74 protein-coding genes, 3 tRNA genes and 1 pseudogene (1 of these 78 cut by a window edge) are annotated in these 81,011 nt (G+C 58.5%); 51 read left to right on the forward strand and 27 right to left on the reverse strand.

Translation table 11 applies throughout. From position 1 onward, the window contains the following. Positions 1-58, forward strand: partial view of an SDR family oxidoreductase gene (locus tag WG936_RS09365; protein WP_339572798.1) — the 3' end only. The gene continues 692 nt to the left of window position 1, outside the view; only the last 58 of its 750 coding nucleotides appear in the window; its start codon lies beyond the left edge, outside the window; its stop codon occupies positions 56-58. Between the two features lie 137 nt (positions 59-195). Here the strand turns inward: WG936_RS09365 and WG936_RS09370 are convergent, their stop codons facing one another. Beyond that, positions 196-1,158, reverse strand: a complete 963-nt coding sequence (locus WG936_RS09370; RefSeq protein ID WP_339572762.1) for a helix-turn-helix transcriptional regulator — start codon at positions 1,156-1,158, stop codon at positions 196-198. A gap of 104 nt (positions 1,159-1,262) precedes the next feature. Between WG936_RS09370 and WG936_RS09375 the strand changes: the two genes are divergently transcribed. Further along, positions 1,263-1,808, forward strand: a complete 546-nt coding sequence (locus WG936_RS09375; protein WP_339564825.1) for a mycothiol transferase — start codon at positions 1,263-1,265, stop codon at positions 1,806-1,808. Between the two features lie 121 nt (positions 1,809-1,929). Here WG936_RS09375 and leuS read toward each other — a convergent pair whose 3' ends face one another. Next, complete coding sequence (gene leuS / locus WG936_RS09380; protein ID WP_339572763.1) at positions 1,930-4,752, reverse strand: leucine--tRNA ligase; 2,823 nt, start codon at positions 4,750-4,752, stop codon at positions 1,930-1,932. Positions 4,753-4,932: 180 nt separating this feature from the next. Between leuS and ccmA the strand changes: the two genes are divergently transcribed. Together ccmA and WG936_RS09390 are read left to right on the forward strand one after the other, a co-directional pair. Continuing rightward, positions 4,933-5,577: a heme ABC exporter ATP-binding protein CcmA gene (gene ccmA, locus WG936_RS09385; RefSeq protein WP_339572764.1), complete on the forward strand. Its 645-nt coding sequence runs from the start codon at positions 4,933-4,935 to the stop codon at positions 5,575-5,577. Then, positions 5,577-7,295, forward strand: coding sequence for an FtsX-like permease family protein (locus WG936_RS09390; RefSeq protein WP_339572765.1), 1,719 nt, complete (start codon positions 5,577-5,579; stop codon positions 7,293-7,295). The genes ccmA and WG936_RS09390 overlap by 1 nt, the downstream gene beginning before the upstream one ends. A gap of 311 nt (positions 7,296-7,606) precedes the next feature. Here the strand turns inward: WG936_RS09390 and WG936_RS09395 are convergent, their stop codons facing one another. From WG936_RS09395 to WG936_RS09410, 4 genes are all read right to left on the reverse strand, one after another. Then, positions 7,607-8,998, reverse strand: a complete 1,392-nt coding sequence (locus WG936_RS09395; protein ID WP_339572766.1) for a hypothetical protein — start codon at positions 8,996-8,998, stop codon at positions 7,607-7,609. Then, positions 8,998-9,702, reverse strand: a complete 705-nt coding sequence (locus WG936_RS09400) for an ATP-binding cassette domain-containing protein (RefSeq protein WP_339564821.1) — start codon at positions 9,700-9,702, stop codon at positions 8,998-9,000. The genes WG936_RS09395 and WG936_RS09400 overlap by 1 nt, the downstream gene beginning before the upstream one ends. Before the next feature lie 103 nt (positions 9,703-9,805). Then, on the reverse strand, positions 9,806-10,462 hold the full coding sequence (locus tag WG936_RS09405) for a response regulator transcription factor (protein ID WP_339564820.1): 657 nt from the start codon (positions 10,460-10,462) through the stop codon (positions 9,806-9,808). Then, positions 10,449-11,642, reverse strand: coding sequence for a sensor histidine kinase (locus WG936_RS09410; RefSeq protein ID WP_339572767.1), 1,194 nt, complete (start codon positions 11,640-11,642; stop codon positions 10,449-10,451). Before WG936_RS09410 ends, WG936_RS09405 begins: the two co-directional genes overlap by 14 nt. 344 nt (positions 11,643-11,986) lie before the next feature. Between WG936_RS09410 and WG936_RS09415 the strand changes: the two genes are divergently transcribed. Together WG936_RS09415 and WG936_RS09420 are read left to right on the forward strand one after the other, a co-directional pair. Beyond that, entirely contained in the window at positions 11,987-15,472 is a 3,486-nt protein-coding gene (locus tag WG936_RS09415) for an indolepyruvate ferredoxin oxidoreductase family protein (RefSeq protein WP_339572768.1), read from the forward strand. 70 nt (positions 15,473-15,542) lie between these two features. After that, positions 15,543-15,917, forward strand: coding sequence for a Rieske (2Fe-2S) protein (locus tag WG936_RS09420; RefSeq protein ID WP_339572769.1), 375 nt, complete (start codon positions 15,543-15,545; stop codon positions 15,915-15,917). A 3-nt stretch (positions 15,918-15,920) separates the two neighbouring features. Here the strand turns inward: WG936_RS09420 and WG936_RS09425 are convergent, their stop codons facing one another. Together WG936_RS09425 and WG936_RS09430 are read right to left on the reverse strand one after the other, a co-directional pair. Further along, the gene (locus WG936_RS09425; RefSeq protein WP_339572770.1) at positions 15,921-17,321 is read right to left on the reverse strand and encodes an FtsX-like permease family protein; all 1,401 of its coding nucleotides are present in this window, start codon (positions 17,319-17,321) and stop codon (positions 15,921-15,923) included. Then, positions 17,318-18,007: an ABC transporter ATP-binding protein gene (locus tag WG936_RS09430; protein WP_339564815.1), complete on the reverse strand. Its 690-nt coding sequence runs from the start codon at positions 18,005-18,007 to the stop codon at positions 17,318-17,320. Before WG936_RS09430 ends, WG936_RS09425 begins: the two co-directional genes overlap by 4 nt. Positions 18,008-18,117: 110 nt before the next feature. Here WG936_RS09430 and WG936_RS09435 point away from each other — a divergent pair, with 110 nt between their 5' ends. From WG936_RS09435 to WG936_RS09445, 3 genes are read left to right on the forward strand one after another with little or no spacing between them, the layout of a single operon-like run. Then, positions 18,118-18,822 carry a sensor histidine kinase gene (locus WG936_RS09435; RefSeq protein ID WP_339572771.1) on the forward strand — a complete coding sequence of 235 codons (705 nt, stop codon included), beginning with the start codon at positions 18,118-18,120 and terminating at the stop codon, positions 18,820-18,822. Next, entirely contained in the window at positions 18,819-19,478 is a 660-nt protein-coding gene (locus WG936_RS09440) for a response regulator transcription factor (protein ID WP_339564813.1), read from the forward strand. Before WG936_RS09435 ends, WG936_RS09440 begins: the two co-directional genes overlap by 4 nt. A gap of 44 nt (positions 19,479-19,522) precedes the next feature. After that, on the forward strand, positions 19,523-19,825 hold the full coding sequence (locus WG936_RS09445) for an ArsR/SmtB family transcription factor (RefSeq protein WP_339564812.1): 303 nt from the start codon (positions 19,523-19,525) through the stop codon (positions 19,823-19,825). 179 nt (positions 19,826-20,004) lie between these two features. On the opposite strand, the gene WG936_RS09450 is transcribed toward WG936_RS09445, so the two are convergent. Continuing rightward, positions 20,005-21,228: a dicarboxylate/amino acid:cation symporter gene (locus WG936_RS09450; RefSeq protein ID WP_339572772.1), complete on the reverse strand. Its 1,224-nt coding sequence runs from the start codon at positions 21,226-21,228 to the stop codon at positions 20,005-20,007. 73 nt (positions 21,229-21,301) lie between these two features. Here WG936_RS09450 and WG936_RS09455 point away from each other — a divergent pair, with 73 nt between their 5' ends. The 13 genes from WG936_RS09455 (at position 21,302) to WG936_RS09515 (ending at position 33,486) form a co-directional block, all read left to right on the forward strand. After that, positions 21,302-21,748, forward strand: a complete 447-nt coding sequence (locus WG936_RS09455) for an SdpI family protein (protein WP_339572773.1) — start codon at positions 21,302-21,304, stop codon at positions 21,746-21,748. Then, positions 21,745-22,215: an NUDIX hydrolase gene (locus WG936_RS09460; RefSeq protein ID WP_339572774.1), complete on the forward strand. Its 471-nt coding sequence runs from the start codon at positions 21,745-21,747 to the stop codon at positions 22,213-22,215. The genes WG936_RS09455 and WG936_RS09460 overlap by 4 nt, the downstream gene beginning before the upstream one ends. A 166-nt stretch (positions 22,216-22,381) precedes the next feature. Further along, positions 22,382-23,596: a tryptophan synthase subunit beta gene (gene trpB, locus WG936_RS09465; RefSeq protein WP_339564808.1), complete on the forward strand. Its 1,215-nt coding sequence runs from the start codon at positions 22,382-22,384 to the stop codon at positions 23,594-23,596. Beyond that, positions 23,593-24,942, forward strand: a complete 1,350-nt coding sequence (locus WG936_RS09470; protein WP_339572775.1) for a chorismate-binding protein — start codon at positions 23,593-23,595, stop codon at positions 24,940-24,942. Before trpB (WG936_RS09465) ends, WG936_RS09470 begins: the two co-directional genes overlap by 4 nt. Continuing rightward, positions 24,939-25,454: an anthranilate synthase component II gene (locus WG936_RS09475; protein ID WP_339564806.1), complete on the forward strand. Its 516-nt coding sequence runs from the start codon at positions 24,939-24,941 to the stop codon at positions 25,452-25,454. The genes WG936_RS09470 and WG936_RS09475 overlap by 4 nt, the downstream gene beginning before the upstream one ends. Beyond that, positions 25,451-26,458 carry an anthranilate phosphoribosyltransferase gene (gene trpD, locus WG936_RS09480; protein ID WP_339572776.1) on the forward strand — a complete coding sequence of 336 codons (1,008 nt, stop codon included), beginning with the start codon at positions 25,451-25,453 and terminating at the stop codon, positions 26,456-26,458. The genes WG936_RS09475 and trpD overlap by 4 nt, the downstream gene beginning before the upstream one ends. Further along, positions 26,445-27,782, forward strand: a complete 1,338-nt coding sequence (trpCF, locus tag WG936_RS09485) for a bifunctional indole-3-glycerol-phosphate synthase TrpC/phosphoribosylanthranilate isomerase TrpF (RefSeq protein WP_339572777.1) — start codon at positions 26,445-26,447, stop codon at positions 27,780-27,782. Before trpD ends, trpCF begins: the two co-directional genes overlap by 14 nt. Beyond that, positions 27,779-28,951, forward strand: a complete 1,173-nt coding sequence (trpB, locus tag WG936_RS09490) for a tryptophan synthase subunit beta (RefSeq protein WP_339564803.1) — start codon at positions 27,779-27,781, stop codon at positions 28,949-28,951. The genes trpCF and trpB (WG936_RS09490) overlap by 4 nt, the downstream gene beginning before the upstream one ends. Beyond that, positions 28,951-29,727, forward strand: coding sequence for a tryptophan synthase subunit alpha (gene trpA, locus WG936_RS09495; RefSeq protein ID WP_339572778.1), 777 nt, complete (start codon positions 28,951-28,953; stop codon positions 29,725-29,727). The genes trpB (WG936_RS09490) and trpA overlap by 1 nt, the downstream gene beginning before the upstream one ends. A gap of 126 nt (positions 29,728-29,853) precedes the next feature. Continuing rightward, the gene (locus WG936_RS09500) at positions 29,854-30,627 is read left to right on the forward strand and encodes a MerR family transcriptional regulator (protein WP_339572779.1); all 774 of its coding nucleotides are present in this window, start codon (positions 29,854-29,856) and stop codon (positions 30,625-30,627) included. After that, complete coding sequence (locus tag WG936_RS09505) at positions 30,611-31,453, forward strand: ABC transporter ATP-binding protein (protein WP_445227810.1); 843 nt, start codon at positions 30,611-30,613, stop codon at positions 31,451-31,453. Before WG936_RS09500 ends, WG936_RS09505 begins: the two co-directional genes overlap by 17 nt. 152 nt (positions 31,454-31,605) lie before the next feature. Then, positions 31,606-33,042, forward strand: coding sequence for a hypothetical protein (locus tag WG936_RS09510; protein WP_339572780.1), 1,437 nt, complete (start codon positions 31,606-31,608; stop codon positions 33,040-33,042). Positions 33,043-33,132: 90 nt separating this feature from the next. Beyond that, positions 33,133-33,486 carry a Rieske (2Fe-2S) protein gene (locus WG936_RS09515; protein ID WP_339564887.1) on the forward strand — a complete coding sequence of 118 codons (354 nt, stop codon included), beginning with the start codon at positions 33,133-33,135 and terminating at the stop codon, positions 33,484-33,486. A gap of 34 nt (positions 33,487-33,520) precedes the next feature. Here WG936_RS09515 and WG936_RS09520 read toward each other — a convergent pair whose 3' ends face one another. Further along, positions 33,521-34,606 carry an NADH:flavin oxidoreductase/NADH oxidase gene (locus tag WG936_RS09520; RefSeq protein WP_339564798.1) on the reverse strand — a complete coding sequence of 362 codons (1,086 nt, stop codon included), beginning with the start codon at positions 34,604-34,606 and terminating at the stop codon, positions 33,521-33,523. Positions 34,607-34,689: 83 nt separating this feature from the next. Here WG936_RS09520 and WG936_RS09525 point away from each other — a divergent pair, with 83 nt between their 5' ends. After that, positions 34,690-35,667, forward strand: coding sequence for a bile acid:sodium symporter family protein (locus tag WG936_RS09525; RefSeq protein ID WP_339564797.1), 978 nt, complete (start codon positions 34,690-34,692; stop codon positions 35,665-35,667). Positions 35,668-35,714: 47 nt separating this feature from the next. After that, positions 35,715-36,038, forward strand: a complete 324-nt coding sequence (locus tag WG936_RS09530) for a hypothetical protein (RefSeq protein ID WP_339564796.1) — start codon at positions 35,715-35,717, stop codon at positions 36,036-36,038. Between the two features lie 30 nt (positions 36,039-36,068). On the opposite strand, the gene WG936_RS09535 is transcribed toward WG936_RS09530, so the two are convergent. Further along, positions 36,069-36,683, reverse strand: a complete 615-nt coding sequence (locus WG936_RS09535; RefSeq protein WP_339564795.1) for a YqgE/AlgH family protein — start codon at positions 36,681-36,683, stop codon at positions 36,069-36,071. Then, entirely contained in the window at positions 36,684-38,132 is a 1,449-nt protein-coding gene (locus tag WG936_RS09540) for a CCA tRNA nucleotidyltransferase (RefSeq protein ID WP_445227952.1), read from the reverse strand. 57 nt (positions 38,133-38,189) lie between these two features. On the opposite strand from WG936_RS09540, the gene WG936_RS09545 reads away from it, so the two are divergent. The 7 genes from WG936_RS09545 to WG936_RS09575 all read left to right on the forward strand — a co-directional run bounded on the left by WG936_RS09545 (position 38,190) and on the right by WG936_RS09575 (position 47,388). Then, entirely contained in the window at positions 38,190-39,026 is an 837-nt protein-coding gene (locus WG936_RS09545) for an NUDIX hydrolase (RefSeq protein ID WP_445227953.1), read from the forward strand. Continuing rightward, positions 39,023-41,275, forward strand: a complete 2,253-nt coding sequence (locus WG936_RS09550; protein ID WP_339572782.1) for a hypothetical protein — start codon at positions 39,023-39,025, stop codon at positions 41,273-41,275. The genes WG936_RS09545 and WG936_RS09550 overlap by 4 nt, the downstream gene beginning before the upstream one ends. A 79-nt stretch (positions 41,276-41,354) precedes the next feature. Next, a complete protein-coding gene (locus WG936_RS09555) occupies positions 41,355-44,126 on the forward strand; it encodes a murein biosynthesis integral membrane protein MurJ (RefSeq protein ID WP_339572783.1) in 2,772 nt (923 codons plus the stop codon). A 134-nt stretch (positions 44,127-44,260) separates the two neighbouring features. After that, the gene (locus WG936_RS09560) at positions 44,261-44,809 is read left to right on the forward strand and encodes a sigma-70 family RNA polymerase sigma factor (RefSeq protein WP_339564791.1); all 549 of its coding nucleotides are present in this window, start codon (positions 44,261-44,263) and stop codon (positions 44,807-44,809) included. Positions 44,810-44,897: 88 nt separating this feature from the next. Further along, on the forward strand, positions 44,898-45,821 hold the full coding sequence (gene trxB, locus WG936_RS09565) for a thioredoxin-disulfide reductase (protein ID WP_339572784.1): 924 nt from the start codon (positions 44,898-44,900) through the stop codon (positions 45,819-45,821). A gap of 17 nt (positions 45,822-45,838) precedes the next feature. Then, positions 45,839-46,162 (forward strand): thioredoxin, encoded by a 324-nt coding sequence (gene trxA, locus WG936_RS09570; RefSeq protein ID WP_339564789.1) that lies wholly within the window; start codon positions 45,839-45,841, stop codon positions 46,160-46,162. Between the two features lie 44 nt (positions 46,163-46,206). Further along, positions 46,207-47,388 (forward strand): N-acetylmuramoyl-L-alanine amidase, encoded by a 1,182-nt coding sequence (locus tag WG936_RS09575; protein ID WP_339564788.1) that lies wholly within the window; start codon positions 46,207-46,209, stop codon positions 47,386-47,388. Positions 47,389-47,416: 28 nt separating this feature from the next. Here the strand turns inward: WG936_RS09575 and WG936_RS09580 are convergent, their stop codons facing one another. The 8 genes from WG936_RS09580 to rpmH all read right to left on the reverse strand — a co-directional run bounded on the left by WG936_RS09580 (position 47,417) and on the right by rpmH (position 52,479). Then, positions 47,417-47,974: a hypothetical protein gene (locus WG936_RS09580; protein WP_339572785.1), complete on the reverse strand. Its 558-nt coding sequence runs from the start codon at positions 47,972-47,974 to the stop codon at positions 47,417-47,419. Continuing rightward, positions 47,974-49,056, reverse strand: a complete 1,083-nt coding sequence (locus tag WG936_RS09585) for a ParB/RepB/Spo0J family partition protein (RefSeq protein ID WP_339572786.1) — start codon at positions 49,054-49,056, stop codon at positions 47,974-47,976. Before WG936_RS09585 ends, WG936_RS09580 begins: the two co-directional genes overlap by 1 nt. Continuing rightward, positions 49,056-49,991 carry a ParA family protein gene (locus tag WG936_RS09590; protein WP_339572787.1) on the reverse strand — a complete coding sequence of 312 codons (936 nt, stop codon included), beginning with the start codon at positions 49,989-49,991 and terminating at the stop codon, positions 49,056-49,058. The genes WG936_RS09585 and WG936_RS09590 overlap by 1 nt, the downstream gene beginning before the upstream one ends. Positions 49,992-50,025: 34 nt before the next feature. Continuing rightward, on the reverse strand, positions 50,026-50,667 hold the full coding sequence (gene rsmG, locus WG936_RS09595) for a 16S rRNA (guanine(527)-N(7))-methyltransferase RsmG (protein WP_339564784.1): 642 nt from the start codon (positions 50,665-50,667) through the stop codon (positions 50,026-50,028). Between the two features lie 90 nt (positions 50,668-50,757). Continuing rightward, positions 50,758-51,711 carry a membrane protein insertase YidC gene (yidC, locus tag WG936_RS09600; RefSeq protein WP_339564783.1) on the reverse strand — a complete coding sequence of 318 codons (954 nt, stop codon included), beginning with the start codon at positions 51,709-51,711 and terminating at the stop codon, positions 50,758-50,760. Between the two features lie 16 nt (positions 51,712-51,727). Beyond that, a complete protein-coding gene (gene yidD / locus WG936_RS09605) occupies positions 51,728-52,003 on the reverse strand; it encodes a membrane protein insertion efficiency factor YidD (RefSeq protein ID WP_339564885.1) in 276 nt (91 codons plus the stop codon). Next, on the reverse strand, positions 51,966-52,316 hold the full coding sequence (rnpA, locus tag WG936_RS09610; protein ID WP_339564782.1) for a ribonuclease P protein component: 351 nt from the start codon (positions 52,314-52,316) through the stop codon (positions 51,966-51,968). Before rnpA ends, yidD begins: the two co-directional genes overlap by 38 nt. Before the next feature lie 19 nt (positions 52,317-52,335). After that, a complete protein-coding gene (gene rpmH, locus WG936_RS09615) occupies positions 52,336-52,479 on the reverse strand; it encodes a 50S ribosomal protein L34 (RefSeq protein ID WP_182385093.1) in 144 nt (47 codons plus the stop codon). 1,016 nt (positions 52,480-53,495) lie between these two features. Between rpmH and dnaA the strand changes: the two genes are divergently transcribed. The 12 genes from dnaA (at position 53,496) to WG936_RS09670 (ending at position 66,815) form a co-directional block, all read left to right on the forward strand. Then, the gene (gene dnaA, locus WG936_RS09620; RefSeq protein WP_445227809.1) at positions 53,496-54,848 is read left to right on the forward strand and encodes a chromosomal replication initiator protein DnaA; all 1,353 of its coding nucleotides are present in this window, start codon (positions 53,496-53,498) and stop codon (positions 54,846-54,848) included. A 530-nt stretch (positions 54,849-55,378) separates the two neighbouring features. Further along, positions 55,379-56,563, forward strand: coding sequence for a DNA polymerase III subunit beta (gene dnaN / locus WG936_RS09625; RefSeq protein ID WP_339564780.1), 1,185 nt, complete (start codon positions 55,379-55,381; stop codon positions 56,561-56,563). Continuing rightward, a complete protein-coding gene (gene recF / locus WG936_RS09630; protein WP_339564779.1) occupies positions 56,564-57,736 on the forward strand; it encodes a DNA replication/repair protein RecF in 1,173 nt (390 codons plus the stop codon). It begins immediately after the preceding gene. Further along, positions 57,733-58,269 (forward strand): DciA family protein, encoded by a 537-nt coding sequence (locus tag WG936_RS09635; protein ID WP_339564778.1) that lies wholly within the window; start codon positions 57,733-57,735, stop codon positions 58,267-58,269. The genes recF and WG936_RS09635 overlap by 4 nt, the downstream gene beginning before the upstream one ends. 198 nt (positions 58,270-58,467) lie before the next feature. Further along, the gene (locus tag WG936_RS12290) at positions 58,468-58,683 is read left to right on the forward strand and encodes a PLDc N-terminal domain-containing protein (protein WP_445227954.1); all 216 of its coding nucleotides are present in this window, start codon (positions 58,468-58,470) and stop codon (positions 58,681-58,683) included. A gap of 90 nt (positions 58,684-58,773) precedes the next feature. Beyond that, the gene (locus WG936_RS09640; RefSeq protein WP_339564777.1) at positions 58,774-58,917 is read left to right on the forward strand and encodes a hypothetical protein; all 144 of its coding nucleotides are present in this window, start codon (positions 58,774-58,776) and stop codon (positions 58,915-58,917) included. Positions 58,918-59,241: 324 nt separating this feature from the next. Then, positions 59,242-61,281, forward strand: coding sequence for a DNA topoisomerase (ATP-hydrolyzing) subunit B (gyrB, locus tag WG936_RS09645; protein ID WP_339564776.1), 2,040 nt, complete (start codon positions 59,242-59,244; stop codon positions 61,279-61,281). Between the two features lie 216 nt (positions 61,282-61,497). Then, positions 61,498-61,644 carry a hypothetical protein gene (locus tag WG936_RS09650; RefSeq protein WP_339572788.1) on the forward strand — a complete coding sequence of 49 codons (147 nt, stop codon included), beginning with the start codon at positions 61,498-61,500 and terminating at the stop codon, positions 61,642-61,644. Between the two features lie 97 nt (positions 61,645-61,741). Continuing rightward, entirely contained in the window at positions 61,742-62,734 is a 993-nt protein-coding gene (locus tag WG936_RS09655; RefSeq protein ID WP_339564774.1) for a pyridoxal-phosphate dependent enzyme, read from the forward strand. A gap of 5 nt (positions 62,735-62,739) precedes the next feature. Then, positions 62,740-65,385: an FAD/NAD(P)-binding protein gene (locus WG936_RS09660; protein WP_339572789.1), complete on the forward strand. Its 2,646-nt coding sequence runs from the start codon at positions 62,740-62,742 to the stop codon at positions 65,383-65,385. A gap of 3 nt (positions 65,386-65,388) precedes the next feature. After that, positions 65,389-66,087, forward strand: a complete 699-nt coding sequence (locus WG936_RS09665) for an ABC transporter ATP-binding protein (RefSeq protein WP_339564772.1) — start codon at positions 65,389-65,391, stop codon at positions 66,085-66,087. Further along, a complete protein-coding gene (locus WG936_RS09670; protein ID WP_339572790.1) occupies positions 66,084-66,815 on the forward strand; it encodes an ABC transporter permease in 732 nt (243 codons plus the stop codon). The genes WG936_RS09665 and WG936_RS09670 overlap by 4 nt, the downstream gene beginning before the upstream one ends. A gap of 55 nt (positions 66,816-66,870) precedes the next feature. Here the strand turns inward: WG936_RS09670 and WG936_RS09675 are convergent, their stop codons facing one another. The 3 genes from WG936_RS09675 to WG936_RS09685 all read right to left on the reverse strand — a co-directional run bounded on the left by WG936_RS09675 (position 66,871) and on the right by WG936_RS09685 (position 69,004). Next, positions 66,871-67,305: a DUF6918 family protein gene (locus tag WG936_RS09675; RefSeq protein WP_339564770.1), complete on the reverse strand. Its 435-nt coding sequence runs from the start codon at positions 67,303-67,305 to the stop codon at positions 66,871-66,873. A 72-nt stretch (positions 67,306-67,377) separates the two neighbouring features. Further along, entirely contained in the window at positions 67,378-68,325 is a 948-nt protein-coding gene (locus WG936_RS09680) for an L-lactate dehydrogenase (RefSeq protein ID WP_339572791.1), read from the reverse strand. A gap of 262 nt (positions 68,326-68,587) precedes the next feature. Further along, a complete protein-coding gene (locus WG936_RS09685; protein WP_339572792.1) occupies positions 68,588-69,004 on the reverse strand; it encodes a hypothetical protein in 417 nt (138 codons plus the stop codon). Between the two features lie 288 nt (positions 69,005-69,292). Between WG936_RS09685 and WG936_RS09690 the strand changes: the two genes are divergently transcribed. Next, positions 69,293-71,239, forward strand: a complete 1,947-nt coding sequence (locus WG936_RS09690; protein WP_339572793.1) for a fructose-specific PTS transporter subunit EIIC — start codon at positions 69,293-69,295, stop codon at positions 71,237-71,239. Here the strand turns inward: WG936_RS09690 and WG936_RS09695 are convergent. Further along, complete coding sequence (locus WG936_RS09695; RefSeq protein WP_339572794.1) at positions 71,223-71,996, reverse strand: HAD family hydrolase; 774 nt, start codon at positions 71,994-71,996, stop codon at positions 71,223-71,225. The genes WG936_RS09690 and WG936_RS09695 overlap by 17 nt on opposite strands. A gap of 421 nt (positions 71,997-72,417) precedes the next feature. Next, positions 72,418-72,627, reverse strand: a complete 210-nt coding sequence (locus WG936_RS09700; RefSeq protein WP_339564765.1) for a CopG family transcriptional regulator — start codon at positions 72,625-72,627, stop codon at positions 72,418-72,420. A 138-nt stretch (positions 72,628-72,765) separates the two neighbouring features. On the opposite strand from WG936_RS09700, the gene gyrA reads away from it, so the two are divergent. The 6 genes from gyrA (at position 72,766) to WG936_RS09730 (ending at position 78,627) form a co-directional block, all read left to right on the forward strand. After that, complete coding sequence (gyrA, locus tag WG936_RS09705; protein WP_445227955.1) at positions 72,766-75,306, forward strand: DNA gyrase subunit A; 2,541 nt, start codon at positions 72,766-72,768, stop codon at positions 75,304-75,306. Between the two features lie 3 nt (positions 75,307-75,309). Further along, a complete protein-coding gene (locus WG936_RS09710) occupies positions 75,310-75,648 on the forward strand; it encodes a DUF3566 domain-containing protein (RefSeq protein WP_339564763.1) in 339 nt (112 codons plus the stop codon). Between the two features lie 79 nt (positions 75,649-75,727). Beyond that, positions 75,728-75,801: transfer RNA gene (locus WG936_RS09715), tRNA-Ile, on the forward strand. Positions 75,802-75,814: 13 nt separating this feature from the next. Next, positions 75,815-75,887 (forward strand) — tRNA-Ala (locus tag WG936_RS09720). Between the two features lie 621 nt (positions 75,888-76,508). After that, positions 76,509-76,584: transfer RNA gene (locus WG936_RS09725), tRNA-Ala, on the forward strand. Positions 76,585-76,836: 252 nt separating this feature from the next. Next, positions 76,837-78,627 carry an alpha-amylase family glycosyl hydrolase gene (locus WG936_RS09730; RefSeq protein ID WP_339572796.1) on the forward strand — a complete coding sequence of 597 codons (1,791 nt, stop codon included), beginning with the start codon at positions 76,837-76,839 and terminating at the stop codon, positions 78,625-78,627. Positions 78,628-78,710: 83 nt separating this feature from the next. Here WG936_RS09730 and WG936_RS09735 read toward each other — a convergent pair whose 3' ends face one another. Next, the gene (locus WG936_RS09735) at positions 78,711-79,634 is read right to left on the reverse strand and encodes a cation diffusion facilitator family transporter (RefSeq protein WP_339564761.1); all 924 of its coding nucleotides are present in this window, start codon (positions 79,632-79,634) and stop codon (positions 78,711-78,713) included. A 558-nt stretch (positions 79,635-80,192) separates the two neighbouring features. Here WG936_RS09735 and WG936_RS09740 point away from each other — a divergent pair. Beyond that, a complete protein-coding gene (locus WG936_RS09740; RefSeq protein ID WP_339564760.1) occupies positions 80,193-80,654 on the forward strand; it encodes a CAP domain-containing protein in 462 nt (153 codons plus the stop codon). Positions 80,655-80,796: 142 nt separating this feature from the next. Here WG936_RS09740 and WG936_RS09745 read toward each other — a convergent pair. Further along, positions 80,797-80,883, reverse strand: a pseudogene (locus WG936_RS09745) (IS3 family transposase); the annotation flags it as partial. Positions 80,884-81,011: the final 128 nt, after the last annotated feature.

Raw genomic sequence — 81,011 nt, forward strand, 5'->3', positions numbered from 1 at the left:
TGCCCCGAACCGCGTCGCCAGGTTGGTGACGCGGGCATTTTCCGGCGCGCCGCGTTAGCGCTTGCGCAAGGCCCGGCAAGCCCGGCGCTTCCGGGCGCTCCCCGTCGCTCCCCGGCAAGACCATGATTTCACGATCATGATTACGAGAGTGTCCCGCAAGCAAAGCGCTGGGTAGCAATACTTCTACTCTGTTAATCATGATCGTGAAATCATGGTGGCGGCCTTGCTGAGGCGTTCACCAAGCTCGTGCGTCGCTGCTATGACTGCTTCATCGCCGATCACAGTGAAATCGAACGGAATCGCACTTAACCAATGGGCAGCCGCGTGTGGATCATCGGCTCCGGTAGCGAACAGGGTAGTAGCAGCATCTAACGGGCGAACATACTGGTTAAGCCGCGGGGCAGCTGCCACGACTTCGTCGCAAGTCGCGTGAATGTGCACGATGACCTGGTGTTCCCAAGCCGTGACCGGCACCGGCTCAGCGAGGCGCTGCAACGCTTCGCTGACATCGGCACGCTCTTGGAAGTGCCACGTCCCGATTTTGGGCGCGGTGATGCGATCCGCTCGGAAGGTACGCCAGTCCTTACGGTGTAGATCGAAGGCGAGCAATAGCCAATTCCGACCCCGCGAGACCAAGCGATGTGGTTCTACTCGGCGCTCGGTGAGCATGCCTTTTCGATCCCGATAGGAGAACTCCAGGCGCACCTGTCGCCTAATTGCCTCCGCGCATGGCAACAAAACACCGATATCCAGCGCGTCACTGGGGGAGGAAAATGCGGCCGCAGTGTGCACCGCAGTTAGTCGCTGACGCACCGTAGTTGGCAACAATCCGTCGAGAGTGGACAGCGCGCTCATTGCTGCCTCGGCTTCTTCACCGTTTCCTGAATTGGCCACCCTCAGTAGCGCCGCGGTGACCACAAATGCCTGTTCGTCGTCGAGTAGCAGCGGCGGCAGCACTTCACCCCGGCCCAAAATGTAGCCGCCACCGGGTCCGGCCTCCGCCTGCACCACGTATCCGAGGTTGCGCAGCTTGTCGACGTCCCGTCGCAAAGTCCGCGGTGTCACTCCGAGTCGCTCAGCCAGTTGCGCTCCGGTGCGGCAGTCACGGCTCTCGAGCAGCCCCAGCAGCGACAGGATTCGAGATGTCGGATCAGTCATATCTCAACTATGCCGGAAATAGCGGACAGGATCTGTCCGCTATGGGTGCGATCCTGAAATCAGTGCTACGAGAGCACATTTTCAAGCCCACAAAGGAGACACCCATGGGATTCCTCACCCCGAATGCGGCAGGCGAAATCGCTGTCCACAAGACCTACATCTTCCAGCAGCTGGCCCAGATTCGCACCACCGTCCACGGCCTGACAGACGAGCAAGCACACAGCACTCCAAGCGCTTCCAGCCTGAACCTGACTGGCCTATTGCTCCACGCAGCTGAAGTTGCGTTGTTCTGGAGCGCATCAGTAATCGCAGCGCCGAATCCCCCGAGCCTGCCGGCAGGTTTCGAGGAAAACCACATGCTGGACCAGCTCATCGCCGATGAGCGTCCGCTAGCACAGGTCCTAGAAACCTTTGACCACTACGTCGAGCTCGCCCGCCACAACCTGGAGCAACTGAGCGATCTTGACACGCTAGTACCCGTACCGGAGTCCTGGTCACCATGGATCCCCGCAGAATTGACCCACTGGGAGACGCGCTGGTGTTTGCACCACATCACTGCCGAGATCGCGCGGCACGCCGGACATGCGGACATCATCCGCGAGAGCATCGACGGCAAGGGGGCTTTCGAACTCAATGATCTAGCGGGGTGATGACTCTCGGCGAGTATGATTTCACGATCATGATTAAGAGAGTGCCCTGCACGCTGAACGCAGGGTAGCAATACCTCTACTCTGTTAATCATGATCGTGAAATCATGATCTTCGAGCCGCTTTACTTCACCACCAAGTTCACCATGCGACCCGGAACCACGATCTGCTTGATTACGGTCTTGCCGTCGACATGCGCTGCCGCAGCATCCATTGCTGCCGCGGTCACGGTTTCCTGGGAAGCATCGGTCGCAACCATGATGCGTGCACGGACCTTCCCGTTGACTTGAACTGGCAGTTCGACTTCGTCGTCTACCAGGTATTTCTCATCAAAGCTCGGGAAGTCGACGTAGGCGACGGTTCCCTCATGTCCGAGTCGGGTCCACAGTTCTTCCGCGAGGTGTGGCGCGATCGGCGCCAGCATGACCACGAGTGGTTCGAAGGCTGCCCGTGGTGCGCCACCGTTGTAGGCCTTGGTCAGGTAGTTGACGTATTCGATGAGCTTGGCCACTACGGTGTTCAGCCGCAGTTCCTGGTAGTCCTCGCTCACACCAGCGATCGTGCGGTTCAAGGCCTTGAGGTCGTCCTTGGTCAGCTCAGCCTCGGTGACCGCCAGCTCGCCCGTCTCCTCAGAAATGGCAAGACGCCAGAGTCGCTGTAGGAAGCGGTGCGCGCCGATAACGTCCTTGGTCGCCCATGGTCGCGAGGTGTCTAGCGGCCCCATGGCCATCTCGTAAACGCGCAGCGTGTCTGCACCGTAGTCATCGCAAATTTCGTCGGGAGCGACAGCATTCTTCAGGGACTTGCCCATCTTGCCGTATTCCTGGGCGACTTCTTCGCCCTGGTAGAAGAACTTACCGTCCTTTTCTTCCACTTCCGCTGCCGGAACATAGACACCACGGGAATCGGTGTAGGCGAAGGCCTGAATGTAGCCCTGGTTGTAGAGCCGGCGGTACGGCTCTACTGATGTGACGTGGCCGAGGTCGAAGAGGACCTTGTGCCAGAAGCGGGAGTACAGCAGGTGCAGCACGGCGTGCTCGACGCCGCCGACGTACAAGTCCACGCCGCCACAATCGCCTTCGAACTGCGGGCCGGTCCAGTAACGTTCGTTTTCCAGATCGCAGAACTTTTCAGAGTTGTTTGGGTCGATGTAGCGCAGCTGGTACCAAGAAGATCCCGCCCACTGTGGCATGACGTTGGTGTCGCGGGTGTACTTGCGTGGCCCGTCGCCAAGATCAAGTTCCACCTCGACCCATTCGCTCGCCTTGGCAAGCGGTGGCTGCGGGGAGGAGGAAGCATCCTCGGGGTCGAAGGAAACCGGCTTGTAGTCTTCCACCTCCGGCAACTCGATCGGGAGCATGGATTCCGGCAGAGCGTGGGCGATGCCGTCTTCGTCGTAGACCACTGGGAATGGTTCGCCCCAGTAGCGCTGGCGGGCGAACAGCCAGTCCCGCAGTTTGTATTGAATTTTCTCTTCGCCCTTGCCGGTTTCCTTGAGCCAGGCGATGGTTTTCTCAATGGCATCGGCCTTGTTCAAACCGTTGATGTCTAGGGAGTCGTTGGCAGAGTTGATCGCCTCACCGGATTCAGTAAAGGCTTCTACCTCTACGTTTCCACCCTTGACAACCTCAACGATTGGCAATCCAAATGCTTTGGCGAACTCATAATCGCGAGCATCATGGGCTGGAACGGACATGATCGCGCCCGTGCCGTAACCGGTGAGAACGTAGTCCGCGATGAAAATTGGAACCTCTGCACCGGTCACTGGATTCACCGCATAGCTGCCCAGGAACACGCCGGTCTTTTCCTTGTTCTCCTGACGCTCCAAATCAGACTTCGCAGCAATAGCGGCGCGGTAGGCGGCAACAGCCTCGGCAGGGGAGGCAGCGCCAAAGGTCCAGCGGGTGTCAACGTCGGCGGTATAGGAAGCAGCGGTCAGGGCGTCGACAAGCTCATGCTCTGGGGCGAGCACCATGTAGGTGGCGCCGAACAGCGTGTCCGGGCGGGTGGTGAAGACGCGCAGGTCGCCGGCGGGGGAGGAGAAGTCCACCTCAGCGCCACGCGAGCGGCCGATCCAGTTGCGCTGCATGGACTTGACCTTGTCCGGCCAGTCGAGGAGCTCAAGGTCATCGATGAGCCGGTCGGAGTAGGCGGTGATGCGCATCATCCACTGCGAAAGCTGCTTGCGGAAGACGGGGAAGTTGCCGCGCTCGGACTTGCCGTCGGCGGTGACTTCCTCATTTGCCAGCACGGTGCCCAAGCCCGGGCACCAATTCACCATGGAATGCGAGCGGTAGACCAGGCGGAATTCGTCAATGGCTGCTGCCTTCTCCAGCTTAGTGAGCTCGTTGTACTTACGGCCGTCCTTCGTCTCGCGGGTACCGTCCTCAAGCTCAGAAATCAGCTCCGCGATCGGACGCGCCTTCTGCTGCTCCTCATCGAACCAGGAGTTAAAGATCTGCAAGAAGATCCATTGGGTCCACTTGTAGTACTCGGTATCGGTCGTCGCTACGCTGCGTCGCTTATCGTGGCCGAGGCCCAAGCGTCCCAGCTGACGCTCCATATTGTCGATGGACTCCTGGGTCTTAATCCGCGGATGAGTGCCCGTCTGAATCGCATACTGTTCGGCCGGCAGGCCAAAGGCATCATAACCCAGCGTGTGCAGCACGTTCTTACCCTGCAGGCGGTTAAAACGGGCATAAACATCTGTCGCGATATAACCCAGCGGGTGGCCAACGTGCAGGCCAGCGCCGGAAGGGAACGGGAACATGTCCTGAACGAAAAGCTTGTTCTCCGGGAGCGTGCCCTTAGTTGCTAGATCGCCGACCGGGTTAGGCGCATGGAAGGTACCGTTATCCAGCCAGTACTGCTGCCACTTCTTCTCAATATCGGCGGCTAGGGGCGCGCCATAGCGGAAATTCGGAGTGCTGTCGCTCGGGTTTGTCATGCCAAACAGTCTACTGCCTTGGCTTTTCGACGGCGCGTTTGGTCGGGCCGTCCCAGCAGGCGGGATGGTCGCGAGCTTATCGACGGCGGTTCAGTAGCGACCCCTCATATTTGAAAACCGGAATCAGCAGATTAGGTAAGCTTTGCTTCAGAAATTTCAACGGCGAAGGAGCACCTAAACTTGCTACTCCAATTGAAGGACCTAGGCTTCCGATACTCTCGGCGCGGACCGTTTGTATTTAACAACATTTCCTTAGAACTGCAGCGCCCAGACATTTACGAAATTCAAGGGCCTTCCGGCAGCGGCAAATCCACGCTCCTGCGCATCATCGCCGGCTTGGATACCGCCAGCTCAGGCAGCATTTGGTTGGACAAGCAGAACCGAAACAAATGGAGCAGCAAGAAGCTCTCCCAGTGGCGGGCCCAGCATACGGGCTACGCACCACAGGAGGCTTCCCTACTCAGCAGCCTCACTTGCGCAGAAAATCTCCAGCTCGCAGCCGAAGTATCCGGGACGCCGTGCAATGAGAGCAACACCATTGATCTGCTCAAAAGGCTGGGGCTGGCAGAGTTCGCGCATACAACTCCCGATGACCTTTCCGGAGGACAGCGCCAACGAGTCGGACTTGCCCAAGCACTGATCGGCAAACCCGAACTCATCATTCTCGACGAGCCGGTCAGCGCCCTCGACCCTGAAAGCCAAGCCCGAGTCGAAGCTCTTCTCAGCGCACATGCCCAACAAGGTGCAATCATTCTCTACTGCTCGCACACCCCCATGTTTGGCGGTACCGCGGCACCGCTCATCCGACTGCAAGGAGTCGCGTAATGGCGCGGGAACACCACTGGGTCACGGCCTACCGAAAAGAACTGAAAGAAAAGTACACCCCGCAGCTGATCTTCATCACCGGAGCAACCGCGCTAGTAGGTGCCCTGATCGGATCATTACTCTACGTCGCCTACTCCTCAGGGGGAGGCGCCCCGTTTAGACAGGGCATGACCTACGCCGCAATCATCGCCGTCATTCCCGCCATCATCGGAACCTCGATGGCACACTCTTCCTTCCTTAAGGATCATGCCGAAGCCTTAAGGCATTTCCACCTCCTCGGAGTTCCCCGTAGCAAACTCAAACGGGAGGTCTGGCTTCAGGCACTAGTGCTCGCGCTCATTGCTGCAGTGTTTGGCGCGATCCTTGGCCTAGCTGTGCTTAAACTCCTCATCGGGATTCTGTTTATCGGAATACCCGTGGACTTCCCCCAACGCTGGGGTTCATTCATCAGCGTCTTGCCCACCACATTAGGTGTAACCATTTTGCTCTATGCACTTGGCGCTCTAAAGACAACTAAAACCTTGCACACTGTGCTGAATCCACAACGACCCCAACCGCGAACGGCTCGCCACACTCTGTTCGCGATACTGGGAAAATGCGCAGCACTAGTGAACATACTGCTAGGAATCTGGCTCCTACTGCGCCCGAGTCACGGACTGACAGTGAGCACATTCCTCATTACTTTGCCCTTCTTGGCTTTTACTCTTTCTCCGTACATCGCCCGCTTCTGGTCTCAAGCCTTTCCCCGCACAGTTGTATCGATCTACCGGTGGACGCCGGCAGCCATCGCCGCTCGATCCATGCACAAAACTGGTTCGCTAGCGACAGTCGGTCTGATATCAATCCTGATTTCACTACCGCTGAGCGCATACATGTGGAATAACGTGTCAGCCTTCGGCGCAAAGAACTACAGCGCTTCCGAGCTAAGCTCCGTACCTGTCCTAGCACCACAGGAAGGCAGTTTGCTCTCCGAGCCAGAAGCCCGCCGCGTGTGCGAAGAACTCGCCGAGGATTGCCGGGGAATCGCATGGTGGGTGCCCGCCCAAGTAAGCGATGCCGGTGTGGAATTCGTAGAGCATCCGAACGATTACGTTCTAGCAGCAGAACCACCCGCTGTATTGGCCGAGCTCAAAGGCGACAACCCAGTCCCGGAGGACGAGCGGTCATACTTCAACTCGGATACCATGACGCTCTTTCGTGGTTTCACAGAAGAAGTACGTGCACCCAGGGGAGGCATCGTCATTGCCACAGTAAACAATCCCAACATCCCACAAATTGCGGATCAAAAGCTCGAACTGCTACCCGCCAACCAGTGGGCACAGCATGCAGACACAGCCTTACTCTACGGCCCGCATGGCACAGGGACCACGGAGTTCATTCCGCTCTTCGCCTACACGCTATTGACGTTGTCAGTAATCATCATGGTCATATTCATGAGCAGAAAGAAGCAGCTGCGTCGCTTCTTTGAGCCCCTGCATGTCCTCGGGTTGAATTCGACGCAGCAAACTGCAACAAGGGTATGGACCTTTGCTTTTGCCTTCTTCAACGCCTTAGTAGCGGCCGTCATCGCAGTCTCGTGGTATTCCTGCGTCGGAGCATTCAGCACTACTGGCCGTGTTCTGCCACTGTTGCCGTCGATGCCCGCCGGGCTGTGGATACTGTTTGGCATCGTCGCCACAACTTGCTCGATAATCCCAGCTCTACACAAGGAAGGTTAATAACCGAGCAGGTGGGATCAGCTGGTTCCACCAGTAGTGCTGCTGTCTTTATCGTTGCTTTCGATGACACTGTCCATAGTCTTCATAAGCTTCTTCAGAAACAGGACAACGAATGTTATGAGTGCAATGGCTACGATTGCGAAAGCCAGTAATATCAGTATCTCTTGGTAACCAGGGTTCATCTTTTTCGCCTCCCGATGCGGATAGACAAGCAGCCATCCTACTGCCATTCATATGTCACTATTACCCATAGTTGCAAATGTTTTTCAACCAGCGTGGCAATCTGAACCGTTTTGCAGGGATGCCAAGGCCTACCATGTTCGTTCCACATGCCTAATAGCGCGGCGAGACACCAAGAGCTCGATCCCGATCAGCAGCACACACGTCACGACGGCGATGGGGAACCTAGTTCCAACGACCGCAGTCATTCCCCAGCTAGGCAGCGCCGGGAACCATAACAGGGTGTCTGCGAGGACATCGCCGCCCAGCGTAAGCGAGAAAATAGTCCACACCACAACAGCCCCGAGCGATACAGTGACACCCCAATAAAGCTGGAGCGTTTGCGCGCTGAGCATCATCAGGATGCCAGTTAGGGTCCACAAGATGAATCGCTGCCAGGAATGATCAACCAGACTTGCCGTCACTAAGCTCAGTATCGCCACCACCGCGCTCTGCCATAGCAACACCGCACTTCGGAGTACGGGTGTCTCCACAACCGACAAGCTCCACGTTGGGCGCAGCACCGACCACACCAAGACCGCTAAGACTCCTGCACCTACCGGTAGTAGGCCCAGCGAGTAGAAGGCAACCAGGTAGTTCGGCGGGTAGATCAACGCAATTAGAGCGATCATTCCGAGCGACAACGCGACGCACCATCCGGTCGCAGTGGTGAAAAGCAGTCTTGTGAGGACCCACAGCAGAACCAAGACAGATTGCGGTTGCCGATCGGAGAGCGCACGGGTCAGCTCAGGGCTTTGCAGGTGCTGTTGTTCTGCTCGCGGTGCTTTTCGCCGGAGACGAAGTGGGGACTGGATGGCCAGCCACGCCCCGAAAATTCCCAAGACTAGGTTGAGGAGGATCGCCAACCAGGGGGATTCTGTGAGCAGGGGTTCTCCCGCCACCAAAGGAACTGCATTGGAATGGATGCTGATGGTGGGGAGCAGAATCCGTACTTGCCACGCTGGGGGATACAGGAACCAGTTGCTGTTCTCCGCTAAAGTTACGCCGCCTATCTGCCACACAAAACCGAACAGAACCGCGAACACTGTCCCTGTACCGCGTGCGACCCATTGCAGGATCCCCACTAGTCCCGGTGTGGCAATCGCGGCTAAGAGTGCCGCTAATGCCGCATCACTAGCTCCGGTCATGGCATAGGTGATGCCAAAATTGACCAGGATCAGGCACACGACCACCACAGTGCACACGATGAAGCGGCACAGTCGCAGCATCTTCAGGGAGGTACTGCGTGTTTCCATTCCACCCGATCTCGCCTTTATTTCTCTGGTTTCTGCGATTCCCGCAGCTAGGCCGACAATGGGAACCATCATTCCGGTCACGAACAACGCCTGCCAGTACAGCAGGTTTTCGCTGGCAACTGCACTTCCAAAAAGCCCACTGAGCAATGCAATCGGCACAGCAAGCAGGGGATAGTAGGCGAGTGCCGAACCTTTCACGCGGAGCACCTCCGCTCGCAACAGATGCACTACCGCGTCCCTTTCATCGTTGTTTCCAGGAACTTCTGCTCCAATTGCCCGGAAGGCGCGAAATCCGAAAGCGCCCCGGTGTACGCAGTCTTTCCCAAGTGCAGCACCGTGAGATCTTGGGCAAGATGCGTGATTTCACCCAGCTGATGTGAGCTAACGAGGACAGTGCCACCATGTTCTGCCCAGCTCTGCAACATGTGGCGAAGATCCACGATCCCTTGCGGGTCCAGGCCGTTCTGTGGCTCGTCGAGCATCAGAATCTTCGGGTCCCCCAGCAGCGCGATTGCCAAAGCAAGGCGTGCCTTCATACCAGTGGAGAAGTTCTTTGCCTTCTTCTTACCTGCTCCGCTGAGACCCACGGCATCGAGAACACGATCAACCTCTGCCTTCGGCAACCCCAAGGAAAGTGCATGAATACGCACATTGTCAGTGGCGCTGAGGTGACCATACAAGGCAGGCCCGTTAACGGAAGCACCGATGTGACGCAGTGAGTGTCTTTTGAACCTCTCACCCAGAACTCTTACCTCTCCGGCTTGCAGTTCGATCAGTCCCAGTATCGCGCGAAAGGCGGTGGACTTGCCCGCACCGTTTCGGCCTAAAAGCGCATGGATGCGTCCCGGCTGCAGGCACATTGAAAAGTCTTCCAAGATGGGTTGACCACCCAGCTTCACGTTGATCCGATCAACTTCTAGTGAATATTCCATGCTGCAAGTCTGACAGGGCACTGCTAACAGAAACATCCAGCTAGAGACCATTTCTTCCGATCTCAACCGGCCCACAGTTCAACCCCTTATGGGGTAGCAGAACTTAGTCGACTAGCTTCATTCGAAATGCTGCCACTACAAGTGCCACGCGATCTCGTGCCTGCAATTTGTCCAAGAGACTGGAGACATGGGACTTTGTCGTCGACAAGCTGATGCGCAGTTCTTCGGATATCTCTTGATTGTTCTTGCCTTGCGCAACCAGTTTCAGTACTTCCTTTTCCCGTACCGAGATGGGGAGTTCACTGAAGTCACCTGCCGGAGTGGGGGACTTTCTCAGGGCCGCGAGGACACGGGGTGTTACGCTCGGATCCAAGTACGCTTTCCCGCTACTTACGCAACGGACGGCCTCGAAAAGTACCTCCGGTTCGGAATCCTTCAACAAGAAGCCCTGTACACCACTGTTGATAGCGCTCAGAATGTTGTCTTCTACGTTGAAAGTGGTCAGCATTAACACCTTCGGCGGGTGCGGCATAGCCAAGATTTCTTGCGCTGCGGAGATGCCATCGAGCACTGGCATTGCGACGTCCATAACCACGACGTCGACAACCCTGTGCGCAGCTTGGCGCACGGCATCTGCCCCGTCTTTTGCCTTAGCGACGACCTCAATGTCAGGCTCAGAATTCAAGATTGTGCTCAACGCAGAGAGCAGTAGTGGCTGGTCATCCGCAAGCAGCACTCGGATTGGCCTAGTTGCTAACAAGGGGAATCACCGCCTGGAGCTTAAAGGAATTGCTTCCGCTAGGGGTAGCGCTGAGCTGTCCTCCCAGGGACTTCAGTCTTTCTTGCAGTCCAACCAAACCAGTCCCGCTTCCTTCCTGGGTAGCGGTATACGCACCGGTACTCAGGACGTTCAGGCTGATTGCCTTCGGGTTCCGCAGGATCTTCACCATTACTGTGCTCTCCGAACCCTGATGCCGGAGCACATTAGTCAGTCCTTCCACCAGCACCCGGTGTAGGGCTAAGAGGATCCGTGGAGGCAATCCCTGAACCTCCGGAAGCACATCCTTCGGCGCGAGTACTACGTTGATCCCGGTTGAACGAAAATCTTCGATGACACCCCGGCTTTCGCTGACAAACCCTTCCGGGCTTGCCCAAACCTTATTGCCAATTTCTACGTCGCGTAGAGATCCGATCATAGCTCTGACCTCAGCTAAGGACTCTGCACTCGTCTCCTTAATTGATGTCAGCGCTGCCAATGCTGCCTGGTTATCCTGCTTTCCCGCGATGAGACCAGCATTGGCCTGCACATTCATGAGGGTCAGACTATGCGCTAGCACATCATGAATCTCACGGGCGATGTCATTGTGCTCCCGTTGCCGTGCAGCGAGCAGGTCTTGCTCTCGTTCTCGCTGTACCCGAATCCCTTGCGCGCGCGCTCGCGCCGCCCACATGTACACCCCAAAGATGGCGAACCAATGAAATGCCAGGCTTTGCAGCAATTCCCACCGATCTGGGTACACCCAATTGCCGTCGACCATCGTGAAGCTAAAGGGCGAGATCAGTGACCCGAGGGCACACCACACGCCAGCGATTCTTCCCCACCGCAAACCGGAATAGCGAGTGATGTTGTAGATGGCCAAGGGCGCGACCGCCAGGTAGGGCGCGTATCCAGAATTTTCTGGCAGTTGCGAGACCCAGTTCAGCTGCCATGCGGTGAGTAAAGCGAGGGAACCAAAGCCAGCCAGGCGTGCATATGCGCGATTGAACAGCAGCGTAATCACAAAGCCGATGCTGAGAGCGAAGTAGCGCCAATCGCTGGGCTCGCCGCTGGACAAGGCACTCAGCAGCATCAGAATGCTGAGCAACACGGCAATGCCTGCCAGGAAGTCGTCACCGATTCGGACATTTCGCAGGACACGCAATGCTTCGGTCACCTCCACGCTTTCATTCTCATGTTGTCCAGAATGTCATACTCGAAAACTTCCTCAGCGCGCCTAGTACTAGAGGACTATTGCCCACGCACCCGAAAAATCTTTGTTCTACAAGTTAAGCCAGCAAAGCGCCATCGCGCAGCAGCGGTGGGACAAAACCGTGGTCGTCGATAAGCACTGCTCGGAAGCAGAAAAGTTAGCAAATCGGCTGGAATGGAACCTCCAAAAATATCCCCAAAATTCTATGGTCTGGGTCACAGTTCTGCGCTACAGTGCAAGCACATTAGTGACCACCGTCACTGTCTTGACCCGAGCTCCACCCATGAGCAACGACACGCAAGGATTGGTGCACCATGACCTCCGTTATTGACCACAGCCGCTCAGCCCGCGGCTTTTCACTGGAAGACCGCTACACCCGCGAAGAGGGAACTGTCTTTCTTTCCGGCATCTCTGCGCTGGCTCGCATGGTCCGAGACCGCGCTGTGCTCGACCGTAGGCTCGGCCTCAAGACCGGATCCTTCATCTCCGGCTACGAAGGCTCACCCCTGGCTGGCTACGACCTCGAACTCGCGGGCAAGGCTCGCCGCTTCTTGGAGCCGTATGACGTGGTCCACCAGCCAGCGCTCAACGAGGAAATCGGTGCCACCTCGGTCATGGGCTCCCAAATCGCGCAGGTGATTAAGCCTCTCGACGGTGTCACCGGCTACTGGTACGGCAAGGCCCCGGGCCTCGACCGCGCCTCCGACGCCCTGCGCCACGCCAACATGATCGGCACCAGCAAAACCGGTGGGGCCGTGGCCATCGTTGGCGACGACCCCGGCGCGAAGTCCTCCACCGTTCCCTGCGCTTCCGAAATGGAACTCGCAGACCTCTACATGCCGATCCTCTACCCGGCGGACTCCCAAGACATCCTTGACCTTGGCGTCCACGCGGCAATCATGTCTCGTACCTCCGGCCTGTGGACCTCTTTGAAGATTTCCGCGCACGTCGCCGATGGTTCCTCAACAGCCGAGGTGTCCCCAGAACGCATCACGCCGGTGTTTGGTGACCTGGGCGAAAGCCCGCACATCCCGAGTGGCCGTCTGCTCGGAAAAAACCTCATGGACCTGGAGAAGAGCCAGCTCAACGTACGTTTGCCGCGCGCCCTCGAGTACGCACGCCTGAACGGCTTGAACAAGATCGAGGTGAGAACCGGAGATGACCGCATCGGCATCATCGCCGCAGGTAAAACCTACAACGACGTTCGCTCCGCGCTCTCGCGCATGGGTATCGATGAAGATGAGCTGAACCGCCGCGGCATCCGCCTGCTCAAGCTCGGCATGGTGTACCCGATGGAGCGCACGGTTCTCTACGAGTTCATTGAGGGTCTGGATGAGGTCATCGTGGTGGAGGAGAAGCGTGACTTCATCGAAACGATGATCCGCGAGATCCTCTACGATCACCCTCACACCCCGGCGATCCGTGGCAAGTCCAACGAGGATGGCTCCACCTTGTTCTCCCGCTTCGGCGAGCTAGATATTGACTCCGTAACCCAGGGGCTCGCGCATCGCCTCGGCAAGGTGCACCGCATCGAAGCGGCCGAGCGCTGGCTGGAATCCCGAGAAACCACGCGCACCCGCATCTCCCTGCCGCTCGCGCAGCGCACCCCGTACTTCTGCTCCGGCTGCCCCCACAACTCCTCCACCAAGGTCGCGGAGAACTCACTGGTGGGTGCCGGAATCGGCTGCCACGCAATGGTGCTGTTGCAGCCAGAAGCGCAGGTTGGCAACGTCATCGGCGTCACCCAGATGGGTGGCGAGGGCACCCAATGGATCGGAATGGCGCCGTTTGTGAAGGAAAAGCACTTTGTGCAGAATTTGGGCGACGGCACCTTCGACCACTCCGGTTCCTTGGCTGTCCGCGCGGCAGTAGCGGCGGGGGTGAACATCACCTACAAGCTGCTCTTCAACGGCACGGTGGCCATGACCGGTGGCCAGGACCCCGTTGGTGGTAAGTCCCTCACCGAGACGCTCACACTGCTGCAGGCGGAGAAGGTGGCCCGCATCGTGGTCACCACCGATGATGTCCGTGGCACAAAGAAGCGCGTTCCAGCCGGCATCCAGGTGCGCTCCCGCGATGAGCTTATCGACGTCCAGCGGGAACTCGCCGCGGTCCCTGGCGTCACGGTGTTGGTGCATGACCAGCATTGCGCCGCAGAGAAGCGCCGCAAGCGTAAGCGCGGCGAGTTCCCTACTCCAAACAAGCGCGTGGTGATCAACGAGCGCATCTGCGAAGGCTGTGGCGACTGTGGCGATAAGTCCAACTGCCTTTCCGTGCACCCGGTGGAGACCGAGTTTGGCCGCAAGACCCGCATCGACCAATCCACCTGTAACCTCGACTTCTCCTGCATCGAGGGCGATTGCCCCTCCTTCATGACTGTGGATATCCCGAACGCGGGGGAGCGCAAGCAGGGCCTCAACAGCGTCAAGCGCATCAGCGCCCCTGAAATCTCCAGCTCCGAGCTTCCGGAACCGGAGATGGAAGTGTCCTTGGATCGCATCGACAGCTACGGCCTGCGCATCACCGGCATCGGTGGCACGGGCGTCGTCACGGTGTCTGCCGTGCTGGCCACCGCCGCGGTTATCGACGGCCTCTCTGCCCGCACCGTGGACATGACAGGCCTCGCGCAAAAGGGTGGCGCCGTTGTCTCCGACGTGAAGCTCTCCCAACACCCGACGGCGCAGGCCTCCAAGGTCGGTGCAGGCGAAGCTGACCTCTACCTGTGCGCCGACGGTCTCGTGGGCGCAGACAGCATCAACCTCAAGGTGACCTCCCCGGAGCGCAGTGTGGCCGTGCTCTCCACGGCGAAGGTCCCTACCGGAGAAATGGTCAAGGACACCAAGAAGGCGTACCCACACCTTGATGACATCGCCTCCCGCATCGGAGAAACAACCAAGCGCCTGGTCCAGCTCAACCCGGTCGCCCTCACGGAGGAGCTCTTCGGCGATTCCAACACGGCAAACATGCTGCTCGTAGGCGCGGCCTACCAGACCGGATCGCTGCCCATCTCCGCGGCTGCGATCGAGCAGGCCATCGAGCTCAATGGCGTCGCAGTTGAGCGCAATCTGCAGTCCTTCCGCCGTGGCCGCCAGGCGGTAGCAGATCCTGCGGCACTCAGCAGCACCCTCGCAGCGATGCGCCCCGAGGAGAAGCCGCAACCGACGCACACCCTCTCCGACATCATGAATCTGCGCACCTTGGAGCTCACGGAGTACCAGGACACCGCCTATGCCCGTCGATACACGACCCGCGTCGAGGCCATGCACCGTGCCGAAGAAGCCACCGGTCTGGGCACCACGATGCTGGCAGAGTCCGTGGCCCGCTACCTGTACAAACTCTTGGCTTACAAGGACGAGTACGAGGTCGCACGCTTGGCCACCGACCCGACGGTCACCAATGACATCGAGGCCGACTTCGGGCCGGAAGCCCGCGTAAACATCAAACTGCATCCGCCGATCTTGCGCGCAATGGGCATGAACAAGAAGATCACCCTTGGCCCGTGGGCACGCCCGGCGTTGAAGGGCCTGGCCCAGGCTAAGCGCCTGCGCGGCACCCCACTCGACATCTTCGGTATGACGGAGGAGCGTCGCATCGAGCGAGAATTGATCACGGACTACGAGGCCTTCGTGGACGAGCTCATCGCCCACATGGAACGAGGCGTGGATCTGGACTGGCTCACCCGCGCCACCGCTGCCGCATCGCTACCAGATATGGTGCGCGGCTTCGGCGAGATTAAGCTGCGGAACGTTGCGGAGTACCGTACCGCGCTGGAACAGGCTCGGGCGGACTTGTTCGCTTAGGCTTCGCCGCTTATCGACGTCGATAGGCGCCCGCACTGCAAGAACCCTCCGGCCGACCCATAATAAGGCCATGGCCTGCTCACGTCGCTTGTTTCTGCTGGGGACCGCTTCGACCTTCGCCGGGGCGGTGCTCGCGGCCTGCAGTGCGCAAGAGGAACCGCTGCCCGCGAACGCCATCAAGATCAAAGACGTACCGGTGGGAAGCGCGGTGGAAGTGGGCAACTTCATCATCGCGCAGCCGGAGAAGGGCACCTTCATCGCCTATAGCTCGGAGTGCCCGCATCAGGGCGGCACGGTGAACATTTTTGAAAACGGCAAAGCCCGCTGCCCCGAGCACAATTCTCAGTTTGACCTGAGCACGGGGGAGCGGGTGTGGGGTCCGGCGCGCGAAGACCTCACGCAAGCGAAACTCACCCAGAAGGGCAAGGCGCTGTTCGCGGAGTAGTGTCTAGTCGTTCCGACGGCCACCGTCCGCGAGCATGCGGCTGCGCAGTGGTTCAACGGCAAGCATTGCGAGGAGGGTGAGCGACCATCCGGCGAGCAAGAACACCGAGGCGTTGAGAAGGCGAGCGGGAACGTTCATGTCCCCGGAGGCGCCGAAGAGCGCGACCATAATGGCCGCACCGACCATAAATCCCACCAGACTTACCAGCATGATCGGCGCCATGACCTGGCCCAACGCGATGCGGAAGTGGAATCCCCGGGGTACGCCGAGATCAGCGAGCGCACGGGAAAGGTCGGCACGTTCGAATACTTCCGCGGCTTGACCTAGGACTATGGATACTGAGGCGATAATGAAGCCAATGACCACGGTGATCATCACGCCGGTGTTCAAGTCACCGAACATCATCCCGACGTCCGCTTCTTCTTTGAAGAGAGTCGATATGTCGTCCTGACCCTTAGGGGAGAGGATCAGGACGCCCACCAGGACGCCATAGAAGGCGGTGGCTGCGCTGCGTCGCCAAGCGGATCGCGCGTCGGTAGCTACGCGGCGGGTGGCAACGAAGTTGCTGGTGCCGGGAAACAGCCCGAAAACGCGGAATAGCAGTTGGAGGAGGAAGGGCACACCGACGTTCAGCACGCTAACCATGATGAACAGGACGAAGAACAAGGACACCAAGAATTCGGCGTCTGCACTTACATTCTGCACCTTCATCCATGCGATTCCAGCGATCAGCACAACAACGGCAAGGATCAGGCGCCACCAGCGCAAAGCCCGCGGCATCTCTCTCCGGGCAACACCGAGTGGGGATACCCGGACCCGCTGCATCCCCACGTAGGAAGAGAGCAAAGCAAGCAGCAATAAGATCACGGCTACCGTAAGGTACCCCCACCACGGCAAGATGAGTTCCGCAGTGCCCACCTGTTTGAGGTGGAAGGTGAATTTGCTGCCGAGGGGTGCGGTCAGCAGCGCTAACAACCCGCCCAACACAATGCCTACCACGGCCTGCAAACCTGTTTCTGCGGCCGTCATCGCGGTGATCTGGCGGGAAGACATACCGAGCAGCCTGAGGGCAGCCAAGCGTTGTTCACGCCCCGAGGCCCCCATCACTGCGGCCTGGGAGGTGAGCGAGAAGATCGCGGGGAAGAGAAACGCGCAGGCAATGAAGGCGAGCGCCAAATAGGTAAACATCATGTCCTCGGTGGAGCGGAACTCATGGACTTCTAATGGCAACTCCGGCGCATGCAAGGAGCGCTGGTAGAACATCCAGGTACCACCAGCGACGATGAACGCGATCCAAGAACAGACGGTCAAGGAAAACACGGCCAGGAAGGCTACGAGGCCGGTGCCGGATCGGGCCTGCAGCGATGCCTTTTGCAGCTTCCAGGACAATGCCAGCGGGTTCATCGCGTCAAACCTCCGATCAGGCGGTCATCGTGGATAATGCCATCGCGGATCTCGATGCGTCGCTCTAGCCAACCAGCGACCTTCACGTCGTGTGTGACCAGGATCAGAGTAGTGCCGCGCTGCCGCACCATCGTGGTGAGCAGCTGCATCATCTCGTGCCCGGTGGTCTGATCCAGTGCCCCGGTCGGTTCATCGGCGAAAATCACATCCGGAGCAGTCACCAACGCGCGGGCCACGGCGACGCGTTGCGCCTGGCCACCGGACATTTTTGCTGGGCGTCGATCTGCAAGGACACCCAAACCTAGCTGATCCAGCAGCTCAACCGCCTGCGAGAAGGCTTGACGTCGTGGCGTGCCATTCAATAGGGCTGGCAGCGCAACGTTCTCGGCGGCGGTGAGTTCGGGGAGCAGCTGGCCGTCTTGAAAGACAAAGCCGAACTTCTTCAACCGGAGGGCGGAGCGGTCGGCGTCGCTAAGCTGCGCGATGTTGCGGCCGCCGAATAGCACGGCACCGGTTGACGGGCGCAGCACCCCCGACATGCAGTGCAGCAGGGTGGATTTGCCAGAGCCGGAGGGCCCCATGATGGCAACGGTTTCACCGGCATCAATGCCCAGGTTGATGCCGGTGAGGACATGGGCACCGCCGAAGGTCTTGGTGAGGTCTTGAAGTGCAAGTAAATGTTCCATGTTTCCTATTTCACCGTCGTGCACCGAAGCATAACACCGCCCTTACCCTGCACTTTTTGGTAGTGCCAGCCCTACCCCCCGGGCGGTTGGGTTCGTCTAGAGTGGGCGGCGTGAAGTGGTTTTCTGCGTCCCAGCCTACCGAGGAGGTCTCTGCTCGGCGGATTGCTGAACTGACTGCCTCCCGACGCGCGGTGGCAGATGCTTATGAAATTGAAAGACAGCGCATCGAACGAGACTTGCACGATGGCGCACAACAGTTCCTCGTGTCAGCGATGATCAAGCTGGGGGAGGCGCAACTGGATGCTTCCGGCCCGCAGGTTGAGCTCATTGCAGCGGCGAAGGCGGATGTTGCGGAGGGGCTGAGTGCACTGCGCAAAACGGTGCGTGGCATCCAGCCCCAGGTACTCACTGACCGCGGCCTCGTCGCGGCGCTCAGCAATGTCGCGACCAGCTATGGCCCGCACGTAACGGTGTACGCTCCCCATGAGCTGCCGGAGCTATCAGCAAGCGTGCTGGCCGCAGGCTATTTCTTCACCACCGAGGCCCTCACCAATGCCGCCAAATATGCGTCGAGGGCCCCAGTCAGCGTCCTGATCACCTCAGACGAGTCGCTGCGCATCTCCGTGGTCGACCAGGGCCCCGGCGGTGCCACGCTTATCGACGGCCATGGCCTCGCCGGCATGCGCGAGCGCCTCGCGGCCTTCGATGCGACTCTGACCATCAGCTCACCCGTGGGCGGTCCGACGAAGGTAGCTGCCGCCATCCCCTTGCTCTTGGACCGCGGACAGCCTGGCTATCGATTGGAACACCCATGAAAATTGTTATCGCCGACGATTCGGCGCTCCTACGTGAGGGTCTAGCCGGCCTGCTCTCTCGACGTGAGCACGAGATTGTCGGGAGCGTAGCCACTGCAACCGAACTGAAGGAACTTGTCAGGTCTTCCGCAGAATTGCCCGACATCGTCATCACCGATGTCCGGATGCCACCCACGATGGGCGATGACGGCCTCCGCGCGGCCGTCGAGTTGCGCTCGGAGTTCCCCCACTTGCCCTTCATGGTGCTCTCCCAGTACGTGGCACCGGCTTACGCCGTGGATCTCTTCTCTTTCGGCAGCCAGCCGGTCGGCGGAACGGGCTATCTGCTGAAGGACCGCGTGGCGGATGTCGCCGAGTTCCTCCGCTCGATAGACATCGTCGCCCGTGGCGGCACAGTCATCGACCCTGAAGTGGCCGCAGCGCTCATGACCGCTGGCCGATCCGGGCTGGGGGAGCTCACTCCCCGCGAGAAAGAGGTCCTCGAGCTCATGTCCCAAGGCCTCTCCAATTCCGACATCGCTAGCGCGCTGTTCGTCTCCGGCGCCACGGTAGGCAAACACGTTGCCAATATCTTTCTGAAACTCCGGCTCGATCCGACCGAAGAAAATCGCAGGGTAAAGGCAATTTTGGAGTACCTTGCCGCCGGGCTGCGCTAGCAAATGTTTCACGTGAAACATGCCCCGCCCGATATGATGGATTTATGCAAGACCTACTGAACCTCGCTGATGATTGGTCGCCGCTGTTCAAGGTTCTGGGGGATCCCTCGCGCCTCAAACTGCTGCTCTGGATGCACTACCGGGGTCCCGGCGCGGCCACCGTCTCCGAATTGGCCGAGGCCACCGGTCTGCGCACCGCCACCGCCTCCGCCGCGCTCAAAAACATGGAAGCCGCCGGGATCATCCGTCCGTCCAAGGAGGGTAGGCAAGTGCGCTACCTGCTTATCGACGACCGCGCCCACGAACTCCTGCACCACCTAGGTGGCACGCACGTGCATAGTCACTAGCTACTGCACGCAAAAACCGCCCCAGCACCGTTCGTTCACGGCCAGCTGCAGCGGTTTCTTAGGGGGTCAACGATCATGATTTCAGGATCATGATGTTGCGAGTCGCAAGAGTGCTACCAGGCGGGTAGAAGACCTCCTACTCTCATAATCATGATCGTGAAATCATGCTCGCCGAGAGGCTACTTTCCAAACACCTCGTCGACAAGCTCTTCCTCGCCCTCCAACGCGGTGGCGCGGGACAGCTTGCCGCCAGCGAACTTGTTCACCATCATCGCGATGGCACCGTCGCCGGTGACGTTACATGCAGTACCGAAGGAATCGATGGCGATGTAGGCAGCAATCATGAGCGCTACTTGACTCTCGTCGAAGCCGAGATCGGACTGCAGCAGACCGACGGCCGCCATGATCGCACCACCCGGAACACCAGGGGCAGCAATCATCATGATGCCCAGCAGGAAGACGAAGCCCAGCATGTGAGCGGGTGGCATGTCCATGCCGTTCATCCACATGATTGAGAAGGCGAAGAGGGCGATCTTCATCATCGAACCAGAAAGGTGAATGGTGGCACACAGTGGAACCACAAAGCCAGCCACTGCCTCGGAGACACCGTTCTTCAAAGCGGAAGCATAGGTGACTGGAATCGTCGCAGCAGAGGAGGAGGTACCCAGCGCGGTGCCATAAGCGGGAAGCATGTTCTTCAGCGAAGTGAAGGGATTGCGACCGGACACGATGCCCGCCACGATGAATTGCAGCACCAGCACAATCCAGGTCATGATGGTGGCCAGGAGGAGGACCTTGCCGAAGGCGGTCAGGGTAAGCATCAAGTTGCCGTTCATTCCCATGGATAGGAACATGCCGAAGATGAACACCGGCAACAGCGGAATCACAAAGCGCGCGATCACCTTCATGATCACTTCCTGCAGCTCATCCGCCGCAGCGAAGAGGGTGTCGGATTTAACCGCCGTCATCCCCAGGCCAACGGTAAAGGCGAGTAGCAGCGCCGCCATGACTTCCATTGGCGCCGGCATTTCGACCTCAAAGTAAGGCGATAGGGCAGTGGCGTCGATGTCCGCAGCCTCCACCATGGACTGCCCTTTGAGCAACCATGGGTAGACGCTGATCGCGACGACAAAGGCCAAGGATCCCGAAAGAATTGTCGAGGCGTACGCAATGCCGGTAGTAATGCCGAGCCACTTGCCGGCCCCCTTACCCAGGCTGGCGATCGCCGGAGTAATCAAAGCGAAGATCAGGACTGGGACAAAGAAGCCCAAGAAATTGCCAAATAGACCGTTAAACGTGACAAAAACGCGCGCGAGCCAATCTGGGAAAATGAAACTGCAAACGACGCCCAAGACGATAGCGATGAGCACCCGAAACAGCAGAGATCCGGTTAGTTTCTGCACGGAGTAACCTTTCTTAGTAAAATGTAACTCTCTTGAATATAGCTGCTGGCAGCCGAGAGTTAGAATGTTTAGCATGACAATTTTCGCGGTATTACTCCTCGTCCTCGCAGCCGTCGCCATCGTGAGTGGCGTACTGGGGTGGACGAAGAAGCTGCCGGGTAACGGCGTCATCGGACTCAAGGTCCCAGAAGTGCGCCAATCCAAGGAAATCTGGGACGCCGCACACCTTACTGCGGGACCAATGTGGTTCCTTGCTGGCGTGTCGCTCTGCTTCGGTGGCCTCGCCGGTCTGCGTGGCACTGGGATCGGCACCCTCATAGTGATGGCCGTGGCTGCTTTCCTGGCTGCTGTGCTCGCAGGAATTGGTGCGAACAACGGCGCGAAGGTGGCGCATCTTCTTGGCGCCGCTAACAAGGAAACCGAGGGCTGCGATGGGGACTGCAACTGTGGTACGGATGCTGCCGTCGAGAAGCCAGCGGTTGATGTGGCGGCACTGCGCAAGGCGATGGAGCAGCAGTGACCCCCGAATTCATCCTCGACCTGCGTGCCAAGGTCGGCCACACCGAACTGTGGCTCCCTGGGGTCACCGCGATCATTTTGCACGAAGGCCACGTGCTCTTGGTGCAGCGCTCAGATAACGGACAGTGGACTCCAGTCACCGGAATTTGCGATCCGCGCGAGGAACCACACGAGACAGCCCAGCGCGAGGCCGAAGAAGAAACCGGCGTGCACATCCGCGTCGATCGGCTGCTCTGGGTGCAAGCCGTCGGCCCCGTGCATTACCCCAATGGGGATGTCACCTCCTACACCGATACCGCCTTCGTCTGTACACTGCAGCCAGACTCTCCAACTGCGCAGGTCAACGACGACGAATCCATCGCTGTCCGATGGTTCCCCGTAGCAGAATTGCCCGAGATGAAGCCCCGATTCCTCCACCTCATTGAGGCGGCTTTGACAGGAAAAACGGGATTTGGCTCCCAAAACTAATCCCGCTGTGTTACCGTAGCCCCATGACTTTTTCGATTGCACAGTGGTGGTGGCCCTACTAGCGGGCCCCCTTTGTTGTGATCGAAACGGCCCGCACCGCATCAGGTAGCGGGCCACTTTTGTCTCTCTACCTGTGTAAACCCCACCTAGTAGAGAGCGAACAACAATGCGAAACACCCTTCTTCCAGCGTACTTCGGACAGTTCGGCGGCCAGTACGTTCCCGAGAGCCTCCTCCCAGTACTCGATGAGCTGGAACAAGCCTATGTCGATGCCATGGCGGATCCGAGCTTCCATGAAGAACTAGCGGATCTTTATCAGAACTATCTTGGGCGGCCGACCCCGGTGACGCTGTGCCGCAACCTGGGTACTGAGAATGCCAAGATTTATCTCAAGCGGGAAGACTTGGTGCACGGTGGCGCACACAAGGGTAACCAGGTGGTTGCGCAGGCCTTGTTGGCACAGCGCCTAGGCAAAACCCGACTGATTGCGGAAACCGGGGCAGGGCAACACGGCACCGCGACGGCGATGGTGGCGGCCCTGTTTGGAATGGACTGCACCATCTACATGGGCGCCAAAGACATCGCCAGGCAGCAGCCGAACGTGTACCGCATGAAGCTCATGGGCGCGGAAGTAGTTCCCGTGGCCGAAGAGGAGGGTAATGGCCTGGGCAACGCCATCGACGTCGCGTTGCAGGACTGGGTCGATTCCTACGAGACCACGCACTACTTGCTTGGCACCGCCGCCGGCCCACACCCATTCCCAACCATCGTGAAAGAATTCCAGGCTGTCATCTCACGTGAGTCGAAGCCACAGATGCTGGAACACACCGGAGCTTTGCCAGACGTGGTGGTTGCAGCCGTGGGCGGCGGCTCCAACGCCATCGGCGCTTTTGCCGAGTACCTAGAAGATGCTGATGTTCAGCTCGTCGGTGTGGAACCCGCAGGTGAAGGGCTAGACACTCCGCGTCACGGCGCTCCGCTGTGCCGGGGGACCATCGGCATCTTGCATGGTTCTCGGTCCTACGCCATGCTCCACGAGGATGGCAGCGTCGGTGTTTCCCACTCGATCTCCGCCGGACTGGACTACCCGGGGGTGGGACCAGAGCATGCCCATCTGCTGGAGACCGGACGCGCACAGTATGTGGGCGTTACCGACACCCAAGCGCTTGAGGCACTGCAACTGCTCGCACGCAAGGAGGGCATCATCCCGGCTCTCGAGTCCTCCCACGCCTTGGCCTACGCCCTGCAACTGGCGGAACAGGCTACCGAACCAGTGAATATTCTGGTGAACCTTTCCGGTCGTGGCGATAAGGATGTGGACTACGTCCGGACGATTCTGGAAGGCAGTGGGGTCGACGAAGCAATTGCGAAGCTCTCATGACTGTGTCAACCATCCCCTACGAGGATGCGGCCGCAATCTACGCGCGCTACCGCGGGCCGCATACCGCGCTCCTCGAATCTGCTGACCTGCACAAGCGCCCGCTCAAGTCGCTTGCGATCCTCCGAGCTAAAGCCAAGTTGACCTGTATCGGGGACACCGTCACCGTGGTGGCGCTCAGCGCAGGCGGAGCGGAAATCCTGCAGCTGTTGGATCAGCAACTGCGTGCCTACGGCCGCGACGGGAAGTACACTTTCCCGCGTTCGACAGCGCTCGATGAGCGTGACCGCCTCCGCGAACCCAGTTCGCTGCTGCCACTGAAGCTCTTAGAGGATAGCGAGCTGCTGATCGGCGGTTTCGCATTCGATTATCTGGAAACCTTCGAGGATCTCCCGCGGGTACAGGAGGGCCACAACACTTTCCCCGACTTCGAGTTCCTGGTGGCGGAGACGTCGCTGCACATTAACCACGCCACGCAGCGAGCAGAGATTCGGGGCCACATCCCGCCGGAAAGCAACCCGGAGAACAATCCGCCGGCCGAAACGGTACCCGACGCGGTGAGCGATGAGCTTTTCGAGGAGTGGACGCGGCAGCTCCAAGAGCATATCCATGCCGGTGACATCTACCAGGCCGTACCCTCCCGCGCTTTCTACCGTCCCTGCGGCGATGCCTTCGCGGCTTATCTCAGGCTCAAGGACTCCAACCCGAGTCCCTATCTGTTCTATCTGGAAGGGGAGGATTACCAGCTTTTCGGCGCCAGTCCGGAGTCTTCACTGAAGTATGATCCGGTGTCCCGTGAGATCGAGCTGTATCCGATCGCTGGTACCCAACCGCGCGCTGATTCGCCGGAACAAGACACCCGGCTGGAGTTACTCTTGCGCACCGATGCCAAGGAGATCGCGGAGCACACGATGCTTGTGGACCTGGCTCGCAATGATCTCGCCCGTGTCTGCACTAATCGTCAAGTGACGAAACTAATGGACGTAGATAAGTACTCCCGAGTCATGCACTTGGTGTCCCAAGTGACCGGAACTTTGGCTCCAGACTTGGATGCACTCGATGCCTACCGGGCCTGCATGAACATGGGCACTCTGACGGGGGCACCGAAGATTCGTGCCACTGAGCTGATCCGTGACTTGGAGGGGGAGCGGCGCGGCAGCTACGGCGGCGCGGTCGGTTACCTGCATCGGGGCGCGATGGATACCTGCATCGTCATTCGCTCTGCCTTCGTCCGCGATGGCCTCGCCGTTGTGCAGGCAGGCGCGGGCGTAGTACGTGACAGTGTGCCCGCCAGCGAGGCAGCTGAGACTAGGCACAAGGCGCGCGCAGTAGTGGAGGCGTTGCAGTGATTGTTCTCATCGACAACTTCGATTCCTTCACGTACAACCTTGTCGACGCCATCGGCGATGCCACCGTCGTCCGAAATACTGTCACCCTGGAACAGCTCCGCGCATTGCGGCCCAGCGTCATCGTGCTCTCGCCGGGACCCGGGCGACCCAACATGGAGCCGATCATCCAGGAATTTAAAGGCAAGGTCCCCATCGTGGGTATCTGCCTCGGCTTCCAAGCGATCCTGGAGCATTTCGGCGGCCACGTCCACGAGGTCGGTCCGGTGCACGGCTTCCGGGACACCCTCACCTCAACGCACCCGCTTTTCGACGGCCAATCCGTGGCCCGCTATCACTCGCTGGGTTGCACCACTTTGCCCGCGGGTCTTGAGCTGCTCGCGGAATGTCAGGGCATCGTCATGGCCGCCCGCTCTACTGAACATTCAATGATCGGCCTGCAATTCCACCCCGAATCCATCCTGACGCCCAACGGGCAGCAGCTCCTCGAATTCTGTTTGGAGTGTTTCACGTGAAACTATACGAATTCCTTGACAACCCCCATCCCACCGTCGAAGAGGCACGCGCCGTCTTCGAACCGCTGACCATCGGCGAATACGAGGACGTGCATATCGCCGCCTTGCTTGCCACCATCCGTACCCGCGGCGAGACGCTGGCAGATGTCACCGGTGCAGCCCTCGCATTCCTGCACGCCGGTCGGCCATTCCCGATCACGGGGGAGGGGATCTTGGACACCGCGGGCACCGGCGGAGACGGTGCCAACACCATCAACATCACCACCGGCGCCTCCCTCCTGGCAGCGGCCGGCGGCTGCACGCTGATTAAGCACGGCAACCGTTCCGTCTCCTCGAAGTCTGGGTCCGCGGACGTGTTGGAAGCGCTCAACATTCCGCTCGACCTCGACGTGGAACGCGCAGTCAACCAGTTCCGTCATGCGAATTTCACCTTCCTTTTCGCCCCTGCTTATAACCCGGCTGTCGCACACGTCCAGCATGTCCGACGCGCGCTGAAGGTTTCCACGCTCTTCAACACGATGGGGCCCTTGCTCAGTCCCGCGCGTCCGGAGCTGCAGCTCATGGGTGTCGCCCGGCCAGAGCAGGGTGAACTCATCGTCCAAACGATGCGTGAACTGGGACGTCGTCGCGCGCTGGTCGTGCACGGTGCCGGCACCGACGAGATCGCCGTCCACGGGCCGACCCGCGTGTGGGAGCTAGCCGACGGCGAGATCCGCGACTACACGGTGACGCCGGAAGAGTTGGGCGTCGGCACGCATGCGCTCTCTGATCTGGCCGGCGGCAATGGGAAGGAAAACGCCCGTCACCTGCGCAAGGTCTTTGCCAATGCAGCGCCCCGGGCACACCGGGATGCGATCGCCGCAAATGCCGGCGCCATGTTCTATCTTGCCGGTAAGGCGGACAGCCTGAAAGCAGGCACAGAGCAGGCGCTGGAGCTGCTGCGAGACGGTACGGTTCAGAATTGGCTCGCTCGCCACGAGGAGGCGGATTATGGTTCTCGATGACATCGTTGCCCAGCGGCGGACACATATGGCTGCAATAGCGCAGCTAGTGGCAGGTAAAGTGCTCATCCCATCCACCCGCTCGCTAGAGGAGGCGCTGGCGCAGCCGGGCCCGCAGTTCATCATGGAGTGCAAGTCCGCATCCCCCTCGCTCGGGCAGATCCGCGGAGACTACCGGCCGCGCGAACTCGCTGAGGTGTACTCGCGCTATGCCGCAGGCATTTCCGTGTTGTGCGAACCGGAGTGGTTTCATGGCGACTACGCCCACTTGGCTGCTGTAGCTGCGTCGACCCACTTACCGGTGCTGTGCAAAGACTTCATCGTCGATGAGGTCCAGATCCGCGCCGCTCGCTACTTCGGCGCGGACGCGGTGCTGCTGATGCTCTCTGTGCTTAACGACGCCGAGTACCGTGCACTCGCAACCGCAGCTGCCGACTTGGGACTCGATGTCCTCACCGAGGTGGTCTCCGAATCAGAAGCGCAGCGCGCTAATGAACTGGGCGCCCGCATCGTGGGGATCAACCACCGCGATCTCTCTGATCTCAGTATTGATCTCGGCCGCTCGGCACGTCTTGCCCCCTTGCTCGATGCCTCCGTAGTGATAGGGGAGTCCGGCATCCGCTCGAACGCGACGATCCGTGCCATGGGTTTCCTGGACGGCTTCTTGGTGGGATCTCATCTCTCCGGTAGCTCTGACGTCGAGGACGCGGTCCGAGCGCTTGTCTATGGCGAGCACAAGGTCTGTGGCCTCACCCGGCCGGAGGACGCTCAGGCGGCCTTCGCTGCAGGCGCCCGCTATGGCGGTGTGATTCAGGTAGCGGATTCCCCGCGCAATGTTTCACGTGAAACAGTGGAGAGCATCATGGCTGCGGAGCCCGGACTGCACTATGTTGCCGTTAGCCGCACGCTCGACTTCGATCCCACCGGATTTAGCGCTGTTCAGCTGCACAGCACCAATGGCACGCTAGCCGAAGAACGAGAGATGATCGCCCAGGCCCGGGCCACCGGACTCCAGGTGTGGCGCGCCATCGATATGACCCAAGAAGCCGGCCCAATGCTTGCGCTGGCCTTGGCTGGGGACGTCGATAAGCTCGTACTCGATACCGGGAGCGGAGGCACGGGGCGGACCTTCGACTGGTCCGCAATCCCGGCAGAGGTCAAGTCCAAGTCTCTCCTCGCCGGCGGATTAACTCCCGGCAACCTCGTCGCAGCGCTGCAGGTCGAAGCAGCGGGCCTCGATCTCAATTCCGGTTTCGAATTCGAACCGGGCCATAAGGACGCGGCAGCCTTAGTCGCGGCCTTCCACACCATCAAGGAGCACCAGTGATTTTGCCAGCATATTTCGGTGAGTTCGGCGGGCAATACGTGCCCGAGGTGCTCATCCCAGCCCTCGACCAACTCGAAGCGGCCTTCGTGACAGCCCAGAGTGACCCTGAATTCCACACGGAGCTCAATGGACTGTTGCGGGACTACTTGGGCCGCCCCACCCCGCTCTATGAATGCCGTAACCTCGGCACCGAAAACGCGCGGATCTTCTTGAAACGCGAGGACCTGGTGCATGGCGGCGCCCACAAGACCAACCAGGTGTTGGGGCAAGCGTTGCTTGCCAAGCGCATGGGCAAAACCCGGATCATCGCAGAAACGGGTGCCGGGCAGCACGGCACCGCCACGGCACTGGCCTGTGCGTTGCTGGGCCTCGAATGCGATGTCTACATGGGTGCGCACGATGTGGCCCGCCAGCAGCCTAATGTGTACCGCATGGAGCTCATGGGAGCTCGCGTCATCCCGGTAGACACCGGCTCCGGCACTCTCAAGGATGCAGTCAACGAGGCACTGCGAGATTGGACCGCCACCTTCAACGAATCGCACTACCTGCTCGGTACCGCAGCCGGCCCCCACCCGTTCCCCACCATCGTGCGTGAATTCCACCGAGTGATTTCCACCGAGGCGAAAGCGCAACTGCAAGAGAAGATCGGTGGGCTGCCGGATATGGTGGTAGCGGCCGTGGGTGGCGGTTCTAATGCCATCGGCATCTTTGCGGATTTCATCGATTGCCCAGAGGTGGAGCTGATCGGCGTTGAACCGGCAGGCGAAGGCCTGGACTCCGGCAAACACGGCGCCACGATCAACGCCGGCAACATTGGCATCTTACATGGCGCTCGCTCCTACCTGATGCGCACCGCTTCGGGCCAAGTGGAGGAGTCCTACTCGATTTCCGCCGGGCTCGACTACCCGGGTGTGGGACCGCAGCATGCCCACCTGCATGCCACCGGGCGGGCCACCTACGTTGGCATCACCGATGCCGAAGCCCTGGCCGCCTTCCAGCTGCTTGCACAGCAGGAGGGCATCATCCCGGCCCTGGAGTCCGCCCACGCCCTCGCGTACGCCCTGAAGCGTGCAGAGAGCGCTACTGAGCCCACCACAATCCTCGTCTCGCTCTCCGGTCGCGGCGACAAGGACATCGATCACGTCAAGCGCACCTTGGAGGCCAACTAATGGACCGCTACGCACAACTCTTCGCCCAGCCCGGCGGCAAGTTTGTTCCCTTTGTCATGCTGGGCGACCCCGGGCCTGCTGAGTGTCTCAAGATCATCGATACCCTCATCGCGGCCGGTGCGGATGCGCTCGAGCTTGGCATCCCGTTTTCGGATCCGGTTGCGGACGGGCCGACCATTCAACGTTCCCACCTGCGTGCCAGCGCAACTGATGTGCACGCGGCGCTTGACCTGATCGCACAGATCCGGGCCAAGTACCCAGCGCTGCCGATCGGGCTCTTGGTCTATGGCAACGTGGCCTTTTCCTTGGGATTCGACGAATTTTACGGCGCGGTAGCAGCAGCCGGCGCGGATTCCGTCCTGATTCCCGACGTACCAGTTCGTGAATCGCGACTCTTCCGGAAAGCGGCGCGGCGCCACGGCGTGCAGCAAGTATTCATCGCCCCGCCACACTCCAGCCTAGCGACGCTCACAATGGTGGCGGAGCACTCCGAGGGGTACATTTACGCGGTGTCCCGCAACGGGGTGACGGGCACCGAACGCGAAGCTTCCATGGCATCGCTGTCTGATGTGGTGGCCAACGCAACCACACCTGTGCTGCTCGGATTCGGCATATCCACACCGGAGCACGTGCGCGCTGCGATCGAATCCGGCGCCAACGGGGCTATCGTCGGCTCTGCGCTGGTCAAGCTCATCGAGCACTATGAGGGCGAAGAACTGCTACTTGAGATGGCTGCCTTCGCGCGCGAGCTGAAGGCTGCCACGGAAAGCCGCTAGCGCCTGGGGCGTCGATAAGCGGGCTGCACTTTGCTTGCTTTTCGACGCCCCTTGCCGTGGTTTCACGTGAAACCATCCGCATCTAACCCTTGACAGTGACGTAACGTCACAGCATGTAATAGGGATGTGCGAATCAAAGAATTGGCTACCACCGTTGGCACCACAGTCCGTACTGTTCGGCACTATCACCAGGTCGGACTGCTGCCGATCCCACGCGGCACTCCGCGAGAATACACCTTTGAGCATTTAGTGCGGCTAACGAGGATCCGGCATCTGGACGATTCCGGCCTCTCCCTGGCACAAGTCCGCAAACTGATCGAACCTACTTCGGTCAACATCCACGAAGAGCTAGCGGCCACTAAGACCGCAATCGACGAGCAAATCGCCGTGCTGCAGCAACAGCGACAGCGAATCGATGAACTCCTTGAGCGCTCGAACGCTGTGGCCCCGAGCGCAATCCCACTTCCACAACGGGTAACCAACTTCTACGTGAAATTGCTAGCGCGCGAAGAATCCCCGGAGCTGCGCAAAGTAATCCACCGCGAACAGCGGATGGTGGAAGTGCTCTCACACCTCGGGTTCCTGGACAGCTTGGAATACCTCTGGCTAGAGCAGCCCTCAGACGAGTACATCGAAGTCGCGCTGCGAATGTTCCGCTCCTTTCACTCGATAAGCAGCATGTCCCCGGAGGAAGCAGAGCAGGAGATCGACGCGATGATGGCCGAGCACATCCGTGAGTCCGGATTCAAACCACAGGATATGCCAGAGATCTTCGAGCGTTTCTTCGCCGTACCCGGCGCCTTCCAACTACTCACTTTGGCATACCCGCACCCCAATCAAAAGCTTTACATCAGCAAGTTCATAGACACCTATCTAGGAGGACATAGTGGACACCATTAACATCACAGACCTGACTGTGGAATTCGGAAATTTCCGTGCCTTGGATGGCCTTTCAATGGCCGTCGATAAGGGCAGCATTCACGGCTTCCTCGGACCTAACGGCTCCGGAAAGTCGACCACGATCCGCACCCTCCTCGGCCTGCTCCACCCGAAGTCAGGATCCGTGAGTGTGCTAGGGGAGGACCCGCGCGCTCACCCCGAGGTACTCAAGCGGGTGGGCTATGTGCCCGGCGACGTCACGCTCTGGCCCGGCCTCACCGGTGCCGAGACTTTCCGCGCGCTGGAGAGTCTCCGCGGGATACCGAGCAACCGCAGCAGGGAGGCCGAGCTTATCGACGCCTTCGACCTCGACCCCACCAAGCGAGCCAAGAGCTACTCCACCGGCAACCGGCGCAAGGTCTTGTTGGTGGCGGCGCTCAGTATCGACGCCGAGTTGCTCATCCTCGATGAACCAACCGCTGGCTTGGATCCGCTCATGGAACGGGAATTTCAAAATCAGCTCCGTTTGGAACACGATCGAGGGGCTGCAGTATTGCTATCTAGCCACATTCTCAGTGAGGTGGAAGCCCTCTGCGATTACGTCACTGTGATTAAACAGGGTAGGGCAGTGGAATCCGGCAAAATCGAGACTTTACGCGAACTCGCCGGCCACCGAGTCTCCGCAACAGTCAGCGGCAGGCACATCGTAGAAACCCTCCCCGAGAGCCAAGTCGGTAGCCTCCTCGAGCAGCTGCTGCGCCAGGGGGCGAGCAACATCTCCGTCACCACGGCCAGCTTGGAGGAGACCTTCCTCAAGCACTACGCGGACAATGAGGTAGTGAAGTGAACGCCTTAAAGTATGCCCGAATCCAACTCCGACTCAATCGAACATTCCTACTTGCATGGCTTCTCCCATTATGGTCAATACCTGCAATGTTCCTTCCCGCCTATTACAGCTACTATCCCAGCTTGGAATCTCGAGCTGGACTAATTCAAGGCATGCAACTTAGCCTCGGCATGCGCGCCATGTATGGCAAGCTCTACAGCCCCGGCACGCTCGGACAGCTCATGGCATGGGAAGGCGCCGGTTGGATAGTCATTCTCAGTTGCGTGATGATGGTCCTACTCACTTTCCGCTGTTACCGTCGAGCCGAGGGATCCAGCCTCGGTGAGCTTCCCCGCGCCACCGGCATTCGAAAGCTCGATATCGCAGGGGGCACGCTGCTGCTGCTCGGCGGAGTCGCCTTCACTTTGGGCGCCGGAATCACGGCGGTCTTGCTGGCGTTGGGGTCCTACTATGGAGAAATTTCCACCTCTGGCGCCTTCGCCTACGGTACGGCTGTTGGCCTGGCGGCTCTTGGTACTGGTGTACTCAGCGGCGCCCTCAGCCTGCTATTGGCCTCTGAACACTCACTGGCTCGAGTTGGGATGCTCACAGTCGGGGCGGGCTTCATGTCGCGTGCTTTTGCTGACATCAAAGGCTTGGACTTCTTCAACTGGATCACCCCCTTAGGCTGGTTTGGTCTCGTGCGGCCCTTTACTGAAGACCGCTGGTGGGTGCTCCTCACAGTCGCAATTGTCACTGCCACTATTGCCGTCCTATGGCTCCTGGGGGAGCGGGACCGAGTCTTCGGCATGGGCATTCTCCCCGTGAGAGAAAATCACGCCCCCAAACAACGCCAAATTGAATCCGGCTGGAAACTCAGGCGCATTTTGGATCAAGGCTTCCACTACACCTGGGTTATCACAGGCTTCACCCTAGCCGCCTTTATGACCAGTCTTAGTTCCTCCGCCAATGACATGCTCGGCGAGGACGAAACCACAGGGAAGATCTTCAAAGATATGTTCGGGGACGCTGACCTCGAAGCCGCATTCTTGGTCTACATGGCAGACTTTCTTGGGATCATGTTGGGAGTAGCGGCCGTAGCCAGCGTCCTGAAGATCCGGGCGGAGGAGCGGGATCGCCACGTGGACCTTCTACGCTCCAGAGGCATCAAGCGCGAGCTACCCATGCAATTGCAGGCGGCCAGCAGTATTGCGTTCATCCTGAAGATCATCCTCGCCACAGTATTCGGTAGCATCCTCGGGGTGCTAGCAGTGTCGAAGCATCCTGAAGAAATGTGGCAGCTTGCAGCGTCTGCCAACGCCTCCCAAGTGGCACCCATGCTGGCGCTAGCAGGTCTCACAGCTCTTTTGATCGGACTGTGGCCACAGCGATCCTGGGTGGCCTGGCTTCCGGTGATGTACTCCGGAACTGTCACTATCATCGCTCCGCTGTTTAAGGCACCACAGTGGCTGCTAGAGAGCTCCGCATTCGGCCACTCCATCCACACCGATGACACCTCGGCCTGGCCTGCCTGGATCGTATTGCTCGTGGTAGGGGCAGTATCCTTCGTTCTAGCGTGGGTCTTTGCCGCTAAGCGCGCCATCACCTAACCCACACTCGCTATTGGCCGCAGAGCCCTGGGAGAGAGCATACTTAGAGGTATGACTGACTCCCAGGGTTCCTTTTCTTGTAATCGTCGGATGTTCCTCGTTGCCACTGCCACGACCTTCGCTGGCGCCGTGCTCGCTGCCTGCGGCCAAGGCAAAGGCAAAGTCGAAGGAATTGCCGCGAGCGATGTCCCGGTCGGAAGTGCGATCGAGATAGACGGTTTCATCATCGCCCAGCCCACCGCAGGTTCTTACCGCGCCTACAGCGCCACATGCCCACACCAGGGCGCCCTGATTGAAAAGTTCCACGAGGGAACTGCCATCTGCACCAAGCACAACTCGGTGTTCAAACTGGAAGATGGCAGCCCGATCTCCGGACCTTCACGGGGTGCCCTCATGCCTGCGAAGCTCTCCGCCGAAGGGACTCAACTCAGCGTCCAGAAGTGATGTTTCACGTGAAACATCACGCGAGGAACTTCGCTTAGCGCCAGGCCCCGCGGGCGTAGCTAGCGGGATATCCAATCTCTTCCGCTGAAGCCCCCAGTTCATGAGCCGCTCGCAGTGGCCAATTCGGGTCTCGCAGTGCGGCGCGCCCAATCAGTACCGCATCCACATCACCGTTCTGCAAGTAGTCCTCAGCCTGCTGCGGCTCAGTAATCAGCCCCGCACCTGCGGTGATGATCCCCGTTGCGGCGCGGATCTTGGCTGCCAACTCCGTCTGATAGCCAGGTGCCACTGGGATCTCCGCTGGCACCAGACCACCACTGCTCACGGAAAGTACATCAACGCCGGCCTGCTGCAAGAGCTTGGTCAGCTCAATCGTTTGGGAGAGGTCCCAAGAGGCCTGGTCAGACATCCAATCCGTAGCAGAGACCCGAACCAAAAGCGGCATGCCTTCTGGGATCGAATCGCGGACGGCAGCGATGACGTCGAGAAGCAAGCGCGTGCGGTTGGCAAAGGTGCCGCCGAAGTCATCGATCCTGGTGTTGGACAGCGGAGAGAGGAACTGATGCAAGAGATAGCCATGGGCGGCATGAATCTCTACGGCATCGAACCCCGCCGCCACTGCATGGCGAGCAGCGGCGGCAAACTGCTGAGGCAGCCCGAGGATCTCCTCATGGGTCATTTCCCGTGGCGTCTCCAGCCCCTCCATTGCAATCGCGCTAGGGGCGAGTGTTTCCCAGCCGCCTTCTGCTGGCGGCATGGTTCCCGCCGGAAATCCAGGAAGAGCAGGGTAAGTGGATGCTTTCCGGCCGGCATGCCCGATCTGGAGCGCCATTTTGCTGCCTTGTTCGTGAGCAAAGGAAACGATCGGGTGCCACTTGAGAATGTGCTCTGGGGACCAGATTCCCGCGTCACGGTTGCTGATCCTGCCTTCCGGCGCGATGGCAGTCGCCTCTGCAATGATGAGGCCGAACCCTCCCGCAGCACGAGCACCATAGTGCATGAGATGCCACAGGTTCGGCGTCCCGTCGAGCGTGTCCACTTGGTATTGGCACATCGGCGCGAGCCAGACGCGATTTTTGATTTCCAAATCGCGAATGGCAATAGGTTCAAGAAGATTCATAAGTCGCTATTTTATGCTGACAAGCCAAGAAAATCTTAATGGTTTCACGTGAAACAACCATGGGTTCTTCCTAGACTGTCGGTATGCCCAAGTTGTGGAGAATCAAAAAGCCCAAGATAGACGTGCTCATCGTGCTGATCATCCTCGCGGTGGTCGTCGCCATCATCGCGCCAGTATCGGGCCGAAATGCCGAGCTGTTTTCCATCGCCACTTCTATCGCGATCGCCCTGCTCTTCTTCCTCTACGGCGCGCGGCTGTCACCCGCCGAGGCATTCGAAGGATTCAAACACTGGAAGTTGCACCTCACTATCCTGGTGTTCACTTTCGTTGTGTACCCGCTCATTGGACTAGCGATGATGCCGCTCCGCGACATCCTGCCCTCCGGCATGTATGACGGCATCTTGTATATGACACTCGTGCCCTCCACCGTCCAATCCTCGGTCGCCTTCACCTCGATCGCCGGCGGAAATGTAGCCGGATCCATAGTCAGCGCTTCGGCTTCGAACCTGATCGGAGTGATCCTAACCCCACTGTTGGTGATGCTGACTATGCAGGCCGGGGGAGGGGTGACGGTAGACAGCGGTGTCTTCATCGACATCGCAGTGCAGCTCCTCCTGCCATTCATACTCGGCCAGCTGGCACGAAAATGGGTGAAGGGGATCGCCGCCCACAAGGCAACTAAGGTGGTCGATCGCGGCTCAATTACGATGGTGGTCTATTCCGCCTTCTCCGCCGGAATGGTTTCGGGCGTATGGCAGTCTGTCACCGCAATGCAGATCATCGGTTTGGCGCTGTTCTCGATTTTCTTGGTGATATCCATGCTGGCCCTCACCCGATGGATCGCCGGCTTCCTCGGCTTCAATCAGGCCGATCGCATTGCAATCGAGTTCTGTGGCTCAAAGAAGTCCCTTGCCACCGGCCTCCCCATGGCTTCAGTGATCTTCGGCACGGGCAGCCTCGGCATGCTGATTCTTCCCCTCATGATCTACCACCAGCTGCAGCTGATGATTTGCTCTGTGCTTGCCTCTCACTACGCACAAAGAAGATTGCTCGACTCCTAACAACTTGCACTCGGCAGCCACTCCGACGCACACTAGGTCACGTGAACATGATCCACGTGAAAACCACATTGCGCGTCCCGGGAGTGGCTGTTGTCATTCATCTCGCGGAGCTGGAGCCTCTCGAGGGCTCGCCACTATGCCGCCCCGTACGTCTGCTGGAGGCTACCGCGGAGGGCAGCATTACGGGCGCTTTTCGACGCGCATCGGCGCAGCACCCCGCAGCCTGCGTCAACATGTCCAGCCCACCCCAGCAGTTGATCCCGCATCCAGACTCCTGGGGTCAACTCGAGGACATCGAAACTGAGATGATTTCGGCCGAAGAATTCGCTGCGCTCTGGCTGGAAGCGGAGGCTAAACTACCCCTACACTAAAGCGTCACGTGACGATACGCTTAGAAAGGGCTAGTTATCTTCCAAGTCGCTAGGGAAGGTGGCAAACAGCGGCAGTGGCATCGGCTGCCTCCGCAGAATCTCTGCCCATAGGTCTACCGCGCCCGGAGCGATCACATCGGAGGCCAACGCAGGAGTGGCATACCAGTAGCCCTGGCCGAGCTCTTCCTCCAGCCGATCGCCCTGCCACTCTAGGTAGCCGGCGAACAGCCGCACGGATTCCACATACTGCTGGAGCTGCGCTAGCGGGGCACGCAGATCTACTACCACGATGCGATGCGCGAGATAGCGCAAGAACGGTGCGCTTGCAATGTCCGCAGGGGTGAGACCGGCCTTCAGGACTCCCAGTGCGACCACGGAGTCCAAGTTCTCATCGCCACCCACGTAGAAGGCCTGCGGGGCGGCAACGAGTGGTACTAGCTGCTCCATGACATTTGCCACCGCAACATCACCGCGTTTGTTCAGCGTGATCCCCAGGGTTCGTTCCGGCGTCTGCTCCACGATCAACACTGCGGTACGGGAACGGAAGTCCAGATCGATGCCCGGAGCTGCGAGCAACACGCTACCGGGGGCGATATCCCCAAGCTCGAGAGCTCGAAACAGCCGGTCGGCAAAGAAGTCCTCCATTTATTGTTCCTTCCACCAGGCAAGCAGTTCACGTTCTGCCTCGGCCGGATCAAGCGGGCCGCGTTCTAAGCGGAGCTCCTTGAGGAACGCCCATGCCTTGCCGACCTCGGGACCCGGCTGCAGGCCCAACAGTTCCATGATCGCATTTCCGTCGAGGTCAGGACGGACCTTTGCCAAATCTTCTTTGGCGGACAGCTCGACAATGCGCTCCTCCAAATTGTCATAGGCGCGACGAAGCCTGGCCGCCTTCTTCTGGTTACGGGTGGTGCAATCGGCGCGCACTAGTTTATGCAGCCGAGGTAGCAACTCACCGGCATCCGTGACATAGCGGCGCACCGCGGAGTCGGTCCAGGCATCCTCGCCATAGCCATAGAAACGCATATGCAGAAATACCAGCTGGGAAACATCGGCCACCATCTGCTTGGAGTACTTCAGCGTGCGCATTCGCTTGCGGACCAGCTTCGCGCCCACGACCTCGTGGTGGTGGAAGGTCACCCGGCCGTCGACAAACGCGCGGGTTGCTGGCTTACCGCAGTCATGCAGCAGCGCTGCCCACCGCAGCACCAAGTCTGGCCCGTCTTCTTCTTGGTCCATGGCCTGACGCAGCACAGTCATCGAGTGCGCATAGACATCCTTGTGTTGCAGGTGCTCGTCGGCTTCCATTTGGATCGCGGTGAGCTCGGGCAGCACATGCGCGGCGATACCGCTGGCAACTAGAAGGTCAAACCCGTCCCACGGGGCAGCACCGGCCATCAGTTTGTCCAGCTCCACCTGAATACGTTCTTTGGTGATTCGGTTGATCTCCGCCGCCATATCGCTCATGGCTTCCTGCACGCGCGGTGCGACCGAGAACCCGAGCTGAGACACAAAGCGCGCGGCACGGAGCATGCGCAGTGGGTCATCGTGGAAGCTTTGCGACGGCAGGGCAGGGGTATCTAGTACGCCCGCTTCCAGCGCCGCCAATCCATTCAGCGGATCATGGAAATTCAGCTCGCCTGCCGGACCAATCTCAACGGCCATGGCGTTAAGGGTGAAGTCTCGGCGAATAAGATCGCCCTCTAAACTATCGCCGTATTCCACCACGGGGTTTCGGGAATCGCCGTCGTAGGCGTCAGCACGGAACGTGGTGATCTCAATCTGCTGCCCATGCTTCTCCGCTGACAGCGTGCCAAAATCGATGCCCGTATCCCACACCACATCGGCATATTCGTCCAGAATCGCCCGGGTTTCCTCGGGGAGGGCGGAGGTGGTGAAGTCCAGGTCATGACTCAGTTTTCCCAGCATGGCGTCGCGGACGCTACCACCTACAAGGTAGAGGCGGTGGCCACGGGCGTCGAAAAGCGCAGCCAAGGGTGCCAGCGTGCCCCGGAGCTCCTCAAGTGCGCTGGTAGCGCGCGCGAGCATGCCAAGGCGGGCGGTCGAATCAAGTTCTGCGTTCACCTGGCACATTCTACTTGTGGCCCCGCCGGGAACCAATCCTCGTGTGAGACGCGGTGGCAGGATACGATGTTAAGGATGACTGACCAGCAACGGCCGAGCGCCGAAACCCCGAAGCCTAGGCGACGTGGCTCACAAGGTGCCGCCGCGTCCCGGGGTGGCGAAGCGTCCACCGGCCCGGAAAAGCAGGGTCAGGAAAAGTCAGCAACCGAGGGCTCGAATAAGCGTCGGCGCCGCCGCCGTGGCCGCCGCGGTGGGGCCAATAAACCCGAACAGGCTACGCCACGCACCGAGGACGCACAGGAGGGTGGCCAGCGTCGTCGCGGCCGTCGCGGCCGACGCCCGAACCGGGACCAACGCACGAAACAGCGCACCTCTCAGCGCTACCCCGAGCGCTCCCACATGCAGACCAATGATGAAACCTCAGCGGGTGGCCTGGTGGTCAGTGGTCTCGCTGAGGCTGTTGACGACGCCGGGAACGTTGACCTCGCCAAGATTTATGTCGCCCTCATCGGTCGCCTCGATCGTCGCGGTCGCCTCCTGTGGTCGATGCCAAAGGGTCACGTCGAGCCAGGGGAGAACCGCGCCGCCACGGCAGAACGCGAAGTCTGGGAAGAAACCGGCATCCATGGCAAGGTTTTCGCCGAACTGGGCGTGATCGACTACTGGTTTGTCTCCGAAGGCACCCGCATCCACAAAACAGTGCACCACCACCTGCTTTCCTACGTGGACGGCGACCTCAACGATGAAGACCCCGAGGTAACCGAAGTAGCGTGGGTGCCAGCGAGCGAGCTCATCGAGCGTCTTGCTTATGCTGACGAGCGCAAACTCGCGCGCATCGCACACGATCTCATCCCAGATTTCGCCCGAGCAGCGAAAGCCGAGGGAAAGGCAACCCCCCGGTGAGGGCTCCGCACTGGTTGCCCAAGATAGCCGGGATCGCCCTCGCCGGCTCCTTGACCACCCTTCCTATGGCGGGCGCGGTACCGTTTCCGCTCACCCCCGCAAACCCCGAAATCGCATTGCAGTGGGCGAACCCGGAGGTCCGCACCCTAGACACGCAGTCACTAGTGAGCTCGAGTATCGACCATATCGAGGGCAACACCATGACCGTCACACTGGTCAATAAGTCGGGCGTAGCGTTGAGCGATGTCAACGTGCGCACCCAACGCGGCGCGCCTGTCTCCTCAGTCACTGCGGGAAGCTCGGCGCTGGCCGCCGACCAATCCTATTACGGGATTGCGGCGTCCTTCCACAGCCTCAATATTGACCTGGCCCCGGAAGAAAGCTACACCTTCACCACTGAGATCCCGCTCGAAGAACTACAGCTGGAAGAGCCCGGGGTATATCCGCTGCTCATCAACCTCAATGGACAGTTGGGGGCCGGCGGTCAGCAATATCTGACATCACAGCGCACCCTCTTCCAAGTCGGTGACCTGCCCAAAGCGAAGGAACAGTCAACTACTCCGGTGAGTATGCTCATCCCGGTTACCGGACTCACCAACATTCTGCCTGGTGAAACTGGGGAGGCTCCTAATGATCCACCGCTAGTCCTACAAAGCGAACAATTCGCTCAAGACCTCGGCCCCGATGGGCGCCTTACCCAGCTATTGCAGGCCTACGAGACGAACAATTCCAGCAGCTGTCTCGCCGTTGACCCTGAGGTGGCCGCCACCGCCGAGCGCATGTCTCACGGCTACCAAGTTGCGGAGGGGCGCAAGAACCCAGTTGCGCGTAAACCCCGCCTGCGCGACTCCTGGGGTTCTAAAACCGAGGAGGTCCCGGGTGTTCCTGGCACAGGCGCACAAGATGCCGCACTATGGATTGCTCAGCTACGAGGCATTGCCCGCGAAGGTGGCTGTATTGTGCCCTTGCCATGGGCTAACGCTGAGCTTAACGCGGTAGCTAAGACTGGGAACAACACTTTGATGCGCGAAGCGCTCACCCGAGGCGAGAATAAGCTGAATCAAGTGCTGGGCGTGCCGGTCGATTCAACTGTGATCCATCCCGGTTTCGGTTACCTGGAAGACCGCGCCCTGCACAGCATCGACGAAACGCTCACAAAGCCGACGAGTGTGCTTGTCGCGGACAATACGATTTCGGCCCCGGTGACCAAGATGAGCGAGCGGCTCACCGCGGTGGGCTATCACTCCGAGCTTTCGGCGCTGCTGGCAACAATCGGCGATACGCCGGCAACAGCTGGCTATGCCAACCAGTGGGAGCGCTTTGATTATCGACTCGACTCCGCGGTAGCACGTCGAACTAGCGCAGCGGCCGGAGTCTCCTTGGCCGTGGCAGAGAGCGAGCGTCCACTGCTGATCGTGCCACCACCGGATCTGCAGGCCGAAGATCTGCAAGCGCTACAGCAACGTGTCCACCAGCTCTTTGACAGCGGGCGCGCGACAGCAATTTCCCTACCCGAGTACATTGCACAAGCCCCGACGGGCGCCCCGGAGGTCAGTGCTGCCGGCGCGGCCAACAGTGGCTCTCCCTTCGCAGACCCGACGGTAGTCACCGACACCGAGATCTTGCGCGCCGGGCAACAAGCGAAGAACATTGATGATCTGACGAACCTCACCGTTCCGGAACCGACGATCGCGCTTACTCCGACAGGGTTCACCAACCCATTGCGCTATGACATCTTGCGCGCGCTGTCTACCAACGGACGCCGCAGCATCGGTAGCTACGATTCTCGGGCTCAACTCACTGACGAAATCCTCAACCGCAACCGCGACATCCTGCAACAGCTGCGTGCTTCCGTGGTACTGCTGCCTCCAGGCAACGTATACACCCGCACCTCTGAGTCCTCTCCCTTGCTCATCGTGGCCGAGAACGGCTTACCCCTGCCAGTTGATGCTCGCCTAGGCTATTCGGGTCCGGAAGGAGCCTCCATTACGGTCGCGGAATCCCTGAAAATCCCGGCGCGAGGCTCTATCACCACGCAGATGATGGCCGATCTCCCCGAAACGAAGGGCCGCACGGATCTCACCGTCTGGTTGGCCACCCCAGATGACACCCGAATCAGCGTTCCAGTAGAAATCGGCGTGCAGACTCGCTCCGGAGTACTTGGCAAGGGTGGCATCATCACGCTACTTCTCGGTGCGCTCGGTTTTGCGATGTTTCACGTGAAACGACGTAGATCTCGTCGCATTTAGGCTCGTTGTATCGTGGTTTCGCGTTGGAGAAGGGCTAAACTCTTGCTTTTACCCCCGATCCCTCCAAGAATGGGCAGACGTGGACTCTTTGAATTCCCAGACTCAACCGCAGGGCCAACGCTCACGCATCGTCGCTCCGGCTCCACCCGCACCCACCGCGGAGCCGGTACGGAGAAAGGCGCCAGCTTCTGAGCCTGTCGACGACCGCTCCTTGCTGCTCCATGACCCCGCAACATCACCGGCAGTTCCAGTAGCCGACGGGGCGGAACCGTCGGATGCCGACCTTGTCCGATCCACCGGCTCTATGGCCGTCGCCACGCTGATTTCTCGCATCACGGGCTTCCTGCGCAACGCGATGATCGTGTGGACGCTGGGCGAGGCGATCTCCTCTGCATTTAATACAGCCAACACACTCCCAAACCTCATCACGGAGATCGTTCTCGGGGCCGTGCTCACCTCGCTGGTGGTGCCTGTCCTGGTTCGTGCGGAGAAGGAGGATGCCGATAGGGGAGAGGCGTTCATCCGACGGTTGTTTACTCTCGCAGCGGCATTGCTAATCTTTGTCACCGTCACCTCCGTTGCCACGGCGCCGTTACTGACTGCGCTGCAGCTTCGTTCCGATGGTCAAGTGAACCTCAGCCAGGCCACCGCCTTCGCTGTCTTTCTTCTGCCACAAATCTTCTTCTATGGTGTGTTTTCGCTCTTCATGGCGATTTTGAATACCAAGGGAATCTTTAAACCCGGTGCCTGGGCGCCGGTGGTCAACAACCTCATCGCGCTCGCAACCCTGGCTGCCTATTGGCTGCTGCCCGGACACTTGGATCCACAGCAACCGGTAACGCTGTCTGATCCGCATGTCCTGTTGCTCGGACTGGGTACTACTTTCGGCGTGATTGTCCAGGCAATCATTTTGTTGCCGTACCTCCACAAGGCTGGGGTCAATCTGAAGCCGCTGTGGGGCATTGACGATCGCCTCAAGCAATTCGGTGGAATGGCGTTGGCGATCATCGTGTACGTGGCGATCTCCCAGGCTGGTTACATCGTGACCACCCGCATCGCCTCCGGTGCCGATGCTGCGGCTCCAAACATCTACCAGCAGTCCTGGCTGCTGCTCCAGATGCCCTACGGCATCATCGGTGTCACCCTGCTGACCGCTATCATGCCTCGCTTGTCCCGGCGCGCTGCGGAAGGGGACGACGCTGGCGTGGTCGCCGACCTAACCTTGGGCACCAAGCTCACCTTCCTCGCCCTGATCCCGGTGGTGGTGTTCTTCACCGCCTTCGGCACCTACATTTCCATCGGCCTATTCGCCTACCTTGAGTTCTCGCTAGCGGCTGCCACTACGCTCGGCTGGACGCTGTCCTTCTCCGCGTTCACCTTGATCCCGTACGCGCTCGTCTTGCTGCATCTGCGCGTCTTTTACGCCCGCGAGGAAGCCTGGACCCCAACGTTCATCATCGCCGGGATTACGCTCACCAAGATCATCCTGTCCTACCTGGCCCCCGTCATCTCGACCTCCCCGGAGCGCGTTGTGGTGCTGCTCGGCGCAGCCAATGGATTTGGTTTCGTCGCTGGTGCGGTGATCGGTGGCTTCCTGCTACGACGCCACCTCGGCTCGCTCAATGGTCGCGATGTTTTGCGATCAACGCTCTGGGTCACCGGAGCCTCCCTGGTCGGCGCCCTGGCTGCTTGGATCTTGGATCTCGCCCTCAAGACCCTTTTGGCTCAGCTCTGGATCCAGTTCGGCTCCGCTGGATTCCTCGTACGCACCGCCCTCATCGGATGCTTCTTCTTGGCAGTCACCATTGCGATCCTGGCCAAGTCCCCGCTGGAGGAGGTGCAGCGTTTCCGCGATGTAGTTAAGCGCAAGCTCGGCCGGGCGACGCCAAGCCAGGCGGCAGAAGTGTCGCTAGCAGTCGCCGCCACCGAGTCCACCCCGATCCCTGCCCCGATGTCCGCCGGCCTGGTGCAACCGCCACGGCTGCTGCCGGGCGCTCCGGTTCTCGACGGCCGTTTCCGCCTCCTGAAGTCCTTCGGTGTAGCAGGGGATGAAACTGTAACAGCTAAGTTCTGGCAGGCCAAGGATCTCACCTCCGGCCGCGATGTGGCCTTGACTTTCGTGGATACCGCCGGCGCCTCTGCGGCCGCCTCTGCTGGTGCTGCCGCTGAGGTCACTCGTCGCACCCGTAAGCTTGCCGAGCTCGGCCATCCTGCAATTGCTGATGGCATCCAAGTGGTTGCCTATCGCGCCGGGTGCCTCGTCATCGCAGACTGGGTCCCCGGATCCGCGCTCCGCGCCGTAGCCGAGTTGGGGGAGGCCAACCGAGATGCGGCAGCGCTAGCCCTTGCCCCGCTCGCTGATGCCGCCGCTAGCGCCCATGCGAAAAGCCTGCCATTGGGTATCGACGCCATCGACCGGGTGCGCATCAATTCTGAGGGCAGCGCAGTGCTGGCTTTCCCAGCGGTGCTCGCCTGCAACAGCCCCGAACAGGATCGTAAGCAACTCGTGCTGGCTTTCACCCAGTTGGTGCGCGACGAGAAACTTGAGCCTGCTGAAGCAGCCACGGTGGCGGCGCGGCTGCGGGGCGAGTCGGAAGTCCCGGAGACGGAATTGCTTCCTACGGTCGTCGAGAAGCACCCGGAGCCGGATGCCCTCGCGGGCTTTGGCGCTAAACGTTTCTCCCGCACGATGACGAGCATGCTGATCGGCATTTCCATCACCTTGGTCGCGATCATCGCGGTCCTCACCGCCTACCTGATGGGCGTAGTGGGCGGCTTCCGCAGCGATTCACCTGTGCGGGTGGACTCCGATATTGTGCATACTTCTGTGATACCTACTCCAACCAGCTGATTTAACGCCACAACCGAAGCGCTTGGTCAGAGTTATCCCCAGCCGGGATAGCCCTCGCCAAGCGCTTTCTTGTGGCCCGGGGCACAATAGTGATTGCAAGGGGGAAACTTTAATAACACGGGGGAATAAGCACCATGACTGTGTGCACCGATCAAACATTGGTGTCCAATTACATTGGTGGCGATGAACAGGCCTTTGCCGAAATCGTCCACCGCTATCACCACTCGCTGTGGTGGGCAGCCCGGCGGCAGGTCAACACTGACCACGATGCCCAGGACATCTTGCAAGAGGCGCTGTTTCGCGCCAGCCGGACCATGCACATGTTCCGTGCCGACTGCAGCCTAAAAACCTGGCTCCACCGCCTGGTCAGCAACGCGAGCTATGACTTCCGCAGGTGCCGCTACCGCAGCGCCGAACTGCTGCTTATCGACGACGAAGCTGCCGACATCCCGCAACGGACTTATGACCCATTGAGCGCACTCGACCTCACCTTGACACTGTCCAACGTGTTGCTGCGCCTGAATGAGAATCAGCGCAGGGTATTGCTCATGGTGGACCTGCTCGGCTTCACTGTCCGCCGCGCCGCAACTGACCTCGGAGTTTCTATAGGAACCCTGAAATCTCGCCGCTCCCGCGCGATGCAACACCTGCGGGCACACCAAGCAGAGCTGGTGGGAATGTAAGTCGCAGCACCGATGTTGAATGGGACAATGAGAGCGCTAAGCTGGTTGGCCTAGGCGAATACCCAATTCGAATGAAAGTTGTTGCACCATGAGCGAAACCCCTGTCCACGACGTTGCCATCATCGGTTCCGGTCCTGCGGGATATACCGCAGCGATTTATGCGGCGCGTGCCGAGCTGAAGCCAATCATGTTTGAAGGCATCGAATTCGGCGGTTCCCTGATGACCACCACTGAGGTGGAAAACTTCCCTGGCTTTGCCGAGGGCGTCATGGGCCCAGAACTCATGGAGCAGATGCGCAACCAGGCAGAGCGCTTCGGCACCGAAATGCTCATGGAGATTGTGGACAGCGTCGAGCTGGAGGGTGACGTCAAGAAGATCTGGGTGGGGGATGACCTCTACCAGGCTCGTACCGTGATTCTCGCGATGGGCGCGGCGCCGCGCTACCTTGGTGTTCCTGGTGAGCAGGAGCTGCTCGGCCGGGGCGTTTCCTCCTGCGCCACCTGCGATGGTTTCTTCTTCCGCGACCACGACATCGCCGTCGTCGGTGGTGGCGATTCCGCAATGGAAGAGGCGACCTTCCTGACCAAATTCGCCAAGTCCGTGACCATCGTGCATCGCCGCGAGGATTTCCGTGCTTCCGCGATCATGCTCGAGCGCGCAAAAGCTAACGAAAAGATTAAGTTTGCCACCAACAAGGTGGTGTCCCGGGTACTTGGCGAGTCTTCCGTGGAAAGCTTGGAACTCAAGGACACGGTCACCGGCGAGGTTTCCGTGCTTCCCGTTACCGCGATGTTCGTGGCCATTGGGCACGACCCTCGCTCTGCCCTGGTGCAGCCTGCCGTCAAGACTGACGAGTCCGGCTACATTGTGGTGGAAGAGCCTTCCACGCGTACTAACGTGCCGGGAGTGTTCGCTGCAGGTGACATTGTGGACAGCCACTATCAGCAGGCTATTACCGCTGCTGGCTCCGGTTGCCGCGCTGCGATCGACGCAGAGCATTACCTCGCTTAACGCTTTAGGAGTATCGCATGAGCAACGTCATTAATGTCACTACCGACACTTTCCGGAGTACGGTCATTGACTCTGAGAAACCTGTCCTCGTGGACTTTTGGGCCCAGTGGTGTGGCCCGTGTAAGAAGCTCGGACCAGTGCTGGAAGAAGTAGCCGAGGAGCTCGGTGACGCAGTCACCGTAGCCAAGGTCAATGTGGATGATGAACGCACCCTCGGCGCGCTGTACCAGATCATGTCGATCCCAGCTGTGATGATTTTCAAGGGCGGCAAAAAGGTCGACGAGTTCTTGGGTGTGCGCTCAAAGCAAGAGATAGTCGCCAAGCTGAACGCTCAGCTGTAACTGGTAATCTAAGACACCTAAAGATCTACATTGATAGGAGAGCAGTGACCGAACTGTTGCAGGTTGGCGATAAAAGCCCTCGGGTAGCCGAAGTACGGGCTACCTTGGCGAGGCTGGGGCTGTTGCCACACCACGAAGGTGAACTGCAGCCGGGCGCCTCACGCCAGTTCTCGCAGGAAGACATGTACTTCGACGAGGAACTGGCCTCAGCGCTGCGTGCTTTCCAGCAGAGCCGCGGTATCCGGGCCGACGGTGTCATCTGTGACAAGTTGCTGCGCCTACTACGGGAAGCCTCCTACCGTTTGGGCACCCGCGTGCTGATCTATCAGCCGGGCAACGTCATGATTGGTGATGATGTCGTCGAGCTACAGACGCAGCTACAGGAATTGGGCTTTTACGCGCACCGCATCGACGGCCATTATGGTGAGGCCACCTACAACGCCGTGATGAACTATCAGCTCAACTACGGGCTAAACGAGGATGGCATCACGGGTCCCGACACCATCCGCGCGCTGGGTCTTTTAGGGCGCCGGATCACCGGTGGTTCCCGCCAAGCCATTAGCGAGCGGGAGCGCGTCCGCCAGGCCGGTCCGAAGCTAGCCGGGAAACGCGTGGTTATTGACCCGCACCTCGGCGGCTCCAACAAGGGCCAAGTGGTGGATGGAAAGTTTGGTCGCATCACGGAGGAAGAGATCCTCTGGGATCTAGCTACCCGCGTTGAGGGCCGGATGATCGCGGCAGGGATGGAAGCGATCCTTTCGCGCCCACGCCTGTCCGAACCAGACACGAAGCAGCGCGCTGAGATCGCTAATGCCTTTGGGGCGGATCTGCTAATTAATCTGCAGTGCGATTCCTATCCGAACGAACGTGCCAACGGTGTGTCCACGTTCTACTTCGGTTCGGAGATCGGCGCTACCTCGCTGACCGGCGAAATGCTGTCCGGTTACATCCAACGCGAGGTAGTGGCTCGCACGGGGCTAGGCAATTGCCGCAACCACGCGCGAACCTGGGATCTGCTCCGGATGACCAAAATGCCGACCATCGAGTTGGTGTGTGGCTATCTGACGAATCCGGGAGACGTTGAGATCCTCACCGACCCGAATAACCGTGATGCCATCGCAGAGGCAATCATTGTGGCCGTGAAGCGGCTCTACCTGCTTGACGACGACGATCAGCCTACCGGCACCTACAAGTTCGCGGAGCTGCTAGAAGCAGAGGCGCAATAGCGGGCTCGCTAGTCGAGCCTGGCGTTGTCTAGCAGAGCGCTAGCGAAAGCAATTCTTCCACTTCGGCGGCCGCGAGCAAACCATCGGCGGGTGGGAGTTCCAGACGATAGCGAGGCACTTCCTCGTGCTCTTTGACCACTGCGAATCCGGAAGCAAGCAACAGTTCCTCGGGTATGAGGCCGATTGGGCCGTAGGTACCCGAGCGCCAGCCAAAAGCCTCGACCGCGGGTACATCGCGGGATAGGAGATGGGCCAAGGCGGCGTCGATAAGCACGGTCTGCAGGTTGGTGTTGCCGCTGTCCAGGCAGCCACAAAACAGGGAGCTCAGGAGCGTCGCATCGGCGGAGACCGGACCGCTGGGCAGTTCTTGCGCGCCCGGCAGCAGGGTAGGGGAGGCAAAGAGGATGGTTGCGACAGGGGAGTCGGAAATGGCAGAAAATCCGCAGGTCCCGTAAGTCATTAGGGTGCGGCTGAGCCAGAGCTCTTTCGCCATCTCCGCGTCTGCCACCGTGGAGCCAGCCTCCCAAAAGGCAGAGCGACGGCAAGCCGGGTGGACATTTCCCAAACTCACCGGCTCAATGCGCATTAGTCCTCCAGCAGTCCCATGATGCGCTCGAAATCATCACGGTCGCCGAACTCGACCACAATCTTGCCTTTTCGTTTACCCATTTGGACCTGTACTCGGGTGTCAAAGCGATCCCCAAGCCGAGACGCGGCAGCGCTAGCGAATTCGGGCAGCGGGGCCTTCGTGCGGCTCTGGCGTGCCGGCTCTTCGCCACGATTGGCCAGCGTGACGGCCTCCTCGGTTGCCCGGACTGATAGTCCCTCAGCAACGATTCGGCTCGCGAGAGCTTCTTGTGCCGGTGAGCCTGCTTTCAATCCCAGCAAAGCGCGGGCATGCCCCGCGGACAGCACACCGGCGGCGACCTTACGTTGCACGCTGACAGGCAGAGCTAGGAGGCGAATCATGTTCGTGATGAGCGGGCGTGAACGACCGATACGATCAGCGAGCTCCGCTTGGGTGACGCCGAACTCCTCGAGCAGTTGCTGGTAGGCCGCAGCTTCTTCGAGTGGGTTTAACTGGGCGCGGTGAATGTTCTCAAGAAGCGCGTCGCGGAGCAAGTCACCGTCATCGGTCTCACGAACGATGGCGGGGATGGCTTCCAGACCAGCCTTAGCGGCTGCGCGCCAACGGCGCTCGCCCATGATCAGCTCGTAGCCATCCTCGTGTTCGCGGACCACAATCGGCTGCATGAGGCCGAATTCCTTGATGGAGTGGACGAGCTCAGCGAGGGCTTCGGGATCGAAGACCTGACGGGGCTGCTTCGGATTCGGCCGGATCTCGTCGATCGGGATTTCCCGGTAGGTGGCGCCAAACTCGGTTGTCTTAGCTGGCTGTGCTGCCTGCTTTTGCTTAGCTCCGGAGTCTTGTCGCGCAACCTGCTTCGCAGCGTTCTTCTTGGTGGCGGACTTGGACCCAGCTTTCTTAGCCATCGCCGGCAGCGCACCTGCTTCCCGCGCGTCACGAGCAGCCTGGCCGGCGCCCATGCTGCCACCGATGATGATGTCAGCTGCGGAATTTGTCAGCTGCGGCTTTTGCTCCGGTGCACTGGGAATTAGGGCCGCGAGGCCACGGCCGAGACCGCCCTTGCGAGTTTCGTTAGCCACTAATCGTCCTTTCCATTCTGTGGTGCGCAACCGACGGGGCCGGAGTCTTTACTTGGCAAATAGTCGCCGCGACGAGCGATTTCCTTCGCGGCATCCAGGTAGGCGAGCGCACCGCGCGAACCCGGATCGTATTGCAGCACAGTCTGGCCATAGCCCGGTGCCTCGGAGACCTTCACTGAACGCGGAATCATGTTGCGCAGCACCACATCGCCGAAGTGTTCGCGGACTTCCTGCGCGACTTGTTCAGCGAGCTTGGTGCGGGCATCGTACATAGTAAGCAGGATCGCGCTGATGTGGAGCTCGGGGTTGAGATGCTGGCGAATCATCGTGATGTTATTCAGCAACTGTCCCACGCCCTCAAGTGCGTAGTATTCGGCTTGGATCGGGATGATGACTTCGTTCACTGCGGTCATCGCGTTGATGGTAAGCAGGCCGAGCGACGGCGGGCAATCAATAATCACATAGTCAAAGCCTTGGCTGCTGAGGAATGTGTCATCAAGCGCGTCACTTAGGCGGTATTCCCGACGCACCATGGACACTAATTCGATCTCAGAGCCAGCCAAGTCAATGGTGGCGGGGATGCAGAATAGATTGTCATTAAAAGTAGACTTCTGCATCGCCTCCTCGGCTGTGCATTCTCCGATGAGCATTTCGTAGGAGGAGAGCACACCGGAGTGATGCTCGGCGCCTAGCGCGGTAGAGGCATTTCCCTGGGGATCCAGGTCCACTACTAGTACTTTCAGACCGTGAAGGGATAGTCCTGCAGCCAGATTCACGGAGGAAGTGGTCTTACCAACGCCGCCCTTTTGGTTAGCGATAGTAACTTTCCGGGTGGTTTCCGGGCGGGGGAGTGAGAGGGAGTTTGGTGTCATCACCTGCGCCGCGCGTCTAGCTGCGGCTGCAATCGGTGTGTCGTCCCAGAACTGCTCGTCCATTCACATTCCCTTCGAAAAATATGGCTCTCTTATCCTACTTGATCCGCGGGATGATGATGAGCGTCGTTGGATCGGACAGGTGCTCGGTGCCCACGAGACGAATTTCCGCAAGCCCGCCACCGGCCTTCTTGATCTGCTGGGCATCACGCTGCAGCTCCTCCGCTACAGAGCTGCCCTTAAGCGCAATCATCTTGCCGCCCTTCTTTAGCAGTGGCAAGGACCAGCCCGCGAGCCGTCCCAGCGGGGCAACCGCACGCGATGTCACGATATCTACACTGCCGACGTCGGCACGCACAGTCTTTTCCTCGGCGCGGCCACGGATGACTCGAACATTGTCGAGCCCAAGCTTGTCGACGACTTCACCAAGAAACACCGAGCGCTTGAGCAACGGCTCGATGAGCGTGATGCTCAGATCTGGGCGCGCAATTGCCAATGGGATACCCGGCAACCCAGCGCCGGAACCAATGTCCGCCACCCGTTTATCGGCGGCCATCGCTTCCGCGATCACCGCACAGTTGAGGATATGCCGCTCCCAGAGTCGAGGAACCTCGCGGGGCCCGATGAAGCCACGTACAGAGCCATCAGTTGCCAACAGCTCGTGGTACGCCTCCGCGAGGGGGAGACGATCTCCGAAAATGTCTGCAGCGGCGGTCTGTATAGGTTTCACGTGAAACATCGCTCTCAAGTTGGGGGCCGTGTCCGTACACACTTTACGCTGACACGAAAAAAGCCACCCTGGTGGGTGGCTTTCCTTGTGGATAACTAGCTACTTTTTCTTCTTCTTTGGATTATCAGGGCGTTGACCTGGCTTAGGAGCAGTAGCTCGCTTCGCAGCTTTCTTCGCCTCGATCTCAGCTTCTTCTTCTTTATCCATCTTGTCATAAACAAGCTTGGTCTGGAAGAAGGTCCAGATGTTGTTAGCCACCATGTAGAACAGCAGTCCGATGTGCCACAACACGCCGGTGAACAGCAGGGTTGCTGGCATGAACCAGAGCATCATTTTGTTCATCATGGCCATCTGGGAGGCCATCATCTCATTAGAAGGAGCCTGCTGTTTGCCGGAGGCGAGGCGTGCCTTCTGGCGATCCAAGGACAACCGCGCGTTAAAGTGCGTCGCCAGCACGGTGATAAGAATCAGGGGCGCGGCGACTACGGCGATCTTTAGCTTGCTCAGGTCAGCGCCCGGGAAAGCTGCATACTGCTCCGACGGCATCCAAATGTAGGAAGACAGTGGAACACCAAAAAGCTTGGCATCAAGGAAGGACTGCACGTCCTCCGGCTTGAAGTAGTAGTTCGCAGTATTGCGGTTCGCCTCAATGCTCATTCCCAGCTGCCCGGCACCAGTGCCGGTGCGGTTGAAGGAGCGCAGCACGTGGAACAGGCCGATGAACACTGGCATCTGCACAAGGATCGGCAGGCAGCCTGCGATCGGATTGACGCCCATCTCCTTTTGGAGCTTGCGCGTCTCTTCCATCATCTTTTGCTGATCGTTCTTGTACTTCTCGCGAATTTCCTGCATCAATGGCTGGAATTCCTGCATCTTGCGGCCGGAACGCATCTGATTGATCATCGGCTTGAGCAGCAGGATACGAATGGAGAACGTCAAAAAGACAATGGCCAAAATCCAGGAGATTCCGGAGCCCGCACCGAAGGGGATGGAAAAGAGTTTGTGCCAGAACCACAGCACAAAAGAAATCAGCCAATATACAAAGTTGAGCACTGTGAGTCTTAACTCCTTAGGTTTTACGTGGGCGGACGGGATCGAATCCACCCGGATGCCATGGCCCACACTTGGCGAGCCGCACCGCAGTCAACAAGGTCGCCTTCACAGCGCCATGTTCCCGCAACGCATCCAACGCATATGCGCTACATGTTGGCTCGAAACGACAGGTTGACCCCATCTTAAGGGGTGATATGTATTTTTGATACAGCAACACCAGCTGAAATAAGGCTCGGTTTGCTGGGGAACGTCGGCTAGGCTCGGGTGAGTTTGGCGAGTGCGTAGGACACATCATCCATCAGCTCCTTGCTGGTTGCCTGTCCGGCGCGCGGAAGCGCCCTGATGACAACGTCGCACCCCTGTGGAATTGTTCCCACAACCTGCTGACACACATGCCGAAGCCGCCGGTAGGTTCGATGCCTAATGATCGAATTACCGACGGCTTTGGAAACGATGAGACCGAAGTGAGGTCCGCCGAAACGAACAATCTCACTCTGATCCGCGACTGTCAGGTGTACGACCACCGTTTTGGTACCCGTACGTCGGCCTGCTCGAACTACGCGTCGGAACTCCGAGGAGTCCAACTTGAGTTGCTGAGGGAGCATGCCGATTCCTGCGCAGAAACTACGCGGTCAGCTTTGCACGGCCCTTAGAACGACGAGCCGCAACGATTGCGCGCCCGGAACGGGTACGCATACGAGTACGGAAGCCGTGAACACGTGCACGACGACGGTTGTTCGGCTGGAACGTCCGCTTGCCCTTTGCCACGGTTACACTCCTAAAGTTTTAATCGGGCGATCCTTTAGCTGCGAAAATCAAGCACCGCCGGAGATAGCTGATGGCTACTTCTGGTTGGCGCTGGCAAAATCCGCGGCCGAAGTCACCCTTTATGGATGATTGTTAGAACTCGGGTGCCCGAATTGCATAACACGTTAAGCGTTAAGCAGGTCAGCACACTTCCGAGCCGCCTGGCTCACTACCCCGAGGCGAGGAGCGAACCCTGCGTAAAGCACACCAAAATATAGTGATGTGACAGACAGGAACCAGCCTACGGCATGATCACAGGGCAAAACAAATCGACACGCCGGGGTAGTCACCCTACCCCTTGAATGACATTTTTGTAATTTACCGGCTGGTAGAGCACGTTTTTGCACGGTTATCCACATACCGCACTACCGGAGGAGGGCTAGCCATTTTCTCCCTGTGGACAGGGGACGGGCTAGCCGAGTAAAGATGGAGATATCCGATTTACACACAGTCTGTGAGTAAACAAAATTGTGTATAACTCTCAACCGAAACTTCAGACTTTCGAAATTTTTCGATGTATATGCTGGTCAGAGAGTTGTACACCCCGGTGAAAGTTATCCACAGGAATTGGCGTATCCTGTGAATAACAACGTCGGGAAAAGTTATCCACAGGTGTGGAGAAAACTGTGGAACCACAGGCCAACGCCAATTTCTCGGTGTGGAAATTTCATCCACCTCCATTGCAAGCCTAAATTCGATTGTTCAAACTCAAGGCCACCGCTTGTGGTGGCCTGACGGCCGGCGAGTAGCTACTAGCTGAGCCCGGCCGTTTATTAGAGACCAAAGGAAAATACGTGACTGAGACCCCAGACGACCTGCTCACCACATGGCAGGAAGTAGTGGCGGACCTAGCCCGGTTGGCGGCGGAGCCCAACTCCGGAATCCCTCCATTAACGGCTAAACAACGCGGATTCCTCACTTTGGTCAAGCCGATCACTTTTGTCCCTGGCTATGCCGTGATTTCCACGCCACACAACATGGCACGCGACGTCATCGAAAACGACCTCGGAGACGCAATCCGGCTGGTATTGCAGCGCAGGATGGGTCGCCCATTTTCGCTCGCCGTCTCCGTAGAACCCCAAGAAGCGGTACAAACCGAGCTTCCCGTCACCGCAGCGCACGCACCCCAACCGGTAGTAGCCGCAAGTACCCGAGTTCCTTCCCGTACTGAGCTGGACAAACTCCAGTCGTCGCCACACCAGCGCGAACAGTGGGAAGAAGTGGTGGTGACGGAACCAGAACCGCAACCACAACCACAGCGTCTACATCGCGAAGTGCCGTCCCTAGACAAACGCGAGATGTCATTAAACCCGAAGTACACCTTCGAGAACTTTGTTATCGGTAGTTCGAATAGATTCCCAGTGGCGGCGGCGCTCGCCGTCTCCGAATCCCTCGCACAGGCATATAACCCACTGTTCATTTGGGGTGGCTCGGGGCTTGGAAAAACCCACCTGCTCCACGCGATAGGCAATTACGCCCGGGTTCTTCAGCCCGGATTGCGCGTGAAGTATGTTTCCTCCGAAGAATTCACCAATGACTACATCAATTCTGTTCGCGATGACCGCCAAGAGAAATTCAAGCGGAACTATCGCAACCTCGATGTGCTCATGGTCGATGACATCCAGTTCCTGGAGGGTAAGGAAGGTACGCAGGAGGAGTTCTTCCACACCTTCAATGCGCTCCATCAGGCAGACAAGCAAATTGTGCTCAGCTCTGACCGACCACCAAAAGAGCTAACGACCCTCACTGACCGGCTGCGCACTCGTTTCAAAGCTGGCCTGATTACCGATATTCAGCCTCCTGACCTGGAAACTCGCATGGCGATCCTGTCCAAGAAGGCGCAGTCGGAGGGGACTGTGGTTGACCATGATGTCCTTGAACTCATCGCCTCTCGATTCGAGACGTCGATCCGTGAGCTGGAAGGTGCTCTGATCCGAGTAACCGCCTACTCTTCCCTGATCAAGGAACCCATCGACCTCAAAACTGCTGAGATTGCCCTGCGTGACATCATGCCGGACGCCAACGATGTTGAGATCAGTGCCGACATCATCATCGAGCAGGCTGCGGAGTATTTCTCCATCCCGATTGCCGCTCTGACGGGCATTGGAAAGACCCGTGCGGTGGCGCACGCCCGACAGATTGCCATGTATTTGTGTCGCGAACTCACCGATCTCTCCTTGCCTCGCATCGGAGAGCACTTTGGTGGCAAGGACCACACCACGGTGATGTACGCAGTGCGCAAAATAAACAAGGAAATCACCGAAAAGCGTGATACTTACGATCAGATTCAGGCGCTAACCTCAAATATTAAGAGTCGCAATAGAGCCTGAGCTGCAGGTTTTCCGCGATAGGAATGATGAACACGTAGTTACACAACTAGGGGCCGGTTTCGGCCCCTTTTTTATCCACAGAGTTATTCACAGCTGTGTAATTACACTTTTGTAATTTGGTGAGTCTGAACACACAAGCGGCACCGCAAGCTGTGTGCACAACTAATGGAAATTCTGTGAGACAAAAGTGGACTACATGTGCACAACTTTGAGCAGGCAGAAAGCATCCACACCAGGGCCGAGATATCCACATCCCATCCACCGGATGTCCACACGCTAAGATTGACCCCAGATGCTGTGGAAAGAGCTAGTTATCCACAGTTTGCACAGGACTTACTGTAGTTACCTTCTTTTTACTAGTAATAAATAAAGAAGAAAGAAGGCGTGGGGATAACATGTTTGAGGCTTGTCGTCTTCAGCGCAAGCGAGGAATGACAAAAACCAAACCGAGTTCCTAACTTCCCTTCCGACAGGTACGTTTGTGTGTAATTCCATTAATTGGATCAAGACCTGCAAGGAGTAAAGCGAGCATGGAGATGGCGTCCGTTTCTTTTCGCGTAGCCAAGGATGATTTGGCTAACGCGGTGGCATGGGTGGCGCGTAGTTTGCCATCGAAGCCAACGCAACCGGTGCTCCGTGGCATGTTGATCACCGCCGATGATGAGGGCCTAGAGCTTGCGGGCTTTGACTACGAAGTTTCCACCAAGCAGCGTATTTCTGCCGAAGTATCCCAGCCGGGTCGGATCGCAGTTGCTGGCAAGCTCATCGCAGACATCACCGCCACGCTGCCAAATAAGCCGGTAGATGTCACCGTTGACGGCTCGAAGGTCCTGGTTTCTTGTGGTGCTTCCCGTTTCGAACTACCAAGCATTCCACTCGATGATTATCCGCAACTCCCGGCTTTGCCTGAGGTGACCGGCGCGATCGATCCCAAACTCTTTACTGAAGCAGTGACTCAGGTAGCAACCGCTGCTGGTCGCGACGAAACGCTGCCAATGCTCACCGGTGTGCATCTTGAGATTCACGGCGAGGATGTGCTGCTTGCAGCAACTGACCGTTTCCGTCTTGCTGTTCGCAGCTTCAATTGGATTCCTCGCAATCCGCAGGTGGAAGCCAAACTTCTCATTCCAGCCAAGACGCTCCTGGAAAACGCTCGCAGCCTGGATAACAGTCTCAACGATCCGGTAGAAATCGCTGTTGGTAACGACGAGCAGATCGGTGGCGACGGCTTGTTCGGTGTCCATGCCGATACTCGCCAGACCACTACTCGCATGCTGGATGCGGACTTCCCGAATTTCCGTCCGCTGTTGCCAAAGACCCACACCTCGATCGCTTCGGTAGAGATCAGCCCGCTTCTCGACGCCATCCGCCGCGTCGCCCTCGTGGCCGATCGAAACGCCCAGATCCGGATGAGCTTCTCCGAAGGTCAGGTTGTTCTTGATGCCGGCGGCAATGATTCCGGCCACGCCGAGGAAGTACTTCCTTGTGCTTTCGCAGGCGAGCCACTGCACATTGCTTTCAACCCTGGCTATCTCAAGGACGGGCTGGGAGTAATTCGCACTAACCGTGTAGTTTTCGGCTTCACCCAGCCTTCCCGCCCAGCGATCATGATTCCGGAACCAGCGGAACTGCCCGAGGCAGACGCTAATGGTGAATTCCCAACCCCGGAAACGGATTTCACTTACCTGCTCATGCCGGTTCGCCTGCCAGGTTAAATGTATTTAGCAAAACTGTCGCTGCGTGACTTTCGCTCCTGGCCGACGCTGGAGTTAGAGCTAGAGCCGGGAGTGACTGTTTTTGTGGGTCGAAATGGTCATGGAAAGACCAATATCGTCGAGGCCATCGGCTATGTTGCGCATCTTTCCAGCCATCGTGTCGCTGCCGATTCCCCGTTGGTGCGTTCGGGGGCTGAGAATGCTCTGGTTTCTGCAACTGCGATCAATGAAGGACGGGAACTCACCGCGCATCTGCTGATTAATGCGCACCGGGCGAACCAGGCGCAGATCAACCGCACAAAGCTCAAAAGCCCCCGCGAGGTTCTCGGGGTGGTAAAGACGGTGTTGTTTGCTCCGGAAGACTTGGCGTTGGTGAAGGGTGAGCCGGCTGAGCGTCGCAAGTATTTGGACGCAATCATGGCTACGCGCCAGCCGCGCATCGCCGGTATCAAGGCGGATTATGACAGGGTGCTTAAGCAACGTAACGCTCTGCTCAAGACCGCTTCTTCTGCCTTAAGACGGGGTTATGGAGACAACGAGGGTGCTGCGGCGCTGGCAACTCTTGATGTGTGGGATTCTCAGCTGGCACATTTGGGCGCGCAGCTCATTGCGCATCGGTTACGGTTAGTCGAAGAACTGCAGCTGAAGGTGCCCGAAGCTTATGCCACGATTGCTCCGGAATCCAGGCCAGCAAAGTTGACCTACAAGTCCACCGTCCCGACGGAACAACCAGCGGAAGATGTTCTCGAGGCCGCCATGCTGGCGGAACTTGGGACGAAGCGTCAACGTGAAATCGAGCGTGGGATGTCTTTGGTTGGTCCGCATCGCGACGACCTGGAGCTCATGCTGGGCGAAGAACCAGCCAAGGGCTTTGCCAGCCATGGCGAAACGTGGTCCTATGCGCTTTCCCTGAGAATTGCAGAGTTTTATCTGGTCAAAGGCAGCGGCACTGATCCGATCCTCATCCTTGATGATGTTTTCGCGGAGCTGGATGCCAAACGCCGCACCACCCTAGTGCAGATTGCAGCCGGGGTGGAGCAGGTGTTGATTACTGCGGCTGTCGACGCCGATTTGCCCGAAAACCTAGATCAAGCGACCGTGCATTCCCACACGGTGACTGCTATCGACGACGATGAACTCGGCCGTATTTCAGTAATGGATCTTGCGCAATGACGGAATCAGATGACCTCATCCAGTCCGCATTTCAGCAAGTGCGGCAACAGGCGAAAAAGACCACCGGCAAGTTGCCGGATTTGAGTAAGCAGGGGCAGGGGCGTCGACAAGCACGCGCGAAAACCCCACGGCAGCCAGGTATTCCTACGGGGCGCGACGGCCGGCGGCTATGGCGTCGCGACAACTTTCAATCCTTTGGACAGATACTCGGTAAGGAAATTCAGGCACGCGGATGGCAGAAAGAAATTGCTGGTGGCTGGGTCAACTCACACTGGGATTTGTTGGTGGGTGAAAAGATTGCTGAGCATACGCGAGTGGAAATGCTAAAGGATAAACAGTTGTTTATTTCCTGTGATTCCACGGCGTGGGCTACGAACCTGCGGATGATGCAACGGCAAATTCTGCAAGAAATTGCCCGACATGTGGGGCCTGATGTGGTGGCCGAGCTGAAGATATTTGGTCCTAAGACTCCGAGCTGGCGGAAAGGGCCGCTGCACGTGAAGGGACGTGGCCCAAGGGATACCTATGGATAATCATGCTACCTAGATAGACTCAAACAACACTGATTCACTTTTTGCTTAGCTTGAAACACGAATCGAAAGAGCAGCACGCAACGGAGTCGTCAAATTGGGTGTGCGGCCACTGCAATCAATAGTGCCAAGTTGTGCATAATTTCGACCCAACTGCGGAGGTAAACAGTGTGAATGGAAATACAAACGTAGGTGATGCAAATGCTTAGTGGCCCATCGCTCCTGGAGTACCAGCCTGTTGACTACTTCTATCTAGCTTTGTCAGTAGCTGCGCTTATTCTCTTGGTTGTGGCGATGGTCCACTACTTTCGTCAGGAACCAAAGAGCTGGTCAGCAGTACTTGTGTTGCTTGTAATTTTCCTTCTTCCGCTAGTGGGACCTATTGCTTACATTTACTCGGTTCGCCGAAGAAGCTAGCTGGGAAATGTCATGAGCAATCGGGGCGAACCGCCTCACCCGATGTTCGTCTGAATCGATCTAACCTGTATTTGATAAGGAGCTGTATCTATGTCAACCCTTTGGCTTGCATGGATTGCAGACGCAGTTCTCATCATTGTTTTGGTAGAAATTGCACGTCGGCAGACTGTCCGTAGACGAGAGTTGGAACAAGAAGTACAAACTCTGAAGAGCGAACTTGTTCAAAAGCGCTGAACTTCACAACTTCTTGTTAAAGAACTCCAGTTGTGTTCCGAGATAGTCGCGGTACCTCGGTGTTGGTGAGGAGACAAAGGGCTCAAATCATCTATGAAATAGGAACTTAACTACGCCGTCGCAAGGATCAGAAGAAGTCCTAGTGAGTTTTCATCACGCCCTGCCATATCCGGCAGGGCGTCTTTTTGGTCTATGCGGTAATCGATTTGTGAGAAACCGCTCTATTTTCCCTTCTCCGAGCTTCCTGCCTAAGTCATGTAGGGGAGCACACAGTGTAAGATAGAGGGGTCTATCAGCAATTAGAGCAAGGAGTGCTAGCTACCCGTGGCTGCGCAACATGAATATGATGCCTCATCGATCACCATCCTTGAGGGTCTCGAAGCTGTCCGTAAGCGTCCTGGCATGTACATCGGTTCTACCGGTGAGCGTGGCCTCCACCACCTGGTCTGGGAAGTCGTGGACAACTCGGTTGATGAGGCGATGGCCGGCTACGCCTCCCGCGTCGACGTCACCTTGCTCGAAGACGGTGGCGTCGAGGTCATCGACGATGGTCGTGGCATCCCCGTAGAAATGCACCCCTCCGGTGCTCCTACCGTGCAGGTCGTTATGACCCAGTTGCACGCCGGCGGCAAGTTCGACTCGGATTCTTATGCCGTCTCCGGTGGTCTCCACGGTGTGGGTATTTCCGTGGTCAACGCGCTATCTACTCGTGTTGAAGCTGATATTAAGCGTGATGGCAAGCACTGGTATCAGCGCTTCAACATGGCCGTGCCGGAAGAACTTGAAGAGGGTGGCAACGCTCGCGGTACCGGCACCGCAATTCGTTTTTGGCCGGACGCTGAGATCTTTGAGACCACCGATTTCAAGTGGGACATCATTGCTAAGCGCCTGCAGGAAATGGCATTCCTGAACAAGGGTTTGACCATTACCCTCACGGACAAGCGCGTCACCGAAGAAGAACTTGAGCTCGAAGCCCTAGCTGAGGAAGGCGAAACCGCCGAGGCTATTTCGCTTGACGACGTCGATAGTAAAGCCGACGAAGCGCCAGCGAAGAAGAGCAAGCCTAAAGAAAAGAAGAAGGTCTTCCACTACCCGGACGGCCTCAAGGATTACGTCAACTCGATCAATAAGACGAAGAACGTAGTCCATCCAACCATCGTCACTTATGAGGCCAAGGGCGAAGGCCACGAGATTGAAGTGGCAATGCAGTGGAACTCGGGATACTCCGAATCAGTCCACACCTTTGCCAACACCATCAACACTCATGAGGGTGGCACGCACGAAGAAGGTTTCCGCGCTGCGCTGACCTCTTTGATGAATAAGTATGCGCGTGAACACAAGTTGCTCAAGGAAAAGGAGCCGAATCTCACGGGTGAGGATTGCCGTGAAGGTCTTGCCGCCGTCGTTTCCGTGCGTGTTGGTGATCCACAGTTCGAGGGTCAGACAAAAACCAAGCTCGGTAATACGGAGATCCGTTCCTTCGTCCAAAAGGCAACCAACGAGCACCTCGCTGACTGGTTCGATGCGAACCCGGCTGAGGCGAAGATCATCATTTCGAAGGCTGTGTCTTCCTCGCAGGCTCGTCAGGCAGCGCGCAAGGCTCGTGATCTGATTCGTCGCAAGTCCGCTACTGACCTCGGTGGTTTGCCGGGTAAGCTGGCCGATTGCCGCTCCAAGGATCCAATCAAATCCGAGCTTTACATCGTGGAGGGTGACTCCGCAGGTGGCTCCGCTAAGTCCGGCCGCGACTCCATGTACCAGGCGATCCTTCCGCTGCGCGGCAAGATCCTGAATGTGGAGAAGGCGCGCTTGGACAAGGTGCTGAAGAACAATGAAGTTCAGGCGATCATCACCGCCTTGGGCACCGGCATCAACGATGAGTTTGACATCAACAAGCTGCGTTACCACAAGATTGTGCTTATGGCCGACGCCGACGTGGACGGCCAGCACATCGCGACGCTGCTGCTCACCCTGCTGTTCCGCTTCATGCCGGAGCTGATCAACCAAGGTCACGTCTACCTGGCACAGCCACCGCTGTACAAGCTGAAGTGGCAAGGCAAGGGCGACCCAGGCTTCGCTTACTCCGATGCGGAGCGCGATGATCAGCTCAAGGAAGGCCTCGCGGCTGGCCGCAAGATCAACACCGATGATGGCATCCAGCGATACAAGGGCCTGGGCGAAATGAACGCCAGCGAGCTTTGGGAAACCACCATGGACCCATCTGTTCGTATCCTGCGTCGCGTGGACTTGGAAGACGCCCAGCGCGCTGACGAGTTGTTCTCCATCCTCATGGGTGACGACGTTGCCGCTCGTCGTTCCTTCATTACTCGAAATGCAAAGGACGTTCGCTTCCTGGACGTTTAACAAAGTCGAGTTACCTGGTCTCACTGCTTAAAGGGATTTTAGGTAGCTTCACTGGAAGTTTTACCCGCCTGCTAGGTCACCGTGCACTAGTAGGCGGGTATTTTTTCGATTAGCTGCAAGGGCGTTGCTCTTTCATGCCACTCCCCGAAAGCAGGGCATCGGAGCCCATCGCCTAGGCTGCGCGCTCGACCTGCACATCCCATGAAGCGTCTAAGCATGTGGATCACCGGAATAGTGTTCTTTGCCATGGTGGCAGTTGCTACCGCTGCTGGCTTCGACTCGGATAACACTTACTTCGGCGCGGAGTCGTGGCACTACTTGGCGTGGGTGCTTGCCGCACTGTTTCTTGGGTGCGTGGCGTAGCAAAAAGCCTGGTCGACTGTAAATTATTCATCTCAACTTAGTCTCATTCGCAATTTTGCACACTTGTCATTGATTTTGCTTTTTACACTGGAGCAACATGAATACGAAAGCTCCAGAAGTGCTCTCATCCATTGCTGATGCTCTCGGCGGCACCCCACTGGTGTCATTAGCTGGGCTCGAATTGCAACACCTCAGGGCATGGGCGAAGCTCGAGCAGTTCAACCCGGGCGGAAGCGCTAAAGATCGCACCGCCCATGCCATGGTGGCCGCAGCGAATATCGCTCCCGGGACGATGGTCGTGGAATCCAGTTCCGGCAATCTCGGACTCGCGTTGTCTCGAGAGGCTACCTTAGGACGTTGGGACTTCCACTGCGTCGTGGATCCCCGCGCAAACGCTGCGACCATTGCCTATATGAAGGCGATGGGAGCAACTGTGCATGCCCTCACTGAGCCGGACCCGGAGACCGGAGATTGGCTTGTCGCCCGCAGAAAGAAGGTTGCTGAGCTGCTGGCAGACAATCCCGCAGCAATCAACCTGGACCAATACTCCAATCCGGCCGCGTTTCAGGCGCACTGCGATGGCACGATGCAGGAAATTCACCAGCAACTAGGCCAGGCACCGGATTATCTATTGGTGGCAGTCAGTACCACCGGCACTATCGGCGGCTGTCTCCGCTACATTAGGGAAAATCAGCTGCCGACCCAGGTGATTGCAGTGGATGCCGAAGGTTCCGTGCTCTTTGATGGCACGAGAGGTAATCGCCAGCTGCCTGGGTTTGGTGCTGGCGTGGTGCCGGAGTTATCGCGGAGCGTGCGACCGGATAGGGTCATGCGCGTTGCAGATCGGGCGTCGATAAGCGCGGCGCGGCGCTTGGCACGCAGCACGGCGATCCTGCCGGGGGCGTCGGGAGGCGCGGTGATCGCTGCCCTGCAGCAACTCGACGGCGAGCTGACGGGAGATGCCACGGCAGCTGTAGTGCTTCACGACGGCGGCAATGCTTATCTACAAACTATTTATGATGATCACTGGGTCCAGGAAACGCTCGGCGTGGTTGCGCTAGCGGAGATCACGACAGCAGCAAAGGGGTAACCAAGGTGCGCATTGCAATCGTCGGCGCTGGCCCACGTGGGCTATGGGCCGTGGAAGAACTCATCAATCTGGCCTGGCAACGCGATCTTGAACTACACATCACGGTGTTCGATGGCGGAGGTGTGAAAGCCTATGACCCTGCGCAGCCCGACTATTGGTTGATGAACGTGTCGGCCGCAGTGGTAGAAACCACCACGCTGGGGAGCTTCAATGCCCATACTGCAAACACACAGACCTATCCGCCCCGCGCCGCCGTCGGGAAGTTCTTGGCCGACTCCTGGGACGCGTTGCCCGTCCCGGAACGCTGCACGCTGACCCATCTCGCGCAGGAAGTAGCGGATCCTGGCGCACTGACCGCAGAATTTGACCAGGTACTAGAGGTCACCGGCCATGCCGGGAGCTGGGCTGGCGCACTGACAGGTCCGGATGTGCTGCGCGTTTATCCGCACGGCTCTTTAGATCGAATCCCCGCCGGTAGCACCGTAGCAATCCGCGGCACCTCGTTGACCTTTATCGACGCGGTCCTCGACCTCACTCTTGGCCGTGGGGGCCGATTCACGCCACAGGGATACGAGCCTTCCGGGGAAGAACCCGCAGCAATCTACCCAGTGAATCGTTCCGGGCGATTCATGAACGTAAAACCTGATCACAGCCCCGATATGTCGGCGGTGGTGGATCGCTTGCGCCCCCAGCTACACGCCGCGCAGGATACTGCGGAGATTATGAGCTTGATTCACCAGGTAGCGACGACTCTGTGCGAGGATTCCGAGGGGATTGCTGCAGTGTTGGCCGGTGACTCCTGCGAAGATGGCATCGCTGAGCTGCGGAAATCCTATGCTGTGGCTATTGGAGCGCAGCCCCTGGATGCCCGCGCGGCGGTAGGCATCGCCTTTCGTGCCCTCTACCCAGACCTCGTACAAAGAGTCTCTTTCCGTGAGGAATTGCCAGGATTCCGGGAGTTGGCGCGACGCCTTGAACCCGTCGCCTTCGGCCCACCGTCCCGCAATGCCGCACGCATCCTCGCGCTTATCGACGCCGGGATCATTCAAGCACCCAGCACCGGCGAGTTGCCGGCAGCCGACTTCAGGATCGACGCGGTACTCGCACCACCGCCTCATCCACCGGTACGCACAGATAGCGCGGGCTTTCTGCCAGGATCCTCGTCCCACGCGGTGATCGGACGTGCCACCGAGTTATGGGTGCTGGGCAATGACACCCTCTCCCGCACCCAACATGACGTCATTCCCCGGTGGGCCCGCCGAGTAGTGTCTAGCATTTCTCCAGCTCACGTGCATGGTGTGCCCCCGATGCGCGCCCGCCTCGAACCCTGGGCCGCCCAACTGGTGGCAGAGCCTCAACAATGCCAACAACTCCTCGCGGAGTTCGGCAGCCCAGTCAATGTGTTGGATGCGCGCCCGATGCTGGCCAACGTGGACGAGCTGGTTGAGGCAGGCAGTGACAGCGGGGTGGAGGTGCGCATCTTCTTTGCCCGCAAAGCCAACAAGGGGCTGACCTTTGTGGATACCGTTCATCGCGCCGGGCACGGGGTTGATGTGGCCAGTTTCCGGGAGCTATCCCAGGTATTGGAGGCAGGAGTCCCTGGGGCGGACATCATTCTTAGCGCGGCGATTAAGTCCGATGAACTGCTGCGCTTGGCGATCCAGGCCGGGGTTAGCATTTCCGTGGATAATGCGGCGGAGCTCGCTCGGATCCAGCAGCTGGCGGACCGCCCGGTGAACGTCGTGCCACGGCTTGCCCCTGATCCCCGGAGGCTGCCTCCGACTCGATTCGGGGAGCGTAGCGCTGTCTGGGAGGAGATTCTTCGCAGCGCTGATCTCGGGTTTGTACAGGTAACCGGGATCCATGTGCATTTGCATGGCTACAGCGCGCACGATCGAGCTACTGCGCTCCGCGAGGTTTTCGGGCTTGCGGATTCTCTCACTGCGGCTGGGCATCGTCTCAGCTTTGTGGATCTTGGCGGCGGAGTCCCGATGAGCTACCTGGCAGAGGAACGCCAGTGGCGACACTTCTTGGCGTTTCGCGGCAGCCAAGGGTGCGCACCTTTCACTTGGAAATCGGATCCGCTGCGAAACATTTATCCGTACTGGCAAACCCCAACTCGTGGCGCGTGGTTGCAGGAGATTCTGCAGGATACTCAAGACGGAGAAAGCATCGCGGACGGCCTGCGAGGACGCGGGCTACGCCTCCATTTGGAGCCGGGGCGCTCGCTACTCGACGGCTGTGGCCTGATTCTGGCCCGCGTCGAGTTTGTGAAAAAGCGCAGCGATGGGGTGCCGTTGGTGGGGTTGGCGATGAACCGCACCCAGTGCCGCACTACCTCCGATGACTTCACCGTGGATCCCATTGTGATCCGGGGCGCCGGCAACTCGGATGCTGCAGAGCTGGAGGGATATCTGGTGGGAGCGTATTGCATCGAGGATGAGATCATCCTGCGTCGACGGATCCGCTTTCCGAAGGGCGTCCAGCCCGGGGACATAATTGGCATTCCGAATACCGCGGGCTATTTCATGCACATCCTGGAAAGCGCTTCTCACCAGATTCCGCTGGCTAAGAACGTGGTGTGGCCGGAAAGGGTAGTGGACCGCATCGATCTGCGTGGCGAGGTCAACTTAGACGGACATAGAATCTAAGACATGACCACATTGGTGCGGGCGCGCGGGCTCAACATCACGCGTCGCAAAACGCACATCCTGCATGATCTCAATTTCGAGCTCGCCGAAGGCCATATCGTTGGTGTGATTGGTCCGAGTGGTTCAGGTAAAACGACGCTGCTTCGGGCGATCGTCGGAGTGCAGCGATTCAGTGGGGAGCTGGAAGTACTCGGTCACCGCGCCGGGGATGTGGCTAACCGCGGTCGGATTGGCTACATGACGCAGAGCGCCAGCGTCTATGAAGGGCTGACGGTCCGCGATAATCTAAGGTACTTTTCCCAGCTCACCGGCAGTGTTGCGGATACTGATGAGACGATCGAGTTCCTTGGGCTATCTCAGCAGCGTGACCAGAAAGTGAGCACGCTGTCTGGCGGGCAGCGCAATCGGGTAAGTCTCGGGGCTGCGCTCGTCGCTAAGCCAGCATTGTTGGTCCTTGATGAACCCACTGTCGGCCTGGACCCATTGACGCGGGAAACCATTTGGGAACACTTGCGTTCCCTGGGGACGTCGATTCTGATCTCCAGCCACGTGATGGATGAGGCCGCGCGCTGCGATGACATCCTGCTGCTTCGCGACGGCCGCGTCCTCGCCCACGCCACGCCTGCGGACCTGCTTGCGACGGCCGATGCCAGCAACCTGGATGATGCCTTCCTCACTCTGATTAAGCGAGCCCAGCAATGAACTTGACCCTAGCTAGCGTGCGCCGGATCCTGCGGGAGATTTCCGGGGATAAGCGAACCGTTGCCTTGATCGTGGCCGTGCCGTCTCTGCTGCTCACACTGCTGTTCTTTGTCTATGGCGATAACTCTCGCTTGTTCAACTCAGTGGCCGTGATGATGCTGGGTGTATTCCCTATGTTGCTGATGTTCATTGTCGCCTCGGTGACCATGCAGCGAGAGCGCAAGTCCGGAACGTTGGAACGCCTCATGACCACGCGGCTCACTACCGTGCAGTTGCTTTTGGCTTACGGTATTGCGTTTAGCCTATTTGCGCTGCTCCAGTCCGCGGTGTTGGTGAGTATCGCGCACTTCTTGCTGGATGTGGAGACCGCGTCCCCAATTGGCTGGATTTTTGTTATCTCCCCATTAGCAGGCATCGCTGGCGGTGCTTTCGGACTGCTGGCCAGCGCTTTTGCGGAGAATGAGTTCCAGGCGGTGCAGTTCATGCCGGTATTCTTCGGCCCACAGTTCTTCTTAGGTGGCGTTTTGGTGCCGCGTGAGGACATGAACTCTGTCCTGCACGGGATCTCGAACTTCTTGCCGCTGTCCTATGTCATTGATGCGCTGCGTAACCTGCAGCTGCAGCCGGAACTGTATGGAAACTTTTGGCGTGACATGCTCTTTGTACTTGGATTTGCGGTGGGTGCATTGTTCCTAGCAGCGGTGTCGATGCCGCGGGCGACAAAGTAACTAGGCCGGTTGATGGCCTGCGCACACTGAGCAGTGTGGCGGGCCGTTGCCAAGCTTAAGCTGCGTGCTTTTCGACGATATCGCCGAGGCCCACTAGGTTCTGCGCAATGACCTTGGTTGCCTTGCCGCGCACGGAACCATACACCTTGAGCAGGGTTGGATTGCTTACGGACTTGGAGAGCCGGTCTGCGGCCGTCATGAGTTCATCGGCAACCTGTTCCTTGTTGGCGTCGAGGTGCGCACCGAAGGAGCTGTCTGCTGGCTTGTTGTCCCAGTATGGGCTGAGGATTTCGATGACGTCCGGAAGCACTTTGCTCATGCCCTGTTCCACGATGTTGGGGCGAGCTTTGGTCGCTGCGGCGAGGCCTCCCTTGAGTGCCATGCCGGTGATTCCTGACTGGTTGTTGACTGTGGTGCTGGCGAATTCAGCCAGGTCAATGGCTAGGGCGTCGAATGTGGGGCCGGTGAGTTGCTCAGACAAGGAAGACATGAGGCTCATTGTATGGCCTAAAAGGAAAACGGACCCGGCAATGGCCGAATCCGTTTGTGAAGGAATGCGCAACTAGTTGAAGAACTCGCGTTGAATTGCTCGGAGCGTGTCGGCCGAATTCTTGAACTGCTTTGCTTCATGCTCAGAGATTTCCAGTTCCACCACGCGGCGAATACCCTTGCGGTTCACGATGGCGGGAGTGCCGATGTAGATGTCTTCCTCACCGTATTCGCCTTGGAGCAGGGCGGATACCGGTAGTGCAACGTCTTGGTTCTGCAGGATCGCGCGGGTAATACGAGCCAATCCCATGCCGATGCCGTAGGAGGTGGAGCCTTTGGCGTCGATAATGGCGTAGGCGGCGTCGCGGGTGTCCTGGAAAACCTGCTCCAGCTTCTCTTGCAGCGTCGGGTCCTTCTCGAGCTGCTTGCGCATGGAAACGCCGGCGACGGTGGCGGAAGAAAGCACAGGCAGTTCGGTGTCGCCGTGCTCGCCGATGATGTAGGCATGTACCGAGGTGGGGGATACTTGGTACAGTTCGCCCAGCATGTAGCGGAATCGAGCAGAATCCAGGATGGTGCCGGAGCCGATGACTCGGCTGTGGGGCAGGCCTGAGTACTTCCAGGCAGCGTAGCTCAGGATATCTACTGGGTTGGAGGCGACCACAATGATGCCGTCGAAGCCGCTGGCCATGATGTCGCCGACGATCGACTCCATGATCTTCATGTTCTTATCCACCAGCTGCAAGCGAGTTTCTCCCGGCTTCTGGGCCGCGCCGGCGCAGATCACCACGATTGCCGCATCAGCGCAGTCCTCATAGGAGCCCTTGGTCACCTTTGTCCGAGAACCAGCCCACACCACGCCGTGATTGAGATCCATCACGTTGCCTTCGAGCTTCTTCTCATCGATGTCGATGATGGCCAAGTGGTCACAGGTCCCCTGGTTGACTAGGGAGTACGCGTATGCGACTCCGACGTCACCTGCTCCAATGAGTACTACCTTGTTGCCGACAGTTTGCTTCATAGCATGCGCCTTCCGCTCGTGGCTGGTTTCCTTCATGGCCCATTATGCCCCCTTTATGCCCGTTCTGCTGGGCAGAAGCTGTCTATCCGGTCACAAGTAAAACCAAACAAAAATAAACGGTCATGTTATGCACGGAGATTGCAACCACAAGGGTGCTGCGGGCTCCAATGATGCCCGCAACCTAGTTAACTTGCCGAGGGATAGGACTGATACAGTTCCAAATCCACCGGAATCGTCCGAGTAGCCTTTTTCGACGCGGCGGCTACTGACTAATGCAGGAGTCAGTGAGCTTTCCATCTGGGCTTATGATGATTCCCCTGGTCCTACTAGGGAAACGTGCTGGAAAGTCCTCTTCAAAATCTATTTCTAAACGAAGGGAAACTTTTCTGACCTCGTCATCGTCTTTCTCTAACACGTTAACGATAGCCACGAAACAAAAGAGGGAGTACTCGTCCTTCTCCGCTTCAGAAAGGTTGGTTTCTGATCCCACGATTTCAGAAAGAAGAAGCGAAAACAGTGGCTCACTTTTGCCAAGATCATGTGCTTGCTCGGATTGAAAGAGAACGTCGTGGTCTTCATTCAAAACCTCTGCGCACCGACGATGCCGCTTCTTAGCGTTGACCAACTGATCGCGTTTGCAGACGAATTTAGTAAAGAAGCACCACGTGTAGGAATCCATTTTTAAGAAAACCTGCTTTCTGCTCAGTCGGCACTAATGCTCAGATTATTCGTTCGACGGTAGGTTGCCATTTCTGGGTTTTGGAGCTCAGTGTTTCGGCAGCGCCGTTCGTTGGAAGCGAGGTCCAATCTTCATCACATTTCTTGCAATCAACATCACATAGTGGGAAACCCCACAACGGCGCCATGGTCTTGTTCAACAAGCACTATGCCAAAAGAACGGAATTCACTGAAGTCTCTACGGTAAATAGGTATTCATTTTCATTCTGTGCATTGTTAGTATGACCTCATGAGTGATGATATAACCACAGGCACATTGCGGGTGCTGGCGATCACAGCCTGCCCCACGGGAATTGCCCACACGTACATGGCTGCAGAAAACCTAGAGGCTGCAGCCCGAGAAAAAGGCATTGATCTTAAGGTTGAAACCCACGGCTCCATCGGGGTCGAGGGCACGTTCTCCGCGGAGGACATCAAAAACGCCGATGCAGTGGTGATCGCCGCTGACACGGCCATCGAGAAGGATCGCTTCGCCGGTAAGCGACTGCTGGAAGTTTCCGTGGATGAGGCAATCAAGCATCCTGGTGAGCTGCTAGAGCGCGCCCAAAGCGCCAGCCACTGGCACGCAGGCAAGCAAGCCGCTGGTGACGCACACGCTGCGCCTACGCAGGCAGGCACCCCGCTGGGTCGTCAGCTGTACCAGGCACTGATGAATGGCGTCTCCCATATGGTGCCGTTCGTGGTCACCGGCGGTTTGCTGATTGCCATTGCACTGTCGATTGGTGGCACACCGACTGCAGAGGGCTACCAAATTCCAGAGGATTCCTTCTGGTTCACCATCAGCTCCATCGGCGCATTGGCATTCAGCTTGATGGTGCCGGTGCTCTCGGCCTTCATCGCATCGGGTATCGCTGGCCGCCCTGGGCTGGCACCAGGCTTTGTCACTGGTCTCATTGCGACGACGGGTGCGCTGTACAACTCGGAAGCCGGCGCTGGCTTCATCGGCGGTATCATTACCGGCTTCCTTTCTGGCTACATTGCCCTGGCTATCAAGAAGATTCCGGTGGGCAAGTACATTGCTCCGATCATGCCGGTGATCATCATCCCGATCTTCACAACGTTGATTGTGGGCCTGCTCTTTGTTTACCTGCTGGGTAACCCAATTGCCTCCCTGTTCGAGGCACTCTCTACCTGGCTGAACTCCTTGGAGGGAAGCTCCGTCATTGTGTTGGGTGCCATCATCGGTGCCATGATTGCCTTCGATATGGGCGGCCCATTCAACAAGACTGCCTTCTTGTTCGGTGGCGGCATGATCGCTGCCGGCAATGCGGCTCCAATGGGTATGGCTGCCGCTGCAATTGCGGTGCCACCGCTGGCCGTCGGTATCGCTACGCTGATTCGTCGTACCTGGTTCACGCAGCCAGAACGCGAGTCGGGCATCGCGGCGCTGTTCATGGGCTTCTTCGGCATCACCGAAGGTGCAATTCCGATCGCTGCAGCGCGTCCGCTGCAGGTGATTCCGGCCAACGTTATTGGCGGCGCAGTTGCCGGCGCATTGGCAGGTCTGTGGGGAGTTAAGGACAACGTCATGCACGGTGGCCCGATCGTCGCTGTGCTTGGTGCCGTCGATGGTACCGGGTTGTTCTTCCTCGCCTTGGGTGCAGGTATCGCCGCAACTGCGACGATCATGTTGCTGCTCATGAGACTGACCCGCGGTAAGACTGAGACCGAGGAACAACCGGCTCCGGCACACCAGGCACGCCCGCTTATCGACGCCGATGTCGTCTTCCTCGATGCAGACGCCCCAGCAGGTAGCCGCGATGAGGTCATCCGTGGCCTGCTCGACTCTGCTGCTGCTCAGGGCCGTATCTCCGATGTAACCCAGGTCGCCCAGGCGGCACTGAAGCGTGAGGCACAGACCTCTACGGCCGTCGGTAATGCGGTAGCTATTCCGCATGCACGCTCCGCTGGTGTGTCGGTGCCTACCTTGGCGTTTGCTCGCCTGCCTGAACCGGGAATCGAGTGGTCAGCTCCTGACAAGAACCCAGTGCGCCTGGTATTCCTCATTGCCGTGCCTGAGGATGCCGGAAAGCAGCACTTGCAGCTGCTGTCCAAGCTGGCTCGTGCTCTCATGCGTGAGGAGTTCCGCGCAGAGCTGCTGGCCGCAACCTCGCGCGAGCGGGTGCTTGACCGGATTCGTGAGGTTACGGAAACGCCTGCTAAACAGACTGTTTAAGCAACTGGCTTAAGGTGCCACTGACGGAGTCGATGACTTCATCAGTGGCATTTTTCACTGCTGCGGGTGACCAAGGCAGGCTGAAGCTGTGGTCAGCTACGGCGTGCATAGTCAGGTCGTTCCAGGAATCACCAAAGGTATACAGCGGCCCCATGCCCAGTTCGAGATGGCTCAGTAGCCACTGCACTCCTGCGCCTTTGTTAATTCCTTCCGGGACCACGTCAATGAAGTCTTGATTTCGTACCGGCGTGACTCCCGGGATGCTTGCGATGCGCTGCATCAGTCCAAGCAGCTTTTCTTCATCTCCGGGGATCCAGAAGGGGACTTGGGTGACGGTGTGCTCTGACAAAGTGGCGGGGTCGAAGTCTTCGGAGCGATCCAGCACGGAACTCTCGGTATTACCAGTGGTGTCGTAGAGTCGGCCGTCGCGGGTGTCCAAAGTTGAGGCGTAGACGGCCACATTGTTCAACCCTTCGGCCAGGTGACGGAGTTGGTGGACCGTCTCGGTGGGGATGCTGCGCTGGAGGAGACAGTTGCCATGGGCGTCGAGAATCGCGGCCCCGGTGGAGGCGAGGAAATAGTCGCAGTGGAAGGCTGTCCCGCCTAGGGCGTCGCGGATGCCGGCGGGAGACTTGCCGGTAGCTACCACGGCGACATGGCCACGCGCGCGCCAGCTAGCTACGGCCTCGCATATGCCGTCGACCAGGCGACGTTCGAAGTAGATTGTGCCATCTAGATCAAAGACTGCTACTGCCATGGGCCCGACTCTAGGCCAGTGAGGGAGGAAAATCCCCTTGGGACACCGCTCCTTGCTTTGGCAAAAAGCCGTCTCCTAAGGGGACTGCACAACATGTTGCAATTCTTCCGCCACAGTAGATAACTGTAATCACAACGTTCACAAATGTAACAAAAATGTCGAGATTGCGATAATCATAAATCATAAAGTTTCCATAACGACGCCCCGTAGCACGTGGGCGAGCACGTCATTATGTGAGTTCAGCGGCCGTAACTTATTGCAGACCGTTGTCAGATAGTTGCATTGAGCCTCGGCGGAACTAAACACTGCAATTCCGGCGATATGGGGCCGCATCAGCGCAGCTAAGCAGATCAGTGCTGGTAGGGAAGCGACAGTGGTTCCAGTGATTGCGCACACTTCGTCGGCAAGCACCAGCATCTCCTCAGCGTCCACGGCGGACCCGCCCTTCTAACGCTGCGTAGCTGGAGACCTCGCGCCGGGCCAATTCACGCAGCTCAACGGAGCGAACCGTGCGAGCAGCCTTCTCAACGATCGCGCGGGTCGCGGCTTCCTGTTTGGAGATATTGAGAGTTCTGGCGAGGAGGGTAAGTGCTGCATCTTGTTCCGCGGTGAGTCTCAAAGTCATGGCCATGGTATCAAAACGATACCAGCACGGGACTGAAAAGCGCCTACAACGTACACTGGACGTGTTATTCCAGACTAGAAAAGGTGAAAAGTGAGCGACGAGAATCTCTTTGATCGCGTGAACCCGATCGACATTAATGAGGAGATGCAGTCGAGCTATATCGACTACGCCATGTCCGTCATTGTTGGTCGCGCGTTGCCCGAGGTCCGCGACGGCCTGAAGCCCGTCCACCGCCGAATCCTCTACGCAATGTACGACAATGGTTTCCGCCACGACCGTTCCTATGTGAAGTCCGCGAAGCCAGTCGCCGAGACGATGGGTAACTACCACCCACACGGCGACGTCGCGATTTATGACACCCTGGTTCGCCTAGCTCAGCCCTGGAATATGCGCTACCCGCTTGTCGACGGCCAAGGTAACTTCGGCTCCCGCGGCAACGACGGCCCCGCCGCAATGCGTTATACGGAATCTCGCCTGACGCCACTGGCGCAAGAGATGGTCCGCGATATCCGCCGCAACGTGGTGGACTTCATCCCTAACTATGACGGCAAGACCACCGAGCCAACCATCCTGCCCTCGCGTGTGCCAAACCTGCTGATGAACGGCTCCGGCGGTATCGCCGTCGGTATGGCCACCAACATCCCGCCACACAATCTAAATGAGATTGCCGAGGCGATCTATTGGATGCTGGACAACCATGAGGCCACCGAAGCGCAGCAACTCGAAGCCTGCATGGAGTACATCAAGGGCCCAGACTTCCCAACCTCGGGCCTCATCGTGGGTACTGACGGCATCAAGGACGCCTACACCACCGGCCGCGGTTCGATCCGCATGCGTGGCGTTACTTCCATTGAGGAAGAGGGCTCCCGCCAGACCATCGTCATCACCGAGCTGCCGTTCCAGGTCAACCCGGATAACCTCATCTCGAACATCGCGGAGCAGGTCACCAGTGGCAAGCTTGCTGGCATCTCCCGCATTGAGGATGAATCTTCTGACCGCGTCGGCATGCGCATCGTCGTCACCCTCAAGCGCGATGCTGTGCCACGTGTGGTGCTGAACAACCTGTACAAGCACTCCCAACTGCAGACCAACTTTGGCTGCAACATGCTCTCCATCGTGGACGGCGTGCCACGCACCCTCCGTATTGACCAGATGGTGCGCCTGTACACCGATCACCAGATCGAAGTCATCATTCGCCGCACCCAGTTCCTCCTCGATGAAGCCGAAGAACGCGCCCACATCCTGCGCGGCTTGGTCAAGGCGCTGGACATGCTGGACGAGGTCATTGCCCTCATCCGTCGCAGCCCAACCGTGGACGAAGCCCGCACTGGACTCATGGGTCTGCTGGATGTCGACGAAATCCAGGCAGACGCCATCCTGGCTATGCAGCTGCGTCGCCTAGCAGCCCTGGAGCGCCAGAAGATCGTGGATGAGTTGGCACAGATCGAGCTCGAGATCGCCGACCTGAAGGACATCCTGGCTTCCCCTGAGCGCCAGCGCTCCATTGTTAAGGAAGAGCTGGAAGAGATCGTGTCCAAGTACGGCGATGAGCGTCGTACCCAGATCGTCGCCGCCACTGGCGACGTCACCGAAGAAGATCTCATTGCCCGGGAAAACGTCGTGGTCACCATTACATCCACCGGTTACGCCAAGCGCACCAAGGTGGATGCGTACAAGTCCCAGCGTCGTGGCGGCAAGGGTGTCCGCGGAGCCGAGCTGAAACAGGACGATGTGGTGCGCCACTTCTTCGTCTGTTCCACGCACGACTGGATCCTCTTCTTCACCAACTACGGTCGCGTCTACCGCCTGAAGGCATACGAATTGCCAGAGGCATCCCGTACCGCTCGTGGCCAGCACGTGGCAAACCTCATGGAATTCCAGTCCGGTGAGAAGATTGCCCAGGTTATCCAGCTGCAGACCTACGAGGACGCTCCATACCTGGTGCTCGCAACCCAGCTGGGGCGCGTGAAGAAGTCTCGTCTGCTCGATTATGAGACTGCCCGTTCCGGTGGCCTCATTGCCATCAACCTCAATGAGGGCGACAAGCTGATCGGCGCTGCGCTGTGCTCCGACGAAGATGAGCTGCTCTTGGTATCCGAGGAAGGCCAGTCCATCCGCTTCAAGGCCGACGATGAAACGCTGCGCCCAATGGGCCGTGCCACCGCCGGTGTGAAGGGCATGCGCTTCCGCGACGATGACCAGCTGCTATCCATGTGCGTGGTCCGTGACGGCGAATTCCTTCTGGTCGCCACCTCGGGTGGTTATGGCAAGCGCACTGCCATGGAGGAATACTCCGTGCAAGGACGCGGTGGCGTTGGCGTGGTCACCTTCAAGTACAACGCGAAGCGGGGCAAACTGATCGGCGCCCTCGCTGTGGACGAAGACGACGAGATCTTCGCCATCACCTCCGCCGGTGGTGTCATTCGCACCGTGGTGAACCAGATCCGGCCGTCGTCACGCGCCACGATGGGCGTGCGCCTGGTGGACCTGCCTGCCGGGACGGAACTGCTGGCCATTGATAAGAATGTGGAAGCTGAAGGCGAAGAAGAAGCTGAAGCAGTAGCAACCGGAAAGGCGCCAGCGCCAACCGAGACCGCTGCAGCTAAGACTGAAATGTTGGAGACCGTTGTCGATGCGGCTGACCAGCCGCTCGACGCCTCCGGTGTCCCACAAGAAGAGGACTAATTCATGGCTGAACGTAAAGTGACCGTCCGAAGCATTTCACCCTTCACGGCATTTCGCACTGCGCTAGTCCTGTCTCTTGCGGGGCTAGTGGCGTGGATGATCTGCGTGCTGTTGCTCTACGTCGGCATGGGCGCCGCTGGGGTGTGGGATAGCCTCAACTCCGTCATCGGCGGCGCTGGTGGTGAAGGTACCGTGTCGCTCAAGCTGGTGCTGTCATTAGCAGGCCTGTTGGGCGCCATCGCGGCGATCCTTGTCTCTGTCCTGTCACCGCTGGTTGCGCTGGTCTACAACGCCACCGTTGACCTGTTTGGCGGGCTTGAGATCACGCTTAACGACGCCTAAACTTTCCACTCGAAAATAGGGTTTTACCTGGCGATTTGGTTTATAGTTAATCGGTGGGTAAAGTTCTATTTCGTTCCCAGGGCCTATAGCTCAGTCGGTTAGAGCGCATCGCTGATAACGATGAGGTCGCAAGTTCGATTCTTGCTAGGCCCACAGGAACGAAAATGGGGCATTAGCTCAATTGGTAGAGCACCTGCTTTGCAAGCAGGAGGTCAGGAGTTCGATTCTCCTATGCTCCACAGCCCAAAAGATCCCTCCAGTGTTTCGCTGGAGGGATCTTTTTTGTCTTGGGGGAGCTTCTTCAGAGCATATTCCTGGGTGATCCTGTGGCCCGCCCCGAAACCCGACTTTCATGTTCCGACTTCTAGTGCAGTGCTTTAGGAAAAGCCCAGGTGGATTTTCCTCGTCAGAGTGAAAAGTCGGAACATGAAAGTCGGATCTCGGCGAAGCACCTGATCGCGCCTCAGCCGCGAAGTGCTGTCTGCGTGCGTAGCCGGCGGTAAAACTCCGAACCCCGTCACCCCAGGGGCCCGCGGTGCCCCCTAGCAAAACCAAAATGGCGGGGTGGCGGAATGCGAAGCTGTGGCCACCATATTCGGGCATCCCTGTGCTCAGCATCTCTAGGCTCGTGTACCGCCTCATCCACGGGACACCCACCTTCTTAAGATCTTCTTGGTTGCGTTGCAACAGTGTTAGATCTGAGCCCGGAACGCCATACGGAATGAACTTGAGGTTGTTGCAACGGGTGCTGAGGGGGACTTGACTGCGCGGTGGCGCACGCCAAAGTTGCTAAGCACTTGGTGCTCAAAAGGACAATTTTTGGACTACGCACTATGAGGAGTACCGTTGCTATCAGACACGGGGCATTAGCTCAGTTGGTAGAGTGTTGCGTTCGCAATGCAAAGGTCAGGGGTTCGATTCCCCTATGCTCCACCAGTGTGAAGTCTCGAGACATCGTTCCTATTCGATGCCTCGGGACTTCTTTTGTTTTCGAGGGTTCGTCCTTCTGATTGTCTCCTGCCTGGTGGCCGCACAATCTCAAACGCGGTTACCGCACTAGTGGTGTTGTCCAATTGATGGCGCACCCCCAAAGGTTTGTCTAAGGTGGCCTTTATGGTGGCCGGGATCTCCGAGCTGCAATGCGTGGGCGAAGCGCCCTGTTTCCCTTTAACCTTTGCGGAGGAACCGATGAGCAGTACTACAGAACACTGGAATGGAATGGGTGCGATCGTCGGTGACGGTGACGGTGGCGTCGCGTTTCGAGTGTGGGCCCCGCATGCTGAGACCGTGACTGTGACGGGTGACTTTAACAAGTGGAGTGATACTGCGACCCCGCTTGAGGCAGAGGGCAACGGCTATTGGTACACCCTCGTCCCAGATGCGAAGGCAGGCGAGGAGTACAAGTACGTCATCACTAACGGCACGCAGGTGCTCTACAAGCGCGATCCGTACAGCTACCTGGTCACCAACTCGGTTGGCAACTCGGTGATCTACGACCACAGCTCGTTCGACTGGGAGGACGTGCAGGCCAAGTGCCCGCCTTTCAATGAGATGGTCATCTACGAAATGCACGTGGGCACATTTAACTCTGTCGACGGCGGGGTGGGCGACCTGGAAGGGGCGATGGATCGTCTCGGTCACGTGCTCGAACTTGGGGCGAATACCGTTCAGCTGATGCCGGTGGCCGAGTTCGCTGGCGACCAGAGCTGGGGATACAACCCAGCCGATCCTTTCGCCGTAGAGTCTGCCTATGGTGGCCCGGACGCTCTGAAGCAGTTTGTGAAGAAAGCCCACGAGATGGGTCTCGCGGTCATCCAAGACGTCGTGTACAACCACTTCGGCCCCTCTGACCTCGACCTTTGGCAATTCGACGGGTGGAGCGAGAACGGTAAGGGTGGCATCTACTTCTACCAGGACTGGAAGTCGGAGACTCCGTGGGGCGATACTCGCCCTGATTATGGCCGAGAAGAGGTGCGCCGATTCATTCGTGATAACGCCCTGATGTGGCTGAAAGACTATCGCATGGACGGCCTGCGCTTGGACATGACGCCATACATGCGGTCCAAGGACGGATCCGCAATGGACATCCCAGAGGGCTGGTCGATGATGCGTTGGATCGCCGACACCGTTCGTGCGGAGTTCCCGGGCCGGATCCTGATCGCCGAAGACCTGCACGGCGACCCGATGGTGACCTCCACTGCTCCTGAGGGGGCTGGCTTTCACTCACAGTGGGACAGCCACTTCGTTCACCCAGTCCGTGAGGTGATCACCGAAATCGATGACGAGTGGCGATCGATCCCTGCCATTGTCGAGGCCGTTACCACCGACTACGGCGATGCTTTTGCGCGCGTCATCTACACCGAGAGTCACGACGAGGTGGCCAACGGCAAGGCACGCGTCCCGCAAGAGGTCAACCCCAACGATCCATCCGGTTGGGTTGCTCAGAAGATGTCGACCCTGGGTGCCGCACTCGCCCTAACCTCCCCGGGCATCCCGATGCTGTTCCAAGGCCAGGAGTTCCTCGAAGGTGCCTGGTTCCGTGACAGCGTGCCGCTCGATTGGTCACGGGACGAGAACTACGCGGGCATCGCCAACCTCTACCGCGACCTGATCAACTTGCGTCTCAATCGCAGCCAGACGGCACGTGGTTTGACGGGGCAAAACACCGCCATCCTCAAGGCCGACGACGAAGCCAACTTCCTGGTCTTCCACCGCTGGGCAGACGGCGGTGCGGGCGATGACGTCATCGTCGTGGTCAACTTGGACAGCGAGGTGCGCGAAAAGGTCGATATCGGTCTGCCATCGGGCCCAGAGAAGTGGACGTTGCGCTTCAACAGCGATTCCAAGAGCTACAGCTCGCTGTTTGGTGGTTTCGCGTCCTACGACATGGAGTCCTACGAGGGCGGTGTCGACGGTCAGCCTCGCCACGGCAACTTGTCGATTGCGCCCTATACGGTCTTGATTTACACGCGAGGCTAAGGACGCGTCGTTAAGCACCCGTGGCCGTCACATTCAGGCATGCTGATGCGCAGTTCGCTGGGAGGAGTATCGCGAGTAGTGCCTTAGTGGATGTCGCAGCGGGTGCGTTCGTGCTCTGCGTGCCGTGCGGGTTCGAACTGGAAGGTGGAGTGTTCGATGGCGACGTCGAAATGCGTTGCCACGCATTCTTGGAGCTTGTCCAGGATATCCGGGATGTGGCCGTCGTTAAAGCAGCTGTCTTCGAGGGTGATGTGTGCGGTGAGCACGGGCAGCCCAGAGGAGATGCGTGAAGCGTGGAGGTCGTGGACGTCGAGAACATGCTCGGTCTCCAGGATGTGAGTGCGCACGGCCTCGAGGTCGAGCCCGGGAGGGGTGGATTCGAGGAGGATTTGCCCGGACTCGCGCAGAATGTGGAAGGCGCGGGGGAGGATGAGCAGGGCGATGAGTAGGGAAGCGATGGCGTCGGCACGCGCGAAACCGGTGGTGGCTACCACGATGGCGCTGATGATGACGGCGACGGAACCAAGGGCGTCGTTGAGTACTTCCAGCGTTGCGGCCTTCATATTGAGGTTGTGCTCCCCGCCGCTGAGGACGATGAACGAGGCGATATTGCCAAGGAGGCCGATGATTCCGATGAGCAACAGGCCGTGGGAGTTGACGTCGACAGGCGTGATCAGGCGCCGGACGGCCTCGATGATCGTATACAGCCCGACGCTGCCGAGCAGTAGCGCTTGCAGCGCGGAGGAAATGACTTCGGCGCGGCGCAGCCCCCAGGTGTGTTTGCTGCTGGCGGGCCGGAGGATCAGGGATGCTGCGGTGAAGGCGATGGCTAGGCCTGCCGTATCGACGGCCATGTGCCCGGCGTCGGCGAACAGTGCGAGGCTGCTGGTCCACCAGGCGCCGAAGATCTCGGCGAGCAGAATGATGCCAGTGATGGCCAGTGCAATTCCGAGTCGGGTGCGGTTCGAGGACTCGTGGTGGTGTGAGTGGTCATGATTGTGGGGCATCGCGGGTCCTTAGATCTTCGGTATTTTCAATAAACCCTATCCTATTGAAAATTCGCAGGCAAGAGCGGTATTTTTTGGCGCTGGTTAGGGATAGGTGAAAGGACCTTAAGAAATTCAAAAACAAGCTCCTGCCTGTAGGTTTCCTCCCGATCGCCTGCCCCTTCCTCGACTTTTGCCTGTCAGAATCTAAGTTTTCAGGATGTTCTTGAGCGGGAATGAGGTTTCCACATACTTACGCTGCCGTCAGCTTCTCAGTTTAGTGTGACCCCAGGCACACTGAATTGTCTTCAAACTCCCAGTACAAGGCGCTAGTTATCAATTCGAGACAATTTAAGGCTTAAAGATAGGCGGAGAAACCTTGCAGAAACCTTATTGGAAGCCCCCGCGATACACATAAATATGTCATTGCAGATTTGGGTTTAGGGGTTGAATCCCCAGCAAACTGGGGGCGAACATTTCACCTTCTCCTTGCACATCTCTGGTTAGAATCTTTGCTACCTGGGGTTTTATTGGTGTTGTCCCTAAAAACGTAAGTTACGTAACTGAAAGGCATCACCCATGAAGAAGATTCTGACTACCGCAACCGCCGCCCTGGCCATCTCTTTCGGGCTTAGCACGGTGACCGCTCCTGTAGCCGGAGCCTTCCCTCTCCCAGGCATCATGCAGGAGAACCTCGGTGCCGCTGAAGCTGATATTTTCAACCAAGTAAACGGTGTCCGTGCTGAACACGGCCTCGCACCATTTGGCTGGAACCAGAACCTTGCTGATTCCTCCCGCTCGTGGGCGGAGACCAGCGCTAGCCGTGACCAGCTCGCCCATGACCCAATGGCGCTGCAAGTTTCCGATATGGAAAACGTTGCGGTTATGTATAACAACCCTCGCGATGCAGTGAACGCTTGGATGAACTCCCCAGCTCACCGCGACAACATTCTGAGCCCTAACGCGGTTACCGCGGGTGTTGGTGTAGCTAAGAACCCAGCAACCGGTGGCTACTTCATCACCCTGCGTGGCGCTTACTAACCACATGTGACGACGGGCAGTGCGCAGCCGCACCCAGGACTTTAAGTTCTTGGGTGCGGCTGTTTTTTCATGCCCGCGCAACAGAAAACCGCCCCGTTCCAGTACATATGAACTGGCCCCCGAAAGTTGGACTGGTTTAATTCTAGGCGGTTAGGGGTTCAAGGGTCTGGTTCCGGTAGTGCATCGGAGTCAGACCCTTGAGTCGTTTCTGGAGTCGTTCGTGGTTGTACTGAAGTGCCCCAGGTTTTGTTCCGCTTGAGTGGATGGGAAAATCTGGAACATGCCTAAGAAGTTTGACCAGGATGCGAAGGACCGCGTGGTCCGTCTTGTTGAGGATCGCATTCTGGCGGAGAATCT

The sequence above is a fragment of the Corynebacterium sp. H127 genome (assembly GCF_037482665.1).
GTDB lineage: Bacteria > Actinomycetota > Actinomycetes > Mycobacteriales > Mycobacteriaceae > Corynebacterium.

Bases quoted from the DNA above. Each gene is read 5' to 3' on its own strand.
- trpB (WP_339564808.1), top strand. From the start codon at position 22,382: ATGCGAAACACCCTTCTTCCAGCGTACTTCGGACAGTTCGGCGGCCAG.
- trpA (WP_339572778.1), top strand. From the start codon at position 28,951: ATGGACCGCTACGCACAACTCTTCGCCCAGCCCGGCGGCAAGTTTGTT.
- WG936_RS09390 (WP_339572765.1), top strand. From the start codon at position 5,577: ATGGCGCGGGAACACCACTGGGTCACGGCCTACCGAAAAGAACTGAAA.
- WG936_RS12290 (WP_445227954.1), top strand. From the start codon at position 58,468: ATGCTTAGTGGCCCATCGCTCCTGGAGTACCAGCCTGTTGACTACTTC.
- WG936_RS09445 (WP_339564812.1), top strand. From the start codon at position 19,523: ATGCAAGACCTACTGAACCTCGCTGATGATTGGTCGCCGCTGTTCAAG.
- WG936_RS09735 (WP_339564761.1), bottom strand. From the start codon at position 79,634: ATGCCCCACAATCATGACCACTCACACCACCACGAGTCCTCGAACCGC.
- WG936_RS09700 (WP_339564765.1), bottom strand. From the start codon at position 72,627: ATGGCCATGACTTTGAGACTCACCGCGGAACAAGATGCAGCACTTACC.
- recF (WP_339564779.1), top strand. From the start codon at position 56,564: ATGTATTTAGCAAAACTGTCGCTGCGTGACTTTCGCTCCTGGCCGACG.
- trxB (WP_339572784.1), top strand. From the start codon at position 44,898: ATGAGCGAAACCCCTGTCCACGACGTTGCCATCATCGGTTCCGGTCCT.
- WG936_RS09425 (WP_339572770.1), bottom strand. From the start codon at position 17,321: ATGAACCCGCTGGCATTGTCCTGGAAGCTGCAAAAGGCATCGCTGCAG.
- WG936_RS09540 (WP_445227952.1), bottom strand. From the start codon at position 38,132: ATGTGCCAGGTGAACGCAGAACTTGATTCGACCGCCCGCCTTGGCATG.
- WG936_RS09665 (WP_339564772.1), top strand. From the start codon at position 65,389: ATGACCACATTGGTGCGGGCGCGCGGGCTCAACATCACGCGTCGCAAA.
- WG936_RS09415 (WP_339572768.1), top strand. From the start codon at position 11,987: ATGACCTCCGTTATTGACCACAGCCGCTCAGCCCGCGGCTTTTCACTG.
- WG936_RS09545 (WP_445227953.1), top strand. From the start codon at position 38,190: ATGTTAAGGATGACTGACCAGCAACGGCCGAGCGCCGAAACCCCGAAG.
- WG936_RS09440 (WP_339564813.1), top strand. From the start codon at position 18,819: ATGAAAATTGTTATCGCCGACGATTCGGCGCTCCTACGTGAGGGTCTA.
- WG936_RS09685 (WP_339572792.1), bottom strand. From the start codon at position 69,004: ATGGATTCCTACACGTGGTGCTTCTTTACTAAATTCGTCTGCAAACGC.
- WG936_RS09370 (WP_339572762.1), bottom strand. From the start codon at position 1,158: ATGACTGATCCGACATCTCGAATCCTGTCGCTGCTGGGGCTGCTCGAG.
- WG936_RS09695 (WP_339572794.1), bottom strand. From the start codon at position 71,996: ATGGCAGTAGCAGTCTTTGATCTAGATGGCACAATCTACTTCGAACGT.
- WG936_RS09675 (WP_339564770.1), bottom strand. From the start codon at position 67,305: ATGTCTTCCTTGTCTGAGCAACTCACCGGCCCCACATTCGACGCCCTA.
- WG936_RS09680 (WP_339572791.1), bottom strand. From the start codon at position 68,325: ATGAAGCAAACTGTCGGCAACAAGGTAGTACTCATTGGAGCAGGTGAC.
- WG936_RS09670 (WP_339572790.1), top strand. From the start codon at position 66,084: ATGAACTTGACCCTAGCTAGCGTGCGCCGGATCCTGCGGGAGATTTCC.
- gyrA (WP_445227955.1), top strand. From the start codon at position 72,766: ATGCAGTCGAGCTATATCGACTACGCCATGTCCGTCATTGTTGGTCGC.
- WG936_RS09590 (WP_339572787.1), bottom strand. From the start codon at position 49,991: ATGGACGAGCAGTTCTGGGACGACACACCGATTGCAGCCGCAGCTAGA.
- WG936_RS09640 (WP_339564777.1), top strand. From the start codon at position 58,774: ATGTCAACCCTTTGGCTTGCATGGATTGCAGACGCAGTTCTCATCATT.
- WG936_RS09375 (WP_339564825.1), top strand. From the start codon at position 1,263: ATGGGATTCCTCACCCCGAATGCGGCAGGCGAAATCGCTGTCCACAAG.
- yidD (WP_339564885.1), bottom strand. From the start codon at position 52,003: ATGTGTCCTACGCACTCGCCAAACTCACCCGAGCCTAGCCGACGTTCC.
- trpCF (WP_339572777.1), top strand. From the start codon at position 26,445: ATGGTTCTCGATGACATCGTTGCCCAGCGGCGGACACATATGGCTGCA.
- dnaN (WP_339564780.1), top strand. From the start codon at position 55,379: ATGGAGATGGCGTCCGTTTCTTTTCGCGTAGCCAAGGATGATTTGGCT.
- WG936_RS09635 (WP_339564778.1), top strand. From the start codon at position 57,733: ATGACGGAATCAGATGACCTCATCCAGTCCGCATTTCAGCAAGTGCGG.
- WG936_RS09455 (WP_339572773.1), top strand. From the start codon at position 21,302: ATGACAATTTTCGCGGTATTACTCCTCGTCCTCGCAGCCGTCGCCATC.
- WG936_RS09525 (WP_339564797.1), top strand. From the start codon at position 34,690: ATGCCCAAGTTGTGGAGAATCAAAAAGCCCAAGATAGACGTGCTCATC.
- WG936_RS09580 (WP_339572785.1), bottom strand. From the start codon at position 47,974: ATGCGCATTGAGCCGGTGAGTTTGGGAAATGTCCACCCGGCTTGCCGT.
- WG936_RS09520 (WP_339564798.1), bottom strand. From the start codon at position 34,606: ATGAATCTTCTTGAACCTATTGCCATTCGCGATTTGGAAATCAAAAAT.
- WG936_RS09510 (WP_339572780.1), top strand. From the start codon at position 31,606: ATGCAACTTAGCCTCGGCATGCGCGCCATGTATGGCAAGCTCTACAGC.
- WG936_RS09535 (WP_339564795.1), bottom strand. From the start codon at position 36,683: ATGGAGGACTTCTTTGCCGACCGGCTGTTTCGAGCTCTCGAGCTTGGG.
- leuS (WP_339572763.1), bottom strand. From the start codon at position 4,752: ATGACAAACCCGAGCGACAGCACTCCGAATTTCCGCTATGGCGCGCCC.
- WG936_RS09730 (WP_339572796.1), top strand. From the start codon at position 76,837: ATGAGCAGTACTACAGAACACTGGAATGGAATGGGTGCGATCGTCGGT.
- WG936_RS09655 (WP_339564774.1), top strand. From the start codon at position 61,742: ATGAATACGAAAGCTCCAGAAGTGCTCTCATCCATTGCTGATGCTCTC.
- WG936_RS09650 (WP_339572788.1), top strand. From the start codon at position 61,498: ATGTGGATCACCGGAATAGTGTTCTTTGCCATGGTGGCAGTTGCTACC.
- trxA (WP_339564789.1), top strand. From the start codon at position 45,839: ATGAGCAACGTCATTAATGTCACTACCGACACTTTCCGGAGTACGGTC.
- WG936_RS09470 (WP_339572775.1), top strand. From the start codon at position 23,593: ATGACTGTGTCAACCATCCCCTACGAGGATGCGGCCGCAATCTACGCG.
- WG936_RS09710 (WP_339564763.1), top strand. From the start codon at position 75,310: ATGGCTGAACGTAAAGTGACCGTCCGAAGCATTTCACCCTTCACGGCA.
- WG936_RS09740 (WP_339564760.1), top strand. From the start codon at position 80,193: ATGAAGAAGATTCTGACTACCGCAACCGCCGCCCTGGCCATCTCTTTC.
- WG936_RS09530 (WP_339564796.1), top strand. From the start codon at position 35,715: ATGATCCACGTGAAAACCACATTGCGCGTCCCGGGAGTGGCTGTTGTC.
- dnaA (WP_445227809.1), top strand. From the start codon at position 53,496: ATGGCACGCGACGTCATCGAAAACGACCTCGGAGACGCAATCCGGCTG.
- WG936_RS09560 (WP_339564791.1), top strand. From the start codon at position 44,261: ATGACTGTGTGCACCGATCAAACATTGGTGTCCAATTACATTGGTGGC.
- WG936_RS09515 (WP_339564887.1), top strand. From the start codon at position 33,133: ATGTTCCTCGTTGCCACTGCCACGACCTTCGCTGGCGCCGTGCTCGCT.
- WG936_RS09400 (WP_339564821.1), bottom strand. From the start codon at position 9,702: ATGGAATATTCACTAGAAGTTGATCGGATCAACGTGAAGCTGGGTGGT.
- WG936_RS09430 (WP_339564815.1), bottom strand. From the start codon at position 18,007: ATGGAACATTTACTTGCACTTCAAGACCTCACCAAGACCTTCGGCGGT.
- WG936_RS09420 (WP_339572769.1), top strand. From the start codon at position 15,543: ATGGCCTGCTCACGTCGCTTGTTTCTGCTGGGGACCGCTTCGACCTTC.
- rsmG (WP_339564784.1), bottom strand. From the start codon at position 50,667: ATGTTTCACGTGAAACCTATACAGACCGCCGCTGCAGACATTTTCGGA.
- rnpA (WP_339564782.1), bottom strand. From the start codon at position 52,316: ATGCTCCCTCAGCAACTCAAGTTGGACTCCTCGGAGTTCCGACGCGTA.
- WG936_RS09690 (WP_339572793.1), top strand. From the start codon at position 69,293: ATGAGTGATGATATAACCACAGGCACATTGCGGGTGCTGGCGATCACA.